This window comes from Mesorhizobium sp. WSM3859 (assembly GCF_002295065.1).
Lineage (GTDB): Bacteria > Pseudomonadota > Alphaproteobacteria > Rhizobiales > Rhizobiaceae > Mesorhizobium.
In genome coordinates this window covers 56,835-170,911 of sequence record NZ_NSGG01000007.1, presented here as the reverse complement: position 1 = coordinate 170,911, position 114,077 = coordinate 56,835, and the positions used below count along the sequence as shown (strand labels likewise).

Annotated in this window: 106 protein-coding genes, 1 tRNA gene and 1 pseudogene (2 of these 108 cut by a window edge); 46 read left to right on the top strand and 62 right to left on the bottom strand. The window is 63.0% G+C overall.

Annotated features, from left to right (window positions below):
* The 16 genes from CK230_RS17075 to CK230_RS17000 form a co-directional block, all read right to left on the bottom strand.
* Positions 1-665, bottom strand: the beginning of a protein-coding gene (locus tag CK230_RS17075) for a phage tail sheath subtilisin-like domain-containing protein (protein ID WP_095818306.1). 850 nt of this gene lie to the left of the window's left edge; only the first 665 of its 1,515 coding nucleotides appear in the window; it begins with the start codon at positions 663-665; its stop codon lies off the left edge, out of view.
* The gene (locus CK230_RS17070) at positions 665-874 is read right to left on the bottom strand and encodes a hypothetical protein (protein ID WP_095818305.1); all 210 of its coding nucleotides are present in this window, start codon (positions 872-874) and stop codon (positions 665-667) included. The genes CK230_RS17075 and CK230_RS17070 overlap by 1 nt, the downstream gene beginning before the upstream one ends.
* A 3-nt stretch (positions 875-877) precedes the next feature.
* Positions 878-1,618, bottom strand: coding sequence for a hypothetical protein (locus tag CK230_RS17065; protein WP_095818304.1), 741 nt, complete (start codon positions 1,616-1,618; stop codon positions 878-880).
* Positions 1,615-2,028: a hypothetical protein gene (locus CK230_RS17060; protein WP_095818303.1), complete on the bottom strand. Its 414-nt coding sequence runs from the start codon at positions 2,026-2,028 to the stop codon at positions 1,615-1,617. The genes CK230_RS17065 and CK230_RS17060 overlap by 4 nt, the downstream gene beginning before the upstream one ends.
* A 56-nt stretch (positions 2,029-2,084) precedes the next feature.
* On the bottom strand, positions 2,085-2,321 hold the full coding sequence (locus tag CK230_RS17055) for a hypothetical protein (protein ID WP_095818302.1): 237 nt from the start codon (positions 2,319-2,321) through the stop codon (positions 2,085-2,087).
* Positions 2,322-2,373: 52 nt separating this feature from the next.
* Entirely contained in the window at positions 2,374-3,429 is a 1,056-nt protein-coding gene (locus CK230_RS17050) for a major capsid protein (protein WP_095818301.1), read from the bottom strand.
* Between the two features lie 62 nt (positions 3,430-3,491).
* On the bottom strand, positions 3,492-4,271 hold the full coding sequence (locus CK230_RS17045) for a hypothetical protein (RefSeq protein ID WP_141246046.1): 780 nt from the start codon (positions 4,269-4,271) through the stop codon (positions 3,492-3,494).
* A gap of 46 nt (positions 4,272-4,317) precedes the next feature.
* Positions 4,318-5,643: a S49 family peptidase gene (locus CK230_RS17040; protein ID WP_095818299.1), complete on the bottom strand. Its 1,326-nt coding sequence runs from the start codon at positions 5,641-5,643 to the stop codon at positions 4,318-4,320.
* Positions 5,644-5,650: 7 nt separating this feature from the next.
* The gene (locus CK230_RS17035) at positions 5,651-5,923 is read right to left on the bottom strand and encodes a hypothetical protein (RefSeq protein WP_095818298.1); all 273 of its coding nucleotides are present in this window, start codon (positions 5,921-5,923) and stop codon (positions 5,651-5,653) included.
* Positions 5,923-7,527 carry a phage portal protein gene (locus tag CK230_RS17030; protein ID WP_176480123.1) on the bottom strand — a complete coding sequence of 535 codons (1,605 nt, stop codon included), beginning with the start codon at positions 7,525-7,527 and terminating at the stop codon, positions 5,923-5,925. Before CK230_RS17030 ends, CK230_RS17035 begins: the two co-directional genes overlap by 1 nt.
* On the bottom strand, positions 7,524-9,515 hold the full coding sequence (locus CK230_RS17025) for a terminase gpA endonuclease subunit (protein WP_245429958.1): 1,992 nt from the start codon (positions 9,513-9,515) through the stop codon (positions 7,524-7,526). The genes CK230_RS17030 and CK230_RS17025 overlap by 4 nt, the downstream gene beginning before the upstream one ends.
* Positions 9,512-10,099, bottom strand: a complete 588-nt coding sequence (locus CK230_RS17020; protein ID WP_095818295.1) for a hypothetical protein — start codon at positions 10,097-10,099, stop codon at positions 9,512-9,514. The genes CK230_RS17025 and CK230_RS17020 overlap by 4 nt, the downstream gene beginning before the upstream one ends.
* Positions 10,100-10,241: 142 nt before the next feature.
* On the bottom strand, positions 10,242-10,778 hold the full coding sequence (locus CK230_RS17015) for a phage tail protein (protein ID WP_141246045.1): 537 nt from the start codon (positions 10,776-10,778) through the stop codon (positions 10,242-10,244).
* 97 nt (positions 10,779-10,875) lie between these two features.
* Positions 10,876-11,712: a hypothetical protein gene (locus CK230_RS17010; protein WP_095818293.1), complete on the bottom strand. Its 837-nt coding sequence runs from the start codon at positions 11,710-11,712 to the stop codon at positions 10,876-10,878.
* Between the two features lie 315 nt (positions 11,713-12,027).
* Positions 12,028-13,785, bottom strand: coding sequence for a phage/plasmid primase, P4 family (locus CK230_RS17005; protein ID WP_245429957.1), 1,758 nt, complete (start codon positions 13,783-13,785; stop codon positions 12,028-12,030).
* The gene (locus tag CK230_RS17000) at positions 13,782-15,017 is read right to left on the bottom strand and encodes a P4 alpha zinc-binding domain-containing protein (RefSeq protein ID WP_095818292.1); all 1,236 of its coding nucleotides are present in this window, start codon (positions 15,015-15,017) and stop codon (positions 13,782-13,784) included. Before CK230_RS17000 ends, CK230_RS17005 begins: the two co-directional genes overlap by 4 nt.
* 62 nt (positions 15,018-15,079) lie before the next feature.
* Here CK230_RS17000 and CK230_RS16995 point away from each other — a divergent pair, with 62 nt between their 5' ends.
* Positions 15,080-16,375: a DUF6161 domain-containing protein gene (locus CK230_RS16995; protein ID WP_095818291.1), complete on the top strand. Its 1,296-nt coding sequence runs from the start codon at positions 15,080-15,082 to the stop codon at positions 16,373-16,375.
* A gap of 65 nt (positions 16,376-16,440) precedes the next feature.
* Here the strand turns inward: CK230_RS16995 and CK230_RS16990 are convergent, their stop codons facing one another.
* Genes CK230_RS16990 through CK230_RS16975 form a run of 4 tightly spaced genes read right to left on the bottom strand, consistent with a single transcriptional unit; the run spans position 16,441 to position 17,476 of the window.
* Positions 16,441-16,674, bottom strand: a complete 234-nt coding sequence (locus CK230_RS16990) for a hypothetical protein (RefSeq protein WP_095818290.1) — start codon at positions 16,672-16,674, stop codon at positions 16,441-16,443.
* On the bottom strand, positions 16,667-16,963 hold the full coding sequence (locus CK230_RS16985) for a hypothetical protein (protein WP_095818289.1): 297 nt from the start codon (positions 16,961-16,963) through the stop codon (positions 16,667-16,669). The genes CK230_RS16990 and CK230_RS16985 overlap by 8 nt, the downstream gene beginning before the upstream one ends.
* Entirely contained in the window at positions 16,941-17,231 is a 291-nt protein-coding gene (locus tag CK230_RS16980) for a hypothetical protein (RefSeq protein ID WP_095818288.1), read from the bottom strand. Before CK230_RS16980 ends, CK230_RS16985 begins: the two co-directional genes overlap by 23 nt.
* Entirely contained in the window at positions 17,228-17,476 is a 249-nt protein-coding gene (locus CK230_RS16975) for a Cro/CI family transcriptional regulator (RefSeq protein ID WP_095818287.1), read from the bottom strand. Before CK230_RS16975 ends, CK230_RS16980 begins: the two co-directional genes overlap by 4 nt.
* An 83-nt stretch (positions 17,477-17,559) precedes the next feature.
* On the opposite strand from CK230_RS16975, the gene CK230_RS16970 reads away from it, so the two are divergent.
* The gene (locus CK230_RS16970; RefSeq protein ID WP_095818286.1) at positions 17,560-18,264 is read left to right on the top strand and encodes a helix-turn-helix domain-containing protein; all 705 of its coding nucleotides are present in this window, start codon (positions 17,560-17,562) and stop codon (positions 18,262-18,264) included.
* A gap of 23 nt (positions 18,265-18,287) precedes the next feature.
* Here the strand turns inward: CK230_RS16970 and CK230_RS16965 are convergent, their stop codons facing one another.
* The 3 genes from CK230_RS16965 to CK230_RS16955 all read right to left on the bottom strand — a co-directional run bounded on the left by CK230_RS16965 (position 18,288) and on the right by CK230_RS16955 (position 21,722).
* Positions 18,288-20,408 (bottom strand): AAA family ATPase, encoded by a 2,121-nt coding sequence (locus CK230_RS16965; RefSeq protein WP_095818285.1) that lies wholly within the window; start codon positions 20,406-20,408, stop codon positions 18,288-18,290.
* A gap of 121 nt (positions 20,409-20,529) precedes the next feature.
* Entirely contained in the window at positions 20,530-21,276 is a 747-nt protein-coding gene (locus tag CK230_RS16960; RefSeq protein WP_245429956.1) for a thermonuclease family protein, read from the bottom strand.
* Between the two features lie 107 nt (positions 21,277-21,383).
* Entirely contained in the window at positions 21,384-21,722 is a 339-nt protein-coding gene (locus CK230_RS16955) for a hypothetical protein (RefSeq protein ID WP_095818284.1), read from the bottom strand.
* 209 nt (positions 21,723-21,931) lie between these two features.
* Here CK230_RS16955 and CK230_RS16950 point away from each other — a divergent pair, with 209 nt between their 5' ends.
* Positions 21,932-22,126 carry a hypothetical protein gene (locus CK230_RS16950; RefSeq protein WP_095818283.1) on the top strand — a complete coding sequence of 65 codons (195 nt, stop codon included), beginning with the start codon at positions 21,932-21,934 and terminating at the stop codon, positions 22,124-22,126.
* A 15-nt stretch (positions 22,127-22,141) separates the two neighbouring features.
* Here CK230_RS16950 and CK230_RS16945 read toward each other — a convergent pair whose 3' ends face one another.
* The gene (locus tag CK230_RS16945; protein WP_095818282.1) at positions 22,142-22,762 is read right to left on the bottom strand and encodes a hypothetical protein; all 621 of its coding nucleotides are present in this window, start codon (positions 22,760-22,762) and stop codon (positions 22,142-22,144) included.
* Positions 22,763-22,895: 133 nt separating this feature from the next.
* Here CK230_RS16945 and xth point away from each other — a divergent pair, with 133 nt between their 5' ends.
* Positions 22,896-23,669 (top strand): exodeoxyribonuclease III, encoded by a 774-nt coding sequence (gene xth / locus CK230_RS16940; RefSeq protein WP_095818281.1) that lies wholly within the window; start codon positions 22,896-22,898, stop codon positions 23,667-23,669.
* Positions 23,670-23,737: 68 nt separating this feature from the next.
* Here xth and CK230_RS16935 read toward each other — a convergent pair whose 3' ends face one another.
* Both CK230_RS16935 and CK230_RS16930 read right to left on the bottom strand, forming a co-directional pair.
* Positions 23,738-24,577 carry a plasmid partitioning protein RepB C-terminal domain-containing protein gene (locus CK230_RS16935; RefSeq protein WP_245429955.1) on the bottom strand — a complete coding sequence of 280 codons (840 nt, stop codon included), beginning with the start codon at positions 24,575-24,577 and terminating at the stop codon, positions 23,738-23,740.
* On the bottom strand, positions 24,574-26,136 hold the full coding sequence (locus tag CK230_RS16930) for a recombinase family protein (RefSeq protein WP_280952546.1): 1,563 nt from the start codon (positions 26,134-26,136) through the stop codon (positions 24,574-24,576). Before CK230_RS16930 ends, CK230_RS16935 begins: the two co-directional genes overlap by 4 nt.
* 195 nt (positions 26,137-26,331) lie before the next feature.
* Between CK230_RS16930 and CK230_RS16925 the strand changes: the two are divergent.
* The 3 genes and pseudogenes from CK230_RS16925 to CK230_RS16915 all read left to right on the top strand — a co-directional run.
* Positions 26,332-26,571: pseudogene (locus CK230_RS16925) on the top strand (type II toxin-antitoxin system HicB family antitoxin); the annotation flags it as partial.
* Positions 26,572-26,767: 196 nt separating this feature from the next.
* A complete protein-coding gene (locus CK230_RS16920; RefSeq protein WP_095818278.1) occupies positions 26,768-27,085 on the top strand; it encodes a YMGG-like glycine zipper-containing protein in 318 nt (105 codons plus the stop codon).
* Between the two features lie 193 nt (positions 27,086-27,278).
* Complete coding sequence (locus CK230_RS16915) at positions 27,279-28,376, top strand: acyltransferase (RefSeq protein ID WP_141246044.1); 1,098 nt, start codon at positions 27,279-27,281, stop codon at positions 28,374-28,376.
* Between the two features lie 59 nt (positions 28,377-28,435).
* On the opposite strand, the gene CK230_RS16910 is transcribed toward CK230_RS16915, so the two are convergent.
* Both CK230_RS16910 and CK230_RS16905 read right to left on the bottom strand, forming a co-directional pair.
* Positions 28,436-29,608, bottom strand: coding sequence for an acyltransferase (locus CK230_RS16910; RefSeq protein ID WP_095818465.1), 1,173 nt, complete (start codon positions 29,606-29,608; stop codon positions 28,436-28,438).
* Between the two features lie 324 nt (positions 29,609-29,932).
* Positions 29,933-31,684 (bottom strand): adenylate/guanylate cyclase domain-containing protein, encoded by a 1,752-nt coding sequence (locus CK230_RS16905; protein ID WP_095818276.1) that lies wholly within the window; start codon positions 31,682-31,684, stop codon positions 29,933-29,935.
* A gap of 592 nt (positions 31,685-32,276) precedes the next feature.
* Between CK230_RS16905 and CK230_RS16900 the strand changes: the two genes are divergently transcribed.
* Positions 32,277-35,570, top strand: coding sequence for an AAA family ATPase (locus CK230_RS16900; protein ID WP_095818275.1), 3,294 nt, complete (start codon positions 32,277-32,279; stop codon positions 35,568-35,570).
* 393 nt (positions 35,571-35,963) lie between these two features.
* Here the strand turns inward: CK230_RS16900 and CK230_RS16895 are convergent, their stop codons facing one another.
* The 3 genes from CK230_RS16895 to CK230_RS16885 all read right to left on the bottom strand — a co-directional run bounded on the left by CK230_RS16895 (position 35,964) and on the right by CK230_RS16885 (position 37,514).
* Positions 35,964-36,662: a hypothetical protein gene (locus CK230_RS16895; RefSeq protein ID WP_095818274.1), complete on the bottom strand. Its 699-nt coding sequence runs from the start codon at positions 36,660-36,662 to the stop codon at positions 35,964-35,966.
* A gap of 80 nt (positions 36,663-36,742) precedes the next feature.
* The gene (locus CK230_RS16890) at positions 36,743-36,994 is read right to left on the bottom strand and encodes a hypothetical protein (RefSeq protein ID WP_245429954.1); all 252 of its coding nucleotides are present in this window, start codon (positions 36,992-36,994) and stop codon (positions 36,743-36,745) included.
* A gap of 172 nt (positions 36,995-37,166) precedes the next feature.
* On the bottom strand, positions 37,167-37,514 hold the full coding sequence (locus tag CK230_RS16885; RefSeq protein WP_141246043.1) for a hypothetical protein: 348 nt from the start codon (positions 37,512-37,514) through the stop codon (positions 37,167-37,169).
* Between the two features lie 252 nt (positions 37,515-37,766).
* Here CK230_RS16885 and CK230_RS16880 point away from each other — a divergent pair, with 252 nt between their 5' ends.
* The 6 genes from CK230_RS16880 (at position 37,767) to CK230_RS16855 (ending at position 41,815) form a co-directional block, all read left to right on the top strand.
* Positions 37,767-38,186: a hypothetical protein gene (locus tag CK230_RS16880; protein ID WP_141246042.1), complete on the top strand. Its 420-nt coding sequence runs from the start codon at positions 37,767-37,769 to the stop codon at positions 38,184-38,186.
* Positions 38,183-38,872 (top strand): hypothetical protein, encoded by a 690-nt coding sequence (locus CK230_RS16875; protein ID WP_095818271.1) that lies wholly within the window; start codon positions 38,183-38,185, stop codon positions 38,870-38,872. The genes CK230_RS16880 and CK230_RS16875 overlap by 4 nt, the downstream gene beginning before the upstream one ends.
* A gap of 22 nt (positions 38,873-38,894) precedes the next feature.
* The gene (locus tag CK230_RS16870) at positions 38,895-39,110 is read left to right on the top strand and encodes a helix-turn-helix domain-containing protein (protein WP_141246041.1); all 216 of its coding nucleotides are present in this window, start codon (positions 38,895-38,897) and stop codon (positions 39,108-39,110) included.
* Entirely contained in the window at positions 39,100-40,182 is a 1,083-nt protein-coding gene (locus tag CK230_RS16865; protein ID WP_095818269.1) for a tyrosine-type recombinase/integrase, read from the top strand. Before CK230_RS16870 ends, CK230_RS16865 begins: the two co-directional genes overlap by 11 nt.
* 45 nt (positions 40,183-40,227) lie before the next feature.
* A tRNA-Gln gene (locus CK230_RS16860) sits at positions 40,228-40,301 on the top strand.
* 911 nt (positions 40,302-41,212) lie between these two features.
* Complete coding sequence (locus CK230_RS16855; RefSeq protein ID WP_095818268.1) at positions 41,213-41,815, top strand: hypothetical protein; 603 nt, start codon at positions 41,213-41,215, stop codon at positions 41,813-41,815.
* Between the two features lie 141 nt (positions 41,816-41,956).
* Here the strand turns inward: CK230_RS16855 and CK230_RS33125 are convergent, their stop codons facing one another.
* Positions 41,957-42,196, bottom strand: coding sequence for a hypothetical protein (locus CK230_RS33125; protein ID WP_176480119.1), 240 nt, complete (start codon positions 42,194-42,196; stop codon positions 41,957-41,959).
* 795 nt (positions 42,197-42,991) lie between these two features.
* Between CK230_RS33125 and CK230_RS16840 the strand changes: the two genes are divergently transcribed.
* The 3 genes from CK230_RS16840 (at position 42,992) to CK230_RS16835 (ending at position 44,664) form a co-directional block, all read left to right on the top strand.
* The gene (locus CK230_RS16840) at positions 42,992-43,225 is read left to right on the top strand and encodes a hypothetical protein (protein ID WP_127227474.1); all 234 of its coding nucleotides are present in this window, start codon (positions 42,992-42,994) and stop codon (positions 43,223-43,225) included.
* A 696-nt stretch (positions 43,226-43,921) separates the two neighbouring features.
* The gene (locus CK230_RS32495; protein ID WP_141246040.1) at positions 43,922-44,182 is read left to right on the top strand and encodes a hypothetical protein; all 261 of its coding nucleotides are present in this window, start codon (positions 43,922-43,924) and stop codon (positions 44,180-44,182) included.
* Positions 44,183-44,337: 155 nt separating this feature from the next.
* Complete coding sequence (locus CK230_RS16835; protein ID WP_095818265.1) at positions 44,338-44,664, top strand: hypothetical protein; 327 nt, start codon at positions 44,338-44,340, stop codon at positions 44,662-44,664.
* Positions 44,665-44,957: 293 nt separating this feature from the next.
* Here the strand turns inward: CK230_RS16835 and CK230_RS16830 are convergent, their stop codons facing one another.
* From CK230_RS16830 to CK230_RS16820, 3 genes are all read right to left on the bottom strand, one after another.
* Positions 44,958-46,391 (bottom strand): aldehyde dehydrogenase family protein, encoded by a 1,434-nt coding sequence (locus tag CK230_RS16830; RefSeq protein WP_095818264.1) that lies wholly within the window; start codon positions 46,389-46,391, stop codon positions 44,958-44,960.
* 163 nt (positions 46,392-46,554) lie between these two features.
* Entirely contained in the window at positions 46,555-46,962 is a 408-nt protein-coding gene (locus tag CK230_RS16825) for an ACT domain-containing protein (protein ID WP_095818263.1), read from the bottom strand.
* On the bottom strand, positions 46,959-47,570 hold the full coding sequence (locus CK230_RS16820; RefSeq protein ID WP_245429953.1) for a GNAT family N-acetyltransferase: 612 nt from the start codon (positions 47,568-47,570) through the stop codon (positions 46,959-46,961). The genes CK230_RS16825 and CK230_RS16820 overlap by 4 nt, the downstream gene beginning before the upstream one ends.
* A 304-nt stretch (positions 47,571-47,874) precedes the next feature.
* Here CK230_RS16820 and CK230_RS16815 point away from each other — a divergent pair, with 304 nt between their 5' ends.
* Positions 47,875-48,843 carry a YeiH family protein gene (locus tag CK230_RS16815; RefSeq protein WP_095818462.1) on the top strand — a complete coding sequence of 323 codons (969 nt, stop codon included), beginning with the start codon at positions 47,875-47,877 and terminating at the stop codon, positions 48,841-48,843.
* A gap of 25 nt (positions 48,844-48,868) precedes the next feature.
* On the opposite strand, the gene CK230_RS16810 is transcribed toward CK230_RS16815, so the two are convergent.
* Positions 48,869-49,378 (bottom strand): GAF domain-containing protein, encoded by a 510-nt coding sequence (locus tag CK230_RS16810; protein WP_095818261.1) that lies wholly within the window; start codon positions 49,376-49,378, stop codon positions 48,869-48,871.
* Positions 49,379-49,567: 189 nt separating this feature from the next.
* Between CK230_RS16810 and CK230_RS16805 the strand changes: the two genes are divergently transcribed.
* From CK230_RS16805 to CK230_RS16785, 5 genes are all read left to right on the top strand, one after another.
* Positions 49,568-50,464 (top strand): GlxA family transcriptional regulator, encoded by an 897-nt coding sequence (locus CK230_RS16805; protein ID WP_245429967.1) that lies wholly within the window; start codon positions 49,568-49,570, stop codon positions 50,462-50,464.
* A gap of 117 nt (positions 50,465-50,581) precedes the next feature.
* Positions 50,582-51,880, top strand: a complete 1,299-nt coding sequence (locus CK230_RS16800) for a Xaa-Pro peptidase family protein (protein ID WP_095818259.1) — start codon at positions 50,582-50,584, stop codon at positions 51,878-51,880.
* A gap of 27 nt (positions 51,881-51,907) precedes the next feature.
* Positions 51,908-52,585: an isochorismatase family protein gene (locus tag CK230_RS16795; RefSeq protein ID WP_095818258.1), complete on the top strand. Its 678-nt coding sequence runs from the start codon at positions 51,908-51,910 to the stop codon at positions 52,583-52,585.
* Between the two features lie 5 nt (positions 52,586-52,590).
* Positions 52,591-53,562, top strand: a complete 972-nt coding sequence (locus CK230_RS16790; RefSeq protein WP_095818257.1) for an alpha/beta hydrolase — start codon at positions 52,591-52,593, stop codon at positions 53,560-53,562.
* Between the two features lie 364 nt (positions 53,563-53,926).
* Positions 53,927-55,567 (top strand): ABC transporter substrate-binding protein, encoded by a 1,641-nt coding sequence (locus CK230_RS16785; RefSeq protein ID WP_095818256.1) that lies wholly within the window; start codon positions 53,927-53,929, stop codon positions 55,565-55,567.
* A gap of 65 nt (positions 55,568-55,632) precedes the next feature.
* Here the strand turns inward: CK230_RS16785 and CK230_RS16780 are convergent, their stop codons facing one another.
* On the bottom strand, positions 55,633-56,691 hold the full coding sequence (locus CK230_RS16780; protein WP_095818255.1) for a LacI family DNA-binding transcriptional regulator: 1,059 nt from the start codon (positions 56,689-56,691) through the stop codon (positions 55,633-55,635).
* 203 nt (positions 56,692-56,894) lie between these two features.
* Here CK230_RS16780 and CK230_RS16775 point away from each other — a divergent pair, with 203 nt between their 5' ends.
* The 4 genes from CK230_RS16775 to CK230_RS16760 all read left to right on the top strand — a co-directional run bounded on the left by CK230_RS16775 (position 56,895) and on the right by CK230_RS16760 (position 62,301).
* A complete protein-coding gene (locus CK230_RS16775) occupies positions 56,895-57,731 on the top strand; it encodes an ABC transporter substrate-binding protein (protein WP_095818254.1) in 837 nt (278 codons plus the stop codon).
* 100 nt (positions 57,732-57,831) lie between these two features.
* Entirely contained in the window at positions 57,832-59,352 is a 1,521-nt protein-coding gene (locus tag CK230_RS34015) for an amino acid ABC transporter permease/ATP-binding protein (RefSeq protein ID WP_095818253.1), read from the top strand.
* Positions 59,353-59,407: 55 nt separating this feature from the next.
* Positions 59,408-60,532 (top strand): FAD-binding oxidoreductase, encoded by a 1,125-nt coding sequence (locus CK230_RS16765; RefSeq protein WP_095818252.1) that lies wholly within the window; start codon positions 59,408-59,410, stop codon positions 60,530-60,532.
* Between the two features lie 83 nt (positions 60,533-60,615).
* Positions 60,616-62,301 carry a tetratricopeptide repeat protein gene (locus tag CK230_RS16760; RefSeq protein WP_095818251.1) on the top strand — a complete coding sequence of 562 codons (1,686 nt, stop codon included), beginning with the start codon at positions 60,616-60,618 and terminating at the stop codon, positions 62,299-62,301.
* 35 nt (positions 62,302-62,336) lie between these two features.
* On the opposite strand, the gene CK230_RS16755 is transcribed toward CK230_RS16760, so the two are convergent.
* Complete coding sequence (locus CK230_RS16755; protein WP_141246039.1) at positions 62,337-63,185, bottom strand: hypothetical protein; 849 nt, start codon at positions 63,183-63,185, stop codon at positions 62,337-62,339.
* Between the two features lie 18 nt (positions 63,186-63,203).
* Positions 63,204-64,220 carry a hypothetical protein gene (locus CK230_RS16750; RefSeq protein ID WP_245429951.1) on the bottom strand — a complete coding sequence of 339 codons (1,017 nt, stop codon included), beginning with the start codon at positions 64,218-64,220 and terminating at the stop codon, positions 63,204-63,206.
* Between CK230_RS16750 and CK230_RS16745 the strand changes: the two genes are divergently transcribed.
* The 6 genes from CK230_RS16745 to CK230_RS16720 are packed head-to-tail and all read left to right on the top strand — an operon-like array spanning position 64,208 to position 70,173.
* Positions 64,208-64,840 carry a DUF4129 domain-containing protein gene (locus CK230_RS16745; protein WP_095818461.1) on the top strand — a complete coding sequence of 211 codons (633 nt, stop codon included), beginning with the start codon at positions 64,208-64,210 and terminating at the stop codon, positions 64,838-64,840. The two genes, CK230_RS16750 and CK230_RS16745, sit on opposite strands and share 13 nt — an antisense overlap.
* Positions 64,837-66,051: a hypothetical protein gene (locus CK230_RS16740; protein ID WP_095818248.1), complete on the top strand. Its 1,215-nt coding sequence runs from the start codon at positions 64,837-64,839 to the stop codon at positions 66,049-66,051. The genes CK230_RS16745 and CK230_RS16740 overlap by 4 nt, the downstream gene beginning before the upstream one ends.
* Positions 66,038-66,994: a MoxR family ATPase gene (locus tag CK230_RS16735; RefSeq protein WP_095818247.1), complete on the top strand. Its 957-nt coding sequence runs from the start codon at positions 66,038-66,040 to the stop codon at positions 66,992-66,994. The genes CK230_RS16740 and CK230_RS16735 overlap by 14 nt, the downstream gene beginning before the upstream one ends.
* On the top strand, positions 66,991-68,295 hold the full coding sequence (locus CK230_RS16730; RefSeq protein ID WP_095818246.1) for a DUF58 domain-containing protein: 1,305 nt from the start codon (positions 66,991-66,993) through the stop codon (positions 68,293-68,295). The genes CK230_RS16735 and CK230_RS16730 overlap by 4 nt, the downstream gene beginning before the upstream one ends.
* Positions 68,292-69,308, top strand: a complete 1,017-nt coding sequence (locus tag CK230_RS16725; RefSeq protein WP_095818245.1) for a stage II sporulation protein M — start codon at positions 68,292-68,294, stop codon at positions 69,306-69,308. Before CK230_RS16730 ends, CK230_RS16725 begins: the two co-directional genes overlap by 4 nt.
* The gene (locus CK230_RS16720) at positions 69,295-70,173 is read left to right on the top strand and encodes an RDD family protein (RefSeq protein WP_095818244.1); all 879 of its coding nucleotides are present in this window, start codon (positions 69,295-69,297) and stop codon (positions 70,171-70,173) included. Before CK230_RS16725 ends, CK230_RS16720 begins: the two co-directional genes overlap by 14 nt.
* A 609-nt stretch (positions 70,174-70,782) precedes the next feature.
* On the opposite strand, the gene CK230_RS16715 is transcribed toward CK230_RS16720, so the two are convergent.
* Entirely contained in the window at positions 70,783-71,469 is a 687-nt protein-coding gene (locus CK230_RS16715; RefSeq protein ID WP_095818243.1) for a D-lyxose/D-mannose family sugar isomerase, read from the bottom strand.
* 203 nt (positions 71,470-71,672) lie between these two features.
* Between CK230_RS16715 and CK230_RS16710 the strand changes: the two genes are divergently transcribed.
* Positions 71,673-72,731: a D-TA family PLP-dependent enzyme gene (locus CK230_RS16710; protein WP_095818460.1), complete on the top strand. Its 1,059-nt coding sequence runs from the start codon at positions 71,673-71,675 to the stop codon at positions 72,729-72,731.
* Between the two features lie 157 nt (positions 72,732-72,888).
* On the opposite strand, the gene CK230_RS16705 is transcribed toward CK230_RS16710, so the two are convergent.
* The 8 genes from CK230_RS16705 to hutI all read right to left on the bottom strand — a co-directional run bounded on the left by CK230_RS16705 (position 72,889) and on the right by hutI (position 90,932).
* Positions 72,889-73,641 carry a heme ABC transporter permease gene (locus tag CK230_RS16705; protein WP_095818242.1) on the bottom strand — a complete coding sequence of 251 codons (753 nt, stop codon included), beginning with the start codon at positions 73,639-73,641 and terminating at the stop codon, positions 72,889-72,891.
* A 215-nt stretch (positions 73,642-73,856) separates the two neighbouring features.
* Complete coding sequence (locus CK230_RS16700) at positions 73,857-75,626, bottom strand: glucan ABC transporter ATP-binding protein/ permease (RefSeq protein WP_095818241.1); 1,770 nt, start codon at positions 75,624-75,626, stop codon at positions 73,857-73,859.
* Between the two features lie 375 nt (positions 75,627-76,001).
* The gene (locus tag CK230_RS16695) at positions 76,002-84,581 is read right to left on the bottom strand and encodes a glucoamylase family protein (protein ID WP_095818240.1); all 8,580 of its coding nucleotides are present in this window, start codon (positions 84,579-84,581) and stop codon (positions 76,002-76,004) included.
* Positions 84,582-84,849: 268 nt separating this feature from the next.
* The gene (locus CK230_RS16690; RefSeq protein ID WP_095818239.1) at positions 84,850-85,437 is read right to left on the bottom strand and encodes a HutD family protein; all 588 of its coding nucleotides are present in this window, start codon (positions 85,435-85,437) and stop codon (positions 84,850-84,852) included.
* Between the two features lie 4 nt (positions 85,438-85,441).
* A complete protein-coding gene (gene hutU / locus CK230_RS16685; RefSeq protein WP_095818459.1) occupies positions 85,442-87,112 on the bottom strand; it encodes a urocanate hydratase in 1,671 nt (556 codons plus the stop codon).
* Between the two features lie 28 nt (positions 87,113-87,140).
* On the bottom strand, positions 87,141-87,959 hold the full coding sequence (hutG, locus tag CK230_RS16680) for an N-formylglutamate deformylase (protein WP_095818238.1): 819 nt from the start codon (positions 87,957-87,959) through the stop codon (positions 87,141-87,143).
* 220 nt (positions 87,960-88,179) lie between these two features.
* Complete coding sequence (gene hutH / locus CK230_RS16670) at positions 88,180-89,715, bottom strand: histidine ammonia-lyase (protein ID WP_095818237.1); 1,536 nt, start codon at positions 89,713-89,715, stop codon at positions 88,180-88,182.
* A complete protein-coding gene (hutI, locus tag CK230_RS16665) occupies positions 89,712-90,932 on the bottom strand; it encodes an imidazolonepropionase (RefSeq protein WP_176480122.1) in 1,221 nt (406 codons plus the stop codon). The genes hutH and hutI overlap by 4 nt, the downstream gene beginning before the upstream one ends.
* 97 nt (positions 90,933-91,029) lie before the next feature.
* Here hutI and CK230_RS16660 point away from each other — a divergent pair, with 97 nt between their 5' ends.
* Both CK230_RS16660 and hutC (CK230_RS16655) read left to right on the top strand, forming a co-directional pair.
* On the top strand, positions 91,030-92,385 hold the full coding sequence (locus tag CK230_RS16660; RefSeq protein WP_095818235.1) for a formimidoylglutamate deiminase: 1,356 nt from the start codon (positions 91,030-91,032) through the stop codon (positions 92,383-92,385).
* 13 nt (positions 92,386-92,398) lie between these two features.
* Positions 92,399-93,145, top strand: coding sequence for a histidine utilization repressor (gene hutC, locus CK230_RS16655; protein ID WP_095818234.1), 747 nt, complete (start codon positions 92,399-92,401; stop codon positions 93,143-93,145).
* Positions 93,146-93,282: 137 nt separating this feature from the next.
* Here the strand turns inward: hutC (CK230_RS16655) and CK230_RS16650 are convergent, their stop codons facing one another.
* Positions 93,283-93,627 (bottom strand): RidA family protein, encoded by a 345-nt coding sequence (locus tag CK230_RS16650; RefSeq protein ID WP_095818233.1) that lies wholly within the window; start codon positions 93,625-93,627, stop codon positions 93,283-93,285.
* 221 nt (positions 93,628-93,848) lie between these two features.
* On the opposite strand from CK230_RS16650, the gene aztA reads away from it, so the two are divergent.
* The 4 genes from aztA to CK230_RS16630 all read left to right on the top strand — a co-directional run bounded on the left by aztA (position 93,849) and on the right by CK230_RS16630 (position 97,021).
* Positions 93,849-94,688 carry a zinc ABC transporter ATP-binding protein AztA gene (gene aztA / locus CK230_RS16645; RefSeq protein ID WP_095818232.1) on the top strand — a complete coding sequence of 280 codons (840 nt, stop codon included), beginning with the start codon at positions 93,849-93,851 and terminating at the stop codon, positions 94,686-94,688.
* A complete protein-coding gene (aztB, locus tag CK230_RS16640; protein ID WP_095818231.1) occupies positions 94,688-95,563 on the top strand; it encodes a zinc ABC transporter permease AztB in 876 nt (291 codons plus the stop codon). Before aztA ends, aztB begins: the two co-directional genes overlap by 1 nt.
* A gap of 29 nt (positions 95,564-95,592) precedes the next feature.
* On the top strand, positions 95,593-96,534 hold the full coding sequence (gene aztC / locus CK230_RS16635; RefSeq protein WP_095818230.1) for a zinc ABC transporter substrate-binding protein AztC: 942 nt from the start codon (positions 95,593-95,595) through the stop codon (positions 96,532-96,534).
* Between the two features lie 148 nt (positions 96,535-96,682).
* Positions 96,683-97,021 carry a TIGR01244 family sulfur transferase gene (locus tag CK230_RS16630; protein ID WP_095818229.1) on the top strand — a complete coding sequence of 113 codons (339 nt, stop codon included), beginning with the start codon at positions 96,683-96,685 and terminating at the stop codon, positions 97,019-97,021.
* Positions 97,022-97,176: 155 nt separating this feature from the next.
* On the opposite strand, the gene CK230_RS16625 is transcribed toward CK230_RS16630, so the two are convergent.
* On the bottom strand, positions 97,177-97,644 hold the full coding sequence (locus CK230_RS16625; protein ID WP_095818228.1) for an Lrp/AsnC family transcriptional regulator: 468 nt from the start codon (positions 97,642-97,644) through the stop codon (positions 97,177-97,179).
* Between the two features lie 137 nt (positions 97,645-97,781).
* On the opposite strand from CK230_RS16625, the gene hppD reads away from it, so the two are divergent.
* Entirely contained in the window at positions 97,782-98,897 is a 1,116-nt protein-coding gene (gene hppD / locus CK230_RS16620; protein ID WP_095818458.1) for a 4-hydroxyphenylpyruvate dioxygenase, read from the top strand.
* A 64-nt stretch (positions 98,898-98,961) separates the two neighbouring features.
* Positions 98,962-99,189, top strand: a complete 228-nt coding sequence (locus CK230_RS16615) for a type II toxin-antitoxin system prevent-host-death family antitoxin (RefSeq protein ID WP_095818227.1) — start codon at positions 98,962-98,964, stop codon at positions 99,187-99,189.
* 3 nt (positions 99,190-99,192) lie between these two features.
* Here CK230_RS16615 and CK230_RS16610 read toward each other — a convergent pair whose 3' ends face one another.
* The 5 genes from CK230_RS16610 to hmgA all read right to left on the bottom strand — a co-directional run bounded on the left by CK230_RS16610 (position 99,193) and on the right by hmgA (position 103,572).
* A complete protein-coding gene (locus CK230_RS16610; protein ID WP_095818457.1) occupies positions 99,193-99,729 on the bottom strand; it encodes a DinB family protein in 537 nt (178 codons plus the stop codon).
* A 2-nt stretch (positions 99,730-99,731) separates the two neighbouring features.
* The gene (locus CK230_RS16605) at positions 99,732-100,745 is read right to left on the bottom strand and encodes a fumarylacetoacetate hydrolase family protein (protein WP_095818226.1); all 1,014 of its coding nucleotides are present in this window, start codon (positions 100,743-100,745) and stop codon (positions 99,732-99,734) included.
* A gap of 167 nt (positions 100,746-100,912) precedes the next feature.
* Positions 100,913-101,341, bottom strand: a complete 429-nt coding sequence (locus CK230_RS16600; protein WP_095818225.1) for a hypothetical protein — start codon at positions 101,339-101,341, stop codon at positions 100,913-100,915.
* Between the two features lie 27 nt (positions 101,342-101,368).
* On the bottom strand, positions 101,369-102,262 hold the full coding sequence (locus CK230_RS16595; protein WP_095818224.1) for an MBL fold metallo-hydrolase: 894 nt from the start codon (positions 102,260-102,262) through the stop codon (positions 101,369-101,371).
* Positions 102,259-103,572: a homogentisate 1,2-dioxygenase gene (hmgA, locus tag CK230_RS16590; protein ID WP_095818223.1), complete on the bottom strand. Its 1,314-nt coding sequence runs from the start codon at positions 103,570-103,572 to the stop codon at positions 102,259-102,261. The genes CK230_RS16595 and hmgA overlap by 4 nt, the downstream gene beginning before the upstream one ends.
* 129 nt (positions 103,573-103,701) lie before the next feature.
* On the opposite strand from hmgA, the gene CK230_RS16585 reads away from it, so the two are divergent.
* On the top strand, positions 103,702-104,148 hold the full coding sequence (locus CK230_RS16585) for a MarR family transcriptional regulator (protein WP_095818456.1): 447 nt from the start codon (positions 103,702-103,704) through the stop codon (positions 104,146-104,148).
* Between the two features lie 202 nt (positions 104,149-104,350).
* Here CK230_RS16585 and tdh read toward each other — a convergent pair whose 3' ends face one another.
* Complete coding sequence (gene tdh / locus CK230_RS16575) at positions 104,351-105,385, bottom strand: L-threonine 3-dehydrogenase (RefSeq protein ID WP_095818222.1); 1,035 nt, start codon at positions 105,383-105,385, stop codon at positions 104,351-104,353.
* Between the two features lie 52 nt (positions 105,386-105,437).
* On the bottom strand, positions 105,438-106,625 hold the full coding sequence (locus CK230_RS16570) for a glycine C-acetyltransferase (RefSeq protein WP_095818221.1): 1,188 nt from the start codon (positions 106,623-106,625) through the stop codon (positions 105,438-105,440).
* Positions 106,626-106,915: 290 nt separating this feature from the next.
* Between CK230_RS16570 and CK230_RS16565 the strand changes: the two genes are divergently transcribed.
* Positions 106,916-108,985, top strand: a complete 2,070-nt coding sequence (locus tag CK230_RS16565) for an EAL domain-containing protein (protein ID WP_095818220.1) — start codon at positions 106,916-106,918, stop codon at positions 108,983-108,985.
* A gap of 71 nt (positions 108,986-109,056) precedes the next feature.
* A complete protein-coding gene (locus tag CK230_RS16560) occupies positions 109,057-109,791 on the top strand; it encodes a polysaccharide deacetylase family protein (protein ID WP_095818455.1) in 735 nt (244 codons plus the stop codon).
* On the opposite strand, the gene CK230_RS16555 is transcribed toward CK230_RS16560, so the two are convergent.
* Positions 109,782-110,219 (bottom strand): MarR family winged helix-turn-helix transcriptional regulator, encoded by a 438-nt coding sequence (locus CK230_RS16555; RefSeq protein WP_095818219.1) that lies wholly within the window; start codon positions 110,217-110,219, stop codon positions 109,782-109,784. The genes CK230_RS16560 and CK230_RS16555 overlap by 10 nt on opposite strands.
* Positions 110,220-110,359: 140 nt before the next feature.
* On the opposite strand from CK230_RS16555, the gene CK230_RS16550 reads away from it, so the two are divergent.
* Positions 110,360-110,767: a hypothetical protein gene (locus CK230_RS16550; protein WP_095818218.1), complete on the top strand. Its 408-nt coding sequence runs from the start codon at positions 110,360-110,362 to the stop codon at positions 110,765-110,767.
* A 117-nt stretch (positions 110,768-110,884) separates the two neighbouring features.
* Here the strand turns inward: CK230_RS16550 and CK230_RS16545 are convergent, their stop codons facing one another.
* From CK230_RS16545 to hutC (CK230_RS16530), 4 genes are all read right to left on the bottom strand, one after another.
* Entirely contained in the window at positions 110,885-111,667 is a 783-nt protein-coding gene (locus CK230_RS16545; protein ID WP_095818217.1) for an ABC transporter ATP-binding protein, read from the bottom strand.
* A gap of 13 nt (positions 111,668-111,680) precedes the next feature.
* Positions 111,681-112,475 carry an ABC transporter permease gene (locus CK230_RS16540; RefSeq protein ID WP_245429965.1) on the bottom strand — a complete coding sequence of 265 codons (795 nt, stop codon included), beginning with the start codon at positions 112,473-112,475 and terminating at the stop codon, positions 111,681-111,683.
* A gap of 92 nt (positions 112,476-112,567) precedes the next feature.
* Positions 112,568-113,569 (bottom strand): ABC transporter substrate-binding protein, encoded by a 1,002-nt coding sequence (locus tag CK230_RS16535; protein ID WP_095818453.1) that lies wholly within the window; start codon positions 113,567-113,569, stop codon positions 112,568-112,570.
* A gap of 270 nt (positions 113,570-113,839) precedes the next feature.
* Positions 113,840-114,077 carry the final stretch of a histidine utilization repressor gene (gene hutC / locus CK230_RS16530; protein WP_095818452.1) on the bottom strand. Its footprint extends 494 nt past the window's final position, so the window shows 238 of its 732 coding nt (coding positions 495-732); its start codon lies beyond the right edge, outside the window; it ends in the stop codon at positions 113,840-113,842.

The window sequence follows — 114,077 nt, the reverse complement described above, 5'->3', positions numbered from 1 at the left end:
TCTCCGAGCGAGGCGAGCGCAGACGACAGGTCGGGATCGCCGGCGGCGGCGACGGTGTTGGTGAGGGTCAGCGCCGCCCCGGCAAAGGCGTTGGCCGCGATCGTCGTCGGCACGTAGAAGTCGAGGTCGCCGAATATCGCGCCGGCATGGCGCGCGGTGACGGTTACGGTGTCGGTCCCGACGGCTGAGGTGACGGGGAGGGACGCGCCGGTGAGCGTATTGAAATAGGCGTTGATGGCGGCATTGAGTGCCGCGGCAACGGTGTTGACGCTGTCGCCCGCCGAGATCTGCACCTGCACCGGCTCGCCGGCGATCTCGATCGTGCCTACGCCTCCGCCGGCCGGGACGGAATTGACTTTGATGGTGTCAACGCGAGCCGTGCCGGTTGCGGCAGCCGACAAGATCCAGGTCTCCTGCACCGGGGCGTTGAGGAAGGCCCCGCGGGCCATTTCCGCAAGCATGGACCCCGCTCCGCAGAGCGCGACGGCTTCCTGCGCCGAGCCGATCGCCTGCGGCAGATTGTCGGCTATCGGAGCGCCCGTATTCTTGTGGCCGATCAGCAGCAGGCGCGAGGCCGACTGATAGCTGCCTCCGCTCGTGACTTCGAAGGCGAAGAGGGGCGCGACCAGGCCGGCGCCCGGAATGTTGTTGAACTGGATGCCCATCAGTTTTTCTCCTTGCGCTTCGCCGGCGTGACCGCAGGCGCTTCATCCGGGGTTTCGAGGATCAACGAGCCGTCGCCGAGCAGTTGCATCCACACAGGATCCTCAGCATCGACAATCAGCCCGTCAGCGGGAAAATCCGTGTTCGGGCGGAATGGATGCGGCAGCCGGTGGGTTTCATCCGCCAGCTTGACGCGAACGAGGTTGGCCATGGTTTAGTCTCCGATATCGGAAAAAGGCGGAGCGACGGCATCGGCCGGACCGGCCTGGCCGGACAAACCGTTGATCTTGGTTTCGAAAGCAAAAGTGTCGATGAGCGGCAGGGGCTCCGATGCGGGGAACTGTGCCGCCATCGCAGCGATGGTCGCCGACGCATAGGAGCCCTCCGGCAGCATTGCCGCGATCTGTGCCGCGGGCTGCGGCAAGCCACCCCCCGGCGTGAATTCGTCATCAGGGATCAGGCAGTCGAAAAGCATGGTGTTGCGTTGCCAGCGAAGCCCGAGCTCGGGAACGGCGAAGCCTTCCTCGTCGATCCCTTCGATGGCGATGAAGGCCTTGCGAAAGACCAATCCACTTGGACCAAGCGTAAGGACGTAACGCACCTGGGCGCAGAGCGAGGCAAGCACGATCCGCGCTTTCGGATCGGAACCGACCATCGCATCAACGAAGACGCCATCTTCGTCCCTGGAAGCCACTGCGAGTTCCGCAACCACCTCGAGGGTCGTGCGGCCATTGCGGGCAACGCTGCCCTGCCCGCCTCCCCGGCGCGGCGATTCCGATTTGCGCGTAAAGAGCGCCAGGACAGGCGTGTATTCCTTGTCCGGATCGAGAGCATCGACCGTCGGCCGGCGGCTATCGAAAACGCGATCCCGCGCGAGCGTCGGGAATGTCGTGGCCCCGGTCGGCGCCAGGCTCTCGATAGCGGCTAGACGCAAGACCTCCGCTGCAATGGTCACGGCGCGACCTTCGTTCGGTTCACATAAATGGCCTTTCGTCGACCACCATCTTCAGGGATGGCGGCGACGACATAGCGGGCAGCACCCCAGCCGATGATGTCCTCGACCTTGATCGGATGCGGCCAATCGCTCGAAAGCGCGGTGATGACCGCCTCGTGGCTCGGGCTCTCGCGGCCGCGCTCACGGCTGTCTACCGTCATCGTCGCCGGATGCGAAAAGCCGGGCATCAGCGCGACCGGGCCGAAATGGATCGAGCCCCGGAAATCGAAGCCGGCACGCGAAGGATCGGCGACGCGGTCGTCGTTGACGCTGACACCCTTGGCGGTGGGGAAAACGTGGAACGTCTGGGTATCGAAAACTTCGGCGACCTTCCCCTCGAGGGCGACCAAGGCGCTGTCCCAATCGACCATGGCGGGCCTTCCACATAGCCGCCGGGACCGTGCCCGGCAGCATTGAATAGCGGCCCTCAGGCCTGACCCAGATCCATCTGAGCGGCCTCGTCAGCGCGGACGAGGTCGACCTTGGTGGCGGGACGCGCCGCCCCCTTGGCGGCAAGGTCGTCGAGCTGCTTCTTGTCGACATCGAAGATCGCGCCTGGCGCCTTGACCTCGATTTCGGCGCGCTTGACGGTGTTGCCTTCCGGGCTCTTCTCGCCCGGCGTCTTGCACAGGTGGACGGTGTTCAAAGCAATGGCTTTGACCATGATGTTTCTCCAATCGTTTCTGCTGGCGGACGGTGCGACTAGGTCGTCAGGATCAGGCGACGACAGTCGCCTTCAGAGTCGCATTCGGGTTGACCGGCACCATGAGCGGCGCCGACTGGGTGACGATCTGCTCGATCGCCACGTCGCCTTCCGGAATGTAGTCGCGCGGGAAGATCGGCAGGGGCTGGAACTGGGCGTGCACGTCGACGATGGCCCCGAAGCAGCGGTAGCCCTGCACGTTCGGACCGGTGAGGACGACATCCTTGGGCGACATGAACGGCGTGACCGCACCGTTGACGGTGTAATAGTCCTTGTACACCCACACCTCGATACCCCCGCCGAGCGTGCCGCCATAACGCACCTCGCCGGTGGTCATCAGCCCGGTCTTGATCGTCAGGTCGGCGTTGCCACGGCGGGTAAGATCCATTTCGGCGAGGATCTCCTCGTCGCGGCGCATCACGCCCCAGGCGTCGATGCCGACGGTAATGCGGTTCGGCGCGCCACCGAACTCGGCCGCATGCATCATGTCCGCCCAGCCCTGGATGTCGTCCAGGATGGACACGCCGACATCGCCCCACCGCGCGCCGGCGCCGAGCACGATTGTGTGGCCGGCAGCGCGGCCGAAATCGACCAGGCGCTGCGGCATGTCCTTGCCTTCGATGACGACCTTGCCGTCGATGACAGCCTTGGCAGCCATCCATTCCCACAACCTTTCGATCGCGACGCGGTGATATTGCAGGATGTCCGCTTTGACCGCGTCGTAGCGCGCTTGCGGGCTCTGCGCGTTCGGCCCAAGCAGAGTTCCGGGGCGCCGGGTCAGCGCCCGCAGCGGCGAAACGGGATCGCTGGGCTTGACATAGCCCGGCTTGAAGCGCTCGACGCGCGCGCCTTCCTCATAGATCGCGCGCCCCTGCGCCATCGGCGCGACAAAGGGCGCGAGCTTGCGCCCGGCGCGCGGGATCTTCTCCAGATCGACATATTCGTCCGTGAACGACATTTCGTTCGGGAACAGCAGGTCGAGCCAATAGCTTGGGACGCTGTCCAGTTCGCGGAATACGCCAAGGAGAGTGTGCGTGTCCCAGAGTTCGTAGTGGTCGAAGTCCGCCATGGTCGTGGCCCTTGTGAAAGAGCGGCCGAGGCCGCGATCTGGTTGAAGATTCGCGGTTCGCGTCAGAGCCGCTTGCGGATGAGAATGTTGGTGGGCGACGGCGCGTCCCGGAACGCGGCCTCGCGCTTTGCGTCCGTGTCCAACGAGGCGTGCCAGTTGAGCGCGTCCGGATTGAAGTTTCCGGCGCGGTAGATGGCGACGCGCTGCGCGGCATTGGTGTCGAGCACCGGCGCCGTGGTGACGCCGATCGCCTGCACGCCGACCTGGTCGGCGCCGCCGACGAGCGTGACGTTGGCAAAGGCGGTGGCCGAACCGGTTTCCGTGGTGGCGATCGCATTGCCGACGGAGCCGGCCTGTTTGGCGACGATGCCGACGATGCCGGCGGCATCCGACTGTGCAGTTACATCGGCATGCGGCACCGTCTGCGATCCATAGGCGTCCCCTGCCCCGGCCCCGCCGTTGATGGCGGCGATCAGGTTGCTGGCGGTTTCCGCCGCCGTCGCGCCGATCTTGACCTGCCCGGCGACGGTCGTCGGCGTCGCCTTGAGGGTGTAGACGGTCGCGCCGATGGTGATCGTGTCGTCGGCGGTGCCGACGCCCGAGAACACCAGCCGGCCGCTCGCCCTGCCGCCCGGCGCATAGGCAAGCGTGGCCAGGGCGAGGCTGAGCCCGGTGGCTGAGAGCCCAACGACAGAGAAGGCAGGAAGCGGGACATCGGCCGCCACGGGAAAATCCTCCGTGACCGGATGCGGAATGGCCGAATTGAATATCTCGGCGGAAGTGAACGTATCGGACACCTCCCGGGCGGCCATGCCCGGCTGTGCAAAAGGAATGCTGGTCATGATCAACCCTTTTCAGTGACGAGTTGCGGTTTGGAGGTTTGAGGCGTCAGCCCTGCTTTGACGCCGTGCCCGTGGAGGCGCGGTAGTTGGCTAGGATCCGGCTTGCCGCCTGTTGCGACGCCTCGGCGCTCTTGGGTGCGCCAGGCTGCGCAACCCCGGCCGCGGCGAGGCGCGACTTCTCATAGGTGGAAGCGTCGGCCCCGCTCTTAGCGTTCGAACCCGCCACATTGGCCACGACGAAGGCGACGACATCCTCGCCGGACATCCCGGGCGACTTCTGCGCCAGGTCGAGCGCAGCGGTCATGCGGGCGGCGTCGCCCTTCACACCCTCGGCCGAGAGCGCCGCAACCAGGCGATCAGTGGCCGTCTTGGCGCCCGCGGCTTCGCCTTCGGCGAGCGCGGCTTTCACCGCCGCGTCGTGATCGGCCTTCGGAATGCCGGCATCATCTTCGGCTGCAGGCGCGCCGGTTTTCTCGCTCATGGAAGTTCTCCTTGGTTGCGAGGTGGAGCGCCCAGGGGCGCTGGTCAGGTCCGCGAGGACCGATTCGAAGGAGCCGACGCGGTCGGCAATGCCCGCATCCACGGCCACCTGGCCGATGAAGGTGCGGGCCTCCGTCTTGCGGGCCGCGGCAGCGGTGAGCCGGTTGCCGCGTCCCTTGGCGACGGTCGCTAGGAAGCTTTCGTAAAAGGCGTCGACCTCGGCCTGCAGATCCTCTCGCACCGCGTCGGACAGCGGCTCGAACGGATTGCCGTCGACCTTGTGCGCGCCGGCGTGGATAAGGGTCGGCGTGATGCCTTCGCGATCCAGTTGGCGGCTGAAGTCGGCATGGAGGAGCACGACGCCGATCGAGCCGGATAGGCCGGTTTCCGTGGTGACGATCTCGGTCGCGCCAGACGCGATGGCATACATGGCCGATGCCGCCATTCCGTTGACAACGGCGACGGTGCGCTTCTTGGCGGCGAGATCGCGGACCAGCGCGGCCGTTTCGAACGCGCCGACGGCCTCGCCGCCCGGCGAATGCATGTCGAGAATGACCGACCTGACGGCCGGGTCAGCCGCCGCAGACTTGAGCTGGAAGCCGATACCCTCATAGGAGGTCAGGCCCGAGCTCGCCCCGACCCATGCACCCCGGTTCACCAGCGAGCCGGTGACTGTGATGATGCCGACACCTTCCCGCGTCACGCGATACGGCACGGCACGGCGGGCTCCGTTCTCGTCCTCGACTACGGAGGAGCCTTCGAAGCGCGAGGCCTCGGGCGCATTGATGCCGATGCGGCCGGCCAGAACCGACAGAATAACTTCGGCCTTGTCGCGCGTGATCAGCAGCGGCCGGTTAAGCACCCGGTCGGCGATGTGGATCAGCGATGTCATGGCAACCTCAGCAGGTGAAGCGGATGCGCTTCGCGTAGTGCGAGCGCTTGCCGTTCTTTGCCGAACAGGCGGCCGCGAGGCGCATCAGTTCCGCGTCGAGGGCCGCGATATTCGTGGCCGAGACCCTGACCCGTTGCTGGGTGACGGGGGAGCGCACCTCTGTCTCTTCAACGCGCTCGCCGGCCAGCAGCTTCAGCTTCGCCGCATAGAGCGCCTGGTAGAGGGCGCAGGGATCTTCGGCGTCAACCTGGGTGCCGCCGAGCTTGATCAGCGTCGGCATCAGGCATTTTCCTTCTGTTTCGGCGCATTTTCGGCTGGGACAACATCGTCATTTGGATCGGTTGGATTGCGAACGAAAGGCGACGGCATGCCCTCGGCGAGGTAGCGCTTGTGCCAGTAGAGCCGGCGCTCGAAGACTTCCTCCGCGTCGACGCCGATCTCGGCGCATTCCATGTCCGGCGTCGAGGTGCCGTTCAGCAGCCGCTCGGTCGCGGCCTTGGCGCTCTTCTGGTCGTCGGCGGTGGCCTTGGCGGGCCCCTGCCAGTTGGCCCACAGGACCTTGTCGCGATTGGCGCGAAACGCCTCGTAGCCGCCCTTGAGGGGCAAGCGTCCGGTGCCGATCAGCTCGTCGACGAGATGCTCGTAGGCAAGCTGGCAAATCGGTGCTGCGATACGCTCGCGCCGGCGGGTGACCACCGGATGCAGGGATGCGCCCTCCATCCGGGTCGAGGAATAGGTCGCGCCCTCATAATTCATGGTGTAGCTGGCGACGCTGATGCCGATCGCGCGCGCCATGCCCCGCTGCAGCTCGCTCGAGACCGGCAGGAACTGCGGACCCGGAATGCCGGTCGACATCAATTCCAGCTTCTCGCCGGGCGCCAGATGCGACAATTTCGGATCGGTGCCGACCGAGATCTCGCTTTCGGCCGCCTTGTCCATGACGGCGAGGAAATAATCGCGAAACTCGTCGCGCAGCGCCTTGCCGTCCTGACTCTCGCCCAGCGCTTCGAGCCCTTCGAAGGCTTCGGCCGACGGCCTCTCGCTGGTCAGCACCTGGGCGAAGACCGTCTGCAGTATCCCGGTCTGGATCGTGACATCGACCAGGGTCTCCCATTGCAAATATTCGCGGAACGCGGTCACCAGGCGCGAGATGCCGCGAACGTCATTGCTGTCCATCGGATCGAAGACATGGGCGACCATCTGGCGACCCTCTCCGTCATAGGCCGCGTGGTCGCGCTTGACGATAATGCCGCTTTCCTTTTCGGCGAGGCGATAGGCGATGGGGCGGCCATTCGGGTCATGGATGACGCCCTGGTAGAGCCCCTCGATCTCGCCGGTATCCTGGACCAGCGCGGTCGGCGTCGTCAGGCACATCTTGGTGCCGGAGGTGATTCCGTATTGGTGCCGCTCGCGAACGGACATGTAGTCCATCAGCGCCAGGGCTTCGCCGTAGACGACATCGTGGCGAAGCGCGACATCCACCTTCTGCGGCACGATGAACTTGCCTTTGAGATCACACTCGCGCGCGTTCCACGCCCAATGCTTCCACGCCGCTTTCAGCAGCTTGATGAACGCGTCCGTCTCCTGCTTGTCGTAGCCGAGCGCCGACAGGTCGGGCGCCGGGCTGAGGATCAGTTCAACGCCCACCGTGTCGGCGATGACCTGGTCGACGGCGCCGCGCAGGCGGCCCGAATTCTGGATGATGTCCATGGCGAGGCCGGCCGCGCGCCGCCAGGCGGTGCGCACCTCGTCGCGATGGTCGCGCAGCGCCGTGCCGCGCGTCGACAGGATCCTCGAGCGACCGTCGCGCAGGTATCCGGCCTGCGGGGACGGGCGCGGAGCGGACGCGCCTCCCCTGCCGAATATCCTGTCCAACAACTTCATTTGCGGTTCTTCCATTTCTGGCGACGGGCCTGCGATGCCGTGTCATTCCTCGCCGCCGGTGCCGCCCTGGGGCCGGCCAGGGGCAGGCCGTTGAGCAAGTCGGGCTCGGGCGCCGGTTGCAGCCGCTGCCGCACCGCCGCCCAGTCGTCCGCGCGCCGGGTGGAGAGGCCGAGCATCTCCGCCATCGCCATGGCGTAAACGTGGGCGTCGAGGCAGTGATTGTCCGGCCGCAGGCGTTTCCATTCCTCGTGGAACTTGCCGCGCACGACCTCGGCCACGAAGGCTTCGGCCGTGAGCTGCAGGAAATACTCCTTCGGCAGGAATTCGCCGAAATGGACATAGCCGGCGGGATCTGCCGGCTCGCCGGAGCGCAAGCCGAGCTTGTGCAGGTTGGCGAACAGCTCCGCCTTCAAGCCCCAGGTGCCGACCGGCCACAGCATGGCGCTGCCGAAGCGCTTACGCTTGCCGCGCTTGGTGATCGACTTCTTCGCCGGAACGCTGATCGCCGGCACGCCGCGTCCGCCGGCACCCTTGACCGCGTAGGTATTGGCGCGGCGCCGGCACCACTCCAGCACCTGGTTGGTGCGGCCGCCGTCGCCGCCGTCCACCGCCAACGCGTCAATCCGCCGCTGCCCGCCAAAGGCGTCGTCGAGCGGCTTGGCGAAGAACTCGTCGAGATTCGTCCAGGCGCCCTCGCCAGGATTGTCGGTCGTACCTTCGAAGAAGCGGACGCCGAGCACCCAGCTCTGCCGGTCCTCGCCGAAGGCGACGACTACGGCCCAGATGCCGTTGTGCTGCACATCGGCGCCGGCGACCAGGATGAGGCCCTCCGCCGGAACCCTCATTTCGGCGAAGGGCTCGCGGCGCTCCATCAGCCGCTCATATTCCGGCGCGTTGCCCTTCACCTTGGCGGGAAGGCCGTACACCAGATTGAAGATGCCTTTTTCCCCGAGCCCACCGGGCTTGGCCTGGTTGAGCACGTCTTCCGCGATCGCCTCGTAGCTCATCATCAGCGAGATGAAGGCGTCGACGTGGAAGCCGGGATGCCGGTCGGGGCCGGAGAGCGTCGCGATGTAGCGTCCGTTGCGAACGCCGATGACCCGCTCCGTCTCGCTGACGATATGTCCGCAATGCGGGCAGACATAGAAGCTTTTGTGCGGATGCAGCCGATCGAGGTGGAAGCCCTCATGCGACTGGACGAACTCGCCTCTGCATTCGACGCAGGCGATGTTCCAGAAACGCTGGTCGGAACGCTTGAAGGACCGGTCGATGCGGCAGTGCCCCTGCGCGTCGCCGAGTTCGTCGCCAGTGTCGATCTCGGGCGTCGACAGCTCGAAGATCTTGTACGACTTCGTTCTCCGGAATGCCGTGAAGCGGCCGAAGAACAGCGTCTCTGGATCGTCGCCGGTGACGTGGGTCTGCCACTTCGAGACCTCGTCCTTGACGCCGTAGCGTGTGGTCTTGCCGGACAGGTCCGTGGCCACGTTGGCGTTGGCCAGCATCAGCGATCCGCCCGCGAACCGCTTCTCATAGATGGTGGAGCCCGCACCGGATCGGCTCACCGCCGGGAATATGACCTGCTTGCCGGTCTCCTTCTGCCAGGCCTCGATCAGCGGCTGCAGCTTCTGGCTGTTCATGTCCTGCAGGAAGTCGATCGACGGCAGGCCGTAGATCGTGTTGTCCGGCGCGGTGTCGGCGATGTAGAGCGCCCAGGCCAGCGCCAGGATCGACACGCCGGTCTGCTGGGACTTACGGACCGTCACCAGGTTGCAGGGATGCTCGATGCTGAGGCAGTCGGCAATCTCGCCGAGATATGGCGCGTCGTCGAGCGCCCAGAATTCTCCCTTCTTCGGTCCGTCGACCAGGATGATATTCTTGGGCAGCCACTCGCGAAAACGCGCCGGCGGCCGTGGCCTGATGGTATCCGCCAGCGCCATGCCGGCGAGACGCAATGCTCCCGGGTGGCCAGGGCCAATGTGGATGCTCAAAGCTCTTCGTCCTCGAGCGCCTCGTCGTGCTCGGCCGCTTGCGCAACGATGCCCGCAAGGCGATCCGCGATCTCGGTATTCAGGTCGAAAGCGATCTGGCGCAGCAATACGCGAAGGCCGTGAGAGCCCTCTCGCGAAACAGCCAGCGCCATATCGTCGGCCTTGTTCTGCAGCCGCGCGATGCTCGACTGGATCTCTCTGCCGCAGACCGTTAGGGCCTCGCGCATGCGATCGGCGCGCACGAGCTGACCGATATGCTCCTGCCGGCGCAATTTCTCGCGCCCAACCTTCAGCCAGGCTTCCTGCCGAAGCGCCTCGTCGCGCGAGGTGCTGGAATTCACCGGGGAAGCCGACGGCGCATCCTTGCGCGCCGCAGCGACCTTCTCGGAACTCGCGAACTCGCCGCGGTAATGATCATAGTGCGCCAGCGAGAAGCGCATGATCCGATCACGGGCGTCGCGCTCGGCTGGCAGGTCGTGCTCCTCGACCAGTCGCCGCACGAGTTTGGTCACGGCCTGCTTCGTAACGCCGTCTCGCGCCGCTACCTCGGCCGGCGTCGCCATCACGGTCGCTTCGGGCTGCATTCAGACAACTTCCTTCAAGCCGCTGACAACCCTGACAACCCAATTTTTGGGGCGGTACGACTGGCAAAAATCCGGGGTCGCCCCGGCCCGTTGGGGTGGGTGGCGCCTGTACGGTCCCTAGTCCGCCCTGCCTGGTTCGGGGTCAGCGGGGTAACAGGTTTTCGACTTCGTGCAGGTAGCGGGGCAGCAGTCGGTCTTCGATTACTTCGGCCAGGACCTGCAGAAACACTTCGGGATGGTTCGTGATATCGTGCGCAGGGTTGGGACCGAACAGTTCGTGGATCGGCAGCCTTGCCTTGCCCTGGCGCTTGAAGACGCCCTCGTGCCCGCTGCCCATGCCGGCGATGAAGGCCGAGCGATACGAACCGCGCATCCGCACACGAACGCCCGTGGCAATCTGGGTTGCGCCAAGCTTGTAGAGCGCGATCCAGTTCGATCGCATGACGATGTCGGCGCTGTTGCCGCCGGCATTCATGGCAACGGTCGTAAGCGCGCGAATGCGTGACTGGGTAAGGTCGACACGTTCGGCCGAGCGCTTGACGATCCGCGTGCGCGCCATCTGCATGACGCGCCGCATCGCCCGGGAAGCGGCCTTAACCTTGATCTGCTCGGGCAGCCGAGCGATGCCGCGGGCAAGTTGCTCGAAATCGGACGCGTCGGCGTGCAGCTCGATGGTCACGACCAAGCTCCCGGCAACGAAAAGCCCCGGTCGCGAGGAGCGCCGGGGCCAGTTCTTTCTTACCGTGATCAGGTCTAAGTCAAGTTTCTGCCGCGCGTCAACGGACAGAGGCAGTTTTTTTCACGTGGCCGGCGGCGGCCCTGTCAGCCAGCCAGACGCCCGGCCTGTCCTCACCCAGCCAAGGCGTCATCGAACGGTCGGAAAACACCAACCGATGCGCGGTCAACTGCGTGGCAAGCTCGCTCTCCAACCGGCGCAACGCCGCGACCCAGATCTGGTAATCTAGCCTACCCATGATGTCGCCGCCCGGGTCGGTGGAGAACTCGTATTTCCTGTAGGCGCCGCTGACCGGGCGCTTGGCGCGTTCGTCATAGCCATGCACCTCGATGTCGAAGATCTGGCCGTTCTCGTCGGTCACCCGCTTCATGACGAACCATGCCGGCCGACCGGCACGTTCAGCCAAGCGAATCTTCGACGGCTCGGCTGTCCAGTCCGGTTCGCGGCCGAGGATAGCGGTGCCGACGACCAGCGAGACAATTCCCTCGCCGCGCTGCTCGCGCGACCGTCTGCCATAGCGGTCGACTGCCCTCGCCACATGGAATTCCGCCAGGCCCTGCGTATCGGGCCAATCGGCCAAAGCGTTCCACCCGGCCGGGATCACGACGTCGCAACCGGCCAGTGCTGCTACTTCACGGCCAACGGTCACCGCATCCTCATGCGGCTCGCCCTGCTCGAGCCAGAAGTTTTCGTAGTCCTTGCGGCCGCCGTCGATCAGCGCGCCAAGCTCGCCAAAGCCGGTGATCTTGCCCCATGAGGAGGCCTGCAGGCAGCGCCAAGCCGAATGCGGATTATCCAGTCCTTCCACACCGCCGCCTTTGGGCAATTCATGTACGAAGGCCCAGGTCAGCATCTCATCAATCGTTACCGTCTTCATGTCTTCTTCCTGCAGCAGTTCGCGATGGTTTTGAGAGAGTCAGGCGGTAGTCAGAGCAAAGCTCGAAGCGAGCGATTCCAGAGGGTTGGAACGTGGACGCGACACTAGCGACAGTTTTTGGCAGGCTTTGCGTAAGGGTCCATTCCCCCTCGCCCCGGTCTTCGCCCATTACGTGCGCAGAAACTGGTGCAGACTCCCGCAAGATACTGTTTTTGTTTCCCTTATCGCCGCTGATCAGGGTATCGCGCCGTGTCGCAAAGTCCCGCAACTGCCGCCAGCACGCAGGCCTACTGACGTCCCGGAGGGGTACGGGGCTCATCGCGCCTCCTGGTCGGGTACGCGCGAGGCTGGCACGTCTACCAGGCGCACGCCGCGGTAGACGACGATGCGCCCGTCCACTCGCTCGTATTTCTTCTTCATGATCAGCCCGAACGCCGTCAGCGAGATCGGCTTGCCGCCCTCGTCCACGGTGAAGTCGACATACGCCTGATAGAACTGCTTGGCGGTCAGCTCGGCCGCAGGATCGGGCACCACGCAGCGCGCGCAAAAAGCTGACGTGCGGTCCATTTCGTCGCGATATTCCTGTGTCTTCAACCGCACCGCGTCGGGGATCACCAGCCCCTCGCGCAGGAAGATCAGCACGCCTTCGATCAGCCAGTTCAGGATGCCCGGATACTCAGGCACGAATTCCGAGACCACCTCCTCGAACTCGCGCTGGTCGGCCTCGGCGATGATCTTCGACCAGTGGATGACGGCCATGCGTCGCCAGATGCCATTGTCCGTGCCCGAAATGCGCGGATAGCCGTTGCCGGACATGTGGCCGGTGAAGACCGGCCGGAAGTCGAAATAGCCCTCGAACAGGTCGCGCACCGTGAAATGCTCGCCGCCCGTCAGATCCTTGACCAGGTTCTCGCGCAGATCCTCGCCCTCGGGCAGCTCTTTCACGCGCAGGAAACGTCGGCCATAGAGCCTCGCCATATCGGGATTGGCCGCGCCCCCGGCCTTGCCTTCACCGATGAAGGATTCCGAAGGCAGCGTGACCGCCACCTCGCCCAGCAACCGGCAAAGCGTTTCCATGTAGACGGATTTGCCGTTGGCGCCCTTACCATAGTGGAAAAACAGCTTTTGCACCGTCAGACCGACAAGCCCCAGGCCTGAGGCCACCTGGACCATGCGGCGCACGGCGTCGATCGGCAGCTTGTCGCGCACGAACTCATCCCATTTCGGGCATGTCGCGTTCGGGTCATAGTCCACCGGCACCCGCTGCGTGATCATGTCCTGGCGGCGATGCCCTTCCACCACTTTCAGCTCAGCGTCGGGGACATCGATGAATTCGGGCACGTCCTCGCGATTGTCGTCGGGATCGTCATAGGCGGGGTTGCGGACACGCTTGCGGGTGCGGCGGAAGCAGAGCGTGTGGCTTGCCAGCGCGACCTTGAGCGGGTCGGCGTTGAACTCGTCAGGGCCGCGCTGGATGTGCGGGGCCGCGCAGGCAAGCATGGCCTCGAGCTTGGCCTTGTTCTTCGACGACACCGCATGCGTCATGCGGCGGCTGACCCGCCGGGCAACATTCGCCTGCGCGGCTTCCGCCAGCTTCGCCAGACGCTTTTGCGCGGGCGTCCGCTCTTCCTCGGCGATCTTGCAGGCTTTTAGCCCGCTTTCGATCGCATGCTTTTCCGCCTCGGTCGGCTCGATGAAATCGACCTCGAGCGCGATGCGGCCGCCGACATTCTGGGCGATCGCCAAGGCGCGTGGCTCGCCGGTCTCGATATCCCAATGCGTGCCGGTCCAGACGGCAAAGGCCGCTCGCCTGGCCTTGGATTGCGCGCGCACCAGCAGGTCCTCGCCGAAATGGGCAAGCAGCCTTTCGGCATTGTCGGTGTCGGAATGGTCGAGGGCGGCGCAGGCCTTGACGACCTCCAGATCCACCTTGCTGCCCTTGCGCGGCGCCGTGCCAGGCTCGCCGTCATCCGGCCCAATAGCGGTATCTAACCCTGCGGCGCGGGCCTGCCGCGTCGCTTCCGCAAGCACGGCGGCGACCTCTTCGGGCATCACGGATTTTTTCCGGCTCACGCGACCCTCGCTGCCTGCGCCGCCATCGCGGCGAAGTCGCAACCTGGGCGCGGCCATACGATCGGTATCGCCCTGCCCGGCCGGGCATGCCTGGCGCGGGCCCGGGCCATGGCGGCCGCCGTCATCACGCGCTCGGAATCGGCGTCGGCCAGCAGCACCAGCTCCTCGACGTGGTCGCCGACCCACATGGCGTCTTCCGCATCCCGGTCGGGCCGAGGAACAGGCCCCGCAACCATCACCGGCCGCAGCACGCCTTTGGCGTCGGGTTTCTTCAGCGTCGGATGCGCGAAGCGCGAGCCGGCAGCCGCCGGTCCGGCGAGGTTGCCGAGGTCGCCGGCTGCGAAATAGAACGTGTCGGGCCGCCAGTTCTCCCAACAGGCAAAGGCAGCGCCGTTCTCGATCCCCTCGCCGCCGACCCAGCGCCGCGCGGACGGATCGCCGGACAGCGGGATCAATCCGCCCTTTTTCGAGCCGCGCATCTTCTTCGACGGCAGCAGCTCGCCGCTGGCAGGATCGAAGAGTTGCGGCCGGAATTTCGGCGCGCAGGCAAGATCGAGCCAGGTGATGTGGCAACCGATCGCAACAAGCGATCGATCCATAAAGGGCGCGATCATCGCGGGCCCGGCATGAAGGGCGACTGGGCGTCCTCCCTCGTCCTGCCCGTGCCAATAGACAAGGCCGGACGCATAGCGGAGCCAATGAGAGGAAGTGATCTGCCCGCAGCCGCGCGCGGCGAGATATTCGGCGACTGGTCGCCCGTATCTGCCGACAGGCGCGGCTGCTTCGTAGATGGCGCGAGCCCTTTGCCGTTCCCGCTCGCGGAAATCGAGCTGAGATTTGGCAGCGGCTTGCTTTTCGTTGTGCCGCCGGCGCTGCTCGATGCGCCTCAAACGTCTGACGTGCTCTTCAGCGCTTTCCTGCTCCGCCTGGTCCGGCACCGGCCGACCGAGAACGATCGCGCAGGCTTCGAGGAAATGCGCGCGGCGATGCAGGTCCAGCCCCTCGCAATGCGCCACCATGCCGATGCCGTCATTGCCGCCGACGCCGCCGGCGCGGCAATTCCATTTGTTCTTGGCGGTGTTGAAAGCGAAAGTGTCGGTGCCGCCGCAATGCGGGCATGGCTGCGGGTGCTCGTATCGGCTCCCGCTGAACTTCAGACCGAGCAGCTTGGCGGCGTACTCGATTGAAGTAGCACGGGCCTCCTCGACAAAGAAGATCACCGGATTGTTCATGGGGGCGGTTGCCGCGTGATGACTAGCGATGTTAACGATGAAGTATTGAGTGGGGGATCGCTATGGACATTGCGGATCTGCGGGCAACGGTTCCTGAGATGGGAGCCAGCAACAATGATATACAACGGGTTGCTCGGCTGTTTGGTTATCGCGATCGGATTTTCGAAGGGCCGCATGCGCGCGCTGCGGCCGATTCTGCTGCGCGCGACCAAGAGGCTGTGCACCGGAACTTGTTTGCTCGAGTAAGTGCGCTTGCGACCAAGGTAGACAACGCCGATGTGAAATCGGCTGTCGACTCGTTTGCTACCCAGTATGTAGCTCAGGTCGCGCGACTCGTCCGACCCAACTTGGTTGTCCAGGATAGCTCCAGGTTCATAGTTGCGAGCGCCAATCGCGTTCCTATCCTCACCGAGGAAGACACCACCAACTTCATGGCTGCCGTCGAGTCCGACAGGGATTCCCAATATTACCAAGACTGGGTTGCCCTGATGGTCGCCGCTTACGTAAAGGCGACCCGATTCTCCGACGTACAAATGAACGAAGAAATCGTAAGGACCATTATACCGTCTGTCCGCATTGCGACCGCGCGTCTTGAAACTTACCTGATGATGACGGGCACGCCAGAAGAGTTTGAGCTTCCAATTGCCTATTTCAAAGCGCGATTTGGTGAACTCTCGGCTCAACTCGATGCCCTTTCCAAAGCAGCCCGAGCAGAGACGGAGAACGTCGCCGCACTTCAGATTCGTCTTGAGACGTTGGGACAGTACGGAACTCTCTTTCAGGAGAAGACGGAGGCCTTCGAGACCGATTTCGACAATCTGAGATCTGCGATTGAAGAACGCCTCAAACTTCGGGAGGCGACGAAGCTCTGGGGAGATACAGGTAGGTCTGCAGCCTTGGCGTTTTACATATCCGGAGCCATTTTGCTTTTGATGCTGATAGCGGTGCCAAGCGGCGCGTTTTGGTTCCGGGCTGGCATTCTTGAGTTTCTCAAAAATATTGAAGCAACGATGATCGCTGGTGCGCCCACGAACAACGATGTAGCCGCAACCGTGGCCGCGCTCGGTCGACTTGTTCTTATCACGTCCCCGCTTGGTTTCGTTATTTGGTTGATCAGATTGGTAGTTAGATACAACACCCGATCTCTTCTCCTTATGGATGATGCACGCCAACGCGTTACGATGCTGAACACCTACCTTTTTCTCATCGAACGGGATGCTGCAGTAAAGCAGGACCGCGGAGCCATTTTGGAAGCTTTGTTCCGTCGTGCGCCAGGTCACGGCGGCGACACAGTTGATGCTCCCCACTTTACCGAGTTGTTGCGCTACGGTCAGGAGACAGCACCAAAGGTGAATTGATACTGCTTCACGCAAGCTCTCTCCGCGGAGCAAACGATAGTCACCTATGATCTCTGCAGGACCGCTCATCCCAGTTCGCTTCCGATCCCCTCACCGCCGCGCGAAAACACGTCTCCGTTTTCAGCCAGCGCGCGCAACTGCCGAGCGGATAGTCCAAGCCGAGCACTCACCTGCCCGACGCTCTGCCCCATCTCGAACAGCAGCCTAACGCCTTCGGCCTGCATGGGCAGCGGCAGGCGGAACAGCTTGCGCGGGCAGATGCCTTCCGGCCTGCCAAAGATTGCCGGCATCTCAGACATCGACGGACCTTTCTGTTTCAGTGCTCTTCCCATGAAACATTTCGGCGATCTCCGGCCTCGGCTCGGCCGGTGGCGGCAGGTAGAAGGCACGGAAGGAAAGCCTGAGCCAGTCGCATACGGCGATGACCTTTGGAGCCGAGACACTCTGGCCGTTGCAGATGCGGGAAAGGTCGGAGGCGCTTACCCCGATGGCGCCGGCGCAGACGCGCCAGCCGCGGCCGTCTTCATTGAGCTTGGCCCGCAAGAGTTTGCCCAATTCGCGATAATCATAGGCAGCGAGCTTGACCATGCCTGACCCCCTTTTTGAAAAACAGCGCCGGCTCCTCGCCGATCCAGGCGCAGAGCGCGAGGAACTCGTTGGCGCCCGGATCGCGGCCGCGCGCGGCGCGAAACACGGCGTCGAGCTCGACATCGGCTTCCCGCGCCACGCGCGTCGGCGACTTGCCGCGATGAATGCGCCGGGCTTCGAGAAAGAGCGCGAAGAGCGTGAAATCCACCGACGTATTCCGGCTTTCCCGGCCATTTGCCGGCACTTTGATCGAGGAGGCGCGGCTCATCGCGGCGCCTCCTCGCCACTGCCGGCCCCGGCTTGGGAGGATGCGGGACCGGCAAGGATATCGGGACCGAAGAGGTCGGGCCGCTGCGCGTGGCGCGAGATGCCGGTGGCGCGCTCGATGTCGAGCACGCGTTCGGCCGGCACCCGCTTCCACGAGTAGAAAGCCTGGTGGCGGATGCCCAGATGCGAGGCGAGCGCGCCCAATCCGCCAACCTTGGCGGCTGCGATTCTGACGATTTCGATCATGGCATGATGGTAGGTATTACTTACCTACTATGTCAACAGGCAATCGCTTGCAAAAAAGTAAGCAATAATTACTATGCTGGGGCATGATCGCGACGACACGCACCGACTCGACGACCCTCGGCCAGCGCCTGCGCCAGGCGCGGGAGGCTGCCGGCCTGACCCAGAACGACATCGCCGATCATTTCAAAATCAAACGCGTCTCGGTTACGCAATGGGAGGCGGACACCACCCGCCCCTCTATGGAGCGGCTGCCCGAGCTCGCCGCGCTGCTCAAGACCGATGTCGGTTGGCTGCTTGATGCCTCAGGCGCAGCACCGGTGCCGATCGTGCGCGAGCGGAAGCCGAGAGCCTCGCGCACGCCGATCATCCCCGGCGACGAGTTGGTCGGCGGCCGCGACCTGCCGATCTTCGCCGCGGCGATGGGCGGCGAAGGCCATATGATCGTCACGTTCGAAGCGATCGACTGGGTGAAGCGGCCGGCGGTGTTGCAGAATGTGCGCGGGGGCTACGGTATCCTGGTGCGCGGCGAATCCATGATCCCCGCCTATTGGCCGGGCGACACCGCGCTGGTGAACCCGCATCTGCAGCCCGCGCGCGATTCGGACGCCGTGTTCTTCCACACACCGCCTAAGGAGCGCGGCGACGAGGAAGCCATCATCAAGCGCCTGGTTGGCATGAACGACCGTGAATGGACGCTCGAGCAATATCGGCCGGCGAAGACGTTCACGGAGAGCCGGGTCGACTGGCCGATCTGCCATCGGGTGGTGGGGAAGTACAATGCGCGGTGACCCCGCGCTTGACCATTCTTGTCTCACCCGGCGTCAGACAGAGACAGGGGATCCTCGTTAGAATCGCTAAAATATGCGGCCTTCGCCTGATGCGTGAGTGTGTAGCGATATACACTGCCAGAATGCTCTCGTTCAACAAGAGCTCTTTCCGCAAGATTTTTCCCTCTTCTGCCAACAAGCTGTCCAGAGCAATCGAGCTCCGCGGCAATCTGAGAGGCAACCAAAGTATCCGCTTCTGCGAACAAAATTTGCATTATACCCAGCTCAGCATCGGGCAATAGCAGCTCTGGACTGATCGCCTCCAGCATATCCCCATACTTCTTGGACAAATTAACAACCCGGCATTGACCTTTCCCGCAGCTTGGGCACTTCATGTTCAGCATTTTCAGCGCCGGCAGCATCGCCATATCAAATTCTGATTTGCAATCTTCGCACTTTATCTCCTGATTCTCATTCATATACTCTCTAAGTATTCCATTATAATCAAACTGCCTGTCGACAAAATACAACCTGTCCTCTCGGCGTTCCGTCGGGCGACCAAAGCTGATTTGATACTTATTACAGAGCCCGTAATTAAGCGCATATACAGAAACGCGGTTACCCGCCCTGTCCGATTGCTCAAAGTACTTTGTCAGAAAAAACGACAATTCTAGTGAGAGAAGCAGATCGTCATAATCATGCGCAACGTAGAAATGGCTAGAGAACGGTCGCGATCGGGAGGACCCACCCTCTCGAGAACCCTCCTGCCGAATACTCCGCGCCCTGGAGACGATCCTCTCCAACAGCTCCTTAAGGGAAAAGATAGACGATCTTTCTTCAAAAGCGATCTTATACCTTCCCGTGGTGAAAAACGGGGCAATCTTCTCTTCGTAATACCGCTGCGCCGCCTCTTGGACAGCCTGGACGCCGACGGAATTGCCGTAGATGAGATTCGCCTCGTGCGCGTACAATAAGACATGACCAAGAGTCCTCGGATTGGCCATAGACGCGTAAAAGAGAGATCGCCATAGCTCAGAGGCGCTCCTTAGATTGAAATACGTCGCGCTTCCACCTTTACAGTAATGTTGGATCCGCTTCTCAACCAACCTCTGCACGAAATCTACGGCTTTTTCCTCCATCTTGTTTACGCCTGATCCGCCATAAAGACCGTACATATCCAAGTTTAGGACTTCCATTTTCGTGGCGTCGAGCGAGCCGAGGTAAACTCGACCTGGATACGCAGCGATCTTGAACTTGATAAAATCCGACCATCTAGACAGGGGCGATATCAGAGCGTCAACTAAGACGTGCATTGCTTCGCGTGGAAGTTCAGAAAAATCGTCCAGAAACAGGTACAAGTGCTTTATGCCGAGAGCCGAGAGGATCTTCTTCAGTTCAGCCAGCACATCGTTCACACCGATTACACGCATAAGCAGTTGCGTATATACCTCCTCATCGGCGCGCTCGTCCGCGCGCTGTGTCTCTATGCTTCCCTCTGCCGCAAAAGATATACCGCTCTCAGAAGCACCGACTTTGCCAGACACTGATTCCTTATCGCCGAGCTTTTGAGAAGACGTGACCTTCTGCTCTTTCTTAACAAATCCGCCAATGTTTTCGTAGTCTGGCTTCTCCAGATTCGCCAATACCCTGTCGATACCGGAAAACACTTCTGACGACGTCCCAGATAAACGTTGCTTCAACTTTCCAAGAAAGCTCTGCTCAACCTGTGACCTAAGTTCGTCCCGAAGGTCCGTTATTAGTGTTTGAAAGAATCTCTTATATAAGAGAAATTTGTGAAGTTGGTCGGCGGAAAGAGCGTTGTCGAACCCCTCTGCTTTGCTAGCCATCCCGGGATCTATTTGGGACGCTTCGAACACGTTGCGAATGTCCATATAGGCCGAGATGGCGCTCATTTTGTTTTTGCGGATTTCGTGCTGAACCCGCTGAAAGACAGTGGACTTGCCGGTTCCCTTACGCCCGACAATGAGGGTGGTGCTCGGTGCCAATAGCGTTTTGAAGACTTGTTCATTCGGAAGAGGGTCAACGTAGAGCTTCTCAATGAGCGAACGATCTTTTTCGTCGGTCAACTCTGCTCTACTAAATAGCTTCAGCGAAACTGCCGCCTCGCGAAAGTTGTCGAGCTGCTTGGTAGTAAAGGTCGGCATGACTGTTCCAGTGATTAACAAGGAATCGCATCTTCGCTTCCGAGTCGGAAAAATGCAAATCCGGAGATCTCCGAGACTTAGCCCGACGGTAGCCGCTGCGTTGGGCGTACGCCTGACAAAGTCACCGCTTCGACCGCCGCCACCCCGCCGCAACAGCCTCGGCCTCCGAGCAGAACCACCTTTCGCCCTTGGCCTGGTTGATTATGGTGACGCTGTAATATTTCTGCCCGGGCACATGGTAGATCCGCTCGCCTTCCGCCGAAATGTTGCCCTTGATGTTGCAGCCGGCATTGCCGCTGCCGAGCGCGAAGGTTGGCGTTGCCGGCGCTTGCACATCGTCGCTGTGCTGCGCCCGCCAATCCCAGGGCGCCTGGAAATTGCCCACCCATAGGCCGAGCTTCGCCCCCTGCGCCTTTGCCTGTTGCGCGGTATAGGCGCCGTCGCTGTATTTCGGCCAGTCCAGTGCTTGCCCGTGCTCGACCATCCAGGCAGCGACGTCCGCCCCGTCAGCTCGGGTGCAATTGCCGACAAAGCGCCCGTAACGATCCCAGGTCACGAATGCACACTGCACCGGCCTGGAGGCCGCCAGGAATTTATCCAGTGCCTCGGCGGAGCGGCGGCCGCAGGGATATTCGAAGCCTTTCGCGTCGTCGCAATATTGCCGGCTCTCCGGCGCGTCGATGCCGTTGAAGCGCACGCGCTGGCCGTGGAGCTCGATCGTGTCGCCGTCGATCACCGAGGCGACGCCGGCGATCGAAACCGGCCGCGGCTTGATGATGTTCTGCAGGTTGATTTCCGGCAGCGGCCCGCTGTTGTGCATGACGAATTGCGTGACCAGGGCGGAGACCGCGGCGACTGTCACAAGCACAAGACGAAGCGGGACGCTTGCCCATCGCGTGGCGCGTGAACGTCGCGCGCCAGCGCGCCGCCGCCACTGGTCAGAGCGGTTGTGGTAGCGGGACCTGTCTATCCCAATCACATCGCACCGCCTGGACGGCTTTCGGCCGAGCGACCGCCGCAACGCGACCCGTCCGCCGCCCTGCTCTCATCGGTCGGACAGTTGCCGGTGTAGCCGCCTCCGCCCGACGCGGGCGATCGATAGCGTTGGATTACAGCGACGCTGCGCTGCCCATCCCCTTCAATATGCGTGTTGTTGCTGTTCGGATTGAAAGGCTCGACGGTTTGCAGCAGCGAGTTGGTGTTGTTCGCGTCGCTGGAGGCAAGCGTCATCGTATCGTAATTGTTCAAATAGTCGGCAGCACAGCCCGGCAACAGCACCACACTCGCTGCGGCAAAATACGATCGCAAATCCACAGAGGCATCCCCCCGACACCGGCTGGCATAATGCTTCATTTGCATTTTGTTGTCGAATCCGAGTTTGACCGCTTGCCATCCGTGCCAAGCTAAGCAACGTTCGCAGCGGGTTGAAAATTTTTGGGGGGATTATGAAGCGGTTTGCTTTAACCGTCGCTGCTTTCGTTTGCATTGCTGGCTGCGCGACACCACCGGATAAAATAGCAGGCGTGCCAAATGCTGGCCCCTGCACGCAAGCCGACAAGGAGCGCCTGGCGACCCTGACAAACCAGCAGAACAAGGCTGCGAACGGCGACGCGCTTGGCGTCTTTCTCATCGGCGTGCCGGTCGCGTCGATGTCCGGCGGCGACCACGAGACCGAGATCGCCGTGCTGAAGGGCCGCTGCGGACCGCCCAAGACCTGACAGTACGGGCCGCAGTCAGCGCAACAGCCCGTCCATATCGAAATCTTCCCAGCCTCTCAGGCCCGCCTCGTCATGGCTATGACTTGCGGCTCCGCTGCCCTTCTTCAACGCGCGCTTCAAGGCCGCCTTTGCGGCAGCGCGTCGCCGGTTCTCGGCGCGGGCGACGGCGTCTTCCTCGCGCCAGACGGTGACCAGGTCGCGGTCGAGCACATCCTCGATGTGGCGCGGGTCGAACACGTGGAAGGTGATCTTCCTGGCGCGGCCGCGCAGCTTGACCGTTCTGATCCCCGCGCTCTGTAGCCGGCCATCCTTTAGCCAGCGGTGCCGTTCGCCCGACGAGATCGTCAAGATGTCCTCCACCTCGCGGGGGATGACCGGCAGGTCTTCGATGTCTTGCATGGCTTTGGACACGATCGCCGCCGCCGCTTCAACGTCGGCATCCGAGCCCTCCGGCAGGCGCAAGGTGAGCACCCGGGATTCGATGTGAAGGAGTTTCCGAAGCTGCGCAGGCAAGCGAGCGCGGATCTCGAGGAAAATGCCCCTCGCCCGCATCGATGATCCCAAAGTGGCGGCCGGCGAAAGCGGCCACTCAGCTATCAGCTTCCCAACTGGGTCACTCTTTCGGCGGGCGGGCATACTTCTAAATGGCGCTCCGATCGCCTTCGCTTCAAGGTGACAACGTCGGCGAATCCCGGTTGGTTGCCACAATAGTTGAACCCAGGGGGCGCCATTGCGTTGCAAGCGCAGGCAAGCCACGCAAGGAGAAATCGTGCCCCGGATCGCGACCTTCAACGTCAACGGTGTCAACGGCCGCTTGCCGGTGCTGCTGAAGTGGCTCGGCGAAACTGACTATGACGTGGTCTGCCTACAGGAACTGAAAGCGCCGGACGACAAATTTCCGATCGAAGCAATTCGAGACGCCGGCTATGGCGCAATCTGGCACGGCCAGAAATCCTATAACGGGGTGGCAATCCTCTCGCGCGGAACAGATCCCCTCGAGCGCCGTCGCGGCTTGCCGGGCGATCCCGATGATACGCACAGCCGCTATATTGAGGCGGAGATCGACGGTCTTGTCGTCGGCTGCATCTACCTGCCGAACGGCAATCCGGCGCCAGGGCCCAAGTTCGATTACAAGCTCCGTTGGTTCGAGCGTCTCGTCGACTACAGCAAATCTCTACTGGGCGAACGCGCGATCCTCTGTGGTGACTTCAATGTCGTTCCCACCGAGATAGACGCCGTTGTTCCGGCGCGTTGGCTGGGCGATGCGGTCTTCTTCCCGGAAAGCAGGAACGCCTACGCTCGCATGCTGAGCCTTGGCTGGGTGGATGCAATGCGACGGATCCACCCGGGCAAGGGCATCTACACCTACTGGAATTTCTCCTATCGCGGCGGCTACGACCGAAGCTCCGGCCTGCGGATGGATCATCTGCTCGTAAGCCCGACCCTGACGGACGGCATTCTGGCCGCAGGCGTCGATGTCGAAACCCGTGGCTGGGAAAAGCCCAGCGATCACGCACCCGCCTGGATCGATGTGCGCGGATAGGCCCGCTTTCGACCCAGACCAAAGGCAGCCCAGGGCTGGGCAAGAATTCTTCAAATCCGCTCACTTATTCAAACGGTCGGTGCGCGTTTCTGAAATCGGGATTCGCGAAAGTCGAGCAATCTTTGATACACCTCAAGGGGCCCCGCAAGATTGCGCGCCATAAACCGCACCAGCTTGGGGTTGTTCAGCAATCTGTCAAAATAGCTCGTAACGGCGATGAGGTTGAGCATCGTTGCGCCGTGGGTGCTGGCGGCGCTTAGATATTCATGGCTGATCTTGGCTAGGTCGGTTTCCATCGCGGCCAATTGTAAGAGGGAGATACCCTCATATTTCTTTCTGCGAGCAAAGGGATCAGTGAGTTGCGATCGTGGTGTGAGCGCGACCAACACTCTCAACACTCGAAACTGCACGCGGTCTAACGCTAACATGAGCCGCACGATTTCAACCTGCCGGCCCGGCACGACCTCTCGCAACAAGGGGAAAATCTTCAAGGGGGCGCCATAATCGTTCAGGAGGTCGAGAGCCTCGAGACAGACGCCGCCGACAAGCTGCGACTCGGCCGCGAAGCTAAACGCGCCGTGCTGTTCCTCAGTACGGGAATTCAGTCCGCTTGGCGAAACTTGCGTCAGGATGAAAGGGAGCGTTCCGAGACCATGCGCCTGCAGCAAGGAGCGAAACGCATCGTTGGTTATGATCTGACCAGTGGCTTCGACAACGCTTGCCAGTTGGTGCCGCGCTGCGTCGGCTTCTCCGATGAAACCCTCCATCTGGTCGAATTGGCGCTTGTATGTCCGCAAGAAGGCCGGGCCACGCAATGGATTCAGCGGCCCCTGCAAATCGTCAGTCAGACGCATGGCGTGCCGGTTGTTCTCGACGAAGCGACGGAGCTCGGCCTTGGTCTTTTTCACGGAATTGCCGAAATCGGTTCTCGTCTCGCCATCTCCACGACAGGATCGAGCGAAGCGAAGAGAAAGGCATCAAGGCGCACGCCGTTGTTCGCGTTGAGCATGCGAGGGGCGGACTGCGCTTCATGAACGGGCGCAATGAGGAAGTCACGGACTGTTTGATGGTCGGACTTCATTCTTATCAGGATCGTCACATCCGGCCCAACAAGACCCCGGTTCCAGAATATCCAGCGTGGATAACCGGTGACGATAATCCGACGGCGCGCGATCCATATCGCGACAGAGAACTCGTCATTGACGCGCATAAGCTTTGTTTTGGGATCGTACCGTGCGAAGCCACCGGCCTTGGCAATGTTCGACATCAAGTCGTCGATCGTTTGCTGGCGTATCTGATTGAGCCGGTTGCTGACATCCAGTTTCCGATAATTCGCCGACGCGTCGTATCCGATCAACTGGTAGGCGGCCTTCATGCTTCCAAATCGGTGCACATAGATCGAGGCTGAATGACAGAAGGGGGCGGCGTCAATGATTGGGCTCGACAGCCTCCCCCGCTGTTTCAGGAGCTTTTTGAGATCCGCCAGCAACTCTTCATCGGGTTTGAGGTAAGCGCGCGCCCGCCTAATAGCTTGCGCCCGTTCGAACAGCGCCCGGGTCACGAGCGGCTCGATGACATTGTCGGCGCGAACAAATGCGCTTGGCGGATTTCTTACCCGGTCGTGGAGAAGCCTATGGGATATTCTATTCCAAACGCTGTTGCCGATATACTTCTCGCCCGTCAGTATCGTGGCCACGCATGCCTTGGTCCATGGTCTTCCGCGTTCAGTAACAAGGCCGCGAGCGTTTAATGCAGCCGCAATTTCGGCTTCCGTTTTTCCCTTCACGAACTGATTGAACATCCATCGTACGGTCAGAACCTCCTCTTTTGGGCCCGGGACGAGAATGACCCGGTCACTGGCCAGCCCTTTTCGCTCGTTGCGATGAAGCATTGCCTTGGGATTTCCGGAGCCATCAACAAGAAGGCGCCTGAAGCCGTAGCCTGCGGGGCCACCGCCGCTAAAACCCAATGCGACTATGCGGCATTGACCGGCAAAGACCCTGTTCGACAGCATGCGGCTGTACTCCGCGGCCATGCTGCGTTTGATTGCCTTCAGGACGTCGGACCCGATGCTCCCATCGTTGACGAATAGCTCAGCGCAGAACTCAATGCGCACTCCAGCCATCTGGCACCGGTATTCATAAGTGGCGCTTTCATCGGTATTCTGGAAGCGCCCCCATCGGCTCACGTCATAGACAACGACGGTCTCGAAATCGGCGCGCCGGCTTTCCACATCTTCCAACAGCCGCCGCAAGCCTGGTCGCCCAACGAGGCTGAGGCCACTTCGGCCGGGATCCTCATAGGTCGCGACAATGTCGTAACCCATGACGTTCGCATAATTGCGGATCGCATCTCGCTGATTATCGATCGAGTAGATCTGCCGCTCTGTGGACATGCGCAGATACTCGGCCGCACGAATCCTGGGTCTTGCTGCGGGCCTGTGAGGGTTTGTTGGAGACTTATCCATCGTCGAGCCGTCGAGCCCGATATATCAGCGCATAACCAGCGAGGCTCGCCTAGACATTTGTGAGCAAAATACGGCCAAATTCATGGCTCATCGCCTTGGCTGCCAGAATTATTAATTTGGAATATCAGAATAGTGTGTATTAATACACAATACTATCGCGCGTATGAGCTGCGGACATTCCATCCTTGGTAGAACATGCGTCACTATTTCGGCTTGATCCACAAAGACACGGGTAGCGATTTCGGGCTGTCCTTTCCCGACTTTCCCGGCGTCATCACCGCTGGCGCGACCCTTGAGGAGGCGCGCTTGCTGGCCGAGGCGGCGCTAGCCTTGCACGTTGCTGGTCTGATTGACGACGGCGAGTCTATTCCCGATCCTGCTCCCCTTGAGCGGGTCATGGCAGAGGCCGACCGGCGAGGACTTACCGCCGTCATGAAGGTCCCACTGCGGAACCCCTAAAAAGGTTACTGCGCGGAGGGCCGCATTTCTCCTTTGGGAACCATCCCGTTCAACCGGCGGGAAACCGTGATTCACTTCGTGAGCGGGCTCCGCCGCCGTTCCGCCGCAATGCGACCGCACTCGGGCTTTGTTCGCCCCAGCAGTCCCCCGGGGCTTCAGAGGAGTTCGAGTGATGTTTATCAAGAAGGCCATTCTGGCGGTGCTGATGACCGCGGCACTTGCCGGCTGCGAAACGCAGACCGAAGGCCAGCAGCGGGCCACCACCGGCGCGCTGATCGGCGGCGCCGGCGGCGCGCTCGTCGGCCAGGCGATCGGCGGCAACACCAAGTCGACTGTGATCGGTGCCGCGAGCGGCGCGCTGCTCGGGGCCGTCGTCGGCAGCGCGACCACGCCGACCGAGCCGCGCGGCCAGCTCTGCCGCTACCAGGATCGCTACGGCCGCATCTACACCGCGCCCTGCGATGACCGGTACTACCGCGGCCAATATTGATCGTGCCGGTTCTGCCTTCTCCCCGTTGGCAGATCTCATTCCGGGGAGAAGGTGCCCTCCTGTTCCGGCGGGCCAGAACCGTGGTGGACGCATACCGTTAGCGTGCACCGCAAAAGGTTCTTGTGCGACGCAGCAATTAATGCGTAGATATTTTTGGGCGACGCTGGCGGGTTCGGGATAACCGGAGAGCGGTTTGAAACCTGAGACAACCCACTTCGACGCCTTGCACGGGTTGCGAGGCATCGCTGCCGTTCTGGTGATGCTTGGTCATTTCAGCGAACTTACGGCGCAGCATCTTGATCTGGCGCCGTCGGGCTTTCTTGCCGTCGACCTGTTTTTCCTGCTGAGCGGCTTCGTGATTGCCCACGCCTATGACGAGAAATTCCAAAGGGGCATGTCTTTCTGGCAATTCGCGGAGGCCCGGATCCTCAGGCTTTACCCCCTCTATTTCGCAGCAATTGGTGTCTTCATCGTCGGCGTTGGCGCGGTCGTCGCAACGCAGGGTCTAGGCTCCTATTCGCGGCTGGATTTGCTTGCAAGCCTGGGATTTTCCCTCCTTTTCCTCCCCACGCCGCCGTCGCTCTCCGTCGGTCCAGATGTGCTTTTTCCACTGAATGGCCCGGCATGGTCGCTTTTCTATGAACTTCTCGCCAACGCCGTTTTCGCCGCACTGGCCCTGAAACTTGCTCGCCGCTCGCTGGCTGCCATCTTCGGTCTTGGTTTGCTGGCGCTGGCGCTGATGGCATGGCAGGGCTTCAACCTGGGCGGCGGCGCTCATTGGGACGGCACGATCGTGGCTCCCGCCCGGATCACCTTCTCCTTTTTCCTCGGCGTTTATCTGCGGCGATATGCGACCGGCGACACCCGAAATGGCAATCTTTACATGCCGGTCCTGCTGGTGCTTTGCGCAGGACTGATGATCTTCCGGCCTGCTTCAAATGCGCAATTGTACGATTTGGCGATTATCGTGCTGGTCTGGCCCTGGCTTGTTCTGATGGCTTCCCGCTTGCGGCTATCGGGCTTTTGGCGCGCGTTTGCCCTGTTCTCAGGCAATATCTCCTACGCCATCTATGCGCTTCACACGCCGCTGATCAGGATCGTCAACATCCTGTACGAATCCCTCACCGGAACGTTGTGGAACCAGCACGGCCTGCCATTCGTCGTGGGAACATCCGTCCTCGTCATCGCTGTCGCGGCCTTCGCGCATTATGTCTACGACACGAACGTTCGGGCGGTGCTGCGGCACCTCCTTTCACTGCGGCGCGCACGCGAGGAGGTGACGCAGTTCTAGCTAGCCCGGGCCTGCCGCACATTAGCGCGGGGGGCCGGCGATTGCGGCATTGCTTGCTGCTACTCGGCGGGGCTTGGCTCAAGCGCCAGCTTCTTACGTGCGAACCGACGCAAAACCACGCGTCCGAGTTGCTGCCCGGGCATCTCGATGAGCCTGTAGGTCACGAAGGACAGAAGACAAACCACAGGCAGCACGATCGCCAGCACGATGGCGAAGCGCAGAGGCGCCGCCAGGCCGTCGCCATAGTGGGCAATGACGAAGGCCGCGACGGGCTGCAGCACCAGAAGGTGGATCAGATAGATACTGTAGGAAAGTTCACCGAGCACATGAAAGATGCCTCCGCCCAAGGAGACGGCGACTTTTCGCGCAAAGTTGCCCGCCGCGCCTGGCAGCATCCGGTAGAGGACGAGGGCAAAGAACCCGAGCACCAGCGCTTCTCGTATCAGGAACTTCGAAAGGCCATAGCCGTCGCCGAAGGGAATCGCCGCGAGCGCCATGGCCAAGGCCAGATGCAGCAGCGGTCGCGGTTCTCTTTGCGCCAGGACGCCCGCGAGAAGCATGCCGCACAGGAAAACTTGGATCTTCAGCGGCAGGAAGGACGGCATCGGGAAATGGACCGACATTGTCTTCAGGGCCACCACCGCCAGGGCGCCGAGCGCCGCTACGACGATCGCGCTCCAGAGCCAGCCGAAACGGCGCACCAGAAGCATCAGCGCCGGGAACACCGCATAGAACTGCATTTCCAGCCCTAGGCTCCAGTCGGGCAGCGGTGTCCGGTAGGCGAAGTTCGGAGAAAGGCCGAACAGGAATGTCAGGTGGGCGAAAATGTTCTTCAGGCTGCTGTCGAGATAGCGCTCGGGCGCCTGCGGCACCCGGCCCACGAAAGCGTCGATGACTGTCCGCGACTCATAGACATATGGGCCGAGCGCCAGCGCGAAGAACAGCATGACGTAGAACAGCGGCGCGATGCGGAAATAGCGCCGCGTCCAGAATTTGAGCCAGGTTTCGGGCCTTTCCCAGGGCTCCTTGTCCTGGCGAAGCTGATAGTGGAACACCATCAGGAAGCCGGAAAGCATGATGAAGAGATCGACGCCCAGCGCAGGGTCGCCAAGCACCGGAAGATGCCAGCCCGTCAGCAGCAGGCAGTGGCCGACCAGCACCCACAATGCGGCGGCGGCGCGAAGGCCATCCAGGCATTCGATGCGCGATGACTCTGTAAGGCTGTTGTTCATGCTGCATTGCAGCATGGCGAGAGAGCCCCGAATGTCAACCCGCGATGGCCTATCGGCTGTAATTTGATGCGGTCACTTCCGTTCCGGCGCGCCCTCCCAGGCCGTCACGCGAGTCATGTGCGGCGTGCAATCACGACTGGAGGCGCCCCCCATTCAGATAATGACCGATTTGGGGCCGTGAGCGGACCGGCAGCTTTAGGCTTTGGATCTTCAAAAAGCGGACATTCGGGCGCGCGGACATCGTCGTGACCTGACCCAATCGCGGCGCTCGCCGCATAGCGAAGCAAGGCGCGGGCTCATCAGACGCCGCCGGCGGACGCATTTTTACTCCGGCAAGCCAGCGATGCGTAGCGCTTCTATAAGAGGCTTAGCTAACTCGGGCACGGCGCCGACGGCTTCGCATTGTCCGACGCTGCTGAAATTGGGCTGAAGGTCTAGCACGCGCTGAGCTGCCGCCTTGGCCTCGTCAAGCCGTCCGAGCTTGGCGAGCGCAGCTGCAGACATCATATGCGAGATACTGAAGCCTGGCTTCGCGCGGATGGCACGGCGCGCCGCCGTCGACGCCTCGTCGAAACGTTCACGCAGGAACTGGCCAAGGAAAATGCCGTGTAACCCAGCGCTGATCCACGGGTCGAACGGGCTTAGACGGATGCCCCGCTCCCCCCATTCGATGGCATGCTCGGCTTCGCCGCCCCACCCCATAATCAGCGATCCCCAAAGATAGGCCCACGAGGCCGAGGGAGAGATGGCGAGCGCCGCCTGGAAGGCCTCCTGGGCAAGCGCACGATCGTGCTCCACCATCCCTATTGCGATTCCGCCATACGTCAGTGCCGCGGCATCATCGTGTCCAAGCGCGATTGCGGCACGGCCGTGACGGATGGCCGCTAGACGGTTCTCCTCGCGCCTGCCACTCCGAACGTACAAAAATTCGTGGCAGACTGCCGCTTGGCCATGCGCGATGGCGTAGTCGGGCTCAAGCGCCAGCGCCCTCTCCAGAAGCGGCAGCGCCTGCAGCGCTCCTTGCGGCATTCCGGTCTCGAAGAACGGCATCGCCCGCAGGACGAGGTCATAGGCGTCCAGGTTCTCGGGCCGCTTGCGCTTGGCCCGCTCGATCTCGGCCTGGCGCAGGCTTGGCTCGATCGCCGCAACCGTGCTGATGGTGATCTCGTCCTGCAGCGCAAAAATGTCGTCAATCGCGCGATCGTAGCGGTCTGCCCAGATGTGGGCGCGGTTCTCTGCCTCGACCAATTGGGCGGTGATGCGCACCCGGCCAGCCGCCTTGCGCACGCTGCCTTCGAGCGCATATCGCACACCGAGCTCGCGCCCCACCTGCCTGACATCAACGACGCGGCCCTTGTAGGTCAATGTCGAGTTGCGTGCGATCACAAAGAGCCATTTGAACCGCGACAGGCCGCTGGTGATGTCCTCGACCATCCCATCGGCGAAGTATTCCTGCTCCTGATCACCGCTGATGTTCTGAAACGGGAGCACGGCGATCGACGGCTTGGCCGGAAGCAGAAGCGCAGGCGTGCCTCTGACCTCATCACTCGTAAGCTGCGTCCGATACAGGCGCACGGGTTTGGCGATGTTCTTCAGCTGCTGTTCGCCCTGGTCTTCAAAGCTGGCGTCGAGCTTGCCTTCTAGATCCTCGTATGCGCGGCCGGAAACGCAAATACCGCCTGGGTCGGCGGCCGCCTCTAGCCGCGCGGCGATATTCACGCCGTCACCGAATATGTCGCCCCCGTCGATGATGATGTCGCCGACATTGATACCAATTCGGAATTCGATGCGTTCGTCGCCTCCGACTTTCGCATTCCGTTCGCTCATGCCCCGCTGGATATCGAGTGCGCAACGGCCGGCATCGACGACGCTGGCAAATTCGACGAGCATGCCGTCGCCCGTCGTCTTGACGATGCGCCCGCGATGCTCGGCGATCTTTGGATCGATGAGCTCGCTCCGGTGCCCCTTCAGTCGCGCGAGCGTGCCTTCCTCGTCAGCGCCCATCAGCCGGCTGTAGTTCGCCACGTCGGCCGCCAGAATTGCCGATAGCCTCCGCTCCGCCCGTTCGGGAGCCATTTTCGCAACCCCTCTGCTCTGCCGAGGATTCCAGAGCGTAAGGGAAATCCAGATTTGGGTCTACTTCGGTGAAGTCATGAAGCACTGCCGCCGAAGCTGAGCTATTGGAATGCGGCAGCGATGACGTGCGTCCATTTGAACCAGTGCCGCTCCTGGCGCAACCACGACCGCCAGCATGATAGCCGGAGGTCTGCTTTCAGGAAGTTATGAAGTCGATCTCTGCAGGCCGACATTGAGGCGCATAGCTGTCATGTCGTCTTTGGGGGCCGCTAGCCGTCGGTCCGGTTTGGCATGCTAAAGGCGCGTAGGCCGAGATTCGCCTGGATTGCGCGGGCTGCTCGAGTTTGATCCATTCCGGACGTTCGGTCCCCTTTGTTGGACACCAGGCTCGAGCTTCGAATGGTATCTAATCATGAGTCTTGGTACGATGGCTTCCGAGCGATCGGTCGCAGCGACTTCGGAGCTAGAGTAACGTCGGAACTAGGAGTCGATGGACATCAAGTTGCATGGCCCACACCATGTCAACGGGCATGCCGCTCAGTGAGACGGTCCGCAATTCGTCCGTCTTAGCCAAGCAATTGGGGAACGCGCTATGCGCGACGTCGCCAAATGGCTGGAGAAACAAGGTCTTGGCGAGTACGTGGAAGCGTTTGCCAAAAACAAGATCGATGGCGATGTGCTGCCTAGCCTGACGGGCGATGATCTTAAAGAAATGGGGGTTGCCGCGGTAGGTGATCGGCGCAGACTTCTGAGGGCGATAGCCGGCCTTTCAGTCCCTGACAGCGGACGGAGCAACGAAGGAGCCACGGAACCGGTCACGTCGGCTGAGCCCTCGCAAGATTTGTCGCCCGAACGTCGGCAGCTTACGGTGATGTTCTGTGACCTGGTGGATTCGACGCGCCTCTCGGTCGAGTTCGATCCCGAGGATGTGGCCAACGCAATACGTGCTTATCACCTAAGTTGCACAAAGATCGTGGCGCGATGGGATGGGCATATCGCCAAGTTCATGGGCGATGGGGTGCTGGCCTATTTCGGCTGGCCGCGCGCCCACGAGGACGATGCTGAGCGCGCCGTCGAGGCGGGCCTTGAACTGACATTCGCGGTCTCAACGTTGGACACCGCGATCGGACGAGCTATCGCGGCTCGCGTCGGTATCGCGACAGGTCTTGTAATGGTCGGTGAAACGACCGGCACTGGAACGGCGCGAGAGCGCGCTGTGGTCGGCAAAACTCCGAATCTGGCTGCGCGGCTGCAGGGCATCGCGGAGTCCGGAACTGTCGTGGTCTCGGCCAGCACGCGGCAGCTTCTCGGCAATCTCTATGAGACTGCCGATCTTGGCGAACATCTCTTGAAGGGATTTCCGGAGCCCGTGCGCGCTTCGCGTATCTTGGGTAAGGCGGCCAGAGAGACACGCTTTGAAGCTCTGCACGGCCGGCTCCACACGCCGCTGATCGGGCGCGACGATGAAGTGGAACTGCTGACAAAGCGATTCCGGCAAGCAGAGGCGGGCGAAGGCCAAGTCGTTCTCGTTTCGGGCGAGCCAGGTATCGGCAAGTCACGCCTCTGTGAAGCTGTGCGAGCCAAGCTACTGGATCGGCCTCATGCGCGCCTGACCTATCAATGCTCGCCCTCACACGCGGACCGAGCGTTTTACCCTCTGGTCATGCAGCTAGAGCAAGCAGCCGACATTCACCCGGAGCTCAAGCCGGGCGAAAAGTTGCGAAGGTTGGCGGCGATACTCCCTAAATCTGCCGAGGGAGACGACGCTTTGTTGGTTCTCGCAGCTTTTCTCTCGCTTCCAATGAACCGAGGAGAAGGCGGCTCGCCAAGCCTAGATGCGGTTCAACAGAAGGAACGCACTTTTGATGTGCTTGCGGGCCTTATAGAAGATATCTGCGCCAGAGGTCCATTGATTATCATCTTCGAGGATCTGCACTGGTGTGACCCGTCGACACGCGAGTTTCTCAACCGGCTCGTCGACGGGGTAGAGGCTCTGCCGGTCTTGCTAATCATCACCTCGCGTCCCGGGATCAGCGTCGCATGGTCCGATCAGCCTCATGTCACGACGCTTGTGTTGAATCGCATAGCCAAGCGCGAGTGCAAGAAAATGATCGGTTCGCTGGCGGACTCTGACTTGCTGCCAGAAAGCATCGTTGAAGAGATTGTGAAGCGGAGCGATGGGATACCGCTCTTTCTCGAAGAGATGGCCAGGACCCTGATTGAGGCACAGAGTCAACCGAGCTCCGCCGGGGCTCTCGAGCGGGGCGTGCCTGCATCACTTCAAGACATGCTGATGGCGCGGCTCGATCGGCTCGCCAGTGGAAAGTGGGTCTATCAGACCGCGGCAGCAATAGGCCGGGAGTTCACGATCGAGCTTCTCGAGCGCGTATGCGATCCCGATGGAGCTGCGCTACAAACTGCTTTGGATGCCTTGGTCGACGCTGGGCTGCTGGTCTTCCGGCAAGCCGCTTCGGGAGCGACCTATGTCTTCAGGCACGCTCTGCTTCAGGATGCGGCCTATGGCAGCTTGCTACGTGACACGCGGAAAGAACTGCACAAGCGTATTGCCGGTGCGCTTACGCAGGCGCGGACAGACGATCCGGCACTGCTTGCGCACCACTATGAGAGAGCAAATGCCTGGGAAGAGGTCCTGAATTGCCGGCTCTTGGCTGCGGCGAAAGCCCAGAGTCGAGGGGCTCGTTGGGAGGCGGCCGAGCATTACCGGCGCGCCATCCACGCCCTCGAACAGCTTCCGGACACCGCGGCACACCAAAAAACATACGTAGAGACGGTCCTGGCGCGGGTCAGGTGTGGCAGGCCATACGCGACCAAAGAGGAGCGTGGCGAAGCGCTTCACCAAGTCGACCGGGCAATCGCGTGTGCTGAGGGAGACATCGCGGCCTTGGCGGGGCTGCAGTCCTTCAAAGGCATGGATTGGTTGGAAGAGTCCTTGTTGGTCAGCGCAGAACTACATGCCAGTTTCACGGATACGGCGTCCCAGGCCGAAGTCGCGATGCGCTACGCCATCTTGCTCGGCAATACCGGACGGCTTGAGGAATCACTCGAGAAGATCGAACGGGCTGCGTATCTGTTGAAGGAAGTCGGGGATCTGGAAGAACTTGGGTCCTTCGCCGCAGGTCCCGGCCGCTGCTACAACGCCCGCGCCGGAAGGTTGAAGCGCTCCCTCCAATTTGCGCAGATGGTTCGAGAGATAGCAGCGTCAACCCAAGACGTCGAGGTGCGCTCGTGGGTGGTGATGGAAGCAGAATCTTGGTTTTACAAAGGATTGTGGCAGCGCACGGTGCAGGTCGTCGAGCAGAACCTTTCGACCGCGTGGGAAAACGGGAGATGGAGCGTTGTGTTGTGGGCGTCAGGCTGGGCAGCCATCGCCTGCTTGAAGCTGAACCGGATTTCCGACGCAAGGGCTTTCCTGGATCCGGTGATGAAAACAGTGGCACGGCGGCTGGATGACGATTTCTGCAAGATCTATCCGCACATCGCTTTGAGCCAATTGCATTTGGCAGAAGGGGACGCTGCAGCCGGGCTGCAAGCAGCGGAACGCGCATTGGAACTCGCGGAGCGCGTAACGGCAAGGCTTGAGATTGGCGCTGCCCGTCGCGCGCTCGGCCAAGCCTACGAGGCCAGTGGCGACCGCCAATCGGCGGACGCGCAGTTCCGCAGAAGTGTCGATCTTCTCCAAACAATCCAGTCTCGTCCTGAGCTCGCCCAAAGCCTGCTTGCCTTTGGCAGATTTGAACTCACCACGAACAGAGGTAACGCGAAGAAATTGCTACACGGCGCACTTGAGCTTTTCAAAGAAATTCAAGCAGACGGATGGATGACGGAAACCCAAAACGCGCTTCGTCATCGATCTTCTTCAAACTGAACCCAGCACACCACGTCCGCGAAATGATGACAAAGGTGCGACTGTTGACTTTAGAGAAGCGCGAGATACGGCTGCTCATCCGGCTCGAGGCCAGGGAGGTCGGCTTTTGGGGTTCAGCTTGAACGTGCGTACCGACCGAGATGAGGCGCAAAGCTGCCATGTCGTGTTTGGGGCCGGAAGCCCAGTCTACTAACAATGAAACCATCAAAAAACGGCAACCCCCAAGCGCCGCGGGGGCTAGGCAGGTTAGAGTTGGAGAAGATGTAATCGACAGCCAGCAGCGTTGAATATGGTGTCGCGACTGGACGCGTACATAAACCGCATCGATTACTGCAGCGAGCCGCTCACGTTGCCAACACCGCGCTTCGAAATTTGTTCGAGCGAGGTATCTTTTCATGGCATTTGCCCCTGCCACAAGGGCAATCCACTTTCTGCAGCGAAGTCTCTATCCTCTGCGTAGATTGGCTCGCCTCTTTTGATTACCAGTCGAAGCAAATCCGCATCTTCGTTGGCATGATATCGAAAGGCATTTCGGGCATCGTATCCATGCCCAGCTTGGGAGAAGGAAAACCCGCTGACAACAACAGGAGCGAAACCGGCGTAACGCGCCAGCATGATCGCGAAGGCTCCAGTAGAGATTTTCCCGTGCCAGCGGGGGAACACATGATATTTGCCGCTAAGCCGCCAGACGATGTTGGCAAGCTGCCATTTGGTAAGCGCCTGCAAGGTGTCATAATGATAATTGAATGTGCGACAGCCAGCTTTCAACTTGTCCTCAGCATCCGGCCAAACCGGGATAATCAGATGCTTTGCCTGCCGTCCTTTCAACAAATCACGCTTGTAAAAATCCTGCTGGCCCACCCCGACTAAAATGCCGCGGCGAATGACGGCGATGTCAGGAACGAAGAGGCTGAAGGTTTCTGCCAGAAGCTGCGAAGCATTGACGGTCACAAGTGCCCAATGGGCATCATGTCCTTCCGGGAGGCGAAAATTCGGCGCCGATCCCATCACCAGGGCGGGACCCCCGGCCCTTGGCAAGCGAAGAACTGGCTTTGAGAAGGTTGGCAAGAGAGGCAAAAGCCGAGCGATCATGTGTGACTCTGACCTGCATGTTCCTCAAAGGCTCGCAGAATGCTTTCTTCTCTGCTCCACAATTGGTGCCATTCGAACCCTTAGGATGCTATCGACACTTCCGTCTCAAGCAGCGGAACAATCCCGTTGGCATAAAGAACAACGGCGTCATCGAACTCGCCGCTTGAAGGATCGCCGGTCCGGCTGAAAGCCACAACACCGGCAGAGCACCCGGCGAGCTTCTCCGCCAGTCGCAAGGCATGCTCGGCATCTTGCACCTCCACCGCCCTTCCGGCGGTGACGGCGCCCCTCGGCGTGAGGTTGAAACTCTGGACAACAAAATACGTCAGCAACACTGCCTCCTTTGCCGCGACAGTGTGACTCAGGGTTGAGAACAAAACAAGCACAAACCTCTCTTGGCAGCTCCGTCATTCCACAGGAACGCAGCAGGAACAGTAACCTACTCCGCTTGACAAAGTAGGTAGGTATTACCTACCATATGCGCATCGGAGTAGGTAGATGAAATCAGTCCTTGATGCGCAGCAACCCTGGAACGTTGGAACCGCTCGGGCCATAGAGGATCAGCGCCCCTGTGCATGCCAGGTCCTCACCCTTGCCGGCCCACGCGCTGATGGTCTCATCGACCTTGCTGCGAATGACCGCCGCGACGGTCGGATCGCCGAGGTCGACCTTGTAGGCGGTGATCATCACGGCCACTTCAGCTTCGCTGATCTCCAACTTCGAACAGATCTTAGTCCCCGCGATCGCCTGCCCGAGATGAGACATCACGGCCATCTGTTTGTCACTGTAGGCGAATGCCTGTCCCGCGACGGCGAGCCAGAAAATCGCAGCGGCACATACCAGTTTCCTCACCAAGTCCCCCTGCCCGCTGCCTCACGTTCGGGAAGCTATCACAGGGCCGGAGCGCTCGCGAACTGGCTCCCGCACGCAGCCTTCCTCGCCGCCTTTCTGTTCTGCACCGCCGTCACGCTCGGCGCCCTCTAACGCACCCCGAAAAGGAGACCGACTTTGCAGCAAATCCGCAGACACCCGTCGGACAAAAGCCCGGCCTTCCCGGAAGCTTGCGTCGAAACACATCCGCGCTGCCTCGAAATGTCCGAGGCCATGCGTGACCTCTTCGCTATAAGCGGCGGCGTCAAGCCCGAAGACCTCATCCGCGCCGGTTTCACCAGCTCGGAAATCATCGAATTCCGCGACAATGCGGCAAGGCTGGCGGTGCTGACGAGCACCAAGCAGCTGACCCTCCGCCCGGATCTGCTCGAGGACATGATCGAAAAGGCCAGGCATGCGGCACCGAACCGCCTGCCGCTCCCGGCCGACGCAGAACCAACGCGAGGACTGGTCCAGGCCTGGGGCGAATACTGCGCAGCCAGGGGCGCACTCCTGCTCGACCCTTGGCACGGTCAGCGCGAACGCTGCATGGCGGTGCTGTCGAGCTACCTGGATTCCCTGCCGATCTTCCCTGCTATCCGCACCAGCGTTCTGCGAGCGGTGGAGGCCGCCATGCCGCAGGTGACGCAATGATGCCTGAGCAAGTAAGCCGCGACCGCAAGGCAACGGTGATCCCCACCTTCAAGCCGGACGGATCCGCCTTCGACCTGGTCGATCCCAAGCCATCCGACATCAGCTTCGCCGACATGGCCAACACGCTGTCCAAGCTGGCGCGATTCAACGGGCTCTACCGTTGCCCTGCCTATTCGGTGGCCCAACATTCCGTTATGGGTGCCGATGCACTCTACCGGGAGACCGGCGACGGCGTCGCCGCGGGCTACTTCCTCCTACATGACGGGCATGAATACGCGCTGGGCGATATCACCAGGCCGACAGTGGACCTCATCCAGCATCATATTTCCCGGCTGGCCACTGAGGCCGGACTGGGAGCCGCAGACTTTGTCGAACGTCTGGCGCACAGGGCTCTGGCCTCGGTCAAGTGCAGCATCGACGTGGCGATCTACCAAGCGGCCGGGCTGCCCGACATCAACGCCGTGTCTCAATACGCTCGCCAGATCCGAGAAATGGACGATCGTATGCTGGTGGCGGAGGCCTCGGCACTGTTCGGCGCCAGCTCGCGCAGCGCCTGCCTGCCGCGCGTGGCGCTACCTCCGCCAAAGCTGGTCGGCGCGATTGTGCCCTGGGGGGCTATGAAGGCGGAGCTCGCATTCATCGAGCGCCTCCAGCGCTATCTCGGCATCACTGCGCGAGCTGGTTGAACGGAGACAACGCGCAGTGCCAATGCCATCCAAACGAATGCTCTCACCGGCCGAAGCCGCCGAATATTGCGGCGGCAAGTCGGTGGAATGGTTGAAGACGCATGTCCGGGTTGCGCCGACAAGGATCGGCAGCCTGGTGCGGTATGACGTGCGCGCGCTTGACAGGTGGCTGGACAGCCGGAACCAATCGGAGCCGGCAACGGTAGACGAATGGCTGGGGTTGCTCGATGAGAGTTAAGATCACGGGTTTGAAGCGCTACAAGGACCGGCTCGGAATCGAGCGCGTCTATCACCGTAAGAGCGGCACGCCCATAGACCCGAAGCTGACCGGCCAGGCTTTGGCCGCGGAGGTCGACCGTCTAGACAAGCTGCATGCTCCAAAGGTGGCGCAGTCCGGAACGCTCGGGGCGCTGCTCGAAAGCTATAAGAAATCGCCCAAATTCACCGATCTCGCTCCGCGCACGCAGTCCGACTATCAGAAGTATATGGACCATCTGAAGCCAATCGCGGGCACGCCCTTGGCTTTGATCGACACCGCATTCATGGCGAAGCTGCGCGACAAGACCGTCAAGAAGCGCCGCGGCGCGTTCACCAACCACATGATGGCCATGCTCTCTTCGGCCTTCAAGCACGGCAAGGAGTATGGCCTGGTGACATCCAACCCCTGCCTTGAGTTGGAAAAGGCGAGAATCGCAAAAGACAGGCGCAAAGAGAATCGCCCGTGGACGAAGATGGAACGGGTGAATGTGCTGGCTGCCGCCCCGCTCCATTACAAGGTTCCGATCGCGCTTGCGCGCTTCCTGGGCATGCGGCGCGGCGATATCCTGCGGCTGCCGCGAATGGCTTATCGGGACGGCTACATCTCTTTCCGGGCCTCAAAGAACGGCAAGATCATGAAGCTGCCGGCGTTAGGAGAACTGCGCAAGATCCTGGACGAGGCGCTGGAGGCATGGCCGGTTTCAGAGATCGATGTCACGATGCTCTGCCTCAATTCGCACAAGAAGCCCTGGACCGAGATGGGCTTCTCCGCTTCGATTGGAAAGTTCTTCGACGATTGCGTGGCGCGAGGGCTCGCCAGCAAAGGCCTGACCATGCACGGCCTTCGGCATTCGGTGGCGACCGACCTGCGCGAACAAGGCTACCGGCTCGAGGACATCAAGAATTTCCTCGGTCAGGAAACGATCGAGATGGCCGAGCATTATTCTTCGAGCGCGGACGTATCAGGGGTCTTGATCGACATGGCGAATGTGATACAAGCCGGCTCGAAACGAGAACGGGTTTTGTCTAACTCCCGCAAGAAAAGTGTCTAACCGCTTTTCTCTCGTTCGGCCAAAGCCTTGATATCAACGGCTTATTGGGGAATAGGTTAACGGTAGACCCACGGACTCTGACTCCGTTAGTCCTGGTTCGAATCCAGGTTCCCCAGCCAGACGCGCTTTTTGCTATAAAAACAAACGCTTAGGCGAAACGAAAAAATCGCAACCGAAACACTTTTCCGGAAAATTAGACCGGAACTCTAGGCGCCCTCCAGGCTAGTCGGAAGAAGGCTGCTATCAGCTTCAAGGACCAATTTCACATCGGCCTCACTTGAACGTGCGTGCTTGGCTGCGAACGAAATTAGGCTGTCGATTTCAAGCGATCCTTTTTCAAATATCTCCCGGTGTCGACGCTGGGCGAGGATAGTGAGACGGTTGGTAGCGCTTAGGCTAGGTTCTCCATCTCGCGCCTGTCCTTGCGCGTAGTATATCCGCGTGTCAGGGCACCGCAGGAAGGGCACCTGTAGCGACCACCGCCGAACATGGCGATAAGCAGCCAGACCCCCAACCAAGCGCCACCGGTCACGACCGATAAGAGCAGATGCAGTGTGGCGTCTGCTTCTCGCCAAGAACTATGCGTTTCTCTTCCGGGCAAAACTGCCTGGCTTTCTTCGTCCCCATGTGAATCCCCCAAGCCCAAAGAAAAGGCGCGGAAACAATCCCGCGCCCATGTTTGCCTGTCAATCGCCGCTATTTATTCGTCGTCTTTCAGGTCGGCCGCGACCCATTCGCGAAGAATGTCACGCGCGACGAAATCGTTCGTGGCTTCGTCCTTGCTGGCCTGTGCCTTCCTCTCGCAATCGGGGAGCGTGCGGCTAGATCTTCCGTTCGACCTGGCTGTCTGATGGCGCCCGTCCGTATTCCGGGGTGTCGCCCTTGGGTGGTGATGCCAGTATGGCCCTTGTCGGTTATCAGCCGATTTGCGGACTTTTGTTCTTGCGAAATAGTATAGCAGAATCGGAACGGGAGAGCGCAAATATCGCAATTGCGTCGGGTAATTTTTTGCAAGCAGGCAATCGACCAAATGGATGCGGACAAAATCTTCGATGAACTTGAGGCAGAGTTGCACCGCGAGGTCGGGCGAATGGTCGCAACGTGGTCTCAATTGGAGGGCTGGCTTGCTCATATCTTGACGCTACTTTTGGTAAGAAGCGGGAGGGGCCGCGAGGGGGAAACTATCTACTATGAAGTGCCCAACCTGCGCCCCAGAATCGCAGTGATGAATGCGGCCTTTTTCAATCGGTCTGACATTGGCGAGGACATTCAAAAAAGATGGTCGGCGCTCATTGCAGCGACTGAAAAGGAGGCCGTCGAAAGAAACTCGATAGTTCATGGGGATTTTTTGCGCGGGACAGTGGGCAATTCTGACTTGGCAGTGGCTGTGTCGCCAAAAGTATTTTCGGATATGCGTCGGAAGCATCCTCCCAAAGGAGTGAGCAAAATGGGATTCCACTCTGTCGATATCCGGCGCCACACCGAAAGGGTGGCCCTTCTTCGGGATGCGCTTTGGGCACTCTATGGCGACCTTCCCGACTCAGAAGATGCTAAGCCGCCAAGGTCGGCAGAGGAATACCTGGACGCATGGCGGGTCGCGCGTGGCCAGCGCGAATGGCCCTCAGTCAGTTAACGCAGCCGTGTCCGAGTGTTTGCCAGGTTCCCGGGCCGTGTGCTTTTCCGAAACTCATCCGCGACCACACCGCGCATCGTGGCTTCCATCTCACGGGCAATCTTCTTAGCCAGCTCGTCGTTTTGCTGGGGCGTGCCAGCGCTACCATTCACAGTAATCGGTGCCGAGATTTGCAATCTGCGGGCGATTATCCTTGGCGAAAACAGGCGTCGTCCCATCACCCACCACTCCACCATCGGCAAAAGCCGGCAGTCGATTGTCATTGACGGCTTCCAGCAGCGCACGGTTGCGTGCGGTAGCGTGAGCGTTGACCACAAACTCGCCCGTCCGATAGCATTGCCGGAATGCTGTCGCTGGTCGAGCTCCCAGAGCGGCGCACATGGCCGCCGCCGGCAAGCTTCTTTACCGGGCCGCCGGCACTGAAGCCCAGGAATGAGAACAGCCCACCCAGAATACCTGGTAAGTCCGCCTTGCCATTTTTCGACCTTCCGTAACACAATTCCGGAACATATGACCGTACAGTTCTAGGCCAAAAAAGACATTGGATCGCAATAGCTTGTTTGTTTTCAGGCGATTTGAAACAATTGGATTACTGTCCAGGTTCCCCAGCCAGTTTCTTCGCATCGTCGCTGGATTATTGGGAGTGCGTGCCGACGCTGTCCTATCCGCACGCGTCCCAGCCGCAGGCGGCATTCAACCGCTCATTTTGGGCCTTTTACGGCCAAGTGCCTATGCCGTTCGAAGATCGATAATTTGTGCCCGTATGTCATCGGCACCTCGGATCGGCATCCTTCGCATCTAAAGCTTTTGATGCTCTTGATCCAGGAGCCCTTCCGGACGATCGTCCTGGAGCAGCGTTGACATTGGAACATCAAGTTCTTGTCGTGCAGGTCGTTTGACAGGGGCATCATCCCTCCTGGCCAAGCGGGCTATACCGACGCGCGTTCGCCCACGAGCCTATAGCAAGCGCTGCAGCACAGAACCGTGACGGAAGTCACATGCAGAGTTGCATCCACCAGCAACGTTGTCCCTTGGCCAACCTCCTGATGTCCGTCTTATATTAGCAATCAACGATCTATTAATGCCTGGCGTGCAACCTGTTCCAATTGGGAATTTCCCAATCGGCGATCCAGCACTCGGTGTGCCGAGACGCTCGACCGATGCGGAGCAAAACGCATGAGTGTCGAAACAGCATTGGCGCAGCTATTGCGCATGATCCACCGTCGCGCCTTGAATTTGGCGGAACTGCCGGACGATGAGAGAGATCCATACTACGACAGCATCCGCCGATCCTGCTGCGGAGCGGCCGAGCACATCGGTCAATCCCCCGACAACGCCGCCATCACCGCAAACAGCATGGTGGAATTTACCCGGGCGATGGTCGGTATCATCGAGGCGGGGCGCGGGTAAGCCGCACCTGCTCGCGACGCGCTTGGAAGGCGCCGAGAAGCGCGGTAACCGCGTATTGCAGGAAGCTCGCAAGGTGATTGCCAACCGGGCACCTGGACGATCAAGCTTCCTGCGATGGCTATCTCGGTCCGTCACAGATATTCGACGACAGATGCCTGGTTATCGGCATCACCGGGAAACCAACATCCATGCGCGTGCCGGACGGCAGCCCGTTCACCCCCGCTGTCCCGCGGCCGTCCTGCGCGTATTTCAAGGCCATACCGCCCAAGCGCCATCAAGCGCGGATCATGGAATGTCGAAGACGGAGAGGAGAAGATTCTCGACATGCCCGAGGGCGATGACGAGCGGGAGCAGCCCGATCATGAGTGGTGACATCTTCCACAAGATCGCCGCACAAAGGGGAGCCCGACGCGGACAAGACCACGCTGGAGGTAGAGGTGTTGGCCCGCATCATTGCCGACAAGATGGAGCACCTTCATGGCGTCCCCTGTCGGGGTTCAGGTGAACCACGAACTTGCCTTCGTCATGGTGGCCCCGCGCTGAACCGAGTGGACAAATTGTCCAGACGGGCCGGCGCCTCACGGTGGCGGGCTTTTTTTACCGGCAATATGCGCCGTCGTTGCGGACAACATGTAGTTGACGCGACGGTAATGTAGGCGCAATCATTTCGGATCGTGCAGGGTTGAGGGCGTTTCCATGAAACTCGTTGTCATTGGCGTAGCAATAGTATTGGCCGCCACCGGTGCAGCTGTTGCAAAAGAGAAGAAAAAGGTGGCCACCGCTCAGGCTGCAACCTCGTGTTCTACAGCGCATATGAAGGCCGGCAGCAAGCCAAGCCCGAAACTGGATTGTAAACCGACAGCTACCGTGGTTGCGCGCCCGTCTAATCAGGCCGCAAATTTCCTGGACCATCACTTGGGCTACGCCGATCCGTGGATCCCCCCACGTGGCTATTGACGACGGCTTCGGCCCTCCCAGCCTTTTTTCATGTCGCAGCCATGTCGCATGCAGCTGCCGATCGTCTGTTGTAGCAGTTGGAAATCAACGGAAACGGCCAGTAGAGAGGCGCGACACAGGCGACCGCCCTACCTTATCTCAACCGTTTGATTTTAGTGCTGGTCGGCGCTTTGGTGGGCTGCACGACAGACAGCGGCAACGCGGGCCAAAATCAAACCGCGCAAAACAAGGCGCAGTGCGCCGATTTTGGCTTTAAAGAGGGTACGGATGCTTTCGCCAATTGCATGATGAAGCTTGCGCTGCGGCAGCAAGACCAACGGCCGCCCGATCACGATACGCTTGTTCGTCAGTATCGGGACCTCAGCATGGCCCGGCGCGGAGACGATCGCTATCCGGTGTGCAGCGCCTCCAACATGGATGCCGAGCTGGATGTTTCGAGCGGCAAGTGGGTTGGCCCGGATTGCCAGATGGCGCCGGATTAACCGGACAGAGCACGGCAATATTTCCGAGGAACGCCCCAACGGCGTCGCGCATCGTAAGGATGGATCGCGGCGAACGGATTCGCGAAGTGCTGCCTGCGGCCTTTGTCTCTGCTATCGGACTGCTGCAATCGCGATAGGCGCTGAAAATCCTTGATGTGGTCTTGTTGCGCGACTTGCCCGCAGCTCGCAAAGCGGTAGTTGCCATTATCCGATGCTTGTAGGCGCGGCCGCGACCGCGCCCCTATCCGAGGTGCTTCTGAGTCCTCGTTTTCTGGCTGCGGACCCGCGAGCCCCTACTCCGCAGCCTCATATCCCGCGATGCCCTTGATCTCGAGGAAATCCTCCAGGCCGTATTCGGCATATTCGCGGCCGTTGCCGGACTGCTTGTAGCCGCCGAAGGGCAGGCCCGCGTCCCAGGTCGGATAATTGATGTAGACATTGCCGGAGCGCATGCGCGCGGCAACCTGGCGCGCCTTCTCGATGTCCTTGGCCTGGATGTAGGAGGCAAGGCCGAAGACCGTGTCGTTGGCCTGCTCGACCGCCTGCTCGACCGTATCATAGGGCATAATCGACAGCACCGGTCCGAAAATCTCTTCCTTGGCGATGCGCATGTCATGCGTGACATTGGCGAAGACGGTCGGGCGCACGTAGTAGCCGCGGTTGAGCTCGGCCGGGCGGCCGGGGCCGCCGGCGACCAGCGTGGCGCCTTCGTCGATGCCGCTCTGGATCAGGTCTTGAATCTTGTCGAACTGGATCTGGCTCACCACCGGGCCGAGCTTGGAGGCGGGCGCGTCGGCCGGGCCGACGGTGAATTTCTCCGCCGCCTTCTTCGCATAGCCGGCGGCCTCGTCATGCCGGTCGCGCGGCACGAACATGCGGGTCGGGGCGTTGCAGGACTGGCCGCTGTTGGAGAAGCAGCCGGCGACGCCCTTGGTGACGGCCCGCTCCAGATCGACATCGGGGAACAGGATGTTGGCGGACTTGCCGCCCAGTTCCTGATGCACACGCTTGACCGTGTCGGCCGCCGCCTTGGCGACCAGGATGCCGGCGCGAGTCGACCCCGTAAACGACATCATGTCGACATCGGGATGGCTGGCCAGCGCCTGGCCGACGCCCGGGCCGTCACCGTTGACGAGGTTGAAGACGCCCTTCGGCACGCCGGCCTCGTCGATGATCTCGGCGAAGATGATGGCGTCGAGCGGCGCGATCTCCGACGGCTTCAGCACCATGGTGCAGCCGGCGGCAAGCGCCGGGCCGACCTTGCAGGTGATCTGGTTGAGCGGCCAGTTCCAAGGCGTGATCAGGCCGACGACCCCGATCGGCTCTTTCACGATCAGCGACGATCCCTTGACGTGGCGGAACTGGAAGGTCTTCAGCACCTCCGCCATCTTCTCCAGATGCGCCAGCCCGACGCCGACCTGGCTGTCCAGCGCCATCTGGCGCGGCGCGCCCATCTCGCGCGAGACGGCGAGCGCCAGGTCCTTGCTGCGCTTCTTGTAGGTTTCGATGACGCGGTTGAGGATATCGAGCCGTTCCTCGACCGAGGTGAAGCCGAAAGTGGCGAAAGCGTGCTTGGCGGCGGCCACTGCCTTGTCGACATCGGCCTTGGAGCCCAGCGAAATCTGGGCGAAGACGTCTTCGTTCGAGGGATCGATGACGTCGAGCGTGTTCGGCACGACCGGATCGACCCAGGCGCCGTCGATATAGAACTGCAGATTGTGGGACATGATTTTCCTCCTCGGCCAGCCGCGGGTGCTCGATTGCAGTGGATTGGGCCGTCGTATACCGCCAGAGATAACGATGCCGCAAGCGCTCTGTCATACGCAAGCGCGGGCGATTGAGCCAGCCATCCGTCGAGCCTGACTATCGGCTGAAGCCGACCGGGTCGGACTACAGCAGCGTATGTCCAGCGTCACCCAGCAGCCGCGCCGCCGTAGCCCGATCGGCAGCCTTCACCAGCAGGTGGTCGCCATCGAAGGTGGACACCACGAAGATGCCCAGGCCGTTCTCCGACAGCGGCCGAATGACAGACAGCACGATGCCGGTTTCGCCGAAGGCAAAGGGCCCTTCGAATTTGAAGGCGACCCAGTCGCGATCCTGCCTGACGGCAGCCGGTACTCGCTCCTGCAGGCAGGTGATGGAAAGCTCATCCTCGGTTCTGGTGATGCTGACGAAACCCGGCCCGTCCGCCCAGTCGGGAATGCCATGTCCGGCTTCCAGCCGCGCGATCGCGTATAAGCCGTGCAGCTGCTTCAGCCTGATCCGGGGAGTTGTTGTCGCGCTCCGATTGGCGGTCATTCGGCGATCCTCTTGCTCATATAAACGGTCGTGCCATTCATGAATGGTTCTTCCCGGTCGATTGTGTAGCCCTGCTTCTTGTAAAGCGACACATTCGCCTCAAACGCACCGTTGGTCAGCAGGCGAAGCTCTTGACGCCCGGCCTCGCGTGCCTTGCCCTCAGCCCGCTCTAGCAACAGCCGGCCGATCCCTTTGCCCTGCGCCTCCGGCGCCACGCAGACATTCTCGATCCAGAGATGGTCATCGGCCAGTATAGTCTCGAGCATGCCGATAATGCGATCTTGCGAGATGGCGAGGTCGAATGGATGCTCGGCGACAGCCTTGTTGTAGTCAGCGCGCATCGGCAGCGGCTCGCGGCCGATAACCGGCACCCATTTGGCATAGGCGGCGCGCACGATGTCGCGGATGGCGGCGGCATCCGCCGCCTCGGCCGGCCGAAACCGGACGGAAGAATCGATGGTCATTGCAAGGCTCCAGATATGAAAAACCCCGCCGGCTGAAGTCGCGGGCGGGGCAGGAAACGACGAACCGGATCTTTCGTATCGGGCTTTATCGTCGAGCAATCGGCCTGCCGCTTCGCACTCGGCGAAGGCGGCGTCGCTTGGCATTGGCAGGCGCGGGGTTGGACATCGCGGCAAGCTGGAGGAGGAACCGACAAGCGTCAAGCCTCGGCCGGTGTCGGTCATTGGGCCAATGCATTGACAGGTCAACGCGTCGGCACAACGCCAATCGTTCGTAAAACCCGATCGTTATAACTCGAATAATTCGCTGGAAAGATCGGTTCTGGAATGGCATTCCGGCGGCGAGTGCGCATGGAGAATTCGATTGTCTTTCCTGCCTGTCACCGCGAACGATCTTCCAAGTCAGCTGAACTCGGCCGCTGCCGAGCGCAAGCGCCCTGCCGTGACCGCGATCCCGGCCGGCATTGTGCCGGGATTAGTCCTGGTGGCGATGATCACCAGCGTCGCCTACTCGGCGCGCGGCTTCTCCGGCCTGTTCAGCCCGATGATCCTCGCCGTCGTCGCCGGCATGATCTATTCCAACGTGCTCGGCATGCCGGGCCATGCCAAGCCCGGCATCGCCTTCGCGCAAAAACGCCTGCTGCGCTTCGCCATCGTGCTGCTCGGCTTCCAGCTCACGCTCGGCCAGGTGGCGGGCATCGGCCTTGGCGGGGTCTGCATCGTCGCGGCTACGCTCGGCGCCACCTTCCTCTTCACCGTCACGCTCGGCCGGCTGATCGGCGTCGACGCCAAGCTCTCACAACTCATTGCCGCCGGCACCTCGATCTGCGGCGCCTCGGCGATCGTCGCCACCAACATCGTCACCGACGCGCGCGACGAGGACGTCACCTATGCCGTCGCCGCGATCACGCTGTTCGGCACCATTGCCATGCTCGGCTTCCCGCTGCTGGCACCCGCGTTTGGGCTCGACCAGCATGCTTTCGGCCTGTGGGCGGGCGCCTCGATCCACGAGGTGGCGCAGGTGATCGGCGCCGGCTTCCAGAACGGCGCGCTCTCCGGCGAGACCGCCACGGTCGCCAAGCTGACCCGCGTCGCCATGCTGGCGCCGATGGTGATCGCGCTCGGCCTGATGGCGCGCCGCGGCAGCGCCGATGCTTCCGGCGCCAAGCCACCGATGCCCTGGTTCGTTGCGGCCTTTGTGGCCGTCGTGGCGCTGAACAGCCTGGTCGCGGTCCCGGCGCAGATCCATTCGGCGATCGCCTTGGCCGCGCAGATCATGCTGACCATGGGACTCGCCGCCCTGGGGCTTCAGGACGATATTTCTCAGATTCGCTCGCGCGGCCTGCGGCCGCTGCTGCTGGCCTTCTCGGCCTTCATCTTCATCGGCTGCTTCAGCCTGATACTGGTGAAGTTCGCGTAAGGCAGGCCGAGACCAGCCTCACCTCTCAGTCCCCGTCGCCATCCTCGAACTCGCACGCCGCGACATAGATTGCGGCGAGCTTCTCGATGCCGGCCTGGTCCTCCTTGTCGAAGCGGCCAGGCAGCGGGCTGTCGAGGTCGAGCACGCCGAACGCGCCTTCGGCATCACGCAACAGCACCACCAGCTCCGAGCGCGAATCGGCATCGCAGGCGATGTGGCCGGGAAATTCGTTGACGTCCTTGACCAGCATCGACATGTCGAGCTCGATGGCCTTGCCGCAGACGCCCTTGCCGACGGCAATGCGCACGCAGGCCGGCTTGCCCTGGAAGGGGCCGAGCACCAGCTCGTCCTCGGAGGCGAGGAAATAGAAACCCGCCCAGTTGAGGTCGGGCACCATCTGGTAGATCAATGCCGCCGTGTTGGCGGCATTGGCGACGGAATCGCCCTCGCCTTCCAGCAGCGCTTTCAGTTGCGTTGCCAACTCCTTGTAGAAGGCGGGCTTGTTGCTCGTGTCGATGGCGGTTGCCGAAAACATAGTGTCGCCTCTCCGTTGCAAGGGCGCTGACGCGCCCGCTAGAGTTTTCTTCTCTCTGCCACCAATGCAGCGCCCGGGAAATACACAATCGTGAGTGCCGCCCCAGCCAGCCGAAAACGCGACCGCGCCCAGCCGGAGGGAGGCGAAGCACCCCTCACCTTCGCCGTGCTGGTCTTTCCGGGCTTTCCGATGATGGCGTTTTCCTCCGTCATCGAACCCTTGCGCGCCGTCAACATCCTTGCGAAGCGCGATTGCTACCGCTGGGTGATCGTCGGCGCCGATCCCGGCACGGTCGAAGCTTCGAACGGCGTCGTCATCCAGCCCGGCTTTTCCGCGGCGGACGCACCGAAGGTCGACCGCATCGTGGTGTGCTCCGGTGGGGATGCCGATCATGTCGTGGCCGACGCGGCGATGACCTGGATACGCAAAAGCCTGCGCGGCGGCGCGCATATCGGCGCGGTGGCGGACGCCTCGTTCTTCCTCGCCCGCGCGGGCTTGCTCGACGGGCATGCCTGCACCTTGCATTGGACCAGCCAAGCCGCCTTCACCGAGGCTTTTCCGGATATCGAGCTGCGGCGCGATCTCTTCGTCATCGACCGCAAGCGCTTCACTTCGGCCGGCGGCGTTGGCAGCCTCGACATGATGCTGGAGATCATCACGCGCGACTATGGCGCCGAGATCGCGGCGGGCGTCGCGGAATGGTTCGTGCACTCGCCGTTGCGCTCCAGCGTCGACCGCAAGCTGATGCCGCTCAGGCTGCGCACCGGCGTCCAGAACGAGCTGGTCCTTTCGGCCATCGCCATCATGGAGGACGCGGTCGAAGAGCGGCTTGGGATGGCCGAGCTTGCGGGACGGCTTGGAGTGTCACCCGACAAGCTGGAGCGCAATTTCCGCGCCGTGCTGGATATCTCGCCCAACGGCTATTACCGGCGGCTCAGGCTCAAGCGCGCCGCCGACCTCCTGGCGCATTCGACGCTGATGGTGCGCGATGTCGCGCTGGCCTGCGGCTTTGCCTCGATGTCGAGTTTTGCGAGGGCCTTTCGCGAGGAGCATGGGCACGCGCCGAAGGCGATGCGAAGGCATTGATTACCGCGCGTTGCCGCGGCTGCTCATTCGCCGTGCGGCATCCGGCACAACAATCGCGGAATGTCGCACAAGATCTGCATCCTACCCCGCTATGGTCTCCCCATCAGGAGACCTCCCATGAGCATCGTCGTATTCGACCCGGACAGCACCGAGGATGTAGACTTCAAGGACCGCATGCGCCATCCGGCGGCAGCCGATCCTGCCGGCGGCATGTGGCTGTCCGACACCGAGCCGTCCTTCATCGATGCGGATGCCCTGCGTAAGGGGCGCCTTACCAAGCTGCGCTCCTGGATGCGCGAGGCGGGCTATGGCGGCGTCGTGCTGTTTGACCCTTACAACCAGCGCTACGCCACCGGCTCTCGCAACATGTTCGGGTATTTCCTGCGCAACTCGACCCGCTATTTCTTTATCCCCACCGAAGGGCCGATCGTGCTCTTCGAATATCCGCAGAGCTACCATGTCTCGATGGTGCTCGACACGATCGACGAGGCGCGGCCGTCGAAGCTGGTCTGGTCATCGGTCTCCGGCCGCGACGACGAGACCGCCGGACCGTTCGCCGACGAGATCACCGAGCTCCTGAAAAAGCATGGCGGCGGCTCGATGAAGCTCGGGCTCGACCGCTGCAGCCACCTGCAGGCGCTGGCCCTGGAAAAGCGTGGCTGCGAGGTGAAGGATTGCCAGGGCGAGATTTTGGCCGTGCGCGCGGTAAAGACACCGGAGGAGGTGAAATGCCTGATGGCCTCCATGGCCGGCGCCGAGGCCGCGGTGGCTGCGGTGCGGGAGGCAATCAAGCCCGGCGTTTCCGAGAACGAGCTGTTCGCCATCATGTATGGCGAGGTCATCCGCCAGGGCGGCGAGTTCATCGAGACGCGCCTGCTGACGTCGGGACAGCGCACCAATCCGTGGTTCAACGAAGCAAGCGGGCGCAAGATCCGTCCGGGCGAATTGCTGGCGCTCGATACCGACACGATCGGCTGCTACGGCTATTATTCGGACTTCTCGCGCACCTTCCGCTGCGGGCCGGGCAAGCCGACGCCTTACCAGAAGTCGCTCTACCGCATGGCGCACGACCAGGTGCAGCACAATATCGGCATCGTAAAGCCCGGCATGGCTTTTCGCGAGATCGCCGAGAAAGCCTGGAAGATTCCCGACCGCTTCGTCGACCAGCGCTACACGTCGGTCATGCACGGCGTGGGCATGCATGGCGAGACGCCCTTCATCGCGCATGCGATGGACTACGAGACCTATGGCCGCGACGGCATCATCGTGCCCGGCATGGTGGTGAGTGTGGAGAGTTATATCGGCGAGAAAGGCGGCCGCGAGGGCGTCAAGCTGGAGGACGAGATTCTGATCACCGAGACCGGCACCGAACTGCTCTCGCGGTTTCCTTATGAAGACGAATTTCTTGACAAGTAGCGCCCACGTACCGACAGCACACTCCACATGAAAACGCCCATTTCCATCCGGCGCGGCACGGTGGCCGCGGTGTTCATCGATCTCCAGGAGGAGCATCGCAAGGACAAGCGCTATCTGGTCGAGGGATTTGCCGACATCCTCGCCAACGTACAGCGCCTGCAGGAGGCGGCGCGGCGCAATTTCGTACCGCTCTATCACTGGGCCTATATCGTCAACCTCGCCGAGGCGCGGCCGTTCCATCCGGTCGATGACACAGGCAAGTCGGCCTTTTCCGACAAGGACGATCCGCTGACCGCGATCTGCCACGAAGTGGCGCCGCAGAACGGCGAAGCCATGCTGGTCAAGCAGGAGGCCAGCGCCTTCGGCAAGAACGATTTCGCCCAAAAGCTCAAGGCAGCCGGCATCGAATGGCTGGTGATTGCCGGCGTCTGGACCGAGGCCTGCATCGACGCCACGGTGAAGGACGCGGTAGCGCGCGGCTTTCGGGTTCTGCTGGTCAAGGATGCCTGCGGCAGCGCAACTGTCGCCATGCACCAGACCGGCATCCTCAACCTCGCCAACCGACTCTATGGCGGCGCCGTCACCAACACGCTCGACGCCTGCCGGCTGATGGCCGGCGACACGGTGAATGTGTGGCAGGTAGAGGGTTCGGTGCCGTTGCGCTTCACCTTCGAGAACGCGGCGCGGCTCTACGCCGAGCTCTGACGGCGATGACCAGCGCCCCAGCCGATCCGGCGGCGAGCCGCGGCAAATATGCCGACCGGCTCGACCGGGAGCTCTGGGACTATATCGACCGGGTCAACAGCTGGTACCCGCCGGAGATCGTTGCCGCATCCATACCCGAGCAGCGCGCCGTCTATGATCGGATGTGCGTGGCGTTTCACCAGGGTCGTCCGGAGGGCGTCATGGCCAGCGACGGCCTCGTAGCGACGGGCTCGCATCCGATCCCGGTCCGCCGCTATCGCATGGCGGGCAAGGCGGCGGCGATCGTCCTCTACTATCATGGCGGCGGCTTCGTGCTCGGCGATCTCGACAGTCACGACGACATCTGCGCCGAGATCTGCGCCGGCACCGGTTTCGAAGTAATCTCGGCCGACTACCGGTTGGCGCCGGAGCATCTGCACCCGGCCTCCTTCAACGATGCGCTGGCCGTGTTCGAATGGGTCGCGGCGACCAGCACGCTGCCGATCGTGCTTTGCGGCGAGAGCGCCGGCGGCAACCTGGCCGCGGCGGTGGCGCAGGCGACCCGCCGCCATCCCCGGCACGCGATCGGGCAGATGTTAATCTATCCCGGCCTGGGCGGCGACGAGAGCGGGCGCTCTTATGTTGAGCATGCCGAAGCGCCGCTGCTGACGCTCGCCAATATCGAGTTCTATCGACGGGTCCGGTCGACACCCGGTCAGGCTTTGGACGACCCGACGTTCTCGCCGCTTCAAGACCACGATTTCTCAGGCCTGCCGCCGACCATCATCGTCACCGCCGAATGCGATCCGCTTTCCTCAGATGGCAAGACCTACCGCGACCGCATCCTGGCCGTCGGTGGGTGGGCGACATGGCGCGAGGAGCCCCGGCTGGTACACAGTTTCCTACGAGCGCGTTCCACGGTGCCAAGGGCAGCGGAGGCGTTTGCAAGGATTGTTGCGGATATCGGCGCGCTTGGGCGGGGCGAGTGGCCGTATTGAAGGGCGCTCCCCCTCACCCAGCCTCCGCTTCGCTCGGCTGACCTCTCCCCAAGGGGAGAGGAGCCTGTCAGCGCCGGCGCGAACCTCTTCTCCCCTCGGGGAGAAGGTGGCCGCGAAGCGGCCGGATGAGGGGGCGACGGCGTCTGAGTCAACTTTAGCCTGCGGAACAGCGCACAAGAACTGCGGAAAACCAAACATTTCACCGCGGAAAGCGGACCTATCATTCCCTTGCAGGCAACGGCGCCCTGGCGGTCGCATCCGCCCCCGCGCCTGGCGATCCCGGGGCGACCGTTGGCTCGTGCAAGTCGTTGCCCCCAACAGACCGCCGCGCGGGCAACGTGCGCCAACAACAGAGGGAACGACGATGAAATTCATGCTGACCGACAGGAAACTGCACCCGCGTGCCAGGCCGATCGCCGACGACTTCAAGAAGAGCGCGATCAGCCGGCGCGAATATCTGGCGCTGATGGCCGGCTTTGGCGTCAGCGCCGCCGGCGCGATGGCGCTGGGCGGGATTGTCCCCTCGCCTGCCCGCGCCGCCGAACCGAAAAAGGGCGGCGTGCTGCGCGTCGCCATGAACGTCAAAGGCTTCAAGGATCCACGCACCTTTGACGGCGTCGAAATGTCGAATGTCGCGCGCCAGTGCAACGAATATCTGGTGCGCTGGAACACCGACTTCTCCTTCGAGCCCTGGCTGCTGGAAAGCTGGGAAACCAGCGACGACGCCAAGACGATCACGCTTCACGTGCGCAAGGGCATCACCTGGTCGAACGGCGACACATTCAACGCCGACGACGTGATCCACAACCTCAACCGCTGGTGCGATGCCTCGGTGGCCGGCAATTCGGTCGCCGCGCGCATGGGCGCGCTGGTCAATGCCGACACCAAGAAGCCGGTCGACGGCGGCATCCAGAAGGTCGACGACTACACCGTCAAGCTCAACCTGCCCAAGCCCGACATCTCGCTGATCGCCGGCATGGCGGACTATCCGGCGCTGATCATGCACCGCTCCTATGAGGGCGACGCCGACCCGAAGAAGGCTTTGGCCATCACCACCGGCCCTTGCGAGCTGGTGAGCTGGGACGCCGAGACGGGCGCGGAGGTGAAGCGCAAGGACAAGCCCTGGTGGAAGGGCGAGTTCTATCTCGACGGCATCAAATGGGTCGATTACGGTTCCGATCCCAACGCCATGCTGTCGGCCTTCGAATCCGGCGAGATCGACACTGACCATGAGACCGCATCGGACGCCGTCTCGCAGACCGACAAAATGGGCTTGCAGAATTCCGAGATCGCCACCGGCTCGACCATCGTGGCGCGCTTCAATGTCTCCAACGCGCCCTATGACGACGTCAAGGTGCGCCGCGCCGCCCAGCTTGCCGTCGACAATGCGGCCGTGCTGAAGCTCGGCCTCGACGGCCGCGGAAAACCCGCCGACAACCACCATGTCGGCCCGATGCATCCGGAATTCGCCGATATCGGCCCTGCGAGGCGCGATGTCGACCAGGCCAAGAAGCTGATCGCGGAAGCCGGCAAAGCCGACCATGAATATGAGCTGATCTCCGTCGACATCGAATGGCAGAAGAGCACCGCCGACGCGATCGCAGCACAGATCCGCGAGGCGGGCCTCAAGATCAAGCGCACCGTGCTGCCGGCCGCGACCTTCTGGAACGACTGGAGCAAGTTCCCCTATTCCTGCACTGAGTGGCTCGGCCGCCCGCTCGGCGTCCAAGTGCTGGCTTTGGCCTATAAATCGGGCGCGGCCTGGAACGAAAGCGCCTATGCGAACAAGGAGTTCGACGAGCTTCTCGACAAGGCGCTTGCGACGCCGGACGCCGAGCAACGCAAGGAGATCATGGCCAAGATCGAGACCAATTTGCGCGACTCGGGCATCATCATCCAGCCCTACTGGCGCTCGGTCTACCGCACCTATCGCAAGGGCGTGCAGGGCTGCGAACAGCACCAGGCACTCGAGCAGCATTTCGAAAAGGTGTGGCTGGAGAGCTGATCCTCCCGGGACGGCACGAGGCCGGCGCGGTGTTCCGAGCCGCGCCGGCCGCCGCTTTTCAGCGCTCAAGCTTCTGACGGGCCGACCGACATCCGTTCGATGATCGTCGTGGGCAGCACGATCCTTTCGGGCGGACGGTCGTCACCTTTCAGGCGGCGTATCAACAGTTCCGCCACCGATTTACCGAGCGCATAGACCGGCTGGTCGATGACGGTGATCGGCGGCGTGGTCACGCTTGTCCAGTCGGCATCGTGGAAGGTGATCAGCGATATGTCTTGAGGGATGCTGAGGCCGCATTCGCGGATTGCCTTGAACAACTCCAGCGCCACGACGCTGTCGGAGGCGAGGATCGCCGTCGGCCGCTCTGCGCTTTTGAGCAGGCGCTGCATCAAGGCGTGCGCGCTTTCCGATCGCCCGCTGCCGAAATGGATATTGCGCTCCGCCCCTTCGATGTCCGCCTCGCGACAAGCCTCGATAAAGCCGAGGATGCGCTCGCGCACCGTCGAGGTGTTAATCCTGGACGCAGCGCCGCGAAAGTCCCCCGACAACATCGCCGCAGTGACATAAGCGATCCGTCGATGGCCTGCCCTGGTCAGAATGCGAGTGGCCCGCAGCGCGGCGTTGCGGTCGTCGACGGTGACGGTGTCGACGGCAAGCTCCGGCAGGGCGCGGTCGAGCAGCGCCAGCGGGCAGGCGATCTCCTTTAGATGCGCGATCTCCCCGGATTGGGCCGGCGTCACGATCAAGCCATCGACCTGCTTGGCCAGGAGGACGCGGATCGCGTTCTTCTCCGCTTCGACGTCCTCGCCCGAATTCGCGAGGATGACGTTGATGCCCGACAAGCGCGCCACGTCGCTGATGCCGCGCACGGCAAGCGAGAAGAACGGGTTCTCGATATCGCCGACGACTACGCCGATGCTGCCGGAGCGCCCGGTTGTCATGCTGCGCGCGAGCTCGTTCGGCCGGTAGTCGAGCGCCCTGGCTGCTTCCAGCACGGCCGCGCGAACTGTCTCGCTCACCGTGCCGTAGCCGCCCAGTACGCGCGCCGCCGTCGCCTTCGAAACCTTGGCTTCGCGGGCGACGTCGCTGACGGTGACGGAGGGAGCCTTGGATGGGCGATTCATTTCTTGGGCAGTCGCTTTCAAATTCGTTGACGGATGGTCGTCGCTGTGCCTACAAATGTCAAGAGACCGGTCTCATTCACAATTGAGACCGGTCTCACAAGAAAAGAGCGCCGAGAGGCGCCGCATCGGAAACCGTGTCGAATTGGCCGCCGGGCTGTCTCGAAAGCCCGGCTTGAACCGATCTTCAGAGTGGAGAACAACCAATGAGCATAAGAGGTCTTTTCACAGTGAGCCGGCGGCAGCGCATCGGCCCGGTCTTCCTCGCCATCGCGCTGGCGGCGCTTTGGCTCCCCAAGGCCTGGGCGGCGGACAATCCCTACAATCTCATCGATCCAAAGACGATCAGCGTCGGCACGATGGGCGACGCCAAGCCCTATGCCTTCACCACCGCCGACGGCAAGTTCACTGGGTTCGATCTCGAATTCTTCCTCAACGTGGTCGGCCGGATGGGCTTCAAGCCGGACCAGGTGACCTTCACTGGGCAGGAGTTCTCGGCGCTGATGCCGTCCGTCGCCAACCAGCGCTTCGATGTGGCCGTCGCGGCCATCGGAACGACGGAGAAACGCAAGCAAACGGTCGACTTTTCCGACGGCTATCTTGCCGGATACCTGTCCGTGCTGACGTCAAACCCCAAGATCACCAGCGCCGAAGGCCTTGCCGGCAAGCGCCTCGGCGTCGTCCAGGGCACGCTGCAGGAAATCTACGCTACCAAGAATTTTGCCAATACCGACCTGGTAAAATTCCCGGACAACAACTCGGCTATCGCCGCGCTCAACAATGGCACGATCGACGGACACTTCCTCGACTATGAGGCGGCCAAACAATATGGCGAGCGCTATGCGGCGCTTAAGATCGCCATCAACGTCCCGTCTTTCGACGCGCCAGCTGGCTTCGTTATCCGCAAGGGCAACGACGCTTTTCGCGAGGCGCTGAACAAGGGCATCCACGAAGCCATGCAGGACGGCACCTGGCGCGACCTCTACCAGAAATGGTTCCCTGGATCGCCGATGCCGGAGCAATATCTCCCCAAGAAGAACTGACCTGCAAACTGCCGCCGGCGCGAATGCCGACGGCCTTTCAGGCAGGCCATAAGCGATCGCGCGACGGGCAATTCCGTCGCCGAGCAAGGCAGGTTGGCGAATGAATTGGTTAGAAAACCTTCAGCGCAGCTTCTTCGATTGGGACGCGATGGCATCGGTGCTGCCGTCGTTGCTCATGGTCGGCTTGAAGAACACGCTGATCCTGGCCGCGGCTTCGACGGTGCTCGGCATCGTCATAGGCATGATGCTTGCGGTCATGGGCATCTCGCGCTCTGGCTGGCTGCGGATTCCGGCGCGCGTCTATACCGACATCTTTCGCGGGCTGCCGGCGATCCTCACCATTCTTTTGATCGGCCAGGGTTTTGCCCGCATCGGCCGCGAGCTATTCGGCCCCTCGCCTTACCCGCTCGGCATCCTGGCGCTGAGCCTGATTGCCGGCGCCTATATCGGTGAGATTTTCCGCTCAGGGATCCAGAGCGTCGAGAGCGGTCAGATGGAGGCGTGCCGCGCGCTCTCCATGAGCTATGGCCAGGGCATGCGGCTGATCGTCATTCCGCAGGGCATACGCCGCGTGCTGCCCGCTTTGGTCAATCAGTTCATCGGCAACGTCAAGGATTCCAGCCTTGTCTATTTCCTCGGCCTGCTTGCCTCCGAGCGTGAGATTTTCCGCATCGGCCAGGACCAGGCAGTGGTCACCGGCAATCTGTCGCCGCTGCTTCTGGCCGGCATGTTCTATCTGATCATCACGGTGCCGCTGACCCATGTGGTCAACCACATCGACAACCGTCTGCGGCTCGGCAGGCAGAAACCGGGCGCCGCCGTCAGCGGCCTGGTCGAGGTCGGCGAGTTGAAGGACATGACGGGCAGGACCCCGGCAACGGCACGGCCGGCCATCAAGGCCGGCAGCCTCGAGGTGCGCGACCTCGACATGGCCTATGGCGAACTGCAGGTGCTGAAAGAGATAAGGCTCAAGGTCGAGCCAGGGACGGTCACCTGCGTGATCGGTCCATCGGGGTCAGGGAAATCGACACTGCTGCGGTGCCTCAACCGGCTGGTCGAGCCCAAGGCCGGTGACGTCCTGCTCGACGGCGAGAGCATTCTGGCGATGCAACCGGAGCAGCTTCGCCGCCGCGTCGGTATGGTGTTCCAGCATTTCAACCTGTTTCCGAACCACACGGCGATCGAGAACGTCATGCTGGCGCTGACCAGGATCAAGGGCATGGCGGGAAGCCAGGCACATCGCACAGCCGAGGCGCGCCTAGCCGAAGTGGGCCTTGCCGCCCGCGCGGACTACCGGCCGAGCCGCCTCTCCGGCGGCCAGCAGCAGCGCGTGGCGATCGCCCGCGCGCTGGCCATGGACCCCGAGGTCATCCTCTTCGACGAGGTGACCAGCGCCCTTGACCCGGAGCTGGTCAAGGGCGTGCTCAACCTGATGGCCGATCTCGGCCGGCGCGGCATGACGATGATCGTCGTCACCCATGAGATGGGGTTCGCGCGCAAGGTGGCCGACCAGGTCGCCTTCATGGACGAGGGCCGCATCGTCGAGGTCGGCCCGCCGGCGGAGATATTCGACCGGCCGAAAAGCCCAAGACTCCGGCAATTTCTCGCCGAGGTGCTGTGAGCGATGCCGCCGCGCCCTCTCCCAAGCCAAAGCCCGATCATCGAAAGCTGCATTAATGACTGAAAAATCTGCCCTCAAGGTCGCCGTCATCGGCGCTGGCGTTTTCGGCGTCTCAACCGCCGTTCATCTCGCCCGGCTCGGCGCGCAAGTGACGATCGTCAGCGACGGGCCGGTCGCCAACGGCGCGTCGTCGCGCTCACTCGCCTGGCTCAACTCGGCGCGCAAGCGCTCGGCCGCCTACCATGCGCTGCGCATCGCGGGCCTCGACCGCTACCGGAAGTTCGCAGCCGGGCAGGATTGCCGCGCCTGGCTGCGGCTTGACGGCGGGCTCACCTGGGACGCCGACAACGCCGCCAACCAGATCGAGGAAATCTTCCGCCACGAACAGGCGATCGGTTACGAGACGCGGCTGCTCGCGCCCGCCGAGATCGCCGCCGTCACGCCAGGCGTCGACGCAAAGGCTGTTTCTCGCCAAGGCGCCATCTTCAATGCCGGCGAAGGCTGGGTCGATCTGCCTTCGCTTATCGGCCTGCTGCTGCGGGATTTCGGTGAACGCGGCGGCCGGATTATCACCGATGCCGGCGCTGCCGATGTTGTTCTCGCCAATGGCCGGGCGACCGGCGTGAGGACCTCCTCCGGCCTGGCTATCGATGCCGACGCCGTCGTGGTCGCGACCGGCCCGGCGGTGCCGGCCATGGCGGCAAAAGCAGGCCGGCGCGTTGGTGACGGCACGACGCGCGCGCTGCTCCTCTTCAGCAAGCCAGTCCACCATCCGCTGCGCGCCGTGCTCAACACGCCGCGTGTCGCCATTCGGCCGACCCCCAACGGCGGTTTCGCGCTCGACTCGGCCTGGTCCGAGGAAGAAGTCATCGTGCGCGACGACGGTAGCTACGAGGCCAAGCCATCGACGATCCGGGGTCTGCTCGAGGAGGCCTCCAAGGTGCTGGAAGGCAATCCGAAATTGGCGCTGGAAAGCCATCACATGGGACCGAAGCCGATACCGGCCGATGGCGAACCGGTGATCGGCCAGCTGGCCGGCATTCCAGGCTACAACGTCGTCTTCAGCCACAGCGGTGCCACGCTCGGTCTCGTCGCGGGCGAGTTGCTGGCGGGCGAGATCGTCAGCGGCGAGCCCAGTCCGTTGCTTGAGCCGTTTCGTCCCGCGCGGTTCGACAGTTGAGAAGCCGTTTGCCAAGCCCGCGTCTTTCGGCACAGATTGCGCGTGACCGGTTTTCGCCGGCTCGATGCGAGAAACAATCGGGCATGGACCACTTCGACCTCGGCACCTATCGCCGCCCCATCTCCACATCCTCGGCCGAGACACGGCGCTGGTTCGATATCGGGCTGAACTGGTGCTACGGCTTCAACCATGAGGAAGGGATAAAGTGGTTCGAGAAGGCGCTGGAGAGCGATCCGGGCTGCGCTTTCGTCCATTGGGGCATCGCCTATGCCGCCGGCCCTTTCTACAATCTGACCTGGAAGGAGCATGGCAAGGCCGAAGCCGACCGTGTCGCCAGGCGCTGTTTCGAGCATGTGCGGCTGGCGCAAGCCAATGCGGCGAGCGCGAGCCCTGTCGAACGGCGGCTGATCGAGGCGCTCAGCGCCCGCTTTCAGAAGCCGCATGGCGTGAGCGCCGCCGAGTTCGAAAAATGGGACGACGCCTATGCCGCCGCCATGCGCGAAGTCTATCGCGACCATCCCGACGACCATGACGTGATGGCGCTGACGGTCGAGGCGCTGATGATGCGCACGGTGCGGCGGCTGTGGAACCTCCGGAACGGCGAGCCGGCGCCGAATTCGGATGTGCTCGAAGCGCTGGAAATCTGCGAGCGCTCGATCCGGCTCTCGGACGAAGCCGGCACTGCGCCACACCCGGCGGCGCTGCATCTCCACATCCATCTGCTCGAAATGTCGACGCAGCCGGAGCGCGGCATGCGCTCGGCGGAGCGGCTGGGCACGATGTGCCCGGATGCTGGCCATATGAACCACATGCCGGGGCACATTTACGTGCTCTGTGGCGAGTATGAGAAGGCGAAGCTCGCCAGCGAGAAGGCGGTGCGCGCCAACGACCTCTACCTCGCCTATGCGGGCGAGCCGACGTATTACCTGCTCGGCTGCTGCCACGACCTGCATCTGATGATGTTCACCTGCATGTTCCTCGGCCAATACCGGCCGGCGCTCTGGGCCGCCGACAAGGTGCGCAGCCTGGTGACGCGCGATGTCGTCAGCATTCCCGAGCGGCCGAAGCTGACGCAGACGGTCGAGGGCTATCACGCGATGAAATCGCATGTTCAGGTGCGCTTCGGGCGCTGGCGCGAGATCATTGACGAGCCGATGAATAGCGAGCCCGACCTCTATGTGGTGACCGCCGCGCTGCAGCACTACGCCAAGGGCGTGGCGCACGCGACGCTTCGCCAATTCGCTGACGCCGAGCGCGAGCGCGAGCTGTTCAGCCGGCAAATCGACGGCATTCCGGCGGAGCGCCGTTTCCTCAGCAACCCGACAAAAGCCTCGCTCGCGGTGGGCGCGGCGCTGCTCGACGGCGAGCTCGCCTATCACCAGGGCCGGCATGACGAGGCCTATGATCATCTGCGGCGCGCGGTCGAGCTCGACGACAATCTCTCCTACACCGAGCCTTGGGCCTGGATGCATCCGCCGCGCCACGCGCTGGCGGCGCTGCTGCTCGACCAGGGCCATGCGGCGGAGGCCGAGCAGGTCTATCGCGACGATCTGGGCTTGAGCGGCGCCGTGCAACGCTGCGCCCAGCACCCGGACAATGTCTGGGCGCTGCACGGTCTGGTCGAATGCCTGAAGCGCCGCGGCGAGAAAGACGAGCTGCCGGGATTGCAGGCGAAGCTAGCGGCGGCGCTTGTCAAGGCGGATGTTGCGATCACCTCGTCATGCCTGTGCCGAACAAGCGTACTATTGGACGTTTGCTGTTGCCATTGAGGGCAATTGCCGCCGTCCGCGACCCGGCCCGATTGCTAGGAGAAAACGGCCACCAATTCGTCGACGCCTCCGCCTTCCTTTGCACGTCGCAAGGCTGCGTATGTGTTCGTCGCGATAACCGACGCCAGCAGCCATGCGATCGCGGTGACGGCGCCATTTGCCGTGGCGTTGACGATGACCACAAAAGCAGGGGCAGCCGCAAGCGCGAGGTCGAATTCAAGAAAAAGTCCCAGCCTGAGGGCGAGGATGAGCAAAAAGAGAACCAGGAACAGGCCGAATATCGGCCAGCGATATCCCTTGGTCAGTGCGCGGCTGCGCCTTATCGAAGCCATTGCTCCAAGCCCTTCGCGCATAGCGACCGGAACCGCCGCCAGGCTGCCCAGCACCCAAACGACGCAAGGCACGACCATCAGCAGGAATGCGACACCGCCGCCGAAAGTCGGAAAGAACAATCGCGCGGCGACTACCGCTTGCTGCGCGCAAAACCAAAACAGATAGATCGTAAGTCCGATGCCGAGCACAGGAACGAGACGGCGCAAGGCCGGCTGAACGCAACTCGCGATCGACGGATGATGGCCATTGGCGTCTTCAAGAACCGCCTTCGACAGCACCGCATGCCCCAGAAAGGCCGGTAATGCGGCCAAAAGCCCGGCAAAAAGCAAAAAGCCCACATAGACGGGCGGTGCGACCCCGCCGCCGACCACGAACGCTGCCCTCTCCCTGTACGCAAAAGTCAGCAGACCACTCAGGAGTGACGGCAGGGCAAAAAAGCACACGGCGACCCCCAACGCGAGAACCGGATTGCGTCCGATGAACGAGAGCGTATCACCGATTACCCCGCCCAGCCGGAATTTACCGGCTGGGCCTGGGCTTGCCAAAGCCATCGAGTCGATTCCTGTGGCCTACGAGAAGATCTCCGCCAGCTCGTCGACGCTGGTGCCTTCCTTGACCTGGCGCAGCTCGACATAGGCGGCCGCGATGGCCACCGAAATCAGCGTCGAGAAGATGCTCGAAACCAGGCTGCTTGCAACGGCTCCGGCGGCCGCTCCGGAGGAGGAGATGCCGCCGGCGGAGGCGACCATGAACCCGATCACCAAGGAGAAGCCACCCTGGATGACGATAGCCATTATGCCGATGATCAGGAACAGGCCAAAGATCGACCAGCGGCTTCCCTTGGTCAGATGCCGACTGCGCGAAATCGAGCCGAACACGCCCTCCCTTTCCTGAACCACCACCGGGATCGCAACGGAAATGCTCAGCACCCACATCGCGGTGGCGACGATTATCGCGAGCGCGATCAGCCATCCGAGAAATGGTATGAGCGCAGCTATGAAGGCCGCTATGAGGCCTGCCACCACCATGGCCAGAAAAACCACGATGCCGATGCCGAAGGTCGGCAAGAGACTGCGCAGGGCTATCTGAATACAGTCGCCCACTGCCGGCTGCTTGCCGTTCATGCTCTCGACCGTCGCCCGAACCAGCGCCGCCTGGGCGAGGAAAGCCAGCACGAAAATCACCAGGGCGGCGATCATCGAAACAAATCCGTAGTTTTCCAAAGCTGCCTGTTCCATGCCGGCGACGCCCTCTACGCCGAAGCTGGCGAGCCGACTGAAGTTCCAATAGTTGTAGATCAATGCCGGCAGGGTCGTGAAAAGGCCGACGATCACCGCGAGAGAGCCGAAGCTGCGGCCGATGACGGAGAACGTATTGCTGAACACCCGGCCGATGCTGAACTTCTCCAGCCTGCCGCTTGAGATTGACGCCATGTTACCTTTCCCCCTGCTTATGGATATCCGAAATTGGAAAGTATAAATCACCAAGATTGATACTTGCGGTTGGGCCCGCTTGCAATTGTCTTGGCGTATTGCCAGTGTCGGACCTGAACCGCGGGTTGCAGGGGAAACGGGTGGCAGCCGCACAGGCAGTGACAGAAGATGCGGAACGGCTGGCACAGTTGCACAAGCAGCTGCTGGCGAACGATTCGATCCAATTCGGGCTGCCGGGCTTCGTGCGGCCCGAGCCACCGCAATGGCTGAAGCCGCTGCTGGATGGCTTGGCCAAGCTCAGCCCCTACATGATCTATCTGTTCTGGGGCGCGGTGATCCTCGGCGTCGCGATCATCGCTTTTCTGCTCCTCCTTGAAGCCAAAGGCGTCGCCTGGCGCCTGCCCTGGCGGCGCAAGCGCCAGGAGACCGAAGAGAAGGAGGAATGGCGCCCGGACGCGGGGGTCGCCCAGGTCCTGCTCTCCGAGGCCGATGCGCTCGCCGGGCGCGGCGAGTTTGACGAGGCGGTGCATCTTCTGTTGCGCCGCAGCGTCGCCGACATTGCGACCCGCATACCGGACTTCTTGCGACCGTCGCTCACCGCGCGCGACATCGCGGCCGCCGGCTCAATCCCTACCCGGCCCCGTGCCGCCTTCAGCGAGATCGCCCGCATCGTCGAAGCCGCACTGTTCGCCCGACGGCCCGTCGGCGCCGAAGGCTGGCAGCAGGCGCGCGGCGCCTATGAGCGTTTCGCCTTCCGGGACGCCTGGGCATGAGCGCGGCAACGACGGAAGCAGCACAGGAACCGTTTAGCCGCAAGACCTTGTTCTGGGGCATCTTCGCCAGCCTTTTGGCCGCTGCCGGCTTCTTCCTGCTGTCCACCTATGCACCCGATTTCCGCCAGCCCGAAGGCGGCGCCACGCCGTTTTCGAAAGGCGGGACCGGTTATGCCGGGCTTGTCGAATGGCTGAAGCTCACCAATGGACAGGCGCCGCCGATGGAGCGCGGCGAGAAGGACCTGGAGTCCCCGCTGGCTTCGACCTTCCTGCTCGTGGTCACCATCGCGCCGGGCAGCGACCCGGCCGCGCTCGACCACCTCATCAAGCTGCGCACCGGCAAGGACACGCTTTTCGTGCTGCCGAAATGGCAGACCGTTCCCTTGCTGGGCCGTGACGGCTGGGAGACCAAGGTCGAACGACTTCCCAGTGCGGTCGTCAATGACTGGCTCGGCCGCATCGCCAAGGCAAAGCTCGGCGAAGGCAAGCCGGCGGTCGACCTGATCGATGTCCAAGGCCGCAGGATCGCGGTGCCGGACGAACTGCAATGGGTGGCGGATGATCACCCGCTGATCGCGGCCGGTAACGGCAAAGCCGTCCTCACCGAGCTCGACAACGAACCCTTCTACATCCTCACCGATCCCGATTTCATCAACAATGCCGCGTTGGGCGACGAGCAGAAGGCGGCCGCCGCGCTCGACATGATCGCCATGCTGGAGCCCGCCAAGGGCGCAGTCATGTTCGACCTGACGCTGCACGGCATCGGGGGAAACTACGACCTGGCCAAGCTCCTGGTCGAGCCGCCCTTCCTGGCACTGACGCTTTCGGTGCTGGTGGCGGCGGCGCTTGCCTTCCTGCACGGGCTCGGCCGCTTCGGGCCGCCGCGCGCGGAGGGACGCGCCATCGCATTCGGCAAGCGGGCGCTGGTCGACACCACGGCGATGCTGTTGAAACGCGCCGGGCGCCTGCAGGAGCTTGGCGACCGCTATGCAACACTGGTGCGGCAGCGCGCTGCCGCCCTGCTCGGCGCGCCGCATGGACTGCAGGGCGAGGCGCTCGACCGCTGGCTCGATTCCCGCGACAAAGGCGAGACGCACGGCTTCAGCCGGCGCTTCCAGGCCGCGAACGAATCCAACAATTTGGCAGCAATGCATGAAGCAGCCGAACAGCTGCATGATTGGACAGCAAGGAGGCTCGGTGAACGTCGATGAAGTGAAGGCCCTGGCGAACGCGATCAGGGAAGAAGTGGCGAAAGCGATCACCGGTCAGCACGACACGGTCGACCTGATGCTGACGGCCCTGTTTGCCGGCGGCCACATCCTGCTCGAGGGTCCGCCGGGCACCGCCAAGACCATGACGGCGCGCTGTTTCGCGCAGGCGCTGGGCGTCGCCTATGGCCGCATCCAGTTCACGCCCGACCTGATGCCCGGCGATATCGTCGGCGCCAACATCTACAATTTCCAGACCGGGCAGTTCACGCTGACGCGTGGTCCGATCTTCTGTGACCTTTTGCTCGCCGACGAAATCAACCGCACGCCGCCGAAGACGCAGGCTGCCCTGCTCGAAGCCATGCAGGAGCACGCCGTCACCTTCGACGGCACCACGCATTCGCTCGGCAGGAATTTCATGGTGGTGGCGACGCAGAACCCGATCGAGCACCAGGGCGTCTATCCGCTGCCCGAGGCGCAGCTCGACCGCTTCCTGTTCAAGCACCGGGTGAGCTATCCGGATCTTGCGGAAGAGCGCGCCATCATCGTCAACCACGGCGGCGGCTCGGCCTCGCACGATATCGGGCAATACGGCATCAAGGCCCAGACCGACCGCAAGTCGCTGGAAGCCGCCGTCGCGACGGTGGGTGACGTCACGCTGGTCGGCGATGTCGTCGGCTATATCGCGGCGCTGGTGCGCGGCACGCGCGAAAGCCCGGACCTGGAGGTGGGCGCGAGTCCTCGCGCGGGCGCCATGCTGGCCCGAGCGGCGCGCGCCAGGGCGGCACTCGACGGCCGCAACTATGTCATCCCCGACGACGTCAAGGCTCTGGCCGTGCCGGCGCTGCGCCACCGCGTCGTGCTTTCGCCGGCCGCGCAGATAGACGGGCGGCTGGTCGAGCAGATCGTCTCCGACCTCGTCGACCACACGGAAGCGCCGCGTTGATCTATCCGAGCGGGCGAGCGGTCTGGGCAGCGGCGGCGGGGGCGATCCCCGCCTTCCTGATCGCGCTCGCGCTGCCCTCTGTCTGGTATCTCGGCCTGTTGTGGATCTGCGTTCTGCTTGCCTTCCTGGCGGTGGACGCGGCCGCGGGCAGAGGCCGCGCCTCGCTCGATGCCACGCTGACGGCGCCGCCGCAGGTCGGCGTCGGCGGGCGCTTCACGCTGCACATCGCGGCCGGTGTCGGGGCAAAGCTGCGGCGCCTGCAGGCGCGCGTCGGGCATGACCAGCGGCTGGCGCCGGTCAGTCGCACCGGCGGCGCGCTGCCGGCCAATGGCGGCACGCTCGACCTCGAATTCGAGGCCATCCGCCGCGGTATCTCGAGTTTCGACCGGCTCTGGCTGCGCTGGCAGGGCCCGTTCGGCCTGGTGTGGAACCAGATCGTATTGCCGGTCGACCGCAAGGTTGCGGTGCTGCCCAATGTCAACAGCGCGCGCGACGAGGCGATCACGCTCCTGCAGCGTTCTGCCCTTGCCGACGGCCATGCGCAGAAGCGCGCCGGTCAGGGCCGCGAGTTCGAGGCGCTGAAGGACTATCAGCCCGGCATGGGCCGGCGCATGATCGACTGGAAACGCAGCGCCCGCCACGGCAAGCTTTTGGCGCGCGAATTCCGCATCGAGGAAAACAACAACATCGTTCTGGCCATCGACAGCGGCCGCCTGATGTGCGAGCCGGTCGACGGCGTGCCGAAGGTCGACCGGGCGGTGACGGCTGCGCTTCTGTCGGCCTTCATCGCGCTCAAGGGCGGCGATCTCGTCAGCCTGTTCTCCTTCGACGCCCGGCCGCGCGTTTCCAGCGGCGCGGTGCGCGGCTCGCCGAGCTTCACCATGATCCAGAAGCGCGCCGCCGAGATCGACTATTCGACCGAGGAGACCAACTTCACCCTGGCGCTGACCACGCTGTCGGCCAAGCTCGACCGGCGCTCGCTGGTCATCGTCTTCACAGATTTCGTCGATCCGATCAGCGCCGAACTGATGCTGCGCACCGTCGGCCGGCTGACCGAGCGCCATCTGGTGCTGTTCATGCTGATGCGGGACGTGGAGCTCGAAACGCTGGCCGACATGGCGCCGGCGGCGCCGGAGGATGTCGCCCGCGCCGTCACCGCCGGCGACCTCTTGCGGCAGCGGCAGGTGGTGATCGGCAGGCTCAGGCTGCTTGGCGCGCATGTCATCGAGGCCGACCATCAGCGGCTCGGCCCGGCGCTGGTCGAGCGCTATATCCAGCTCAAGGAGGAGAACCTTCTATGACGCTGTCCGCCGGCACCGACGCGGTACGCCAGTCGCTGGCGAGCTTCCGCCAGGAGCGTGAGGCCGATTGGAAAGCTTTCGAGGCGCTGCTGGCGCGCGTCGAAAAGCGCGCGCCGCGCGCGCTGTCGGAAGACGAGTTGCTGTCGCTGCCGCTGCTTTACCGCTCGGCGCTGTCGTCGCTTTCGGTGGCGCGCGCGACCTCGCTCGACAGCGCGCTTATCGCCTATCTCGAGGCGCTGTGCCTGCGCGGCTATTTCTATCTCTACGGCGCGCGGCGATCCTTGCGGACGCGCATCGGCGACTTCTTCTTGCGCGATTGGCCGGCCGCGATCCGCGATCTGTGTCGCGAAGTATGGACGTCGGTCGCCCTCACGGTGATCGGCTCGATTGCCGGCTATTGGCTGGTCGCCTCCGACAAGCGCTGGTACGACGCTATCATCGCACCGAGCCTTGCAGGCGGGCGCAATCCGGACTCCTCGGCCGAGATGCTGCGTAGCGTGCTCTACGGCGGCGGTGACCATTTCCTGTCGGGGTTTGCCGCCTATCTCTTCACCCACAACACCCAGGTCTCGATCCTGGCCTTCGCGCTGGGCTTCGCCTTTGCCGTGCCGAGCGTGCTGATCATCCTGATGAATGGCTGCATGCTCGGCGCCATTTTCCAGATCTATGCCGCCAAGGGCCTTGGCTTCGAGCTCGGCGGTTGGCTTTCGATCCACGGCACGACGGAGCTATTCGCCATCGCCATCGCGGGTGCGGCCGGCATACGCATCGGCACCAGCATTGCCTTTCCCGGCGAACTGACCCGGATGGCGGCTGCAGCCAGGGCGGGTCGCGTGGCGGCGACCGCCATGGTCGGCGTAACGGTGATGCTGCTTTTTGCCGGATTGTTGGAGGGCATCGGAAGGCAGACGATCACCAGCGACATCGCCCGCTATTCGATCGGCGGCGGCATGCTGGCCTTATGGATCTGTTATTTCTACCTGTTCCGGATGGTGCGGCATGGCGACCGCTAGGACAGCGAAGGTCAAGAACCCGGTAGCGCTGATCCGTCCGCTGGTCACGCCGGAGGGCGTCGACCTGCGCGTGAAACTGGCGGATGCCGGCACCCGCGCTTCCGGATTCCTGCTCGACGTGGTGATCATCGTCGTCGCAGCCGTGGTCGTCTCGCTGGTGACAATCTTCGGCCTCGCCGGGCTTGGCTTCGAGGATGCCCAGCCGCTTTTCATCGTCTGGATCATCTTCATCTTCTTCCTGCGCAACGTCTATTTCATCGCCTTCGAGGCGGGACGGCGGGCAGCCACGCCGGGCAAGCGCATCGTCGGCGTCAGGGTCGCGTCGCGCAGCGGCGCCGGCCTCACGCTGGACCAGGTCATCGCGCGCAACCTGATGCGCGAGATCGAGGTGTTCCTGCCGCTGTCGATCCTCGCCGCACGCGCCAGCGCCGACGTCGCCGACACGCTGTCGACCATCTTCGGCCTGGTCTGGGCGCTGCTGTTCTCGCTGTTCCCGCTGTTCAACCGCGACCGGCTGAGGATCGGCGACCTGCTCGCCGGCACCTGGGTGGTCGAGGCGCCGAAAGTGGCGCTGCTCGAGGACCTGTCGCGGCGCAAGGACCCGATCGCGACCCGCTTCCAGTTCAGCCCCGCGCAACTAGACGCGTACGGCATCGCTGAGCTGCAGAAGCTCGAGGAAGTGCTGCGCCGCGACGACTATTCAGCGCTGAGAGCCGTGGCGGAGACGATCGCCCGCAAGATCGGTGCCAGGGTCGAGCCGGTCGATTCAAAGGCTTTCCTCACCGCCTATTACGGCGAGCTCCGCGCGCATCTGGAGCGCAAGCTGCTGCTCGGGAACCGCAAGGCGGATAAATATGCGCGGTAGCGCTGCTGAGAGCGAATGAGTGAGCAATGTACTGGTGGATTAGAGAAAACGCGCCCGAATATTGTATACTTGCCGACGATGGCAATGTAGCTGGCCCCCAACAGTTTCTGGAAATGGAGAAAGGGGCCGCTCAGGTGGATCCTGATACCCTACAGTTCCGGTTCGATGACGAGCGGCCGTTGCCAATACCCGACTTCGTTCCGAGCAGCCATCCCGGCGTTATATTCGCCAAACCAGAAGGGTTTTCTTTGTTCGACCATCTGCTGGTGGAGAACCATCACAAATCCTACGTCGCAAGGACCGATCGGGGACCTTTGCAAATTTATGCACCCATGGAAGAGGTCAGCGGATTTGATTTTTCGAGATCCACATTCGACACTTTCGATGACGGAGACATCTGGCATATCTATGAACTCAGGCTCGTCGACGGTTTTTCGACAAAACTCACATCTCTTTCGTCTGAACGACAATTGGGGCACGAGGTTTCACATCGTCGTTTCGGACGCGTTCAAGAATGTGTACGAGAAGCACGGACTGACAGGCCTTCGTTTCCACCCGACCTAGAGCCGGTGCCCGGAATCGTTCTAGCGGCTAAAGCTGTCGAATGGCCTACCCCACCCACTTATCGTAATCCGACACCAGCAGGTGCAGCGGCGCGACGTCCTCGTCGATGTTGGAGAAGCGGCCGATCGGGTCGCGGAAGACGTTGTCGGTGAGGTCGTCATTGACGGTGGAAACCTCGCCGATCAGCACGTCCTTGCCCTCCGCCCAGAAGGCGTGCCAGACGCCGGGCAGAAGCGTGACGCTCTGGCCTGGATCGAGCTTCAGCAGCCCGCCGGCCGGCAGTCTGGTGATGGTGCCGTCGACCGGCACCGACACTTCGGCCTTCGGGTCGATGCCGCCGTCGCGGTCGTGCATGAACAATTCCAGCACCAGCTTGCCGCCGCCGCGGTTGATGATGTCCTCGGCCTTGATGTTGTGGCGGTGCATCGGCGAGAGCTGGTCCTTGCGCGAGATCATGATCTTTTCTGCATAGAGCATTCCCATGCCGAGCTTCATGTCCTCGTAGCGGCCGTTGCGGACGGTGAACAGGAACAGGCCGAGCTCATCGAACTTCTCCTGGCCGTAGTCGGTGATGTCCCAGCCGAGGCGCGAGGTGAAGATCGCGGCGGAGTCGGCCTTATGCCCCTTCATCTCGTCCGGCGACCAATAGGCGAAGGGCGGCATAATATAGCCGAAGGAGCGGATGAAGGCGTCGGCTTCGCGGATGATGTCGTTGATCTTGGAGCGCTTCATGGTCGTCCTCCTCCGGCCCTGCTGAAATCTGTCCATCCGAATAGTCCAATGCCGGTCCGCTGTCGACGCAAACCCGCCGCGCTGGCCCGTGACATCCGGCCGGATCGGGACCATAAACCCAACCGGACTTTCCGATATTACGCATGTCTTTATCCCGAAACCGGATCTCACTCTCTGGAGACATGCCTTGAATGGTGACTTTCATGCCCAGCATCAATGAGCTCGACACGCCGGCGATCCTGATCGATGCGGCCCGCGCGGAAGCCAACATCAAAAAGGCGCAGGCGCATGCTGACGCCCATGGGCTGAAGCTGCGGCCGCACATCAAGACGCATAAGCTGCCCTACTGGGCGAAGAAGCAGGTCGCGGCTGGGGCGGTGGGCATCACCTGCCAGAAGATCGGCGAGGCCGAGGTTATGGCCGATGCCGGGCTTGAGGATATTTTTCTGCCCTACAACATACTCGGCCGCGCCAAGCTTGAGCGTCTGAAGGCCCTGCATGGACGCGTGACGCTGTCGGTGACGGCGGACAGCCGCGAGACGCTGGAAGGCCTTGCCGCCACCTTCACCGATGCCGGCCATCCGCTGCAGGTACTGGTCGAGTGCGACACCGGCATGGGCCGCTGTGGCGTGCAGACCCCGGCCGATGCGTTGGCGCTGGGGAAGGTGATCGACCAGGCCAAGGGCCTCGCTTTCGGCGGGCTGATGACCTATCCGGCGGCCGGCCGCGCGGCGGAGGCCGAGGCCTGGCTGAAAAGCGCGCACGACGCGCTTGCCGCGGCGGGGCTCGAATGCGCGCGCGTCTCCAGCGGCGGCACGCCAGATATGTGGCGCTCCGGCGAGAACAGCATCGTCACCGAATACCGGCCCGGCACCTATATCTATCTCGACCGCTACCAGGTCGCCAAAGGCGTCGGCACGCTGGACGACTGCGCGCTGACGGTGCTTGCCACGGTGGTCAGCCACCCGACGCCGACCCGCGCCATCCTCGACTCAGGCAGCAAGGCGCTGTCCTCAGATACGCTCGGGCTCCCCGAATTCGGCGAGTTGCTGGGCCTGCCGGGCGCACGCGTCACCGGATTGAGCGAAGAGCATGGCACCGTCACGCTTGCCGACGGCGCCGCCTTGCGCATCGGCGAACGCGTGCGCGTCGTTCCCGATCATTGCTGCGTGGTGACGAACCTTTTCGACCAGGTGCATCTGATCGACGGCGACACGGTGCTGGAAACGCTGCCGGTGGTGGCGCGAGGGCGGATGGGGTGAGGAGCGCCTTTCCCTTCTCCCCCTGTGGGAGAAGGTGGATCGGCGCGATAGCGCCGAGACGGATGAGGGGTGTTCCAGGGAACGCCAACGCCTCACTCCGCTGGAACACCCCTCATCCGGCCGCTTCGCGGCCACCTTCTCCCACAAGGGGAGAAGGTTAAGCGGCCTGCCTTGCTGCAACTCTCCGCATCGCGGTCACGCGCCGCCTGAAGATCTCCGTGCGCATCGCCATCAGATGCAGGGCGAAGAACAGCACGGTGAAACCCAGCGCCATCACACCGAGCGGCCACAGCATCGAAGGGTCGATGGTCGGGCCGCCGGGGCGGAAGACCGAGGCAGGCTGGTGCAGCGTGTTCCACCAGTCGACCGAGAATTTGATGATCGGGATGTTGATGAAGCCGACCAGCGTGATGATGGCGGCGGCCCAGGCGGCGCGACCGGCGTCGTCCAGCGCGCGGGTCAGCGCGATGATGCCGAGATACATCAGGAAAAGCACGAAGACAGAGGTCAGCCGCGCATCCCATACCCACCAGGTGCCCCACATCGGCTTGCCCCAGATGGAGCCGGTGATCAGCGCGAGCGCGGTAAAGGTGGCGCCGATCGGAGCGGCCGATTTCAGCGCGACATCGGCCAGCGGATGGCGCCAGACCAGCGTGCCCAGCGCGGAGATAGCCATGATCGAGTAGCACATCATGGCGAGCCAGGCGAAAGGCACGTGGATATACATGATGCGCACGGTGATGCCCTGCTGGAAATCCTCCGGCGCGGTGAAGCTCATATAGAGCCCCACGCCAAGCAGGATCGCCGCGACCGCGGCCAGCCACGGAATGACCTTATCGGCCAGCCCGACGAAGCGCGTCGGGTTGGCGAGATCGGTCCAGGCGGAAAGGCGCGAGGTGGTGTCGCTCATGCCGACCTAAATAGACCGGCAATGTGTCGGGGGCAATTGGACGGATGTCGCAGGCTTTTCCTTCCCCCCTTGTGGGAGAAGGTGTCGCCGAAGGCGACGGATGAGGGGTGCTCCAGAAAGCCGGCGTCTCGCTCCGCTGGAACACCCCTCATCCGTCTCGGCGCTGCGCGCCGATCCATCTTCTCCCACAAGGGGAGAAGGAGGAGCGCTGTACTTTACGCCGCTTCCGTCACCGGACGGCTGAGACGGCGGACTTCTTCGTCGTTGAGCAGGCCGCCGGCGCGCAGCAGAGCGGCGAAGCGGCCGTTGCGCAGCGACAGCTCGGTGAAGCCGCCCATCTCGACCACCCTGCCCTTGTCCATGAAGACGACAAGGTCGGCGTCGCGGACGGTGGTCAGGCGGTGGGCGATGATGAAGGTCGTGCGGTTGCGGCGCAGCTCGTCGATCGCTTCCTTGACGCGATCCTCGGTTTCCACGTCGAGCGCGCTGGTCGCCTCGTCGAGCACCAGGATCGGCGCATCCTTCAGCACGGCGCGGGCAATGGCTATACGCTGGCGCTCGCCGCCCGAGAGCTGGCCGCCGCGCTCGCCGACGACTGTGTCGTAGCCGCTGCTCTTGGCCAGGATGAAGTCCTGGGCGGCGGCGGCATTGGCGGCGGCGTGCACCTCGTCATTGCTCGCATCGGCGCGGCCGACGCGGATATTGTCCTCGATCGAACGGTTGAGCAGGCCGGCGTCCTGGAAGACGGTGGCGATCGAGTGGCGCAGCGACTTGCGGGTCACGGTCTTGGTGTCGATGCCGTCGATCAGGATACGACCACTGGACGGCGTGAAGACCCGCTGCAGCAGATTGATCAGCGTCGTCTTGCCGGCGCCGGTCGGGCCGACGATCGCGACCGTCTGACCAGCCTGGACCTCGAACGAGACGTCCTCGATGCCGTGGCCCGAATTGGCGAACTCGAAGCTGACGTCCTCGAAGCGCACATGGCCGGTGACGTTGGTGAGTTCGCGCAGGCCATCCGGCTCGATGGCTTCGGCGGCCGAGTCCTCAAGGCGGTAGAAATCCTCGAGCTTGGCGCGGGCCTCGGAAATCTGGGTGGTGAAGGCCGACATCTGGTCGAGACGGGCGATCAGCATCCCGGCAAAGCCGGTGAAGGCGACGACATCGCCGACGCGGAGCTGGCCACGGGTGACGAGATAGGCGCCGATCGACAGCACGATCATCATCGAGATGGTCGACGACAGCCGATTCAGCGCATTGGCGATCGCCCACCAGTCGAGCACAGGGTTCTGCGCGTCGAGCAGATCCTTGACGTAACGCTTCAACGTCGCGGTCTCATGGCCGATGCGGTTGTAGCTCTGCAGCACGGCGACATTGCTGACCGAGTCTGACACATGGGCAAAGACGGTGTGGTAATGGCGTTCGACGGCGGTCTGCCCCGACTTGGTGTGGCGCATGACGATACGGCCGATGCCGACATAAAGCACGCCGAGGCCGAGCAGCACGACCGACATGCGGATGTCCATGGCAAGCGCGGTCGGCACCAGCAGCACCAGCGCGATGGCGGTCGACAGATGCACGCGCATGAATTCGAGCCACAGGCTGAACAGGGTCTCGACGGCACGCAGCAACGTGTGCAGCGAATTGGACGTGCCGCGCTGGTGGTGCCAGGCGAGCGGCATGGTGATCACGCGTTCGAAGGACTGGCACAGCACCTCGGAGCGGCGGGCATGGGCGAAGCGGTCGGCGCCGCGCGCCACCAGCACGAAGGCGACGACGTTGAAGGCACCGAGAGCGGCCCAGACCGCTAGCGTCGAGAATACCGCGCCTTTTTCGGAAATGGCACCGATGACCCGACCCAAGAGGATCGGCTCGAGGATCGCGATCGCCGCGAGCGCGACGTTGGCGCCGCAAATCAGCGCGACGCGCTTCTTGTCGGCCGCCAGATAACCCAGCGCTCTAAAGTAGATCTGCAGAAGTGACACTTCAGCTACTCCGCCAAACTCTTGTCTGTGCTCAATGCCGGTATTGTGCACCGCACCATTTTTTGACACGTACAGGTTAATGTGTCGCGAAACAATGCGTCGTCTATCCCTTCCGTTCCCATTTAGCGAACAAAAGATGACGACGGTACGAAATCTGACGTGATCACCTAACGGTTTGAGATAAAAGGTGAAATGTCAGCCTTGCGGCAAAATAGTGGCACCTGCTCTCCGCTGCCACATTTTTAATCACCCGCCGCTTAGTTAGCATGCGCTAAAAGATCGCACGCCGCGACGTCCGGTATCACTGCCAAGTAAAAGAACGGATATGGCCACGCACTCCGAAGAGCGCGCGGCCAATCATCCAAGTCTTTGATTTTACGCGGGTATCCTGACGACGACCTCGGTCTTGTCGCCGGCTTTCGGCTCGAAAGAGGCCGATTTTTTCTTCGAACCGTCGACTTCTAGCGAGATCGACTTGGTCTTTTTGTCGCGGATGACACGAAGCTTGATTTCACCGCCGAACATCTTGAGCGTCGCGGCATAGCCGTCCCAGTGCCCGGGCAGCTTCGGCCTAAACGTGATCTCCTTGCCGCGCCGCTCGATTCCGAGAATGCCTTCCACCGCGGCGCGGTAAAGCCAGCCGGCCGATCCCGTGTACCAGGTCCAGCCGCCGCGGCCGCCCTTGCCTTCGCCGGCATAGATGTCGGCGGCCACGACATAGGGCTCGACACGATAGTGTTCGGCCGCCGTCTCGTCAGAGGCGTGGTTGACCGGGTTCAGCATCGAGAAACAGCGATAGGCCTCGTCGGTGCGGCCCATTTCGGCCAGCGCGATCACAAACCAGGTGGCGGCATGGGTGTACTGGCCGCCATTCTCACGCACGCCCGGCGGGTAGCTCCTGATATAGCCGGGGTCCTTCTCGCTTTTCGAGAAGGGCGGCATGAACAGCTTGACGATCTTGAGCTCGTCATCGACCAGCAACTCGGTCGCCTGCTCCATGGCCGTCGTCGAGCGCGCCGGATCCCCCTCGCCCGACAGCACGCTCCAGGACTGGGCGATGGAGTCGATCTTGCACTCGTCCGAATTGTGCGAGCCGAGCGGCGTGCCGTCGTCGAAACTGCCGCGCCGGTACCACTGGCCGTCCCAGGCGGTGCTTTCCAGCGCCCGCTTCAGCGCGTCCGCGTGCTTTGTCCACGCCTGCGCCCGCTTGGTGTCGCCCTGCCCCTTGGCGACGGGCGCGAAGTCGGTGAGCGTCTTCAGGAGGAACCAGCCCAGCCACACGCTCTCGCCCTTGCCGCCCTCGCCAACGCGGTTCATGCCGTCGTTCCAGTCACCGCCGAGGATGAGCGGCAGGCCGGCAGGGCTGCTGCGCTTGATCGCGAGATCGAGCGCCCGCGCGCAATGGTCGTAGAGCGAAGCGGTGTTTTTGGTGATCTCGGGCGTGAAGAAGGCGTCATGCTCGCCTTCGCCGAGTTGCTGCCCGTCGATGAACGGCAACTGTTCCTTGAGGATCGCGGCGTCGCCGGTCACCTCGATGTAGCGGGCCGTCGCATGCGCCAGCCAGACGACGTCGTCCGAGATCATGGTGCGCACCCCGGCATCGGTGCGCGGCAGCCACCAGTGCTGCACGTCACCTTCCGGGAACTGCCGGCGCGCCGCATTGAGGATCTGGTCGCGCGCCAGCTTCGGATCGTGCGCCAGAAGCGCCAACGTGTCCTGCAACTGGTCTCGGAAGCCGAAGGCGCCGCTCGCCTGGTAGAAGGCCGAGCGCGCGCGGATGCGGCAGGCCAGGCTCTGGTAAGGCAGCCAGTGGTTGACCATGGCGTTCATCGCCTCGTCCGGCGTCTCGACCTGGATGGTGTCGAGGAAGCCGCGCCAGGCCTTTTCATTGTCGGCGAGGCGCTGGTCGAAATCCTTGCCGCGATGGGTCTGCACCAGCGCGCTTGCCTCGGCGGGTGTGGCCGCGTCGCCAAGCAGCCAGGACAGCGTGACGTCGCCGCCGGCCGGAATGTCGATGTCGCTTGCGACGACCGCGCAAGGGTCGTCGCCCGCCTCGATGCGACCGGAGAGCGCCAGCCCGCCCAGCACAGCCTGCGGATATTCGGTCGTGCCGTGCCTGCCGATGAATTCGGAGCGGTCGGCGGTCACCGAATGGATCGGGTGGCTTGCCCCCAGGAAGGCAACACGCTCGCCGAAGTCGAGGCCATAGGGGTTCTGCGCCAGAAGCGCGCCCGTTGCCGCATCGCGCGAAGGCACGATGGTCGCCGCTGTGCGCGAGCGATGGCCGCCCAGCACCCATTCGGCATAGGCATAGACGCGCAGCCGCGCCGGCACGGATCCGGAATTCTGGATGCGCAACCGGCTGATCTTCACCGGATCGACGGGATCCACCACCTGCGTCAGGTCCATCGACAATGGGCCGCGCTTGGAGCGGAAGGTCGAGAAGCCCTGGCCGTGCCAGGTCTCATAGGTCATCGACGGATCGCGTACCGTCGCCGCCATCGGCGAGAACGCCTTGCCGCTGGCGTGGTCGAAGACATAGAAGCCCTCACCTGGCCGGTTCGACACCGGGTCGTTCGACCACGGCGTCAGCTGGTAGTCGCGGCTGTTGCGGCTCCAGGTGAAGCCGGCGCCTTCGGCCGAGACGTGGAAGCCGAAGGACGCGTTGGAGATGACGTTGATCCAGGGCTGCGGCGTAGAGCGCCGTCCGGTCAGCCGCGTGACATAGTGGCGGCCGTCGCCATCGAAGCCGCCAAAGCCATTCCAGAGGCTGAGGCCTCTGCCGTCGGCGGCGATGTCGGTTCCAGTCCGGCTTGCCGGCACCGGCAGGGGCAGCGGCGGGCTGGGCTCGCGCGGCGAGCCGCCCTCCGCCTGCAGCAAGGCATCGCGGGCCTGCAGCGCCGCTGTCTCGGCGCGTTCGAGCTGATCGAAGATCGTGCCGTTGCGGGTGTGAAGAACCACCCGCGCGACCGACAGCAAGGTCTTGTAGGTCGGCTCATCCATCAGGTCGCGGCGCACCGCGAAGATGTGCTGGCGCGGCCCGAGCTCGCGGCCGCGCAGGCGGCTGTTCTCGCACAGCGTTTCCACCGCGCGCTGCAGGTCCTGCACATAGGAGGAGGCCTGCTCGTTGACGACGACGAAGTCGATCATCATGCCGCGCGCCCGCATGTATTCCTGGAAGCGCAGCGCCTGGGCGACGATCTCGAGATCTGCGACGTCGCCGATGCGCACGAGGAAGATCGGGAAATCGCCGGAGATGCTGGTTGGCCACAGGCTCGACTGGCGGCCGAGGCCCGAGGCGATGGATTCGGCCGGCAGGCGCAGGAACGGATCGGGATAGATCAGGTAACGGGCCAGCTTCTGCACATTGGCCGCGTCGGTGAGGCTGAGGCCCAGATGGCGCGTCTGCACCTGGCTGCGCGTCCAGGCGAGCATGGCCTGGCGGGCGAAGCTCTCCTGATGGTCGAGCCGGGCGATCGCCTCGTCGAGCTCGCCGCGATTGGCACCGACGGCGGTCCAGAAGGTCAGCGAGATCTTCTTGTTGGCCGGCACGCGCACCTGGCGGCGCAGCGCCGCCACGGGGTCGAGCGTGAAGCCCTGGCTGCCGGAAAGCCTGACGCCGGGGTCGAAGGCGACGGCATCGGCGATGGTGCGGCCCCGGCCGATGAAGGCGCGCCGGTCGGTTTCGGCCTCGGCATCACGCGAGGGGCCCGACGGGTCGGTGACGAAATGCACCATGGTGAGGTCGGGGTCGTTCTTGTCGCGCTTGCGCCGCGTGGCGAAGATCGCGCCGTTGTTAGGCGCGATCTCGGTCTCGACGAACATCTTGGAGAACGCCGGATGCGCGTTGTCGGAAGCCTCGTTGCCAAGCACCAGCTCGGCGAAGGAGGTCACCTCGATATGACGGTCGGTGGCGCCGTCATTGTAGAGCGTGATGCGGCGGCCTTCGCCATTGCCCTCGGAAATGACGATGCATTCGACCTCGGAACGTAGCGAGCCGACCGATTTGGTGAAGCTCGCCTTGTCGTCGGCAAACAGCGTCTGCACGCGCTCGCCCTCGGCGCGCTTCGGCTCGGCGGTGGCGGACCACCAGTCGCCCGTCGCGGTGTCGCGCAGGAAGATGTAGGAGCCGAGGCGATCTTCGCTCGGATCCGGCTGCCAGCGGGTCACGGCAAGCTCGCCGAAGCGGCTGTAGCCGGAGCCGGTCGCGGTGACCATGACCGAATAGCGGCCATTGGACATCACGTTGGTTGCCCGCAGCGCCTTGATGGGATCGAGGATGACCCGGCTGTCCGGGCTCTCGGTCTCGGTCTCGTCCTTGGATCGCTCGTCCGCTTCCGTCCTGACGGTCGCGGTCGGAATGTCGCGCGGCGCCTTCTCCTGCAACAGAAGCTCGGCCGATTCGATCACCGGGTCGCTGTGGAAGCGCTCGCGCAACCGGCCCTCGAAAATGGCGTCGGCCACCGCCGCGATCGACATGCCGGAATGGTGTGCCATGTAGTTCTGCACCACGGCGTGGTCGGTGCCTTCGGGCACGCGCTGCGGCGTGAAATCGACCGCGTCGTAGAAGCCGTGGCGGCCGAGCGCGCCGATCGAGCGCAGCCGCTGCAGGTTCTGCACGGCCTCGCGCGGGCTGAACTGCGCGGCCAGGATCGTCGCATAGGGCGCGATGACGGTGTTCTGGCCAAGGCCGCGCTTGAGGCCGAGGCCGGGCACGCCGAAATTGGTGTACTGGTAGGTGAGCTCGCGGTCGCGAGCGTTGTAGGCCGCTTCCGAAATGCCCCAGGGCACGTTCTTGGAGCGCGCATACTGGATCTGGCGCTTGATGATGAGCTTGCTGGTCTGGTTGAGGATCGAGCCCTGCGGCTCCTTCATGACCAGCGGCGGCATCAGATACTCGAACATCGAGCCCGACCACGACATCAGCGCGCCCTGGAAGCCGATCTCGACGATCGGCCGTCCGAGACGGAACCAATGCTCGGTCGGCAGGTCGCCCTTGGCGATGGCGAACAGGCTGGTGAGCCGCGCCTCGGAGGCGAGCAGGTCGTAGCAGCTCTCGTCGAGCTGGCGGTCCTCGACCCGGTAGCCGATCGACAGCAGCTTGCGCTCCTGGCGCATCAGGAACGAGAAATCCATCTCGAAGGCGTAGCGGCGGCAGCGCTCGCGCAGCGCGAGCAGCTTGGCGCGCAATGCGGCGACGGCGCTCTCGTCATTGTGCGAATCGTGCACATGCGCCTCGCAGGTCGCCTCCAGCCGTTCCGCCCAGTCGGCGATGACATCGCTCTTGGGCGAAGCCGCCTCGGTGTGGATGGCGGTGGCGAGCTTGCGGATCTCGCCGGCCAGCACGGCAAGGTTGATGGTGCGGATCGAGGCCATCTCCGGCTGCGCCTTGATGGTCGCAACCGCGCGGCGCATGCCGTCGAGACGGTCGGCAAGGCGCTGACGCAGCGGCCGCAGCTGCCGGCGGTCGTCCGGCAGCTCGTCCAGGCTTTCGTCGAGGATGGTGACGGTGTCGATGATGCCTTCGAAATCGCCCTGCAGGTGCACGGATGGCGCTTCGGCCCATTCGGCGCAAGAGGCGGCAACGGCGACCAGATGTCCAGCGAGATTGCCGCTGTCGACCGCCGAGATGTAAAGCGGATAGAGCGGCTTCAGCGTTGTCGTGTCATACCAGTTGTAGAGATGGCCGCGGTCGCGCGGCATGTTCTCGATCGTCGTCATCGTGGCGTCGATGCGGGTGATGGCATCCGACAGGCTGATCCAGCCGAAATCGCGCGCCGAAACCACCGAGAGCAGATAGACGCCGATATTGGTCGGCGAGGTGCGCGGCGCCACCACCGGCGCCGGGCTTTCCTGGAAATTGTCGGGCGGCAAATGATGCTGCTCGGGCGTCACGAAGGTCTCGAAATAGTGCCAGGTGCGGCGCGCGAAGGTGCGCAGCACCTGGATGTCGGCGCTCGAGATGCGCAGCCTGTCCTCGGTCTCGGCCGAGCGGCTGATCCAGCAGGCGACGGCGGGCGAAGCGATCCAGAAGATGGCGAAGAAGAAGGCGACGAAGGCGCCTGTGGAATCGGCCAGCACCGGAATGGCGAGGCCCACCACGCCGATGATCACCGCGCCATACATCATGCCGTAATAGGCGCCGAGATCGTTGCCGCCCTTGGCCGCCTGCGAGGCGGTGCGCCATTCGAGCAGGTTCTGCCGGCTGACGAAGAGGCGGTAGATGGTGCGGATGATGGCATCGCCCATCATCCAGGCCAGATGCGCCATCAACAACACCTTCAGCGCCACAAGCGCCGTGCCGAAGACGGTGTCGCGCGCAAGCGCCGAGAAATGGCCGCGCGGCGTCTGGTCGCCGCTCTTGGGCAGGATGCCGTTCACAATGTCGAAGGTCGGCGCCATGAACAGGCTGAGGATCATAAGCGCCTGCCACTGCGCCGCCTGGGTGAAGGGCAGCAGCGTCCAGCCGGCGACGCAGGCCATGACCCAGAAGACCGGGGTGACCGAGCGGCGCAGATTGTCGACCATCTTCCAGCGCGACAGCGCCGGCACCCCGGAGCGCGGGTCGAAAATGTAGCCGAGCAGCTGCCAGTCGCCGCGCGCCCAGCGATGGTGGCGCGAGGCGTCGACCGAATAGCGGGTGGGATAGTCCTCGACCAGCTCGACGTCGGTGACCAATGCCGCGCGCGACAGCGCGCCTTCGAGCAGGTCGTGGCTGAGGATAGTGTTCTCGTCGATGCGGTTCTTCAACGCCGCCTCGAAGGCGTCGACATGGTAAAGGCCCTTGCCGGTGAAGGACCCGTCGCCGAAGACGTCCTGATAGACGTCGGAGACGGCGAACACATAGGGATCGAGGCCGCGATTGGCCGAGAAGACGCGCTGGAAGAAGGAGGCGTCGTCGCCGCTGGTGAGGGACGCTGTGATGCGCGGCTGCAGGATGGTGTAGCCGGCGCTGACAACGCGCTTCACCGGATCGAAATGCGGGCGGTTCAGCGGATGCGCGAGCTTGCCGACCAGGCTCGAAACCGCGTCGCGCGTGGTGCGCGTGTCGGCGTCGAGCGTCATCACATAGACGACTTTCTCCGGCAGCGGCACGTCGAGCGGCAGGAAGGTGGTGTCGCTGTCGCGGCGCAAGAGAAGGTTCAGCTCGTGCAGCTTGCCGCGCTTGCGCTCCCAACCCATCCAGCAGCCCTGTGCCTGATTGTAGAGCCGGCGGCGATGCAGGAGATAGAAGCGTGGCGAGCCTTCCGACGGATAGCGGGCATTGAGCCTGGCGATCTCGTCGCGGGCATATTGCAGGATCTCGATGTCGGCGGCGTCGATCTCGGTCTTGGAATCCGGCCAGTCGGACAACAGCGCGAAATGGATCTCTTCCGCGGTATTGGCGAGGTGGTGCACCTCGATGTTGCGGATGTTCTCCTCGACGTCGTCGCGCGAGCCGATCAGCGAGGGAACCACGACCAGCGTGCGCGCCTCGGCCGGGATGCCGTGCTTGTTGAAGTCGTAACCGACGAGGCGGGTGGGTTTGAGGAACAGCGCCACGACGGTATTGAAGAAGGCCAGCGCGCCTTCGCTTGCCGGCACCGCGAACAGCGCCAGCATCAACGTGATCGATTCCACCGACAGGCCGAGATTGGCGAGCGCCCTGCCCGACAGCACCAGCAGCAGCACCGTCAGAAGGAAGACCGGCACCACGATGCCCAGCCAGCCGGCGCTGGCAAAGGCGCGCTTGAAGGTCACATAGAAAGGCGGCCGGTAGCCGATCGCCCTTTCCAGCTCCTGCCGGCGCGGGCCGACCAGGAAGAAGCCGACATCGGTATGCACGTCCGGGTCCGCCGTCTCCGGCACGCCAGACGCGTCGGTGACGCCTGGCGTGTGGCCGGCAAGCTCGATCGCCTTTTCGGCCACCCGATATTCGGACAGCTCGGAGCGGCGCGCCAGCTGTTCGATCGCGGTGCGATACTGGTCGCGCGAGAAGAAATCGAGGTTGGCGAAATCGGTCTTTTCGCGCAGCAGCGTGTCGATGCGGCTGACGCCTTCAAACCAGACCGTCCAGTCGACGTCGTTGATCAGGCGCAGGCCGCGGATGATGTTGCCGGTTGTGACGTTGCCGCTGGACAGCGTCTGATGCTCGGAGATGATGATCTCCTCGGCGTCGGAGCCGGTCTTTTCCAGCTCTCCCTCCAGCCATTCCAGCGCCCGGCCGGCATTCTGCGACCCGTCGCGCAGGCGGTAGAGCAACTGGGTGGCGAAAGTGGTGTCCTGCGCATGCGCGCTGTAGTGCGACAGGATCGTGGTGCGGTCGGCATTGTCGTCGGTCGCGAGAACCCGGTCGGCGACCTCGTTGGCAATGTGTCGCATCTGCCTGGTGCGATCGACGCGCACCGCAATGCGGCGCAGGTTCTCGATCAGCACGAAGCGCAGCAGCGAGGGCAGCGCCCAGAGCTCGCCGATCTTCATCGGCTCGACCGACTGGAAGCCCTCGACGATCGCCTTGAACATGGTGGCCGAGACCGAGCTGTCGGAATGCTCGACATAGCTCCAGGCAACGACGAAGGCGCGCGGCAACACCGTGCCGTCGCCGAGCGTGAGCGTCGGCAGTTGCCGGTAGAAGCGGCGCGGCAGGTCGCGCTTGACCTGAAAGATCGTCTCCTCGACCAGGTAGTTGTTGTCGAGCAGCCATTGCGCGGCCGGCGTGATGGTCTCGCCCTTGGCCTGCGCGGCATTGGTCGAGCGGTAGACTTCGAGAATCTTCTTGGCGCTGTCGCGGATGCGGGCCTGGAACTCGAACGGGGCGAGGCCGAACAGGTTTTTGACCTCGCCCTTGGCCAAAGCGACGCCCAAGGCGCGCAGCCGGTCCTCAGGCAGGAAATTGGAGCGTATCGGCGCATCCGTCACGGACGGGAAGCCGGCGCTTGTCTGTTCGATCTTGTTGGGATTGGTCTGAATGTTCATTGAAAATTCCGTAAGCGGGGCGCAATGCGGGTCACCGCCACGGCAATGGCCCTAAAACCGGTTCAATTGCAATTGGTTGCATGACTGATCGGCCGAAAGTTTGTTCTGCGCACCACAACAGGGGCGTGCCCTTTCGACAGCTCGTGGGCTAACGCCCCTCGCTCTTCGCCCCCGGTTGGATCAGGGCAAGGAATCAGGCTTTTTCGTGATACATGCAAGGGGCCGGGCGATAATTCGCCCGCGCCGCGATCATGTTTGGCAACAGCCGTTAATGGTTGGCGGCGAGGCGATGCAGTTCGATCACGAAAAGCAGGCCCTGCCCCTTGGGCTGAAACCGCAATTCCGGACTGTCGCGCTCGAGGATCAGCGTATCGAGCGGTCCGAGGCTCGGCGCATCGTCTGTGAGGAGCCTGAAGCCTGCATTGACTGCCAGGACCAGCGTCCTGTCGGCGCGCGGCGAGATGCGAATCTCGCCGGAGAGCGGCCGGCGCTCGACGCGATGGGCCATCCGGCCACGGCGGGTCATGACGTTGAGATCGGTGATCGGGCCACTGATCAGCGCGGCGCTGGTCGGCAGATCGCCCGCAAAGGCGAGCGGCGCCGAAGCTTTGGTCAGTCGTACCGGCGCCCGGCCTGCGATGTCGAGGACAACCCCCTCGCCTTCCAGCACCGACAGCGTCCGGTCGATGCCGGTGAAGCTCGAGAACGGCCCGCCGGTTTCGACGCGGGCCATGGAGACGCGCCAGTCAAAATCGTCGAGCCCGGCGCCGTCGGGCGAAACCGCGATCTCGGTGGTCGTGCCGCCGCCATTCTTCCACGGCATGACGCGGTAGCGGGCGGCACGAAGGATGCGCATGGCTTTAACCCAAGATGCCCGGCAGGTTGAGCTGGTGCTCCTTGGCGCACTCGATGGCGACGTCGTAGCCGGCATCGGCATGACGCATGACGCCGGTCGCCGGGTCGTTCCACAACACGCGCTCCAGGCGCTTGGCGGCATCGGGCGTGCCGTCGGCGACGATCACCATGCCGGAATGCTGCGAGAAGCCCATGCCGACGCCGCCGCCATGATGCAGCGATACCCAGGTGGCGCCGGACGCGGTGTTGAGCAGCGCGTTGAGCAGCGGCCAGTCGGAAACGGCGTCTGAACCGTCCTTCATCGCTTCGGTCTCGCGATTCGGCGAGGCGACCGAGCCGGAATCGAGATGATCGCGGCCGATGACGACCGGCGCCTTGAGCTCACCCCTGGCCACCATTTCGTTGAAGGCGAGGCCGAGGCGGTGGCGGTCGCCGAGGCCGACCCAGCAGATGCGCGCCGGCAGGCCCTGGAAGGAGATGCGCTCGCGCGCCATGTCGAGCCAGTTGTGCAGGTGCGTGTTGCCAGGGGTCAGCTCGCGCACCTTGGCGTCGGTCTTGTAGATATCCTCCGGATCGCCCGACAGCGCCGCCCAGCGGAACGGACCGATGCCGCGGCAGAACAGCGGCCGGATATAGGCCGGCACGAAGCCCGGGAAAGCGAAGGCGTTTTCGAAGCCTTCGTCCTTGGCAACCTGGCGGATGTTGTTGCCATAGTCGAGCGTCGGCACGCCGGCGTTCCAGAACGCCACCATCGCCTCGACATGCTCGCGCATCGACGCGCGGGCGGCCTTCTCGACGGCCTGCGGATCGGAGGTGCGCTTCTCGCGCCACTCGGCCATCGTCCAGCCCTTGGGCAGGTAGCCGTTGATCGGGTCATGCGCCGAAGTCTGGTCCGTAAGGATGTCGGGACGGATGCCGCGCTTGAACATTTCCGGCACGATCTCGGCTGCGTTGCCGAGCAGACCGACCGATTTTGCTTCGCCGGCCTTGGTCCAGCGATCGATCATTTCCATCGCTTCGTCCAGCGTCTCGGCCTTCTCGTCGAGATAGCGGGTGCGCAGGCGGAAATCGATCGAGTCCGGGTTGCATTCGATGGCGAGACAAGAGGCGCCGGCCATGACGGCGGCCAGCGGCTGGGCGCCGCCCATGCCGCCGAGGCCGCCGGTCAGGATCCACTTGCCCTTGAGGTTGCCGTTGCAGTGCTGGCGGCCGGCCTCGACGAAGGTCTCGTAGGTGCCCTGCACGATGCCCTGCGTGCCAATATAGATCCAGGAGCCGGCCGTCATCTGGCCGTACATCATCAGGCCCTTCCTATCGAGCTCGTTGAACTTCTCCCAGGTCGCCCAATGCGGCACGATGTTGGAATTGGCGATGAGCACGCGCGGCGCGTTGGAATTGGTCTTGAAGACGCCGACCGGCTTGCCGGACTGCACCAGCAGCGTCTCGTCCTCGCCCAGCGTCTTCAGCGAAGCGACGATGCGGTCGAAGTCGTTCCAGGTGCGCGCAGCCCGGCCGATGCCGCCATAGACGACCAGCTCGTTGGGGTTCTCGGCGACCTCAGGGTCGAGATTGTTCATCAGCATGCGCAGCGGCGCTTCGGTCGTCCAATAGCGGGCGTTGAGCTTGTCGCCGCGGGGCGCACGCACTTCGCGGATGTTGTGGCGCGGATCGTTCATCATTGTCCCTTTCGAGTAAGGCGGCGCGTCAGCGCCCAGCCCAGTCAATGGCGGTTTCGAGGATACTTCTCAGCGTGGCACGGATCGGCGCGGCGTAGGTCGCGTCGTACGGCACTGGCCAGTTCTCGGGCGAGCCCTTCGCGGCCGGCTCGCGCATATAGCCGCGGTTGGAGAGCTCCATCTGCAGCGCATGCACGCCGTTTTGCGGCTGACCGAAGCTTCTGGTGATCCAGCCACCCTTGAAGCGGCCGTTGACCACCCAGCTCTCGCCGGTCGCGGCGAGGATCTCGGCGACCTTTTGCTGCAGCGACGGATCGGTGCTCCTGCCGTCGTTGGTGCCGAGGTTGAAGACCGGCAGCGTGCCTTCGAAAAGGCGCGGCAGCACCGAGCGGATCGAATGGCAATCATAGAGCACGATGTTCTCATGCATGCCGCGCAGCCGGTCGATCTCGGCCTGCAGGGCGGCGTGATACGGCCCGAAATAGGTCTCACGGCGCTGGTCGATCTCGGACGGGGTTGGTTCGTCGCCCATATTATAGAGCGGATCGCCGTCGAACGTGTCCGTCGGGCAGAGCGTCGTCGTCGCCTGGCCCGGATAGAGCGAAACGCCGGACGGATCGCGATTGACGTCGATGACCGTGCGCGAGATGGCGGTGTGCACGACGGTCGCGCCGAGATCGGCGGCAAAATCATAGAGCTTGTCGATCCACCAGTCGCAGTCGCGCCTGCCGAGCCAGGTCGAGACCAGGCGGCTGTCGAGGCCGGCAAGGTCGATGCCGGTGTGCGGGATCGAGACCAGCAGAGGTGCGGTGCCGCGTGTGATGGTGAGCCAGGGAGGGCTGGTCATGAGAGATCCCCCTGCGCTGGAGCTCTACGGCGCCCCCCTCTGCCCTGCCGGGCATCTCCCCCACAAGGGGGGAGATCGGATGTCACGCCGGCTTTCGCCAATCGCCGACGTCGCAGAATTGAGCGGGGCGCCGAAACCGCTGATCTCCCCCCTTGTGGGGGAGATGTCCGGCAGGACAGAGGGGGGCGCGAAGGATCGCGACCTATCAGGGCGTTCAATCTCACGACGCAATCCCGGGCAGCTTCACAGCACCCGCCGCCTTCACCGCGGCGCCGCTGCGCACCAGGGCGATCGCCTTTTCCATGTCGGGATGGAAATGGCGGTCATTGTCGAGATGCGGCACCTCGGCGCGGACCAGCTTGCGCACCGCTTCCAGCGCATCGCTCGAAGCCAGCGGCGCGTGGAAATCGCAGCCTTGCGCGGCGGCCAAGAGTTCGATGCCGATGACGGCGGTCGCATTCTCGATCATGCCGAGCAGCCGGCGCGCGCCATGCGCAGCCATCGAGACATGATCTTCCTGGTTCGCCGAGGTCGGAATGGAATCGACGCTTGCCGGATAGGCCTTCTGCTTGTTTTCCGAAACGAGCGCCGCCGCCGTCACCTGCGGGATCATGAAGCCGGAATTCAGGCCGGGCTTCGGGGTCAGGAAGGCCGGCATGCCGGAGAGCGCCGGATCGACCAGCATGGCGATGCGCCGCTCCGACAGCGAGCCGATCTCGCAGACGGCCAGCGCGATCATGTCGGCGGCGAAGGCGACCGGCTCGGCGTGGAAATTACCGCCCGAGAGTGCGGTGTCGTCCTCGGCGAAGATCAGCGGATTGTCGGTGACGCCATTGGCCTCGGTCTCGAGCGTGTCGGCGGCCTTGCGCAGCACATCGAGGGCGGCGCCCATCACCTGCGGCTGGCAGCGCAGGCAATACGGGTCCTGCACGCGCTCGTCGCCGACGCGGTGCGATTCACGGATGGCGCTGCCGGCCATCAGGTTGCGCAAGGCATCCGCCGTTTCGATCTGGCGGCGATGCTTCCTCAAAAGATGGATGCGCGGATCGAAGGGCGCGTCGGAGCCCTTGGCAGCGTCGGTCGACAGCGCACCGGCGACCAGCGCCGACTGGTAGAGCGTCTCGGCTTCGAACAGGCCGGCCAGCGCGAAAGCCGTCGAGAACTGCGTGCCGTTGAGCAGGGCCAGGCCTTCCTTGGCACCGAGCGTCACCGGCTCAAGCCCGTGCGAGACAAAGGCGACCTTGGCAGGGAAGCGGCCATGCGGGGTAAAGCATTCGCCGACGCCGATCATGACGGCCGTCATATGTGAGAGCGGCGCGAGGTCGCCGGAAGCGCCGACCGAACCTTGCGCCGGCACCACCGGGATGACGTCGTTGGCGAGCATCCCTTGAAGCAGGTCGATGGTCTCGGCGCGCACGCCGGAGGCGCCCTGGGCGAGGCTGGCAAGCTTCAGCGCCATCATCAGCCGCACCACGGCGACCGGCATCGGCTCGCCGACGCCGGCCGCGTGCGAGAGCACGATGTTGCGCTGGAGGGTTTCGAGATCGCTTTCTGGAATGCGAACGCTGGCGAGCTTGCCGAAACCGGTGTTGATGCCATAGACCGGCTCGCCCTTTGCAAGGATGCGGGCAACCGCTTCGGCGCTGTCCCGAATCTTCGGCCTGCAAGCATCGTCGAGCTTCGGCACAGCGCCACGATAGATGGCGCGCCAGTCGGCAAGGGTCGCGCTGCCAGGCGTCAGGGTTAGTTCGGTCATTGTCCTCTCCAGATACGGGCATGGAGCGGGTTGAAGCCCATGCGGTAGACGAGTTCGGCCGGGCGCTCGATGTCCCAGATGGCGAGATCGGCCGATTTGCCGGCTTCCAAAGTGCCGGTCTTATCGAGGAGGCCCAGCGCACGCGCGGCTTCGCGGGTGACGCCGGCAAGGCATTCGTCGACAGTCATGCCGAACAGCGTCGCGGCCATGTTCATGGTGAGCAGCAGCGAGGTGAGCGGCGACGTGCCGGGATTGGAGTCGGTGGCGACCGCCATTTTCACGCCGTGCCGGCGGAACAGATCGACCGGCGGCTTCTTGGTCTCGCGGATGAAGTAGTAGGCCCCAGGCAGTATCGTCGCCACGGTGCCGGCCTTGGCCATCGCGGCTGCGCCCTCTTCGTCCGTATATTCAAGATGGTCCGCCGACAGCGCGCCATAACGGGCGGCAAGGGCCGCGCCATGCAGGTTGGAAAGCTGGTCGGCATGGAGTTTCACCGGCAGGCCGAGCGCCTTGGCCTTGTCGAAGACGCGCGCCATCTGCTCCGGCGAAAACGCAATGCCCTCGCAAAAACCGTCGACGGCGTCGGCAAGCTTTTCGGCGGCGACCTGCGGCAGGATGGTATCGGCGACGAGATCGATGAACGCGTCCCTGTCGCCCTTGGCTTCCGGCGGCAGCGCATGCGCTGCAAGGCAAGTGGCGCGAACCGTGACCGGGCGCTCGTCGGCAAGGCGGCGGGCGGCACGCAGCGACTTTTTCTCGTTGTCGGCATCGAGGCCGTAGCCGGACTTCACCTCGACGGTGGTGATGCCCTCGGCCATCAGCGCATCAAGGCGCGGCAGCGTTTGGGCAACCAATTCGTCCTCGCTGGCGGCGCGCAGCGACTTGACCGAGGAGACGATGCCGCCACCAGCGCGCGCCACTTCTTCATAGGTGGCGCCGGCCAGACGCATCTCGAACTCGTTGGCGCGGTTGCCGGCATAGACGAGATGGGTGTGGCAATCGATCAGGCCGGGCGTGATCCAGCGTCCGTCGCAATCAACAGCCTCGGCCGCCGTAGACGGCATATCGGCCTCGGGACCGGCATAAACGATGAGCCCGTCGCGCGCGACGACCGCGCCTTTCTCGACCGCGCCGAGACCGGCCGCGCCATCGGCCATGGTCGCCAGGCGCGCATTGCGCCAGACCCGATGGCCGCTCTTCCCGTTTGCTCCACCCATCATCTTTTCCGTTTGCTTGGATGGCGATTATGTATATACATATTGAAACCCGACGCAAGTGATAATGTCATCTAGGCATTCAGATTCGGAGAGGAACGTGACGGCGATCTTTGCGGAACAGGCGCTGCTGCCCGGCGGTTGGCAAGGCAATGTGAGGATCGCTTTGGACGGCGGCCGCATCTCCGCGGTCGAGGCCGGCGCTTTCGCAGAAGCGGGCGACGAACGCCATGCCATCGTCCTGCCCGGCATGCCCAACCTGCACAGCCACGCCTTCCAGCGCGGCATGGCGGGTTTGGCTGAAATGCGCGGCCCTTCGGCAGACAGTTTCTGGAGCTGGCGCGAGGTGATGTACCGTTTCGCTTTGTCGATGACACCGGACCAGGTCGAGGCGGTGGCGTCACAGCTTTATGTCGAGATGCTGGAAGCCGGCTTTTCGCGCGTCGGCGAGTTCCACTACCTCCACCACGACCGCGACGGAAAACCTTACGCCAATATCGCCGAGATGGCGGAGTGGATCGCGGCTGCCGCCGCAGACACCGGCATCGGCTTGACGCTGCTGCCGGTCTTTTACGCGCATTCCGCCTTCGGCGGCGCTGCTCCCAACGAAGGTCAGCGGCGATTCATCAATGATGTCGAACGTTTCGGGCGCTTGCTTGAGAAGGCCCGCGAGGCTGCTCGTTCGCTTGAGCAGGCCGTCGTCGGGGTCGCGCCGCATAGCTTGCGCGCCGCAACGCCGGACGAGCTCAATTCAGTCGCGGCCATGTCACCGAACGGTCCGATCCACATCCATGTCGCCGAGCAGGTGAAGGAGGTCGAGGACTGCATGGCCTGGTCGGGCAAGCGCCCGGTCGAATTCCTGCTCGCCAATGCCGAGGTCGACAATCGCTGGTGCCTGATCCATGCCACGCATATGACCGAGGCCGAAACGATCGCCATGGCACGGACTGGTGCGATCGCCGGGCTTTGCCCGATCACCGAGGCCAATCTCGGCGACGGTAATTTCGCGGCCCCGCTCTTCATCGAGCATGGCGGGCGTTTCGGCGTCGGCTCCGATTCCAATGTGCTGATCGGCCTGCCGGACGAGCTGAGGCAGCTCGAATATTCGCAGCGCCTCGCCCACCGCGCCCGCAACGTGCTGGCCCGGGCCGGCGGATCCACCGGACGCGCGCTGTTCGACGCTTCGCTCGACGGCGGCAGCCAGGCGCTCGGCGCCGGCCTGTCACGGATTGCCGACGGCGGTCCGGCCGATCTCGTCTCGCTCGATGCCGGCCACCCTTCGCTTGCTGGCAAGGCGGGCGACGCGATCCTCGACGCCTGGATCTTTGCCAATGGCAGCAAGGTCGATTGCGTCTGGGTGCATGGCAAGAAGCAGGTCAGCGGCGGCAGGCATGTCAAGCGCGAGGCGGTCGCCAAGCGGTTCCGCGAAGTCATGACCGCATTGTCGCAAGGCTGAACAGGACCGTTCGATGAGCTTGGTCGAGACAGATGATGTCGATGGCGGCGAGAGCCTCTCGCTGCATCAGCGCATCCTGTCCGACATCCGCGAGAAGATTCTGTCGGGCGCGTGGGCGCCGGGCCATCGCATTCCCTTCGAACACGAGCTGACGGCTCAGTATAATTGCTCGCGCATGACGGTGAACAAGGCGCTGTCGCAGCTCGCCAAGGGCGGATTGATCGAGCGCCGGCGGCGCTCCGGCAGTTTCGTGCGCCAGCCGCAGTCGCAAGCGGCGGTGCTGGAGCTGCACGACATCAGGATCGAGGTCGAGGCGCTCGGCCTGCCCTATCGCTGTGAGCGGCTGGAACGCGTCAAGCGGCGCAGCAGCGCCGAAGACCGCGCGCTGCTGGGGCTCTCCGCACCAGGTCCGGTGCTTGCACTGGAAAGCCTGCATTTTGCCGGCGAACGGCCGTTCGCGTTGGAGCAGCGGCTGATCAACCTTTCGGCCGTGCCCGAGGCTGGTGACGAGGAATTTCTCGAGATCGCGCCCGGCCCCTGGCTGATCGGCCGCGTGCCGTGGAGCGAGGCCGAGCACCGTATCCGCGCCATGGCCGCCGACGACACGATCGCTGATGCGCTCGACATCGAGGCGAGCGCGCCCTGCCTGGTGGTCGAGCGCCGCACCTGGAGCGCCGAGCACCCGGTCACGCACGTGCGGTTTGTCTATCCGGCGGAGAGCCATACGCTGGTGGCAAGGTTCACGCCTTCGCAGGGGTGACTCCCCCTCACCCAGCCTCCGCTTCGCTCGGCTGACCTCTCCCCAAGGGGAGAGGAGTCGGTCAGCGCCGGCGCAATCTCTTCTCCCCACCGGGGAGAAGGTGGCCGCGAAGCGGCCGGATGAGGGGGAGTGGCGCCTTACAGCGCCGCCGTCACAATGATCTCGACCAGATATTCCGGCGTGGCCAACTTGGCTTCGCCGGTGGCGCGGGCCGGGGTGTGGCCCTGCGGCACCCACTTGTCCCACTCCGAGTTCATTTCGGCGAAGGTGCCCATGTCGGCCAGCCAGATGATCGCCTGCACGATCTTGGTTTTATCGGTGCCGGCTTTGGCCAGCAATTCGTCGATGGTCTTCAGGATATCACGGGTCTGCGAGGCGACGTTGCCGCCGGGCTGGCCAACCTGGCCGGCCAGATAGACGGTGTTGCCGTGGATGACGATCTGGCTCATGCGCGGGCCGATATCGATGCGACGAATGCTCATTGGAGGTTCCTTCCTTTTCAAAGTCGCGCTTGTTTAGAGTCCATGCCGGCTTCGGGCAAGGCCGGCGGAGGCGAAACCAATTGAGCCAATTGTCCGGTCCCTGCCCTTTCGCCTACACGGCGAGTTGACCGGTCACGACACAATTCCGCCCGGGCGGCGTGTTGACTAATGTAATAACATCACATATCGACAACGCACTCGATTTCGCGGACCGACGCCTGATGACCAATGCCTGCCTGACCTTTCGCGACCTGACGCTCGGCTATGGCAGCCATCCGGCGATCCATCACCTCAACGGCATTGTCCGCAAAGGCTCGCTGACCGCGGTGGTCGGCGCCAACGGTTCGGGCAAGTCGACGCTCATGAAGGGCATTGTCGGCGTGCTGAAGCCAATGGAAGGGGCCGTGGTCCGCATGCCGGGCGTCCGCACCGCTTATCTGCCGCAGCAGTCGGAGCTCGACCGCTCCTTTCCGGCGCGCGTCGTCGATCTGGTCTCGCTCGGCCTGTGGCCGAAGCGCGGCATGCTTGGGCGCTATACGAAAGAGGATCGCGAGTCGGTCAGCAAGGCGCTGATGGCGGTCGGGCTCGGCGGCTTCGAGAAGCGCCCGATCGACACGCTGTCCGGCGGCCAGTTGCAGCGCACGCTGTTTGCCCGCGTGCTGTTGCAGGACGCCGACCTCATCCTGCTCGACGAGCCTTTCAACGCCGTCGACGCCAAGACCGTCGGCGATCTCATCCAATTGATAAAGCGCTGGCATGGCGAGGAGCGCACGATCATGGTCGTCGTGCATGACCTCGATCTGGTGCGGCAGAATTTCCCGGAAACGCTGCTGCTCGCGCGCCAGCCAGTGGCCTGGGGCGACACAAAGGAAACGCTGCGGCCGGAAAACCTGCTCAAGGCACGGCGCTTCCACGAGGCCTGGGAAGAGAATGCGCCCTGGTGCGAGCCAGATGCTCACGACCATGGCGATGATCTCGCACACGACCGCCACCATCACCACGATCACGCTCATGGACATGATCACCACCACGACCATGGCTCCGGACCGAGGGCGGCGTGATGGAAATTTTCTACGGCCTGTTCATCGCGCCCTTCGCCGATTTCGCCTTCATGCAGCGGGCGCTGGTTGGCTCGCTGATGCTGTCGCTCGGCGCCTGCCCGGTCGGCGTCTTCCTGATGCTCAGGCGCATGAGCCTGTCGGGCGACGCCATGGCGCATGCCATCCTGCCGGGTGCTGCCGCCGGCTTCCTGCTCTATGGGCTCGAGATCCTGCCGATGACGGTCGGCGGTCTGATCGCCGGCATCATCGTGGCGCTTGGCGCGGGCGCCGTCTCGCGCTTCACCATTCAGCGCGAGGACGCCTCGATGGCGGCCTTCTATCTGATCTCGCTTGCCGTCGGCGTGCTGATGGTGTCGATCCGCGGCTCCAGCGTGGATCTGATGCATGTGCTCTTCGGTACCGTGCTCGCGCTCAACAATGAAGCGCTGACGCTGATCGGCGGCATCGTGGCGGTGACGCTTGCCTGCCTCGCCATCTTCTGGCGAGCGCTGGTCGCCGAATGCCTCGATCCACTGTTCCTGCGCTCGGTGAGCCGCATGGGCAGCCCGGTGCATTTCATCTTCCTAGGCCTTGTCGTGCTCAACCTCGTCGGCGGCTTCCAGGCCCTGGGCACGCTGCTCTCGGTCGGGCTCATGATGCTGCCGGCCGCCGCTGCCCGGTTCTGGACGGCGCGCGTGGAACCGATGTGCGTGCTCGCCGTGCTGATCGGCTTTGCCTCCTGCATTGCCGGACTGCTTTTGTCTTATCACGCCTCGCTGCCCTCCGGCCCCGCGATCATCCTTTCGGCCGGCGTCGTCTATTTCAGCTCGATCCTGTTCGGCACGCGCGGCGTGCTGCGCGCCCGCATCGTGCATCACCGGCACCGCACCGCCTGACCAATCCCCAAGCAAGGAGACTGTCCCAGATGCTGAAATCCTTCCGTGCCGCCCTGGCGTTGAGCGTTATAACATTAAGCGCTTTCGCGACCTCTTCCGCCTTTGCGGCGCCGCTCAAGGTCGTGGCGAGCTTCACGGTCATTGCCGATTTCGCCAAGAATGTCGGCGGCGAGCGGGTGAACATCACCACCATCGTCGGGCCGGACGGCGACGCGCATGTCTATGAGCCGAGCCCAGCCGACGCGGGGGCGATGGCAGGCGCTGACGTCGTGCTGGTCAACGGGCTGCATTTCGAAGGCTTCCTACAGCGCCTGGTCGACGCCAGCGCCACCAAAGCTTCGATCGTGACGCTGACCAGGGGCGTGACGCCGATCGACTTCAAGCCGGAATTCGCCGATGCCGATGCCGCCGAAGGCGCGGACACTGCAGGGGGCAAGACAGTTACCGATCCGCACGCCTTCCAGTCGATAGCCAACGCCAAGATCTATGTGAGGAACATCGCCGATGCCTTCTGCGCGGCCGACAGCGAGGGTTGCGACAGCTACAAGGCCAACGCCGCCGCCTACACCATCAAGCTCGACGCGCTGGAAGGCGAAGTGAAGGCGGCGATCCAGTCGATCCCGGAAGCGAAGCGCGTCGTCATCACCTCGCATGACGCATTCGGCTATTTCGAACACGAATACGGCCTGACCTTCCTGGCGCCGCAGGGCATTTCGACCGATTCCGAACCGTCGGCCGCCGACGTCGCCAAGCTGGTGGAGCAGGTGAAGCAGGACAAGGCGGCGGCGATCTTCGTCGAAAACATCACCAATCCGCGGCTGATCGAGCAGATCGCCGGCGAGACGGGCATCAAGGTCGGCGGCACGCTCTACTCGGACGCGCTGTCGGGATCGGACGGCCCAGCCTCGACCTATATCGACATGATGCACAACAACATCACGCAGATCAAAGGCGCGATCCTGGGAAGCTGATCGGTCGAGCCACCAACCGGGCCAGGATCGGCCCGGTTGGATTTTTCGATCGGCCGTCGCTATTTGGCAGGGAATTCCTTCAATGCGGATTGCCGCCCCCCTCCCGGAGTGGCAAGACTGCCGCCAAAGAGATCGCGAGGACGACACCATGGAATACCGCCAGATCAGCGATGACTATTCGGTCTCCGGCCAGATCCAGCCAGAGGATATCGCCGCCATCAAGGACGCCGGCTTCAAGAGCGTGATCTGCAACCGGCCGGACGAGGAGCAGCCCGGCCAGCCCTCTGCCGACAGCGTCAAGGCCGCGGCTGAGGCAGCGGGGTTAGCGTTCCGCTACATTCCGGTCATCAGCGGCCAGATCACCATGAACAATGTCGAGGACCAAGCCGCAGCGCTCGACGAGCTCGAAGGCCCGGTGTTCGCCTATTGCCGCTCCGGCGCGCGCTGCACCAACCTTTACGGGCTGATCCAGCAGCAGCGTGGGTGACGATTTGCCGAGAAAGTGTGCTGAGATTCAGGTCAGGCCGAGTCCGAAAATGGTGGTTTCCGAGAACCGGAGCGGAGCGTACTTGAAGTACGTGAGCACCGGAAGCGCAGGAAGCCGCCATTTGCAGGCCGGCCTCACCTGAATATCAGGACACTTTAAATCGGGAGCGCGCCGGTTTCCTTCAGCGTCTCCAGCACGATCGCCGTCTTCACGTGCTGAACGGATTCGTGCGGCAGCAGAACGCCGTTGACGAACTCCGATAATGACTTGAGGTCGGGCGTCACCACCTTCAGGATGTAATCCATCTCGCCGGTCAGCGCGTGTGCCTCCTGCACCTCTGGCAGCCGGGCCACCAGTTCGCCGAAGCGGCGGGCATTGTCGCGGTTGTGGGTGGCCAGGGTCACCGAGATGACATTGACCAGCGAAAAGCCGAGACGATCGCGGTCGAGCACGGCGCGGTAGCCCTTGATGTAGCCATCATCCTCAAGTCGCTGGCGGCGGCGCGAGCATTGCGAGGGCGAGAGGTTCACGCGCTCCGAAAGGTCGTTGTTGGTGTATCGCGCATCATCCTGCAGAAGCGCCATTATCTTGCGGTCAAATTGGTCCAGGCGCGCATCTTCCATACATATTCCTCCAGTGACGCACAATTTGCGCACATGATGCGCATTTCAAGCGGTTGAATGCAAGCACCGTGCGGCGGCTCCGCGTTATCATGGCGGAGATGGCCAAGCCCGGCCAAAACACCTTCCGGAGGACTGCCATGGGGCCCTTCCCGCACGACGCGCCACCAGCGAAAATCAGCAAGCAAAATCCCGCCGGCACCGATGGTTTCGAATTCGTCGAATTCGCGCATCCCGAGCCCGCCAAGCTTGCCGAGCTCTTCACCCGCACGGGCTATACCGCGGTGGCCAAGCACCGGACCAAGGACATCACCGTCTGGCGTCAGGGCGACATCAACTACATCGTCAATGCCGAGCCCGGCTCGCATGCGATGAAGTTCGTCGAGAAGCACGGCCCCTGCGCCGCCTCGATGGCCTGGCGCGTGGTCGATGCCAAGCACGCTTTCGACCATGCCGTGTCGAAGGGCGCCACGCCCTATGAAGGTACCGACAAGGCGCTCGACGTGCCGGCCATCGTCGGCATCGGCGGCTCGCTCCTTTATTTCATCGAGGCCTATGGCGAGAAAGGCTCGGCCTATGACGCCGAGTTCGAATGGCTGGGCAAGCGCGACCCCAAGCCCGAAGGCGTCGGCTTCTACTTCCTCGACCACCTCACTCACAACGTCTATCGCGGCAACATGGACAAATGGTGGGATTTCTATCGCGACCTGTTCGGCTTCAAGCAGATCCATTTCTTCGACATCGACGGCAAGATCACCGGCCTGGTGAGCCGGGCCATCACCTCGCCCTGCGGCAAGATCCGCATTCCGCTGAACGAATCCAAGGACGAGACCAGCCAGATCGCCGAGTATCTGAAGAAGTACAATGGCGAGGGCATTCAGCACATCGCGGTGGGCACCGACGCGATCTACGAGGCGACCGACAAGCTTGCCGCCAACGGCCTGAAGTTCATGCCCGGCCCGCCCGACACCTATTACGAAATGTCGCATGAGCGCGTGCACGGCCATGACGAGCCGATCGAGCGCATGAAGAAGCACGGTATCCTCATCGACGGCGAGGGCGTGGTCGACGGCGGGATGACCAAGATCCTGCTGCAGATCTTCTCGAAGACGGTCATCGGCCCGATCTTCTTCGAGTTCATCCAGCGGAAAGGCGACGAAGGTTTTGGCGAAGGCAATTTCCGCGCCCTGTTCGAGTCCATCGAGCAGGACCAGATCAAGCGCGGCGTCATCAAGCTGGACGGCAAGGCGGCGTAGGGCCGAAAGCTCGTTTGCGGCTCGACCGGCATTGACCTAAGCTCCGGTCCCGAGGGGTCGAGCCGTGAACGTCTCTATAACCGAAGCCAAGGCCAAACTGTCGGAACTCGTCAGGCGCGCCAACGCCGGCGACGAGATCGTGATCACCCGGCGCGGGAAGGCTGTAGCGCGTCTCTTACCTCCTCCGGCGAAGGAAGACCTGTCGCCACGCATCGGCGCTTTGAAGGGTAAGATCAGTATCGCTGACGATTTTGACAACCTCGGCTCTGAATGGGCCGAGTATTTAAGATGACAATCAGAGCCCCAGCCGCTCGACCTCGTCCTTCCTCAGCTTAATATCATAATCGAGCAAGAACTCATCCAATTGCGGCGGCGCTACCGAGGTGCCGGAGAGCATGGCATGCACCTGGCCGCGATGGTGGATGTCGTGCAGGAAGACATGCGCAAGAATGTCGCCGATGCGCTCGGGGATCTTGCCGTCCTCGCGCCGGTCGGTGATGACGCGCCGGTCGAGATCGGCCTCCGACAGGCCGTCGCAGAGGGCGATCAGCTTGCGGTCGAAATCGGCCTGCGCGGCCGCCAGACTCACCGCATCGTCCAACGGCGCGAAGTCGTCATAGGCCGAGGCGCCGAGACCACCATCGGTCAGGAAATCGAGATAGAGAAGATCGACCGCGAGGATGTGGTTGAGCGTCTCCCTGATCGACGAAAAGAAGCTGACGCGCCCGGCCTCGAACTCGCCGGGCCGCAGCGCGAGCACGGCGCGGTAGAGCCGGTCGTTCGACCACAGATTGTTGCGCGCCATCCGGCGCAGGTGATCGAGCAAGGTCACCTTCACCCCTCGTATTTCTCGACCTTCTGCTCGATGGCGCCGAAGATCGAATGGCCCGCCTTGTCCTTCATCTCGATGCGCACCGTGTCGCCGAAACGCAGGAAGGGCGTCTTCGGCTCGCCGCCTTCGATGGTCTCGATCATGCGCAGTTCGGCGATGCAGGAATAGCCGGCCCCACCCGCAGAGACAGGCTTTCCCGGCCCGCCATTCAGCTTGTTGGAGACGGTGCCGGAGCCGATGATGGTTCCGGCGGCAAGCGGCCGGGTTTTTGCTGCGTGCGCGATCAGCGCCGGAAAATCGAAGGTCATGTCGACGCCGGCATTGGCGCGGCCGAAGGGCTTGCCGTTGAGATCGGCGAGCAGCGGCAGGCTGACCTTGCCGCCATCCCAGGTATCGCCCAGCTCGTCGGGCGTGACAGCGACAGGTGAGAATGCGGAAGACGGTTTCGACTGGAAGAAGCCGAAGCCTTTGGCCAGCTCCGGCCCGGTGATGGCGCGCAGCGTCACGTCGTTGACCAGCATGACGAGGCGGATCGCCTCCCCCGCCTCATCCAGGCTCGCGCCCATCGGCACATCGTCGACAATCACGGCGACCTCGGCCTCCATGTCGATGCCGAAGGCTTCGTCGGCCATGCGGATCGGATCGCGCGGGGGAACAAAACTGTCCGAGCCGCCTTGGTAGATCAGCGGATCGGTCCAGAAGCTTGCCGGCATCTCGGCGCCGCGGGCCTTCCGCACCAGCTCGACATGGTTCACATAGGCCGAGCCGTCTGCCCACTGATAGGCCCGCGGCAGCGGCGAATGCGCGTTGTGTTCATGGAAGCGCTCCGACGGTACCGCGTTGATCTCGAGCGATTCCGCCAACGTCGCGAGATGCGGAGCAATGCGACGCCAGTCGTCGAGCGCGGCCTGCAGCGTCGGCACAAGGAAGGAGGCATCGGTGAACCGCGTCAGGTCGCGCGAGACCACGACCAGTTTTCCGTCGCGCGTCCCGTTCTTCAATGTGGCAAGCTTCATTCTAAGGCTCCTCCGAGGTGAAATTTCAAAGAACTATGAACTACTTAACCTGCTTAAGTCGCCTTGGAGTTTTAAACAACTCCAGAGAGACTTCGTTTGAGTTCTCTCTTTTATTCGGCATAGTCATGATATATAATTCAGTAATGTGTTTCCCAAGCATACATATATCAATCCCTTACCTCATATAGATCTTCCAGATCAGCAATCATCCCTACGCTTCCCAAAGGAGCTTTTGGGTTCTGCCTTCTCCATTCACAATGCCCGTTCTTGTTTTTGTCCACCGTGTGAGAATGCATCAACATATTACGATTATCTCGCAATATGTTGAAAGCTTTTACAGTTTGCTCTATATTTAATAATATCTTCTTATCTTTCTCAAATTTCTTTGCGAGATCGAGCAACATATCTGCCTTAGATCTATTTCCAATATTGTTAGTAACCGACATCCCAATTTCGTGACCACCGACGTAATTCCAAATGAGGGCCGTCATAAATTGCTCTGTCATATTCCAATCGATAGAGATCAAACCCAGTGCATGCACGAGAGGAATGGCTTCCTTAGATTCGCAGTAGTCTGGGTCGAAATCCTTAGCCATCTAAAATCCGGTCTTGGCCTTGGCCTACTAATTCCCACGTTTTCGCGACGCTTCTCGTTCCAGCCCCACAACAAGGCCGTCGCGGGCGATCGTCAAGTCACCCGGCCAAGTTTTCCTGACAGCGGCGAGCCAATCGGCTTCGGCGATCGCCGGATCGTCGGCCGGAATGAGATGGTTGAGCATCAGCCGCCGCACGCCGGCATCGCTGGCAATGCGGCCGGCTTCCTCCGCCAGGCTGTGGCTGGCGAAGAGGTGCTCGCGAAGCCGCGCGCCGTTGCCGGTCCGGGCGACTAGCCTTTCGACGCCTTCCTCCAGCATGGCCTCATGGACGAGAATGTCGGCGCCACGCGCAAACTCGGCCAGCGGCGGAAAGAAGGCGGTGTCGGCGGAAAAAACCACGCTCCTGCCGCCATGCTCGAAACGCAGCGCGAAGCAGTCGGTCACCGGCGGATGTTCGACGCGCAGCGCCGATACCGTCAGCCCTCGCTCGTCCAGAACCGATCCTTCGGCGAACTCCTCGACCGAAACCAGCTTGCGGATATCCGGACGACCCTCGTCGACGATGCGGATCTCGATGTCGAACTCCATCGCCTGGCAGAACCTCTGCCAGTAACGGCCGGTGCCGGGCGGTCCGAAAACGGTCAACGGCGTCGCCAGCCCCGCCGTCCAGGCGGTGTGGATCAGCGGCCCGAGTTCCAGAACATGGTCCGAATGGAGGTGCGTGACGAAGATCATGTCGAGCGCCTTGAGGCTGATGCCGGCATCGACCAGGCCGCGCGTCACGCCCAGCCCGCAATCGACGACGATGGTACGCCCACCGAGTTCCAGCAGCGACGAGCTCGGCCACGGGCCGCCCGGCCGCAACGCCGGGCCGCCCTTGGAACCCAGCAGCACGAGACGATCCACTTCTTCGGCGCTCAAGACCAGTCACCCTCGGGCGTGCCGTTAAACCGCTTCTTCAGGTCGGCCCAGCAGTCGATGTAGTTCTCCTGCAAGGTGCCGAGCTCGGCGGCGTAGCGCGTCAGCATCTGCGGAAAGCGCGTCTCGAACATGAAGGCCATGGTGTTGTCGAGCTTGACCGGCTTCAGCTCGGCCCGCGTCGCCTTCTCGAAGCCGGAAGCGTCCGGCCCATGCGCCAGCATCTGATTGTGCAGGCTGATGCCGCCCGGCACAAAGCCTTCCTCCTTCGCGTCGTACTGGCCGTGGATCAGGCCCATGAACTCGCTCATGATGTTGCGATGGTACCAGGGTGGCCGGAAGGTGTTTTCCGCCACCAGCCAGCGCGGCGGGAAGATGACGAAGTCGACATTGGCGGTGCCCTCCTCGCCGCTCGGCGCCGTCAGCACGGTGAAGATCGATGGGTCGGGGTGGTCGAACAGGATGGCGCCGACCGGCGAAAAGGTAGCGAGATCATATTTGTAGGGCGCGTAATTGCCGTGCCACGCGACTACGTCGAGCGGCGAATGGCCGAGCTCGGTGACGTTGAAAGAGCCGCACCATTTGACGATTAGCCGGCACGGCGTCTCCTTCTCCTCGAACCAGGCGCAGGGCGTCTTGAAGTCGCGCGGATTGGCCAGGCAATTGGCGCCGATCGGGCCGCGGTCGGGCATGGTGAACTTGGCGCCATAGTTCTCGCAGACATAGCCGCGCGCCTCCTTGTCGGCGAGCTCGACTTTGAAGACCAGGCCGCGCGGGAGCACGGCGATCTCGCCGGGCCGAAGCTCGATCACACCCATCTCGGTGACGAAGCGCAGAGCGCCGACCTGGGGCACAATCATGAGCTCGCCGTCAGCGTTGAAGAAATGATCGTCGACCATCGAGCGGTTGGCGACATAGACATGCGCCGCCATGCCGGACTGGCCGACGGCGTCGCCGGCCGTGGTGAAGGTGCGCATGCCGGAGATGAAGTCCGTCGGCTCGGAAGGCATCGGCGTCGGATTCCAGCGGTATTGGCCGAGCGCCAGCTCATGATCGCCGATGTTGGGGCCTGTCTTCCACAAAGGGTAGCTCGCGCCCTTGAAGCGGCCGGTGTGCTTTACGCTCGGACGGATGCGGTAGAGCCAGGAGCGTTCGTTGGTGCCGCGCGGCGCGGTGAAGGGCGAGCCGGAAAGCTGCTCGGCATAGAGACCATAGGCTGGCCGCTGCGGCGAGTTGCGGCCCTGCGGCAGCGAGCCAGGCAGAGTCTCGGTCTCGAAATCATTGCCGAAGCCCGGCATGTAGGAAAAGCCCATCCGATCCTCCCTGATCCCGACGTCCAGCCCCACAGTGCTGGCCGGTCGGCGATGTTGACCAAACTGGTTTCATTTGTAACCATCAAAAATGTAACTATCAACGGCCCGCTGCATCCCGGGGAGCGCTTCATGGAACCTGAAATCCTCGAACTGGAAAGCTTTCTCCCGTACCGTCTCTACCGACTTGCGGACACCGTCAGCCGCGAGTTTTCCCGCATCTACAAGGAGCGCCACGGCCTGACGCGGCCGGAATGGCGCACGCTCTCAGGCCTCGGCCAGCGCGGCACGATGACGGCGACGGCGCTGGGCGAGCAGTCAGCCATGCACAAGACCAAGGTTTCTCGCGCCGTGGCCGAACTGGAGCGCCGGCGCTGGCTGACGCGCACGCCGGACGAGAACGATCGGCGCGTCGAGCACCTGACGCTGACGAAGACGGGAGTTGCTGCCTATCGGGAAATGGTGCCGCTGGCGAAGGCGTTTGAAAGGGAGCTGCTGGCGAGGTTGAGCGAGGCGGAGCGCGCGGCGATCGTGAGGGGGGTGGCGGCGCTGGAAAAAGCTTTGGAAGAAAAGACCTGATTGGCTGGTGCGAGGCCCCCTCTCTGTCCTGCCGGACATCTCCCCCTCTTGGGGGGAGATTGGCAGTTTTGGCGACGGCGCTCGTCTTGCACCGTCTGCGATTGGCGGAGGCCGGCGTGACGGCCAATCTCCCCCCTTGAGGGGGAGATGTCCGGCAGGACAGAGAGGGGGGCGAAGGAACTCGACGTCTCCGTCGAAGCCCCTACCAATCCATCACCACCTTACCCGAACTACCGCTCCGCATCGCGTCGAAGCCAACCTGGAAATCATCGATCCCGATGCGATGTGTGATCAGCCCCGAAACATCCAGCGGCCCCTGCACCAGGGCGATCATCTTGTACCAGGTCTCGAACATCTCGCGGCCGTAGATGCCCTTCAGATGCAGCATCTTGAAGATGACCTTGTTCCAGTCGATCTCGAAGCCGGTGGGCGCGATGCCCAAAATGGCGATCTTGCCGCCATTGTTCATGGTGTCGATCATGTCGCGGAAGGCCGGTGCTGCGCCCGACATCTCCAGCCCGACGTCAAAACCTTCGGTCATGCCGATCGAAGGCATTACGTCGCGCAGCTTTTCCTTCGAGGCGTCGACGACATGCTGGACGCCGAGCTCGCGCGCCAGGTCCAGCCGGGCCGGGTTGATGTCGGTGATGACGACCTTGCGCGCGCCGACACATTGCGCGACCAGCGCGCCCATGATGCCGATCGGGCCTGCGCCGGTGACCAGCACGTCCTCGCCGACCAGGTCGAAGGACAATGCGGTGTGAACGGCATTGCCCAGCGGATCGAAGATGGCGGCGATCTCGTCCGGCACGTCGTCGGGGATCGGCACGACATTGTGCTGCGGGATGACCATATACTCGCCGAAGGCGCCGGGACGGTTGACGCCGACGCCGAGCGTGTTGCGGCAGAGATGGCCCCTGCCCGCGCGACAGTTGCGGCAATGGCCGCAGACGATATGGCCTTCGCCGGAGACGCGCTGGCCGACCTTGTATTCGGTTACCGCCGCGCCGAAGTCGGCAACGGTGCCGACGAATTCATGCCCAGTCACCATCGGCACAGGCACGGTCTTCTGCGCCCACTGGTCCCAATTGTAGATGTGGACGTCGGTGCCGCAGATCGCGGTCTTCTTGACCTTGATCAGCACGTCGTTGGGGCCGATCTCAGGCACCGGCACCTCTTCCATCCAGATGCCCGGCTCGGCCTTGGCCTTCACCAGCGCCTTCATCATGTTGGACATTCATTTCTTCCTTGAATCGCTTGATCCGGGACGGTTTTTTGGCGCCAGCCGTTCATGTAATCACGCCCAGTTCCTCGCCGACCTCGCCGAACGCTTCGACTGCGCGATCGATATCGGCACTGGAGTGCGCCGCCGACATCTGCGTGCGGATACGCGCCTGGCCCTTCGGCACCACCGGGAAGGAGAAGCCGATGACGTAGATGCCGCGTTTCAGCATGCGCGCGGCCATCTCCTGCGCCAGTGCCGCGTCGCCCAGCATCACCGGAATGATCGGGTGGTCGGCGCCGGCAAGCGTAAAGCCGAGCTTACCCATCTTGGACCTGAACCGGTCCGCATTGGCATATAGGCGCTGGCGCAGCGCATCGCCATTGCGGATCAGGTCGAACACCTTGATCGAGGCGCCGGCGATGGCCGGCATCAGCGTGTTGGAAAAGAGATAGGGCCGCGAGCGCTGGCGCAGCCAGTCGACGACCTCTCTCTTGCCCGACGTGTAGCCGCCCGAGGCGCCACCCAGCGCCTTGCCGAGCGTGCCGGTGATGATGTCCACCCTGCCCTCGACACCGCAATGCTCGGCCGAGCCGCGGCCGTTCCTGCCGACGAAGCCGACCGCGTGGCTGTCGTCGACCATGACCATCGCGTCGTATTTCTCGGCCAGATCGCAGACGCCCTGCAGATTGGCGATGATGCCATCCATCGAGAACACGCCATCGGTAGCGATCAGCCGGAAGCGGCAGTCCTTCGCCTCCTTCAGCCGCGCCTCGAGATCGGCCATATCGTTGTTGGCATAGCGGAAGCGCTTTGCCTTCGACAACCTGACGCCGTCGATGATCGAGGCGTGGTTCAACGCGTCCGAAATGATGGCGTCCTCCTCGCCAAGCAGCGTCTCGAACAGCCCGCCATTGGCGTCGAAGCAAGAGGAGTAGAGGATGGTGTCGTCCATGCCGAGGAAGGACGAGATCGTCGCCTCGAGCTCCTTGTGCTCTTCCTGTGTGCCGCAGATGAAGCGCACCGAAGCCATGCCGTAGCCGTAGCGGTCGAGCGCCTGCTTTGCCGCGTCGCGCAGGTCCAGGCTGTCGGCGAGACCGAGATAGTTGTTGGCGCAGAAGTTCAGCACCTTTTCGCCGCCGACCTCGATCTCGGCGGACTGCATGGAGGAAATCACCCGCTCGGATTTGTAGAGCCCGGCCGATTTCAGGCCTTGGAGCTCGCTGTCGATGTGGGAGAGAAATGCTTTGCTCATAGGTCCGGCCCTGTTCGGTTCGAGCCGGACTGTCGCGCCACGGCTGCAAAAAATCCATCGCAAAAGCGACCGCTTCGGTGGCGTCGTGAAAGCCCGGTCGCAATCCTTTGCGCGGATGCATGCAAAAATGGAGTGCGCGGGAAAGGACGTGCTAACCATCTTGCGAGCTTTGTCGCGCCGCCGCGATCGCGGCTGGCCACCTTGCCGAGCTGTTAACCCTTTCAAGGCAAACGTCTTCCCGCCGCGAGTTCCAAGGCAGGAATCCGTCGACCGAAGGGGTCACTCAAGTTATGTCGCAGCAGCCAGTGCATAGCGTTTCACGCAAGCTGATCCTGCTCATCAAGACCGGCTACTGGCTGGCGCTGACGATCATTGCCGCCATGGTGGTGGCCTCCTTCATTCTTCTGCAGCAGCTGATGGCGCAGCAGCAGCATAATGACGCGCTGCTCGACATCGTCTCGATGCAGAAGGCGCTGTCGCAGCGCATCGTCTTCCTGGCCAGCGCCACGGGTGCTGCCTCGCGCGACAAGCAGCCGGCGCTGGTCACCGCGCTCAAGCAGGCGACGGGCGAGTTCGAGACCAATTACGACCGGCTGCTCAAGGAGACCGGCGCCGATCCGCTGTCGCCGGCACGCAACGATCCGAAGTCGATCGAATACGTCCTGTTCAGCAAGCCGTTCCACCTCGATTATTTCTCGGTGGGGCTCGTCGCCAATGGCGACAGGCTTATCTCGTCGCTCGCGTCGCAGCTCGGCATGCAGAGCGACGGCTACAAGGGTGGCGATGAACGCGCCGGCCTCGACGCTTCCGTCGCCAATGCGACACTGTCGGGCTACGCCGCGCTCGGCCAGCGCATCAGCGCCTTCGCCGACGAAAAATCAAGCAGCATCCTCGACCTGCACCGTACGCTGTTTTTCGCCACCCTCGGCGTCATTGTGCTGGTGGCGCTGTTCATCTTCCGGCCGATGTCCAACGCTATCCTGCGCAAGACGCGCGAGCTGGTCGATGCGCGCAACTCCATGGCCTTCATCGCCGTGCATGACGGGTTGACCGGCCTGCATAACCGCACCTTCCTGACCGACCATTTCGACACCCTGATCAAGGGGGCGCACCGGCGCCGCGAGCGCCTGGCGGTGGTCCAGTTCGATCTCGACCGCTTCAAGCAGATCAATGATACGCTCGGACACGCCGCCGGCGACTATGTGCTGGTGGTGACGGCGCAGCGCATGCGCGATTCCTGCCGCGCGTCGGATCTCTGCGCGCGGCTCGGCGGCGACGAGTTCGTCATGATCCTCAACGGGGCCGGGACCACCGAGGACATCCATGCGCTGGCCAAGCGCATCCTTGGCGAAATCAACGAGCCGATCACCTTCCAAGGCACGACCATCATGCCTGGCGCCAGCGCCGGCATCGCGGTCTATCCGGTCGACGCCGACAATGCGCAGGACCTGCTCGTCCATGCCGACCTCGCCCTCTATTCCGCCAAGAAGCTCGGCGGCGGCAATTTCTCCTTCTTCTCAGAGGAGCTGCGGCGCGAGCTCGACTACCGCAAGCAGCTCGAACAGGACATCCGCACGGCGATCGCCAACAAGAGCTTCGAGGTCTATTTCCAGCCGCAGGTGTCGCTGACCAGCGGCAAGATCAGCGGCATCGAGGCGCTGGTGCGCTGGAAGCACGCCACGCGCGGCATGATCTCGCCCGGCGAGTTCATTCCCGTCGCCGAGAAATGCGGCTTCATGCCGGAAATCGGCCGGATCGTCATCAGCAAGGCGATCAACGAGGCCGCCGAATGGGACCGCGCCGGGATCGATTTCGGGCGCATCGCTGTCAATGTGTCCGGCACCGAGCTTCGCGAGCCGGATTTCGACACGTTCCTGTTTGGCACGCTGGAGCGCGCCGGGCTGGCGCCACAAAAGCTTTCGCTGGAGATCGTCGAATCCGTCATCCTCGACGACGAGAAGACCGGGATCGCGTCGAAGCTCCGCCACATCCGCGCCGCCGGCGTGCATCTGGAGCTTGACGATTTCGGCACCGGCTACGCTTCTCTGAGCCACGTCAACCCCAACGAGATCGACCGGCTGAAGATCGACCGCCGCTTCGTCCAGAACATCAACGAGAACGGCGACAATACCAAGATCGTGCGCGCCATCACCGAGCTTGCCAGGGGGTTGGGCATCTCGATCGTCGCCGAGGGCGCCGAGACTGAGGCCGAGCTCGACTCGCTGATGGCGATCGGCTGCGACCAGGTGCAGGGCTATTCCATCGCCTTCCCGATGCCGCAGGACAAGGCGCGCGAATGGCTGGCGGCGCGCAGCCCGAAAAAGGCGAAGCTCAAAGTGCTGCAGGGCAGCTTGGGCTAACACTTTCGTCAACAAGCTTGACACAACCGCGCGTTATGGCGGCCTATCGGGATCGCAACCGGGTCTTGCGAATGCCGCTTCGTTATATCCTGCCGTTCCTGCTGCTTGTCGCATCGCCCGCCCTGGCCACCGATCGTACGATTTACCTCACTTTCGACGACGGTCCGCTGAACGGCACCAGCAACATCCTCGACGTAATACAGGCCGAGCAGGTGCCGGCAACTTTGTTCATGGTCGGCATGCATGCCGAGGCGAACGCGACCAACCGGGCGCTGCTGCAGCGGGCGAAATCGATGCCGCTGGTGACGATCGGCAACCACAGCTACAGCCATGCCTATAATCACTACCGGCATTTCTACGGCGACACCGAAGGCGTGGTCGCCGACATGCTGCGGGCCAATGTCGTGCTCGGGCTGACGCCGGCCGTTCATGCACGGCTGCCCGGACGCGATGTGTTCCGGCTGCCCAACTACTCCAAGGACGACAATTCACTCGGACTGGCCGAGGCCGGACGCGAGGATCCGGATTACGAATTCGTCGCGGCGTCGGGCTTCTGGCTATACGGCTGGGACCACGAATGGGTGCATGAGGACAGCGGCAAGCCGGTGCAGAGCGTCGATCACCTGGTCAGCGAGATCGACCATCTGTTCGGCTACGGCCATTTCGCCAGGCCGAACAAGCTGATCCTGCTCATGCATGACGAGATGTTCCAGGACGCCTTCGACGGCAAGGCGAATCTCACCGCATTGATCGCGGCGCTCAGGCTGCGCCACTACGCCTTCGGCGCGATAGCGGGTTACGACTGAGGCGGCTCGGCATTCCGCCTGAGCATCGCAAGCACCTCGGCGAATTCGGACAGCCTGTCATCGGGAATACCGGCTCTCAGTCTCTTGTCGAAGGCGATGGCCGCGAGACGCAACTTTTCGAACAGCGCTTCGCCGGCTTCCGTCAGCGCCACTTGATGGACCCTGCGGTTTTCGGGATCGCGGCGACGCGTCAGCAACCCTTGCGTCTCCATGGCGTTGAGGTGATGCGTCAGCGTCGCGCCCTGGATGCCGATCATGCCGGCAAGCTCGCGCTGGTTGGCAAGTTCCTTCGACTTGACCGACAGCAAGGTCAGCCAGACGGGCAGCGTGCCGCCGGCGTCGACCAGCGCGGCATCGAAGGCCTGCGCTACCACTTTCGAGGTGCGGGCGAGATTCATGCCGACGGGCGGGCGGTCAAATGGTGTCATGACGTGACAGTAGAGCATGCAATGAGAAGGTGGAACTCGGCGTCATGCATTGACATCTAATCGTTAGATCTCTAACTTTGTCTTATTGGCGTCGCTGTCATGGCTACGACGCGCGGCGGGGGGCAGAGAGGAATGCGGTCATGCAATATGTCTATATCGTTGTCATCGGCCTGCACGTCATGGCCGGCGTGTTCTGGGCCGGCACGACCATTGCGGTCGCCCGTGATCCGGAGATCAAGGCGGAGCGCTTCATCCGGCCGCAGCTCGGCGCCTCCGGTCTGGTTTTCCTGACCGGCATACTGCTCTGGTATTTCTTCCATGAGGGCGCATTCGGCCCAATGGAGAAGGCGCTGGCGCTGGGCATCTTGACCGCGTTGATCGCCGCCGGGGTGCAGGGCGCGCTCGTCGCCTCCGCCAGCAGACAGCTGGCTGGCGCCGATCAAGCGACGCAGACCCAGCTTCGGGCAAGAATGACCAGAGGCGAACGCATTGCGGGCGGATTGCTGGTCATCACCGTGTTTTGCATGGCTACCGCCAAGCTTTTTTGAAATCGCACGGCCGGCGAAACCGACCGGGCGCGGCGCGCAACGAACCAGAGCGGCAGGTGGCTCTCCTTGCAAAGGTCCGTTGCGCGTCACAACGTTCCATCGAACGCTGAAACCGCTTTAAGCCATTTCGGGACGCCTGGATGCCTCGCGAATGGCCTTGTGGACATTGCGCTGCAGGTCCATGAAAGCGGCGCTCTCCATGACCTCCTCGCGGCGCGGGCGCTCGATGCCGACGTCAAAAGTCCGCATGATGCGCCCCGGGCCGATGCCCATCACGACAATGCGGTCCGACAGATAGACGGCCTCCTCGACGTCGTGGGTGACGAAGAGCACGGTCAGCCTGTGCTCTTCCCAGATCTGGGTGAGCAGTTCCTGCATCTGATGCCTGGTCAAGGCATCGAGCGCGCCGAAGGGCTCGTCCATCAAGAGCATCTTGGGGCGGTAGGAAAGCGCGCGCGCAATAGCGACGCGCTGCTTCATGCCACCCGAGAGTTCGGATGGATAGAGATTGGCCGAGTGCGGGAGCTTGACCAGGTCGAGATGCTCAAGCGCGATCCTGCGACAGGTGGCGCGGTCATGGCCGGCGGCCTTGAGAGCGAACTCGATGTTCTGCTGCGCCGTCAGCCAGGGCAGCAGCGTATAGGACTGGAAGACGACGCCGCGATCGAGACCTGGCTTCAGGATCGGCGACCCGTCGATGTCGAGTTCGCCCGAGTCGAAATCCTGCAGTCCGGCGACGATCGACAGCAGCGTGCTCTTGCCGCAGCCCGACGTGCCGACCAGAGACACGAACTCGTTGTCGGCGAGGTCGAGATTGATGTCGCGCAGCACTTCGGTGCGCCGCGCTCCGGTACCGAAACTCTTGTGGAGGCCCTTGATCCGCAGTTTTGGGGAATTCATCGGCCGGACCTTGTCATGAACGGCTGTCCTGACGGAACAGCACCTTGCCTAGCGCTTTCATGACCTGATCGGTGATGAGGCCAAGAATGCCGAGCAGAAGGATGTAGCCGATGATGGTGTTGGTCTGGAAATAGCGCTGCGAGACGGTGATGCGATAGCCGAGGCCGGACGTCGCGGCGACGAGTTCGGCCAGCACGAGCCAGGTCCAGGCCCAGCCCAGGCTGATGCGCAGCGTATCCCAGATGCCCGGCAAGGCGCTGGGCACCACGATGCGCGTCAGGATCTTGCGATCCGGCAGGCCGAGCGTCCTGCCGAGACCAACGAAGTCGGCCGGCACGCGCTTGACGTTGTCCATGATCATCAGCACCTGCTGGAAGAAAGTGCCGATGAAGATGATCAGGAATTTCTGCGAGTCGCTCGTGCCCGCCCACAGGATGGAGAGCGGCACGAAGGCGACCACCGGCATATAGCGGATAAAATCGACCAGCGGCTCGATAGCCGCTTCCCAGGTCCGGAAGCTGCCGATCAGCACGCCGATCGGAATGGCGAGCACCGAGGCGATGAGAAAGCCGACCGAAATACGGTAGGTCGAGGCCTTGAGATCGGTGAACAGCGTGCCGTCGGCCCAGAGCTTGCCGAGCTGCGTCGCCACGCTGGCGGGCGACGGCAGGAAGATCGGCTTGACCAGGTCGAGGCCCGTCGCCGCCCACCAGGCGAGGCCGAGACCGGCGAACACGGCCACGGCGATCATCAGGAAGCGGGAGCGCGCGATCGGCGCGCCGATCCCGGAGGATCGGCGGCGGCGCATCGCCTGCCTGGCGGCAGGTCCCGTCGCCGGGCTAGGCGGGCTCGCTTTGCCGGCAGGCTCGTCGGACATCTCAGCGGCCGCCACGGCCCGGTCTACTGCGCAGCCTTGACGAAGGCCGGATCGATCATCTGCTCCGGCGTCACGTCGGCCTGAAGCAGCCCGGCATTCTTGGCGGCGGCCTCGACGTCGGCGAACGTCTTGGTGGAAAAGTCACCCGTCAGCGCGCCCTTGTTCTCGGCAAGCGAATAGTAACGCACGCCGTCGAAGGCGGTATTCAGGTCCTCGACGCTCGAGCCGACCGCCTTGGAGATGATGGCGCGGCCGCCGGGCGTGTCGGCCTTGTAGTCCTTGAGCGCGGCATCCCAGGCCTTGATCATGGCAAGCACCTGGCCCGGCCGCGATTTGATCACCTCGTCGCGCACCACCAGCACGTCGCTGATCAGGCCGGGATCCTCGCCGGCGGTGAAGAGAAGCTTGACGTCCTTGTTCTGCGCCCTGGCCGTGGTGAGATAGGGCTCATAGGTGACCGCGACCGGGACGCGGCCGGCAATCAGCGCGCTGCCGGCATCCGCCGCCGGCATCGGCACCGGCTGAACATCGGCGATCGACATGCCGTTCTTGGCGAGCGCATATTTCAGCAGGATGTCGCTCGTCGTGCCTTCCTCGAAAGCGACCTGCTTGCCCTTGAGATCGGCGACCGAGTTGACGTCCTTGTCGGCGATCATGGCGTCAGCGGTCATCGAGACGTCGAGCAGCAGCACGATCTTGACCGGCAGGCCGGCCGCAACCATGCCCATGGCGGTGTGGGTGGCGATGTTCGCCGCGTCGAGCTGGCCGCTCGCCAGGGCGGCGTTGATGTCCTTGTCCTCGGTAAAGTTGACGATCTGGACGTCCGACAGACCGCTCGCCTTGAACAGGCCCTTGGCTTCGGCGACATGCCACTGGCCGTAGCCCAGCCACGGCTCGATGCCGATCTTGAACGACCCAGCCTCGGGCGTCGCGGGAATGGCGGTATCGGCGGCGTGGGCCAGCGGGGCGAAGCCGACGATGGCCGCCACCACGAGCGCACGGAATTGTCCTGTGAGGTTACGCATCATCCTTGTTCCCCTTGATGATTCAGAGCGCTTTTTTGAACCAAACTTCCTGTCTGCGAGAATGCGGCTTCTGCTTCTTGCGGCACTGTGCCTCGGCGTCTTACCTGCCACGTCGACGGAAGTGAAACGATATTCAACGTCGGCGGCGATGGATGTCAAGGCTAAAATACATACATGCATATACAAGTTGGAGAGGCTGATTTCCGCGCTCTTGGCAGCATTTGGGCGGGCTCCCCTCAAACTGGCGCCAAGGGAATAGTCCCGGCCGCTTCACGCCTTGCGCGACGGAGAATAGCGGCTGCCGAGCGAGTAGCGGCTGCCGACATAGGTCAGCTTGCTGACGGTGGCGACGACCGCGCCTGTCCACGTCCGGCGATGCAGGAGAAGGCAGCAACTGCCTATGTCGATGGCGAGGCGCTGCGCCGTCTCGGCATCGGCCGGGACAGCGGAAATGATATGTTCGACCTCGGTCACCGGCGTCTTCTGCATCAGGTAATCGTAGGTCGCC

Bases quoted from the DNA above. Each gene is read 5' to 3' on its own strand.
- CK230_RS17070 (WP_095818305.1), bottom strand. From the start codon at position 874: ATGGCCAACCTCGTTCGCGTCAAGCTGGCGGATGAAACCCACCGGCTG.
- CK230_RS17060 (WP_095818303.1), bottom strand. From the start codon at position 2,028: ATGGTCGATTGGGACAGCGCCTTGGTCGCCCTCGAGGGGAAGGTCGCC.
- CK230_RS17055 (WP_095818302.1), bottom strand. From the start codon at position 2,321: ATGGTCAAAGCCATTGCTTTGAACACCGTCCACCTGTGCAAGACGCCG.
- CK230_RS17050 (WP_095818301.1), bottom strand. From the start codon at position 3,429: ATGGCGGACTTCGACCACTACGAACTCTGGGACACGCACACTCTCCTT.
- CK230_RS17045 (WP_141246046.1), bottom strand. From the start codon at position 4,271: ATGACCAGCATTCCTTTTGCACAGCCGGGCATGGCCGCCCGGGAGGTG.
- CK230_RS17040 (WP_095818299.1), bottom strand. From the start codon at position 5,643: ATGACATCGCTGATCCACATCGCCGACCGGGTGCTTAACCGGCCGCTG.
- CK230_RS17035 (WP_095818298.1), bottom strand. From the start codon at position 5,923: ATGCCGACGCTGATCAAGCTCGGCGGCACCCAGGTTGACGCCGAAGAT.
- CK230_RS17030 (WP_176480123.1), bottom strand. From the start codon at position 7,527: ATGAAGTTGTTGGACAGGATATTCGGCAGGGGAGGCGCGTCCGCTCCG.
- CK230_RS17020 (WP_095818295.1), bottom strand. From the start codon at position 10,099: ATGCAGCCCGAAGCGACCGTGATGGCGACGCCGGCCGAGGTAGCGGCG.
- CK230_RS17010 (WP_095818293.1), bottom strand. From the start codon at position 11,712: ATGAAGACGGTAACGATTGATGAGATGCTGACCTGGGCCTTCGTACAT.
- CK230_RS17000 (WP_095818292.1), bottom strand. From the start codon at position 15,017: ATGAACAATCCGGTGATCTTCTTTGTCGAGGAGGCCCGTGCTACTTCA.
- CK230_RS16995 (WP_095818291.1), top strand. From the start codon at position 15,080: ATGGACATTGCGGATCTGCGGGCAACGGTTCCTGAGATGGGAGCCAGC.
- CK230_RS16990 (WP_095818290.1), bottom strand. From the start codon at position 16,674: ATGTCTGAGATGCCGGCAATCTTTGGCAGGCCGGAAGGCATCTGCCCG.
- CK230_RS16985 (WP_095818289.1), bottom strand. From the start codon at position 16,963: ATGGTCAAGCTCGCTGCCTATGATTATCGCGAATTGGGCAAACTCTTG.
- CK230_RS16980 (WP_095818288.1), bottom strand. From the start codon at position 17,231: ATGAGCCGCGCCTCCTCGATCAAAGTGCCGGCAAATGGCCGGGAAAGC.
- CK230_RS16975 (WP_095818287.1), bottom strand. From the start codon at position 17,476: ATGATCGAAATCGTCAGAATCGCAGCCGCCAAGGTTGGCGGATTGGGC.
- CK230_RS16970 (WP_095818286.1), top strand. From the start codon at position 17,560: ATGATCGCGACGACACGCACCGACTCGACGACCCTCGGCCAGCGCCTG.
- CK230_RS16965 (WP_095818285.1), bottom strand. From the start codon at position 20,408: ATGCCGACCTTTACTACCAAGCAGCTCGACAACTTTCGCGAGGCGGCA.
- CK230_RS16945 (WP_095818282.1), bottom strand. From the start codon at position 22,762: ATGCCCGCCCGCCGAAAGAGTGACCCAGTTGGGAAGCTGATAGCTGAG.
- CK230_RS16930 (WP_280952546.1), bottom strand. From the start codon at position 26,136: ATGGATAAGTCTCCAACAAACCCTCACAGGCCCGCAGCAAGACCCAGG.
- CK230_RS16920 (WP_095818278.1), top strand. From the start codon at position 26,768: ATGTTTATCAAGAAGGCCATTCTGGCGGTGCTGATGACCGCGGCACTT.
- CK230_RS16910 (WP_095818465.1), bottom strand. From the start codon at position 29,608: ATGAACAACAGCCTTACAGAGTCATCGCGCATCGAATGCCTGGATGGC.
- CK230_RS16905 (WP_095818276.1), bottom strand. From the start codon at position 31,684: ATGGCTCCCGAACGGGCGGAGCGGAGGCTATCGGCAATTCTGGCGGCC.
- CK230_RS16900 (WP_095818275.1), top strand. From the start codon at position 32,277: ATGCGCGACGTCGCCAAATGGCTGGAGAAACAAGGTCTTGGCGAGTAC.
- CK230_RS16895 (WP_095818274.1), bottom strand. From the start codon at position 36,662: ATGATCGCTCGGCTTTTGCCTCTCTTGCCAACCTTCTCAAAGCCAGTT.
- CK230_RS16880 (WP_141246042.1), top strand. From the start codon at position 37,767: ATGCGTGACCTCTTCGCTATAAGCGGCGGCGTCAAGCCCGAAGACCTC.
- CK230_RS16875 (WP_095818271.1), top strand. From the start codon at position 38,183: ATGATGCCTGAGCAAGTAAGCCGCGACCGCAAGGCAACGGTGATCCCC.
- CK230_RS16870 (WP_141246041.1), top strand. From the start codon at position 38,895: ATGCCATCCAAACGAATGCTCTCACCGGCCGAAGCCGCCGAATATTGC.
- CK230_RS16865 (WP_095818269.1), top strand. From the start codon at position 39,100: ATGAGAGTTAAGATCACGGGTTTGAAGCGCTACAAGGACCGGCTCGGA.
- CK230_RS16855 (WP_095818268.1), top strand. From the start codon at position 41,213: ATGGATGCGGACAAAATCTTCGATGAACTTGAGGCAGAGTTGCACCGC.
- CK230_RS33125 (WP_176480119.1), bottom strand. From the start codon at position 42,196: ATGTGCGCCGCTCTGGGAGCTCGACCAGCGACAGCATTCCGGCAATGC.
- CK230_RS16840 (WP_127227474.1), top strand. From the start codon at position 42,992: ATGAGTGTCGAAACAGCATTGGCGCAGCTATTGCGCATGATCCACCGT.
- CK230_RS32495 (WP_141246040.1), top strand. From the start codon at position 43,922: ATGAAACTCGTTGTCATTGGCGTAGCAATAGTATTGGCCGCCACCGGT.
- CK230_RS16830 (WP_095818264.1), bottom strand. From the start codon at position 46,391: ATGTCCCACAATCTGCAGTTCTATATCGACGGCGCCTGGGTCGATCCG.
- CK230_RS16825 (WP_095818263.1), bottom strand. From the start codon at position 46,962: ATGACCGCCAATCGGAGCGCGACAACAACTCCCCGGATCAGGCTGAAG.
- CK230_RS16820 (WP_245429953.1), bottom strand. From the start codon at position 47,570: ATGCCAAGCGACGCCGCCTTCGCCGAGTGCGAAGCGGCAGGCCGATTG.
- CK230_RS16810 (WP_095818261.1), bottom strand. From the start codon at position 49,378: ATGTTTTCGGCAACCGCCATCGACACGAGCAACAAGCCCGCCTTCTAC.
- CK230_RS16805 (WP_245429967.1), top strand. From the start codon at position 49,568: ATGATGGCGTTTTCCTCCGTCATCGAACCCTTGCGCGCCGTCAACATC.
- CK230_RS16800 (WP_095818259.1), top strand. From the start codon at position 50,582: ATGAGCATCGTCGTATTCGACCCGGACAGCACCGAGGATGTAGACTTC.
- CK230_RS16795 (WP_095818258.1), top strand. From the start codon at position 51,908: ATGAAAACGCCCATTTCCATCCGGCGCGGCACGGTGGCCGCGGTGTTC.
- CK230_RS16790 (WP_095818257.1), top strand. From the start codon at position 52,591: ATGACCAGCGCCCCAGCCGATCCGGCGGCGAGCCGCGGCAAATATGCC.
- CK230_RS16785 (WP_095818256.1), top strand. From the start codon at position 53,927: ATGAAATTCATGCTGACCGACAGGAAACTGCACCCGCGTGCCAGGCCG.
- CK230_RS16780 (WP_095818255.1), bottom strand. From the start codon at position 56,691: ATGAATCGCCCATCCAAGGCTCCCTCCGTCACCGTCAGCGACGTCGCC.
- CK230_RS16775 (WP_095818254.1), top strand. From the start codon at position 56,895: ATGAGCATAAGAGGTCTTTTCACAGTGAGCCGGCGGCAGCGCATCGGC.
- CK230_RS34015 (WP_095818253.1), top strand. From the start codon at position 57,832: ATGAATTGGTTAGAAAACCTTCAGCGCAGCTTCTTCGATTGGGACGCG.
- CK230_RS16765 (WP_095818252.1), top strand. From the start codon at position 59,408: ATGACTGAAAAATCTGCCCTCAAGGTCGCCGTCATCGGCGCTGGCGTT.
- CK230_RS16760 (WP_095818251.1), top strand. From the start codon at position 60,616: ATGGACCACTTCGACCTCGGCACCTATCGCCGCCCCATCTCCACATCC.
- CK230_RS16755 (WP_141246039.1), bottom strand. From the start codon at position 63,185: ATGGCTTTGGCAAGCCCAGGCCCAGCCGGTAAATTCCGGCTGGGCGGG.
- CK230_RS16740 (WP_095818248.1), top strand. From the start codon at position 64,837: ATGAGCGCGGCAACGACGGAAGCAGCACAGGAACCGTTTAGCCGCAAG.
- CK230_RS16725 (WP_095818245.1), top strand. From the start codon at position 68,292: ATGACGCTGTCCGCCGGCACCGACGCGGTACGCCAGTCGCTGGCGAGC.
- CK230_RS16720 (WP_095818244.1), top strand. From the start codon at position 69,295: ATGGCGACCGCTAGGACAGCGAAGGTCAAGAACCCGGTAGCGCTGATC.
- CK230_RS16715 (WP_095818243.1), bottom strand. From the start codon at position 71,469: ATGAAGCGCTCCAAGATCAACGACATCATCCGCGAAGCCGACGCCTTC.
- CK230_RS16710 (WP_095818460.1), top strand. From the start codon at position 71,673: ATGCCCAGCATCAATGAGCTCGACACGCCGGCGATCCTGATCGATGCG.
- CK230_RS16705 (WP_095818242.1), bottom strand. From the start codon at position 73,641: ATGAGCGACACCACCTCGCGCCTTTCCGCCTGGACCGATCTCGCCAAC.
- CK230_RS16695 (WP_095818240.1), bottom strand. From the start codon at position 84,581: ATGAACATTCAGACCAATCCCAACAAGATCGAACAGACAAGCGCCGGC.
- CK230_RS16690 (WP_095818239.1), bottom strand. From the start codon at position 85,437: ATGCGCATCCTTCGTGCCGCCCGCTACCGCGTCATGCCGTGGAAGAAT.
- hutU (WP_095818459.1), bottom strand. From the start codon at position 87,112: ATGAACGATCCGCGCCACAACATCCGCGAAGTGCGTGCGCCCCGCGGC.
- hutG (WP_095818238.1), bottom strand. From the start codon at position 87,959: ATGACCAGCCCTCCCTGGCTCACCATCACACGCGGCACCGCACCTCTG.
- hutH (WP_095818237.1), bottom strand. From the start codon at position 89,715: ATGACCGAACTAACCCTGACGCCTGGCAGCGCGACCCTTGCCGACTGG.
- hutI (WP_176480122.1), bottom strand. From the start codon at position 90,932: ATGGGTGGAGCAAACGGGAAGAGCGGCCATCGGGTCTGGCGCAATGCG.
- hutC (WP_095818234.1), top strand. From the start codon at position 92,399: ATGAGCTTGGTCGAGACAGATGATGTCGATGGCGGCGAGAGCCTCTCG.
- CK230_RS16650 (WP_095818233.1), bottom strand. From the start codon at position 93,627: ATGAGCATTCGTCGCATCGATATCGGCCCGCGCATGAGCCAGATCGTC.
- aztA (WP_095818232.1), top strand. From the start codon at position 93,849: ATGACCAATGCCTGCCTGACCTTTCGCGACCTGACGCTCGGCTATGGC.
- aztB (WP_095818231.1), top strand. From the start codon at position 94,688: ATGGAAATTTTCTACGGCCTGTTCATCGCGCCCTTCGCCGATTTCGCC.
- aztC (WP_095818230.1), top strand. From the start codon at position 95,593: ATGCTGAAATCCTTCCGTGCCGCCCTGGCGTTGAGCGTTATAACATTA.
- CK230_RS16630 (WP_095818229.1), top strand. From the start codon at position 96,683: ATGGAATACCGCCAGATCAGCGATGACTATTCGGTCTCCGGCCAGATC.
- CK230_RS16625 (WP_095818228.1), bottom strand. From the start codon at position 97,644: ATGGAAGATGCGCGCCTGGACCAATTTGACCGCAAGATAATGGCGCTT.
- hppD (WP_095818458.1), top strand. From the start codon at position 97,782: ATGGGGCCCTTCCCGCACGACGCGCCACCAGCGAAAATCAGCAAGCAA.
- CK230_RS16605 (WP_095818226.1), bottom strand. From the start codon at position 100,745: ATGAAGCTTGCCACATTGAAGAACGGGACGCGCGACGGAAAACTGGTC.
- CK230_RS16600 (WP_095818225.1), bottom strand. From the start codon at position 101,341: ATGGCTAAGGATTTCGACCCAGACTACTGCGAATCTAAGGAAGCCATT.
- hmgA (WP_095818223.1), bottom strand. From the start codon at position 103,572: ATGGGCTTTTCCTACATGCCGGGCTTCGGCAATGATTTCGAGACCGAG.
- CK230_RS16585 (WP_095818456.1), top strand. From the start codon at position 103,702: ATGGAACCTGAAATCCTCGAACTGGAAAGCTTTCTCCCGTACCGTCTC.
- tdh (WP_095818222.1), bottom strand. From the start codon at position 105,385: ATGTCCAACATGATGAAGGCGCTGGTGAAGGCCAAGGCCGAGCCGGGC.
- CK230_RS16570 (WP_095818221.1), bottom strand. From the start codon at position 106,625: ATGAGCAAAGCATTTCTCTCCCACATCGACAGCGAGCTCCAAGGCCTG.
- CK230_RS16565 (WP_095818220.1), top strand. From the start codon at position 106,916: ATGTCGCAGCAGCCAGTGCATAGCGTTTCACGCAAGCTGATCCTGCTC.
- CK230_RS16560 (WP_095818455.1), top strand. From the start codon at position 109,057: ATGCCGCTTCGTTATATCCTGCCGTTCCTGCTGCTTGTCGCATCGCCC.
- CK230_RS16555 (WP_095818219.1), bottom strand. From the start codon at position 110,219: ATGACACCATTTGACCGCCCGCCCGTCGGCATGAATCTCGCCCGCACC.
- CK230_RS16550 (WP_095818218.1), top strand. From the start codon at position 110,360: ATGCAATATGTCTATATCGTTGTCATCGGCCTGCACGTCATGGCCGGC.
- CK230_RS16545 (WP_095818217.1), bottom strand. From the start codon at position 111,667: ATGAATTCCCCAAAACTGCGGATCAAGGGCCTCCACAAGAGTTTCGGT.
- CK230_RS16540 (WP_245429965.1), bottom strand. From the start codon at position 112,475: ATGCGCCGCCGCCGATCCTCCGGGATCGGCGCGCCGATCGCGCGCTCC.
- CK230_RS16535 (WP_095818453.1), bottom strand. From the start codon at position 113,569: ATGCGTAACCTCACAGGACAATTCCGTGCGCTCGTGGTGGCGGCCATC.